This is a genomic window from Erwinia sp. INIA01 (assembly GCF_025947915.1).
GTDB lineage: Bacteria > Pseudomonadota > Gammaproteobacteria > Enterobacterales > Enterobacteriaceae > Erwinia > Erwinia coffeiphila.
In genome coordinates, this window is record NZ_JAPDNC010000017.1 from 1 (window position 1) to 87,349 (window position 87,349).

Genomic DNA, 87,349 nt, shown 5'->3' on the forward strand with positions numbered 1-87,349 from the left:
CGGACGAGTACCGGTTGATGGCGGAAAATACGGAAATCTCAAAAAGTGCCTGGAACTAAATCCGGTCTACTTACAGTAGTACCTCTGAAAAGATTGTCCTCAGCATAAGTGTGGTAGGACTCACACTGAGGAACGCTCGTCCATTACATCACTTCGCCAACAACATCATTATCACTCAATAAATTATCTGTTTGTGCAAAAATAAACCGCTTCAAAAACTGATCAATACGAATATTAAGCTTAAATAGAGGTATGGTTACGCCATCTTGTTTTTCAAAATAGACCTTGGCTTTTTCCTTGTCTACCGATTCTTTTAATGCGTCGAAGCGACCAAAATCGTTTAAGTTTTTATCATTAACACTATCAGCCATTATTGCTTTGAGCCGTTCTTTATCTAAACCAAGAGCATAAACAACTGCATTTAATTGAGCATTTTCAGCGTTATCCTTGTAGGTGTTGATGTAGTCTCTGAAAGTATGGCCTTCAACTAACTGCGCATCACCGCGCTGCAAGTCGTGCAGGAACAACTTGGCATATTTTTGCTCAATTTGGGTGAGCGATGCAAACGACTTGTGCAGTTCATCTAATGTGGTTTCAATGCTTGCAGGGTCTTGGTGATTGTTTAGCTCTTTTAAATATTTATCAAAGCGGCTGTTCATATAGTCGGCATCGATTTTACCGGTATCTATTTCAGTTAAATAACCACTGATATCAAAAGGCACATCGTCGCCACCTGCAATACCGCCATCACTTTTTCCTGCCAGCTCTTTGTAACGAAGAACAAGGCTTAGGTAAGTTTGTTCGTCTATGGTCAGCGTTATTTCATGTTCTACATCATTTTCATTAAAGGAATAGACCGACTGTTCCCAATTCAAACCTTGTACTTTAGCTGCTTCCAGGTGTTGGCTGAAGGTGTTAAATAGTTTTGCGAATTGGGCACAGACTTCAATATCATCTGGCAACTTTTCAAAATTATCAATGCCGGCATTGATAAACAGCTGGGTAATATTATCTACTAATTCATTCATGGCTTTAAGATTGCCTTCTAACCTGTCAACAAATAAGCCTATAGGTCTGTCACCGGAATAGAGTTTTACTGCATCGTTAATATGCTTTTCCATGGTGTGTGGGTAACGATAATAACGAATAATACCGTGGGGCTTATCAGGGCCAAACAAGCGGTTAGTACGCGAGAACGCTTGAATAATATTTTGGTATTTGATTACCTTATCTAAATACAAGGTGTTAAGCCATTTAGAGTCAAAGCCAGTGAGCATTTGATCTACGACAATCAGTAAATCTAATTGCTTTGAAGGCTCAGTATGAATGCGCTCGTAGGGCTTTTTATGGGCAAGGCGTGCCGCTAAATCTTTTTTAAAGGCCGCGTGGCGGGCAAAATCAAAATCCTGACCGTAACGCTTATTGTAGTCGCCCATAATTTCGTCCAGGCCATCGCCTTTGAAGGTGGGGCCACGTTCGCCACTACCATCGTTATCAATGTTCGGGTCAAACAGGGTCGATACTTTAAGTTCAGGTTTGATATCTTTCAAAAGACGATGGTAATCAATGGCTTCAGCAATGCTGTTAGTGGCCAAAATGGCGTGGAATTTACTGTCCTGGCTGAGCACATCCCATTTATGCAGAATATCTTCCACCACCTTAGCCTGATGCGTTTCACTTAAATATTGGCTTTTAGGCACATAATCTTCAATGCCTTTGTGGTATTTCCCTGTGGCGTCTTTATAGCCAGCCATAGACACATCTTTCATAAAGTGGTTAAACTTTTTCTTTTTGGCAGGGTTATTCATGGCCTCCTTCACTGAATCAGCCCTGGCTTGCTCTAACGCTACCGCTTGTTTTAGGTCATCGTCTCTAAAAGTGGGCACTTTATAAGGGTCAAAGCCCAGTACATTGCCATCACGTATACCATCGGCAATGCTATAGCGGTGTAGCTCGTTGCCAAAAACGGTACTGGTGGTATTGCCGTTTTTTTCGTTTTCTTCTTGAATCGGTGTACCGGTAAAGCCAAAAAATAAGGCGCGCGGGAAGGTACGTTTAATAATAATTAGCATGTCGCCAAAGGTAGAGCGATGCGCCTCATCGACAATAAACACTAAACGCTTAGCACGAATTTTTTCAATATCCGCAGAGTTTGTGGCCGTGCCTTCATCGTCCACCGCTTCAAAAATATTACTCATTTTTTGAATGGAGCTAACAATTAAGGTATCGGCGGGAGCGGTGCTTTTTAGTTTGGTAATGAGTACGTGAGTATTTTCGGTGGATTGTACGTCTTCACCATCGCCAGCAAAGTTGCGGTATTCCGCGAGTGACTGGGTTCCCAGCTCAATCCTGTCCATTAAAAAAATGACTTTATCAGCATCTTTGGATTGTGCGATCAACTGCGCCGATTTAAAGCTGGTCATGGTTTTACCCGAACCAGTGGTATGCCACACATACCCCCCAAGACGATCGGGGTTATTGGTAGCGCTGCCCAGCTGTTGCCAGTTGGTTTTGGCCACTTTGTCAGATATCGCATTGGCGGCATAATACTGATAACTACGCATTACCTTAAGCACACCGTCTGTATCGTCGGCGACGGTATAAAAGCCAATCAACTGATGTGCCATAGGGATGGAAAGTAGGGTAGAGGCAATGTCTTTCCAGTAGTTCATGGGTTCGTTATTAAAATCGGCCCAGTTAAACTGATAATCAGGGTTAAACTTGCCGTCTAGTCCGGGGTTGGCAAAGTATTTGGTCTCGTTTGGCTCCATGGCCACAAATACCTGGATGAGCGAAAACAGGCCGCTAAATACACCCTCTTTGCTGTACTTTTCAATTTGATTTACTGCCTGGCTAACTGGAATGCCACTGCGCTTCAGCTCTACATGGATCACCGGCATACCGTTGATCAGTAATAGCACATCACCTCGACGGTCGTTACGCAAAGGGCTGCCGCGTTCAAATTTGGGTTGCTGCACAATCTGGTAACGGCTTTGGCCTGCGGCGATTTCCTGGCGATCGTATATTTTCAAGCTGACTTCCTTTCCCATATGCAAGGCATCGGCTGGGTTATCGCGCTTAATCGCCACAGTTTTACCGTTAATTAAACCGTTGAGCTTGAGCGGGGTTTTAAGCTCTTTTATTTGTTCAATAATTTGCTGCATTTCATTCGCGCTAAGCGGAACATCATTTAAGCGATCCCGCTGGCGATTGTTTTCAAATAAAATGTTTGCCCAGTTTTGCAGCAAATCGGCTTCGGTTTTGTTTTTGAGTATCTCTGTTTCCCAGCCTTTATGGGTCAGTACTTCAATAAAGGCCTGCTCAAACTGCGCTTCGGTTTTAAAAGTAATCATGATGGCGCTCCCTGTTAGACAAACATTTTGCTTAAGCAGGCCTGCTTAATATTAATGAGTTTGGTAATTTGTTGTTGGTGTTGGTTGATCAATGCATCGAGCTTTTGGAAGTAGTTGCCTATTTGGGTTTGTTCTGACTCAGAAGGCGCCATATAACTATAAATATTCAGTTCATCCCTATTTATCTTTGGCATGCCCGTGCGCGATGAAACTGAAACCGTGTACTTGTAAAAGTCTTCGGTATGAAGAATTGCAAATAAATAATTTTGAACTACTCCATTTTTGGTATTCAATACATATGCATCTGCACTAGCAAGCCCTTCAAAGGGTGCGATAACATACTTTGCTAGTTGAGGGTTAATTTTTCCATAAATTATATCACCCTTGTTAAAATGGAATTTTCCGCTTATTAAATTGCTGGATTTTACTTTTAATATATTATTGTAGAATCTTCCTGTGAAAGATTCGATATTTCCTGGGCCGACATGAAATAACTCACCATACTGGCAGTTTCTCGGATCTACCATGTTTGTTGAAATATCAACCGTGTCGCTCCAACTGCGTTCCACCCACTCCCCACTAAACCCTTTAAAGCGAATTTCAGGGATGGTTTCGCCTTGTTTGGGGAACATTTTTTCCAGCATGGCTTTTTTAATGTTGTTGAGCTTGCCATACTTTTGTTGGTGTTGATTGATCAGCGTGTCTAGTTTTTGGAAGTGAAAGCAGGCTGGTTGTGCCCCCGGGCGGGCAATCCACAGCGCTGAACGCAGAGAGGGAACCGCGAAGCGGCGCGAGGACGCCCGATCGGGGGCACAACCCGCCAGCGCCAACTCAGACTTTGCAAACAACCGACTGTGCCGATCCGTCCGGCTGACGAGCGAAGTGAAGGAACCGCGCAGCGGCGCGAGGACGCCCGACCGGGGGCACAACCCGCCAGCGCCATCCCAGACCTTGCAGACGACACAGCGAAAATGCGCATCCCCACCGGTCCGGCAGATTATCACCTTAGTCTTGCCACTACAGAGTTCAATCCGGCGTGAAAACGACCATAAACCTGTACATATGATCTATTTTTTGTAAAAGTTTGTCGCATCCCCCGATCCTCTGAGAAATTTCTGGATATTGCACTAGGCTTTGCAAATAAAGCCATGTAAATGTCAGGGGTAGCCTGCAACGATGAACAATCATGAAGACGAACTGAAAAGGCTACGGGAAGCCCTGCAGAACCGCCTGGACCAGCTATTGCCCGCCGGAGAACAGCAGGATTTGGTGTTTACCGCCATGCGCGAAGGCACGCTGGCGTCCGGTAAACGTGTTCGCCCTCTGCTGCTGATCCTTGCCGCCCGCGATCTGGGCTGCGCGGTGGAGCAGCCCGGCCTGCTCGACCTTGCCTGCGCGGTAGAAATGGTGCATGCCGCTTCACTGATGCTGGATGATATCCCCTGTATGGACAATGCGTTACTGCGCCGCGGTCGTCCAACTATCCACGCTCAGTATGGCGAGAGTGTCGCTATCCTTGCCGCCGTTGCGCTGCTTAGCCGCGCCTTTGGCGTAGTGGTGGAGGCACAATCGTTGCCTCCCGCCTGTAAAACCCAGGCCGTTGCAGAACTCTCGCTGGCGGTGGGATCGCAGGGGCTGGTACAGGGTCAGTATCTCGATCTCAGCGAAGGCAGCCGGGCGAGAAGCAGCGAGGCGATCCTGCTGGCTAATGAACTCAAAACCAGTCGTTTATTTGATGCCTCATTACAGATGGCTGCCATCGTAGCCGGATCTTCACTCCAAACCCGTCAGCGTCTGCGCTGTTTCGCTCAGGATCTGGGGCAGGCATTCCAGCTGATGGACGATCTCTCCGACGGGCTGAGCAATACCGGCAAAGACGCTAACCAGGACAGTGGCAAATCGACGCTGGTGGCCTTACTGGGGGCTGAAGCCGTCCATCAGAAGCTGCGTGAGCATCTGCGCAGCGCGGATGAACATATCGCCAGCGCCTGTCATCGTGGCCTCTCTACCCGGCATTTTATGCATGCCTGGTTTGACAAGCAGATGGCGCAGTTTGGCAAAAGCAGCACGCAGCCGGGGTGCTAATGAGCGATCTTATCCAGCGAAAAAGCGATCACCTCGATATCATTCTTGACCCTTCGCGCAGGGTGAAAACCCGTACAACCGGTTTTGAACGCTGGCGCTTTGAGCACTGTGCGCTGCCGGAGCTGAGCCTCGATCGCATCGATCTTCACACGACGCTTTTCGGCAAAACGCTGTGGGCTCCACTGCTGATTAGTTCGATGACCGGCGGGACCCGGCGCGCCAAAAGTATTAATCGTCACCTGGGGGAGGCCGCTCAGGCGCTCGGGCTGGCAATGGGCGTGGGTTCCCAACGCGTGGCACTGGAAAGCGAACAGGACTGGGGGCTGACGCGCGAACTGCGCCAGCTTGCTCCGGATATTCCGCTGCTGGCAAATCTTGGCGCTGCACAAATCGCCGGAAAAAGCGGTACGGAATATGCCCGGCGGGCGGTCGGAATGATTGAGGCCGATGCGTTGATTATCCATCTTAATCCGCTGCAGGAAGCCCTGCAGCACGGAGGTGACCGCGACTGGCGCGGGGTGCTGGCCGCCATCGCCCATACGGTTGAAGCATTGCCGGTGCCGGTGATTGTCAAAGAAGTTGGCGCGGGGCTGTCCTTACCGGTGGCTCGTCAACTGGTTGACGTGGGTGTAGCGATGCTGGATATCGCCGGCGCGGGCGGCACCAGCTGGGCAGCGGTGGAGGGGGAGCGGGCCGTATCGCCGCAGGCCCGGGCGGTGGCGATGGCTTTCTCCGACTGGGGTATCCCTACCGCGCAGGCGCTGACAGAGCTGCATCAGGCGCTGCCGCACGTGCCGCTGATTGCTTCCGGCGGTATTGCCGATGGCATAGATGCGGCGAAAGCGCTGCGCCTGGGAGCCGATTTAGTCGGCCAGGCCGCAGGCGTACTGAGCTGCGCAACGGTCTCAGGCGAGGCGGTGGTTGACCATTTTCAGGTGATGATTGAACAACTGCGCATAGCCTGCTTCTGCTCCGGCAGCGGCAGCCTTCGCGATCTCCGTCAGGCTAAACTGGTCCCCGCTGAATGAGTGCACCTCGCTGGGATCTGATACTGGTGGGTGCCGGGCTGGCGAATGGTCTGATTGCCTGGCGGCTGCGTCAATTGCAGCCAGGGCTGCGCATGCTGATGATTGAGGCGGATGCAGCGCCGGGCGGTAATCACACCTGGTCCTTCCATCAGCGCGATCTGCTGCCCGGGCAGCACCGCTGGCTGGCTCCGCTGGTGGCACACCGCTGGGCGGGATACGACGTGCGCTTCCCGGCGCTGAACCGCACGCTGGCGGGCGAGTATATCAGCGTTACCTCAGAACACTTTGCCATCGCGATTCGTCAGGCGCTGGGGGACAACCTGTGGACCGGCGCTCGAGCCGTGAGTCTGACGCCGGAAACGGTGACGCTGGATAATGGACAAACGCTGAGCGCGGCGGCAGTGATTGACGGGCGCGGCTATAGGCCCAGCCCCCATCTTATCGTCGGCTGCCAGGCCTTTTTAGGCCAGCAGTGGAGCCTGAGCCAGCCGCACGGTCTGACCCGGCCGATACTGATGGATGCCACCGTTGACCAGTCGGCGGGCTACCGTTTTGTTTACACCCTGCCGCTTTCCGAACATCGGCTGCTGATTGAAGATACGCACTACATCGATCGCGCTACGCTGAGCGGCGATCTCGCGCGGCAACAGATCCGCCAGTACGCGGCGCGTCAGGGCTGGATGCTTGAACGGCTGGAACGAGAAGAGCAGGGCAATCTGCCAATCGCGCTGGCAGGTGATGTTCGCGCGTTCTGGCAGGCACAGACGGGGCAGCCGGGCAGCGGGCTGCGCGTCGGGCTGTTTCACGCCACCACCGGCTATTCACTGCCGCAGGCGGTGGCGCTGGCGGATTTAATCGCCGCAGCCCCCGATCTGAACGCCGCTGCGCTGTTCAGGCTGATTCAGAATTACGCGCTGGCGCAGTGGCGGCGTCAGCGCTTCTTTCGCCTGCTTAACCGCATGCTGTTTCTCGCCGGGCCGCCGCAGGCGCGCTGGCAGGTGATGCAGCGATTTTATCAACTGAACCACGGACTGATTGCCCGCTTCTACGCGGGTCAGCTAACGCTGCAAGACAGGGTGCGGATTCTGGCAGGTAAGCCACCGGTTCCGGTTGGCGAGGCCCTGCGCGCCGCACTGAACTACTCCCCCCGGCTGCGAGTTTTTCACGATGAATAAAACAGTCGTTATCGGTTCTGGCTTCGGCGGCCTTGCCCTGGCGATCCGCCTGCAGGCCGCAGGTATCCCCACGCTGCTGCTGGAGCAGCGAGATAAACCGGGCGGCCGCGCCTATGTTTATCAGGACGAAGGATTCACTTTTGACGCCGGACCGACGGTGATTACCGATCCAACGGCGATCGAAGAGCTGTTCAGCCTGGCCGGTAAGCGTATTGAGGATTACGTCGAACTGCTGCCGGTCACGCCGTTTTACCGGCTTTGCTGGGAAGATGGTAAAGTCTTCGATTACGACAACGATCAGGCAAGGCTGGAAGCACAGATCCACCGCCTCAACCCGCGCGATGTGGAAGGCTACCGCCAGTTTCTGGCCTACTCGAAAGCGGTGTTTAAAGAAGGGTATCTGAAGCTGGGCAGCGTACCGTTTTTATCCTTCCGCGATATGCTGCGCGCCGGGCCACAGCTGGCACGGCTTCAGGCGTGGCGCAGCGTCTACGGCAGGGTATCGGCGTTTATTGAAAACGAACAGCTGCGCCAGGCATTCTCCTTCCACTCGCTGCTGGTCGGCGGCAATCCCTTCGCCACCTCGTCCATTTACACGCTGATCCACGCGCTGGAGCGGGAATGGGGCGTGTGGTTTGCGCGTGGCGGCACCGGGGCGCTGGTGCAGGGGCTGGTGAAGCTGTTTGAGGATCTCGGCGGCACGCTGGAGCTGAACGCCGAAGTGACCAGGCTGGAGGCGGAAGGCGAGCGCATCTGTGCGGTGCAGCTGAAGGACGGGCGGCGGATCGCAACGGCTTCGGTGGCTTCAAATGCCGATGTGGTACAGACTTATGCAAAACTTCTGGGGCACCACCCCATCGGCGCGGCACGCGGCGCATCGCTAAAGCGTAAGCGCTTGAGCAACTCGCTGTTTGTACTCTATTTCGGGCTGAATAAGCATCACAGCCAGCTGGCGCACCACACCGTCTGTTTTGGCCCGCGCTATAAAGCGCTGATTGATGAGATCTTTCACTCCCCCACGCTGTCGGAAGACTTTTCCCTTTATCTGCACGCGCCCTGCGTGACCGATCCGTCCCTGGCTCCGCCGGGCTGCGGCAGTTACTACGTGTTAGCGCCCGTACCTCATCTTGGCACGGCGGATCTCGACTGGACGGTGGAAGGCCCGCGCCTGCGCGACCGCATTTTCGCCTATCTGGAGCAGCACTACATGCCCGGCCTGCGCGAGCAGCTGGTGACGCACCGCATGTTTACCCCTTTCGATTTCCGCGATCGGCTGGGTGCCTGGCAGGGATCGGCATTTTCCATCGAACCGATCCTGCGGCAGAGCGCCTGGTTCCGGCCGCATAACCGCGACAGCCGGATAAGCAACCTCTATCTGGTTGGCGCGGGCACACATCCGGGGGCGGGCATACCCGGCGTCATCGGTTCGGCAAAAGCCACCGCGCGCCTGATGCTGGAGGATTTCCAATGACGAACAGCACGCTGATGGATCACGCTACCGAAACGATGGCGGCAGGATCAAAGAGTTTTGCCACCGCATCAAAGCTATTTGATGCTCCGACCCGGCGCAGTGCGCTGATGCTTTACGCCTGGTGCCGCCACTGCGATGACGTGATTGACGGCCAGGTGCTGGGCTTTTACCAGGTCGCAGCAGACGTCGACAGTGCGGCACAGCGGCTGGACTGCCTGAAAATGCAGACGCAGCGTGCTTTTGACGGCATAAAAATGGACGACCCGGCCTTCGCCGCGTTGCAGGAGGTGGCGCTAAGCCACGGCATTCCCCCTCGCCTGGCCTTTGAACATCTTGAAGGCTTCGCGATGGACGTGCGGGAAACGTACTACGTCACGTTTGAGGATACGCTGCGCTACTGCTATCACGTGGCGGGCGTGGTGGGTCTGATGATGGCGCGAGTGATGGGCGTGCGCGACGAATCGGTGCTGGATCGCGCCTGCGATCTTGGGCTGGCGTTTCAGTTGACCAACATCGCCCGCGATATCGTGGAAGATGCGCAGGTGGGGCGCTGTTATCTGCCCGCGCAGTGGCTGGCTGAGGAAGGGATAATCGCTGCTCAGATCGCCGATCCGGTTTATCGAGACAAACTGGCGCGCCTGGCACAGCGGCTGGTGGCGGCAGCGGAACCTTACTACGCCTCTGCCCGCGCGGGGCTGCCCGGCCTGCCTTTACGCAGCGCGTGGGCGATTGCCTCGGCGCACGGTGTTTATCGCGAAATTGGCGTGAAGGTTAGCGCTGCTGGTCCCCGCGCCTGGGATGTTCGTCAGGGGACCACTCGGCCGGAGAAGCTCGGGCTGCTGGCGAAGGGTGCTGCGCAGGCGCTCAGTTCTCGCCTCGCGAAGCCGATGCCTCGCCCGCCCGATCTGTGGCAGCGTCCCCGCTAGCCGCTGTTGTTTTGTCGGTTCTGTCGCTGCTGGTGTGTGCCTGTTTATTACGGCTGCGCAGCGTCGCCTGTAGCTTTGCCACCGGCGGCGCATAGAGAAAACCGAACGACACGCAGTGCTCTTTACCCCGCACCGCATGATGAAGCCGATGGGCCAGGTACAGGCGTTTTAAGTACCCCTTACGCGGAATATAGCGAAACGGCCAGCGCTGGTGGACCAGGCCATCGTGAACGATAAAGTAGAGCAGGCCGTACAGCGTCATTCCCGCACCAATCCACTGTAATGGCCATACACCCGCCGCGCCGGTGGCGATCAGCGCGATCGCCAGCGCGGCAAAAACCACGGCATACAGGTCATTCACTTCGAATTTGCCGCTGTGCGGTTCATGGTGCGAGAGGTGCCAGCCCCATCCCCAGCCGTGCATGATGTATTTGTGCGTCAGCGCGGCGATAATTTCCATTGCGGCGACGGTCGCCAGGACAATCAGGGTGTTCCACAGCACGAGCATTTGTATTCCTTGTTGTCCAGGGGCTGAGAGGGTATGTGCTCCGGGTGATTGATAAGTATAGCAATGGGGTGGGGGGCTGCTGGATTAGCTGCTGAGTACGCGGTGTTATTTGCTGTGGGATTAGCGATTTGTGTTGGCGGCTGGTTTGCGTTGAGATTAGGGATCGGGGCGCGTCCTCTGCGGCGGCCGGGCGGTCCTCACGTCGCTGCGCGATACCTTCGGTTACAGCTGCGGGTCTTACGGCTGGTTTGCGTTGCGTTGGGATTGGCGATCGGGGCATGTCCTCTGCGGCGTCCGGGCGGTCCTCACGTCGCTACGCGATACCTTCGGTTACAGCTGCGGGTCTTACGGATCGGCGCAGAGCGGGCGTCCTGCCCGCGCCGCGCCTGAGCCCAGCATCCCTGCTGGTCTCTCCGGCCCCACAGCCTGCACCTCAGCGCTGCGGATTGCCCGGCCGCCGCAGAGGACGTGCCCCTTTTGGCTAATTGTTCGCTGCCCTAAAAACTCTAAAGCCTGTTTCAGACTTTGTGATGGATCTTATATCCGTAGTGCCAGTTTATTGAATCGTGGTGGTGGGGAGTTTATCTCTGCTGGTCTCTTCGGCCTCGCAGCCTGCACCTCAGCGCTGCGGATTGCCCTGCCGCCGCAGAGGACGTGCCCCGTTTGGTTAAGTGCCGCTGTTTGAAGAACGCTAATTAGCACCGAATGTGGGAATCTCGCCAGTATTGTGAAAGAAGGAAGAGCTGATGAGTTTTTCAGGCAACACTGAAGTCAGAAAGCAGGCTGGTTGTGCCCCCGAGCGGGCAATCCGCAGCGCTGAACGCAGAGAGGAAGCCAGGATTCGCCCACAGGGAAGTGGGCGAAAGGCACAGCCGCGCAGGACGCGCGTCTGTGCCGGTCCGACAGGCTGACAAACGAAGTGAAGGCACCGCGCAGCGGCGCGAGGACGCCCGACCGGGGGCACAACCAGCCAGCGCCAACTCAGACTTTGCAAACAAGCGACTGTGCCGGTCCGACAGGCTGACAAACAAAGTGAAGGAACCGCGCAGCGGCGCGAGGACGCCCGACCGGGGGCACAACCAGCCAGCGCCAACCTCAGACATTGCTAATAACGCAACACAAATCTCGGGTAGTGCCTGTCTGCGACGTTCATTCAGGTACTTCAAACCGCCGGAGCATCCACCTCATTTAATCCCCCGTTAATACGAAAAGCCACCCGCTGCGGATGATTCACCGAAACCAGATACTCAATTGGCCGACGCTGCCGGTCGTAAATCACCCCGCGATACACCAGCGCCGGGCTCTCCGGCTTCGCCTGCAACAGCTGATGTTCCTCCTCGTTCATCGCCGCAGCGCGAAGCGTTCCTTCATCGTACACATCCTGAATCTGATAGCGTTCGGCCAGCAGGCGATACAGCGATCCGGCTTCTTCCAGCATTTCGGCACTGAGATCCACGACCCGCGCCCGGGGTAAATAGCTGGTTTCCAAACAGAAAGGCTGCCCGTCGGCCAGACGAAGGCGTTTGATCATTACCACTTCGTCACCCTCTGCAATATGTAGCAGGCGCGCAATACGGGCGCTGGCGGTGGATATATGGAAATAGATCAGATGGCTGCTGGGAACGGCACCGTTAAGCTCAAGGATCTTACCGATCCCCAATGCGGGCTGTAGCGGTCGTTCAATGGGGGTATCCAGCAGCCAGGTGCCCTGATTGCCCCGGCGCTCCAGCACACCTTCCTCAACCAGCTCCGCCAGCAGTTTGCGCACGGTCATCCGGCTGAGGGACAGTAGCTCACACAGCTCGCGTTCGGCGGGGATCTGATCGCCGCTGTTGAAATCGGGGGAATGGAGGATCTCCAGCAGTCGCTTACGTGCCTCAAGATAGCTTTTTCTGGGCTTCCTGGTCTGCTTTTCAGATGTACTCATGGTCTGTTTAGCTCTGATGTTGAAAATGAAACAGGTTGAATATCAAGGTATTGTTTTAGTGAACTAAATGCGTTTATTTGAAGCGATAAGTTGCACAAATAATAACATACCATCCGGATTTTTTTGGGATTTAATCAACAATAATTGTTGCTATATAAAGCACTAAAAGCGTATATCAATACTAATGGTATGTTTTTTGGTATAAATGCAACACCAGGGGAACAGCTATGAGAATAAAAACAACTATCGCATTACTGGCAGCCGCTCTCGCTCTGTCAGCAAGTGTCCACTCGGCAACGGCTGCGGATCAGCTCCGTTTCGGCATCGATCCCACCTTCCCGCCGTTTGAATCGAAAAACGCCAGCGGTCAGCTGGTTGGCTTCGATATCGATCTCGGCAATGCCATCTGTGCGGAGATGAAAGTGGAATGCACCTGGGTTCAGAACAGCTTTGACGGGCTGATCCCGGCGCTACAGGCCAAGAAATTTGATGCGATTCTCTCGTCCTTATCGATCACCGAAGAGCGTAAGAAAGCGATCGCTTTCAGCAACAAGCTGTTCAATACGCCGGCATTCCTGATCGCTGCGAAGAACAGCTCGCTGCATCCCACGGCGGAATCGCTGAAGGGCAAGCGTATTGGCGTGCAACAGGGATCGGTGTTTGAAACCTACGCCAATCAATACTGGCGTAGTGCGGGCGTGGAAGTCATTACCTATCCGGATGCGGAATCGGTGTATGCCGATCTGATCAACGGTCGCCTTGACGGCACGCTGGACGACGCGGTGGTGATTACCGAAGCGTTGCTCAACAAGCCACAGGGGCAAAGCTTCACGCTTATCCAGCCGCAGGTCAAAGACGATACGATCTTCGGGCCCGGCACCGGTATCGGTCTGCGCCTGAAGGATCAGGTGCTGCTGGCCCGTTTTAACCAGGCTATCGATACCATCCGCGCTAACGGAACTTACGATCGTTTAGCGAAAAAATACTTTAATTTCAACATCTACGGTGAGTAACGCCATGCAGACCCAAACCATTATCGCCTCCCTGATGAGCAGCCATTTCCAGACAACTCCGCTGCGTCAGATTTTCCTGGTGGCCTGCGGTGGCTCACTGGTGGATATGTATCCCTCTCACTATTTCCTCAGCGAGCAGAGCGACATCCTGCGTTCGTGGATGATGACCGCCAATGAGTTCGTTTACGCCACGCCGAAAGCGCTGGGGGCATCATCGCTGGTTATCGTCTGCTCGCACGGCGGTAACACGCCGGAATCCGTCGCGGCGGCGAAGCTGGCGAAAGCGCGCGGTGCGGCAACCGTAACGCTGACTCACAATGCGGAAGCGCAGCTGTTGCAGTGGGCCGACCATAACCTGCTGTACCAGTGGGGAGATGACACGCCGGTGACCGATAATCCAATGGCGCTGATCCTCAGTTTGTGTGTCGATGTGCTGCGCCAGGTGGAGGATTATGCCGGATGGCAGGATTTCCAGCAGGGCTTCGCGCAGATCGATGCGGTGATCCGCCAGGGCCGGACGCAGGTGGCCGATCGCTGTACGGATTTTGCGGACCGCTATCAGCATGATTCCCTGTTTTACGTGCTTTCCAGCGGCGCGTCTTACGGCCATGCCTATGGCTTTGCCATCTGCTCGCTGATGGAGATGCAGCGTGTTGATGCCGCCTCCATCCACAGCGGCGAGTTTTTCCACGGCCCGTTTGAAGTCACCGACAATCACGTACCGTTTATTCTACTGATGAACGAAGGCCGTACGCGTGAACTCGACCAGCGTGCGCTGTCATTCCTGAACCGTTACAACGATAAAACCGTAGTAGTGGATGCCCGGGAGCTGGGCCTGAACACGCTGCCCGCGTCGGTAGTGGACTACTTTAACCCGGTACTGTTTTACAGCATCATGTGCGACTACCGCGCGGCGCTGGCCGATATCCGTCAGCATCCGCTTTCAACCCGTCGCTACATGGGCGTCGTGGACTACTAAGGGCAGCGTAAGATGAAAGTGATTGGCGTGGGCGACAACGTTGTCGATAAATATGAGCACTGCCGGGTGCGTTACCCCGGCGGCAATGCGCTGAACTTCAGCGTCTATGCCGCAATGCTGGGGGCGGAATCTGCCTATCTGGGGATTTTTGGTGATGATAATGCGGCGGAGCACGTGCAGCGTGCGCTGGCCACGCGCAATATTGATACACGCTACTGCCGCCAGGTGTCGGGGGAAAATGGCTATGCGCGTCTGACCATCCAACAGGGTGAGCGGGTGTTTCTTGATTCCAATCTTGGCGGCGTGCGGCAGACAGAATCGATGGCGTTTATTTTGCCGCATCGCGACTGGCTGCAGGATTTTTCGTTGATCCACACCAGCAGCTACAGCTATATCGATGAACAGCTGCCCGAGCTGGCGCAGCTCCCCGGCTGGCTGAGCTATGATTTCTCGGATGATTTCGTAACCGAACAGGCGCTGCCGCTCTGCCGATGGCTGGACGCGGCATTTTTCTCCTGCGCGGATCGTTCACTGGAGGAAACGCGCGAACTGCTGGTTAAGGTGGTTGAAGCCGGGAGCCGCTACGCGATTGCCACGCGCGGTGCTGAAGGCGCACTGCTGTTCGACGGCAAAAACTGGTATCAGCAGGCACCGGAAGCGGTTATGCCGGTTGATACGCTCGGCGCGGGAGATGCATTTATCACCGCCTTTTTGCTGAGTTTCCGCCAGCAGGGGGATATTGCGGCAGCACTGCACGCCGGAGCGCAGTTCGCGGCGAAAATCTGCCTGCTGGAAGGCGCTTTTGGTGACGGTGAAGCTTACTGATGAAAATGTCATCTAGCACTTTATTATCTTTAAAAATGAGAGGGAATAATAAGACATTGCTCATTTTTTCTATTACAAGTTAGACTAAATACTACTGGCGATAGCCAGTATTAATGATTCAACTATTAGGCAAAGAGGCGATTTTTCAGTTTAATATTGAAATTTCGCTTTTTGTTACATATTTAATAAACCAAGTCATGAATTGAATTTGATTTGGACGTACTATTTAATCCATTACATGGAATGTAAGAGGTTAACTTATGGATACAGTTGAAGAATTAAATGGAACATACTTCTATGATGGATCTTCTAATCTTAGTGCCGGTGAGTTGTTTTTCTGGGTTATGATTGATGAAACATTAGACCATTTTGGTATATCAGACATCACTGCAGTGGCTGCAATATATATGGGTTCCAATACCGTTACGGTAGCAGGGAAGTTTTCAGGAGCGACACCGGGAACCTCTATTGCTTCTGTCTATTCAAGACGGTTATTCAGGGAGCGTATGATGCCAGTCAGGCTTCCAACGTGGGTGGGTTTTCCTCCTAATACCAAAAGAATAATGACTCAGAAATTAGGAACATTCGTTGGCAGAACCATTCCCGTTTTTGGATGGATAATCATGGCCGCTGATGTAGCGATTATTTCATTCAAAGCAGTGAATAAATATAATACTATCGCACGCACTTCCGATCGCTTATGGTAGAACTGAATGAGTGCCTCCCGCTCTATACAACAGCAAGTTATGGCCTGGTATGACGAAAACTGGAACAGCCGTGTGTTTCCTTTTTTCAAACGGCCGATGTTGACATTAGAAACCAGCCTGTCGACGGGGAAATATCCCTGGTCAGCTGATGATGCGATGGACATACTTGAAGATTACTTCAGTCGTTTTTCTGTCGACAGACAGACCTTCGCCTTTCACAGTTACTGGCCTAACGAAGAAACATTTATCCCGATAAATTTTTTACGTTCAAAAGAAAATAAATGGCAGTGGCTTGAACCCAAACCACTTACGTTAAATATGCTGGTGGAATCAGCTAAGGCTGGACGCTGGCTTTATGATTAAAAAGGAATTTGATTATGGCTATACCTGCACATCTGTGGCTCAGAGATGACGGCGATGCGTTGATTAAGGGTTCATCCGATGTCAACGAACGGGAAGGTAGTATAGAAATTATTGGTTTTGGCCACGGGCTACATATCCCTACGGATAATAACACAGGGAAAATCACTGGAACCCGCATTCATGCACCAATGATTATTGAAAAAGAATTCGATAGTTCAACACCTTATCTTTACAAAGCGGTTGCTACAGGTCAGTCACTACGAAGCGCTGAAATAAAATGGTATAGAATTAATGACGCTGGCCAGGAGGTTGAATATTTTAATATGCTTCTTGAAGGCGTCAAAGTGGTGGCGGTGATGCCGACGATGTACAACACAAAAACTGTAGAAAAATGTAATCATATGGAACGCATAGAGCTACGCTACGAAAGGATTACATGGAAATATAACGACGGAAATATTCAATATAGCGACGCATGGAATGAGCGCTCAACGGCATAAATGCACAGACCCGGAGCATGAGCTTTGGGTTTTTTAAACTATCTCAACGTTTCATGCAAAACATCTCGCCAAACTTCGGATCCAGCCGGGTTTTTTTTGTTCATTCAGGCAACACGGAAGTTAGAAAGCAGGCTGGTTGTGCCCCCGAGCGGGCAATCCACAGCGCTGAACGCAGAGAGAAAGCCAGGATTCGCCTGCAAGGACGCAGGCGAAAGGCACAGCCGCGCAGGACGCGCGTCTGTGCCGGTCCGACAGGCTAACGATCGAAGTGAAGGAACCGCGCAGCGGCGCGAGGACGCCCGACCGGGGGCACAACCAGCCAGCGCCAGCTCCAGACTTTGCAAACGACCCGGCGCATGTGCCAATCAGGGCCGGTCCGACAGGCTGACGATCGAAGTGAAGGCACCGCGCAAGCGGCGCGAGGACGCCCGATCGGGGGCACAACCAGCCAGCGTAATCACCTGGCTGGCCCGAAGCTGCAACCATCACCCCACATTAATATCCTCAGCGTGCGCCAGCAAATACTGCTCCGCCTCGCCGGACCAGATCCCATGATGCCGCTCCAGAATCGCCGCCAGCTCAGGATCGGCAATCTTACCCAGCGGCGTCAGCGGCAGTGATTTACCGGTGTACACCAGCTTTTTCCCGCCGCCTACCGCAGGCAGATCCAGCGTCGTTTCCCCGGCCGCATTCAGCCCCAGAATATGCGTGACGATCTTCGCCGCGTTCACTTTCTTCGCCTGCATCAGCTCAACGGCGGCACGCATATCGTCGGTATTACCGCCGGAAGTACCGACGTAGTGGGTAAAGGCATAGTGCACATCGTAGAAATTAACCGGCGCGCTGAAGGCCTTATCCTGCGGGCCGGCGAAGAAATTAACGCAGCCGTCCGGGGCCAGCAGCGAAGAGGAGAGGGTCAGCAGATGCTCCTTCGGAACGAAAACGAAAATATCGTCGAAGCCCTTGCCGTCGGTCAGCGCCATCAGCGTATCGTAATCGGCCTCGTTGCCGTCGATATAATGCAGTTCGGTCTGCGGCTCTGAATGATAGTGCTGGCGCGCATAGCTCATCTTCGGCTTGTTGGTATCGGTGACGACCAGCAGCGACGGGTTGATCGGGCCGTGCAGGGCATAGTCGATAGCCAGCAGCCCCATCGGGCCGGTGCCGCCGAGGATCAGCGTGCGGCCCTGCGGGCGAATGCCCATCACGTGGTTATAAGTGCCTTCCTGCAGGTGATAGTTGGCGTTAAACGCGCCGATCACGCAGGAAAGCGGCTCGACCATCGATCCTTCAAACCAGGTATCGCCCTCCCAGGAGAGCAGACAATCCTGCTCCATCACCTCGTTGGGGATCACCACGTGAGTCGCGCCACCGCCGATCCACGGGAATGAATAGCCAGGGCAGTCGGGGCGATCCGGTAGTTGCAGGTTGGCCTGGATCACGTAGCGCTGACCGGCGTGGAATTTATGCTGCCACTTCTTGCCGACCGCAAGGATCTCGCCGCAGAACTCGTGGCCGATAATGATCGGATTAGTTGCCACATCGTCCGGCACCTTTTTGTGGTCCGCGCCCAGATTGGCCTCTTTCCAGGAAGAGAGGCACAGGCTGTCGGTCACCACGCGTGCCAGAATTTCATCGTCCTGCATCTCCGGCAGCTCAAAGGTTTCCAGGCGCAGATCGTGTTTGCCGTACAGGCGTAAAGCTGTTGTTTTCATAAACCACCTCATTGTTTAGTGTGCCCCGCCAGCGATGCGGGGCGGAAAATCAGGACAGGAAGCCCAGCGCGTTGCCGACAATCCCTAAGCCAAACAGGGCGAAGATCAGCCACACCGGGTTAATTTTTTTGTTGAGAAGGCGCACCATCAGCAGCGTCAGGCCCAGCGCCAGCAGGCCGGGGCAGAGCTGATCGAGGATGTTCTGTACGGTAGTCGTCACCGTGCCACCGTCCGGGCCGGGCGTTTGGGAAACGATCACCGGCACGCTGATGCTGGTCCATTTGGTTACCAGCACCCCCATCACAAACAGGCCGAGGATCGATGCTCCTTCGGTCAGTTTTTGCAGCAGGTTACCGCCCATATCGCTGACGATGTTGACCCCTTTGCGGAAGCCCCAGGTCAGGCCGTACCACTTCAGAGCCAGGCGCACCGCATTGAAAATAAAGAAGAACAGCAGCGGGCCGAGAATATTGCCGGACAGCGCCAGCGAGGCACCCAGCGCGGCGGTGATCGGGCGCAGCGTGCCCCACACCAGCGGGTCGCCGACCCCGGCCAGCGGTCCCATCAATCCCACTTTGATACCGTTAATTGCACCGTCATCAATATCGGCACCGTTGGCGCGTGCTTCTTCCATCGCCACCGTCACGCCAATCACCGGGCCACAAACCGCAGGCGTGGTATTAAAGAACACCAGGTGCCGCTTCAGCGCCGCTACCTGATCTTCCTTCAACGGGTACAGGCGCTTGATGGCGGGAACCATGTCGTAGCAGAAGCCCAGCCCGTGAATACGTTCGAAGTTAAACGACGCCTGCTGCAGGTTCGAGCGCAGAAACATTTTAATCAGGTCGCCCTGGGTGATTTTTCTCTGTTCCATTGTGGTCACCATCAGTCATCAAGCTGGTCGAGGGAGGAGGAAGATGTGGTGGAAGCCTGAGGTTCGGCCTTGCGCCACTGCGGATTAAGCTGGATATAGATCAGCGCGATAATCACACCGACGCCGCCGAAGGCCAGCAGGCTGAAATTGAGGTAGCCGCCCGCGAGGAAGCCGAGGAAGAAGAAGGGCATCAGGTATTTCACGCCCATCATGCGCAACACCATGGCGTAACCGACCACCACGATAAAGCCTCCGGCGATTTGCAGGCCGCGGGTGACGAATTCCGGGATGGCGTTCAGCATATTGCTGACCATATCGGCACTGACAAACATCGAAACAATCAGTGCCGGAACGGCCACGCGCAGCGCCTGAACGCCCAGCGCGGAAACGTGCAGCAGATCGATGGTGCCGAACTTCGCTTCTTCTGCGGCTTTATCCGCTGCGTGCTGGAACACTACGGTAATGGTTCGGGCGAGCACCGTCAGCACCTGGCCCGCCGCGGCGACCGGCAGCGCAATAGCAATACCGGTGGCGATGCTTTGGTGGCCGACAATCACCAGAATGGCGGAGATGATGCTGGCCAGCGCGGAGTCAGGCGACTGCGCCGCGCCAACGTTCATCCAGCCCAGGGCGATAAGCTCCAGTGTGCCGCCGAGCATAATCCCGGTTTTTAAATCCCCAAGAATTAAGCCAATAACGGTACAGGCAATTAACGGACGGTGGGTCTGGAATTCATCCAGCACGCTGCCCATTCCGGCAATACAGGAAAAAATAAAAATAGCGATTATTTGTAGGGTACTTATTTCCATCGTTTTCACCATTGAAATATGACGGTACCTGCCTGTCACGGCATAAATACAGGCGCTGTTGTTTTTTATTCTGTGGCAGCGTGTTCTTTAATCTTGTCGAGGATATTCACCGATGGATCGGAAGCCACCACGCGTAAATCCAGTTTTACACCCAGCTTATCCAGTTCGGTGAAAGCCTGAATATCCTGCTCATCCAGAGAAACCGCTTTGGTTAACTGTTTTTTCCCCGGTCGCCATGCCATGCCGCCAATATTCAACGTGGCAATTTTTACGCCCTGTTTAACCATCGCCAGCGCATCCTGCGGATTGGTAAATAAATAGAAGACGGTTTCATTCTGATATTGTGGGTTGTGATAAACCGCGACGGCTTTTTCAATATTCACCACGTTCACTTTCATACCCGGCGGCGCGGCCTGGCGCAGCAGCGTGCGGCGGACTTCATCGTTAAATACGTCATCATTGCAGATAATAATGCGCTGGGCGTTGGCCACTTTCGACCAGACGGTGGTGACCTGGCCGTGGATCAGGCGGTCATCGATGCGGGCAAGCGTAATGTTCATTATAAATCCTCCTCAACGGTTTCCGGCAGCTGCCAGACGACGCAGCACTGACTGGCTATGGCCGTCAGGTGTTCACACAGGGCATCAACGTTCATTGCGTCCTGGTTATCCACCACTTCCAGCGCCAGCGGTAACGACAGGCCGCTGATGACCCTCAGTCGGGGATTGTGCATGGCCAGTGCTGCCGCCGCATTCCACGGGCTTCCGCACTGTAAATCCACGGCTATCAGCCACTCCTGTTCATTGTGAGCACTAACTAACTTTTCCAGTTTGGCCGTGATATCCCCGGCGTTCTCACCCGGCACAAATTCCACCGCCGTGGCGTTGACCTCGCCGTACACCATCCTCACGGAATCCAGTACGGCGCAGGCAAACTGGCCGTGGGCACAGAAAATAACGTTGACCATTTTTCTCTCCTTAACCGCGAGTTTTACCGCCAGCGATGTTAGTGGTCACTCCGGTTATATAGCTTGCACGCTCTGAAAGCAGGTAACAGGTGAAGTCCGCGACTTCGCTCAGGCGGCCAGAGCGGCCGATCGGGATGGCATTTTTGCTGTAGCCGTCGCGCAGCTGCTGCACACTGATATTGCGCGTCCAGGCCAGCGCCTCTTCATATTCCGGGGTACGCAAACCGGTTTTCTCCAGAATGCCCGGCGCAACGCCCACTACGCGAATGCCGTGTTTGCCCAGCTCTTTTGCCCATGAGCGGGTAAAGCTGTTCAGCGCCGCCTTGGTTGCCGCATAGCAGCTCTGGCCTTCGGAACCTTCCAGCCCGCTTTCCGATGAGACATTAACGATCACCCCTTCGCGCTGTTTGACCATCTGCCGCGCGACCGCCTGCGACATTAAGAACACGCCTTTTTGATTGATATTGACCATTTTCTCAAAGGCCGCTTCATTCAGTTCATAACGGCCCGCCGGTGCCTTTTCATCGACTAATAAACGCGGGAAGTTGACCCCGGCGTTATTGACCAGGCCATCAATGCGGCCAAATTTTTGAATGATATTTTCTACGCTTTGATTAACGTCAGTCGCGCTGGAAATATCGGTTGGCCAGAAATGATAATTCTCGCCATTATGATATTTATCACCGCCGTGGATATCGGTCATCTGCACGTTAGCACCCTGTGCCAGTAATTCATCGACGATTGATAAACCAATTCCCGATGCGCCACCGGTGACGATAATTATTTTCCCTTCCAGGTTTAACCATGTGTTCATTTCATGCCCCTCGTTTTTTAGATAAAGGGATTCCCCGCAGAAAAATCTGCGTGAAATCACGTTGTTATTTTTACTTCAGTAACGACTCGGCAGTTTCTCTATTCGTTATCAGACCATTAATATATTTACCGTGCAGTGCGCCAAGGATGCCCGCGTATTTGGCTTCCCCCATCGCAATGCCGATGCGATAGCGCGCCTGTTTTAGTTTTTCCATTTTTATCGACAGCGTTTTTTCATTCATATTGGTTTCAACCATTTCGCCGTCGATATCGTAAAAGCGCGAACAGATATCGCCGACCACGCTGCGGGCGTTGAGATCGTCACTCTCTTCGCTGCCGTAAAACGCGTGCCAGTTTGCTCCGTCGCGGATCGCCGGGGAGCCAATCCCGACCAGAGCGACATCCAGATTGTCCCAGTAGGAAGAGATGGTTTTAAAATGCTCGGACTGCATAATACCGTTGCGAATCAGTGTGTTGTCCAGCAGCGCCGGGAAATCTGCCAGGTGAGACTCTGCTTTTAACTTTGCGGCGGCGTCGTAGGTTAGCGTATTCACGTGATAGCGGCTTTCCAGTTTCCCGGACGGGCCGCCGATAATCGGTACGCAAATCGTATGCCGCGACTGGCCGGCCTGCGGCAGATTGTCGACCAGTGCACGTAAGGCCCGGCCCCATGAAAAACCGACGATATCGCCCGGTTCCAGCAGTCTGTCTACCAGCTGCGCGCCGTGCTGGCCGATGATGTTCAGCTGGTCGTCCTCCAACGGCGATTCACAGGAAGCGACCACTACCTCTTTCAGGCCGAATTTCTGTTTTAGCTGCTGTTCCAGCCACAGGTTTTCGTTGCAGTCGTAGTTGATGGCAATCGTCACGATGCCCTGATCCCGGCCGCGTTTCAGCAGGCGGCTAATCGTGGTGCGGTAGATCCCCAGTTCGCGAGCAATTTGTGCCTGCGTCATATCCTGCTCGTAATAGAGCTGGGCGATTTTTACAATCAGGCGGATATCGTCGCTGGTTTCCATCGTCATCCTCGGGTTTCTGCACATTTGTGCAAATCACGTTTTCGCTGTCCTGATCTGATATAACCCGATCGATGAACGACTTAAAAGTAATATTCACGTGTTTCAGGCCAGTTTTACGGAGCTTTGTCTTGCACATTTGTTTAATGATTGGGTGTTTTCCGGCACGTTTGTGCAGATGGTGCTAATCAATTGATTATGCTGTTTTTTGCCGGGCAAGTTTGCACGAGGTGGTGGTGGGCACTTTTGTGTAGAAAGGTGTAATGGATCACATTTAGTTCGACAGGTAATGGTTTAGGCAATTTCTTCGCCATTTCAGGCGCGAGGCGGATAGTGACTTTTTACAGCTTATGAGCTGTTTATATTTATTACAACTTACAGGCTGTATCAGATTTTATACAGTCTTTAAGCTGTATTTTGCATTAACAGCCTATCGGGTGTAAAGTGGCAGGGCCGCTTATAGTTTGTACAGATTTAGAATGAGGGTCGAAACTCTATGAATACTGTTTATCCGTTGAAGACCCTGAATCAGCTGAGGCCGCTGCTGGTTGGTTTCCGTAAGGAAAAAGGGATGACGCAGAAGGATGTGTCAGAAAGGTTGGGTGTAACACAGCAAACCTATGCTCGCCTGGAAGCCAATCCTGCCAGCGCCAGCATCGAACGTCTGTATAAGGTGTTTACTGTGCTGGGCATTGAAATGGTGCTCTCTGCCGGACCTTATTCGCCGATGGTCACTGCTGCGAAGGAGCCAATGAAAGAAGTCTATTCGCCTGCCAGACAGGAGAAATGGTGAAACTATGCGGCGTACTCAGCAGCGTTTAGCTATCTGGATGAACGGCATTCATGTGGGCATGCGACAGCAGTGCGGAAGACTGGCCCAGAACACATAAAATCCGACGCGCTCACAGTAAATCCATCTGCCCGCCATCTTCCTGATATTTTTTAACGACTTTCCCTGTTTTCCTGATTTTTTCCGGCGGAGCAGGCCGCTGCATCTCATGGTTAATCCAGTGCAGAATAACTTCGCAGACCCACTGCTGCTGCCGTTCAGTCATCGGTTGATGCTGAGGGATATCATGCCATTTACTCAGGCAGCCACGGCAGCAGGTGGCGGTGGCGTGCTGGGCGACAAACACCGGATGGCCGCGCATCGGCGTCTGTTTTCCGTCATTGGCCGGTTCTGCCGGTGCCAGTCGGGCACGGACAAACTCTGCGGTATGCTGCTCGACCAGCGCCCGGCCTTTCTCCTGGCAATAGCGATATTCCGCGCTGCCCAAATGAAAGCGCTGACGGAACGGGGAGCGGGCAAGCCGCTGGAAGAGGTGATCGAGAGTATTCATAGCCGGGTCGTTTCAGGATTAATTCGTCGGATTGCCATGCTTATAAAGTCGTTCGGTTGCCACTGTTATCGTGCTCGAAAATTTTGTGCTGAATGATGCGATTTCGCAGCCAGTTAAGCGAATTGCCCACGTTCTTTTTCTTCGACCAGAGCAAATCGACGCCAACCACCCAGTCCGTATGAGGATATTCCTGCTGGCGCAGTTCGACAAGCGTACCTTCGCTAAGCTCTTTCTGAACAAACAGACGCGGCAGAGATGCCCACCCCAATCCCGCGATGGCAGCGGCAATCATGGCGTTATAACTTTCTACGCGCCAAAGCATCGGACTGCCAAGATATTCTGTCGTCGCAATATGCTGTTCCTGGAGGCCAAAAGTGATATGCCGCCAGCGATGCAGATCTGTAAATGAGACGGGGCTTTGATTCACCAGTGGGTGTGAGGCACTGACGACATGAACCATAATTAATTTTCCCAGTTGAATAAACTGGAGCCGATCGCTATCAATACGCCGGGAGAGGACAATTCCCGCATCAACTTCTCCACGGCTCACCAGGCCCGCAACATCGCCGTGATGGGGTTCTCGGATATGGATATCAACCTGGGGAAAGGTCATAGCAAATTCATATAAAACAGGCGCAATTGTTGGGTAAGGTACTTCAATCGCCAGGGTGATGCAGGCCTCAGTCTGAATGTTGTAATCCGCCACCCTTTGTTCAAGGACGTTGCATTGTTCGAGTACGGTTTTTATATACTCCCGCAATACCGTTCCTTCCCCGGTTAATGTGACCTGGCGGGGAGAACGCTCAAATAAGCGGACATTAAATTCATCCTCAAGATTACTCATTGCCATGTTCACCGCTGACTGCGACCGCTTCATATTTCGCGCGGCGGCAGAAAATGAACCCGATCGGGCAACCTGCTCGAACACCATAAGCTGTTCCAATGAATACTTCATATTAGCCCCGAGATTTCAATAAAACTGAAAGCAGCTAACTAACTTATATCATGTTTACCCACATATAGTTGGCCATCTCTTTCCTTTGCGAGTTCATTAGGGGATTAACATGGCTAATATTGTAGACAACCAGAACACCGCTGACCCGCTGACAATAAAACGTATTGCGTCTCTGGGGATTCAGCATGTTTTAGTGATGTATGCCGGTACGGTTACCGTACCGCTGATTCTGGCGGCCGTGCTGAAATTGAGCAGCAGTCAGACGATTACGTTGATCAACGCCTGCCTGCTGACTTCGGGTCTGGCAACGCTTTTGCAGGCAGTGGGTATTGGGCGTTTCGGCAGTCGTTTACCCTTAATCCAGGGATGCTCTTTTATCGTACTGGCTCCGATGATTATGATTGGGCAACAATACGGTATTGCTGCTATCTTCGGATCGGTGATTGCCTGCGGCCTGTTTACTATGGTGGCTGCGCCCTTTTTTAGCCGCCTGGTGCGTTTTTTCCCGCCGCTGGTTATTGGCTGCGTGATCTCTCTGATTGGCATTTCCCTTATGCCTGCCGCAGCGATATGGCTGGGAGGAGGGAACCCTGATGCCCCTGATTTTGCACAGCCGCAAAATTTGCTACTCGGTTTTTCCACCCTCGCTATCACTCTGTTGTTTTATTGCAATACCCGTGGAGTGATGCGCAACTTCAGTATCCTGTTCGGCCTGCTCATCGGCACTTTTATTGCCTGGCTGTGCAACATGACTCACTTCAGTACCGTGGCAGAGGCTCCCTGGGTCGGTTTTAGCCTGCCGTTTGCCTTTGGTAGCCCACAATTTTCTATCGCACCGATGGTGGTGCTGTGTCTGTCGATGCTGATTGTGATGACTGAGACGACGGGCAATATTTTGATGATAGATAAACTCATCGGGCAGCCAACGACGTCACGGCGTCTGGCCGATGCGATTCGTGCCGACGGACTGTCCACCATGCTTGGCGGTTGCCTGAATAGTTTTCCCTATAACGCCTTCTCACAAAATGCGGGCCTGCTGATGTTGACCAAAGTCACCAGCCGAAGCGTTCTAATGGCGGCTGGTCTTATCCTGGTGCTTATGGGGCTGTTTCCAAAACTCGGCGCTATTGTGGCGTTAATCCCGAATCCGGTGCTCGGTGGGGTGGCTGTTTTAATGTTTGGCATGACCCTGGCGGCGGGTGTTCAGGAGTTGAAAAATGTTGATTTTGGCGATGAGAAAAACGTCCTGATTGTCTCCGTCTCTATTGCGATCGGCGTGCTGCCGGTGGCATTTCCTGCCCTTTTCCAGCACTTACCGGCGTCAATAAGACTGTTTATGAGCAGTGGGATTTTTATCGGTGGATTCACCGCCGTGCTTCTCAATTCGTTACTTCATCGGCGCGCGCTTAAAACGGAGGTTTCACTGTGATTACCCCTGATGATATTCAGTTTCTCCGATTATCTAATGAGGTGGGTCGCCGGGCTATCGCATTGGGTCGACATCCCTTCGGTGCCGTGCTGGTTGCCCCTGATGGCAGCACCGTATTATTAACGCAGTGCAACATTGATACGGTTAATCACGCTGAATCGACGCTGGCCAGAATTGCTGCCAGCAACTACCCAGCGGAATATCTCTGGCGATGTACGCTTTATACGGCAGTCGAGCCCTGTTGTATGTGTGCTGGCACGATCTACTGGGCGAACATCGGTAAAGTGGTTTATGGCATGAGCGAGGATAAGCTGCTGGCCTGCACGGGTGGGCACCAGGAAAATCCAACGATGAGCATCCCGGCTTCCTATATCTTTAGACATGGGCAGAAAGACATCGTGCTACTTGGCCCGGTTGCGGAAGTCGAGGATGAAACGCTGGCCTTGCAGCGTGAATTCTGGCTGGCGCGGTAATCACAGCGAGCGGCTCACGTTCTTACGCCTCCGCCAGCCCGATAAAGCCCATAAATGCCAGCGACATCAGACCGGCGGTAATCAGCGAAATAGGTGCGCCTTTGAAGGGGGCGGGCGTTTCAGCGTGTTCCAGTCGTTCACGAATGGCGGCAAACAGCACCATCACCAACGAGAAACCCACCGCCGCGCTGAAGCCGTAAAATGCGGCATGCAGGAAGCCGTGCTGATGGTTGGTGCTCAGCAGAGGAACGGCGAGTACGGCACAGTTAGTGGTGATCAGCGGCAGGAAAATACCCAGCAGGCGATAGAGCGCCGGGCTGGTTTTGCGGATCACCAGCTCGGTAAACTGCACAACCACCGCGCTGGCGGTAATGTAAACCAGTACCCGCAGATAGGTCAGCTCCAGCGGTACCAGGATCAGATGATTGGCGATCCATGACAGCACCGCCACCAGGGTCAGCACGAAGGTGGTCGCCAGCCCCATGCCGATGGCCATTTCCATCTTCTTTGATGAACCCATAAACGGGCAAAGCCCGAGAAATTTTACCAGCACAAAATTGTTAACCAGCACGGTGCCAATAAAAAGTAAAAAGTATTCCGCCACGGGCTCTTCCCCTGAGAAAAGGGGAAGTATCACCCAAACAGGAATCGTTCTCAATTGTCATCTTTGTAAAGTTAAGTACAGCGAAGCCGCCGATCGTTCAGGCTTCATTCTCTTCAGACATCCTCTTTTCTGACAGGATTGCAGAGCCAAACGGACTAACGCTGCGGGGGCGCATCGGGATAAAAAAGCCACGCTCCGTGACCATTTCTGGCGGCGATGACCGCTCCCGCGTATCTTATGGGCAAATGGCAGTTGCCCTATTTGAACAGAACGATTCCGAAGGAAAAAAGATGAATTCAATCGGCCTTTTTTGCGGTTCAGCTGAAGGATGTTCCCCAGAGTATATGAATGCAGCGCACGCCACGGGCCAGCTGCTGGCGCAAAAGGATATCGCCGTGGTTTATGGCGGTGGCCGGGTGGGGCTGATGGGCGCGGTCGCGGATTCTGCCCTGCAGCACGGCGGACGCGTGACCGGGGTGATCCCTCATGCGCTGTTTGAGCGAGAAATTGGCCATACCGGGCTGACCGAGCTGGTGGTGGTGGAAAATATGCACCAGCGCAAGCAGCGGATGGCCGAGCTGTCCTCCGGGTTTATCGCGCTGCCAGGCGGGGCCGGTACGATGGAAGAGATCTTCGAACAGTGGACGTGGGCGCAGCTCGGTATGCATCAGAAACCCTGCGCATTTCTGGATGTGAACGGTTTCTACCAGCCGCTGAAAGCGATGATTGAGCGCATGGCCGCTGAAGGATTTATCAGGCAGAGCTATATCGATATGCTGCTGTTTTCCGACAGCCTGGCGGAAATTATCGACTACTTTAACGACTACACGCCGCCGGCAACCAAGTGGGCTCCGCCTGCGGGGAGCCAGCATGGTTGATAAGAAGAAGATCCATATTGCCGCTGCGGTGATCGTCGACGATGCCGGGCGTCTGCTGCTGGTGCGCAAGCGTAACACGTCCTACTTTATGCAGCCGGGCGGTAAGCTGGATGCCGGAGAGTCGCCGGAATCCGCGCTGATCCGCGAACTTCGGGAAGAGCTTGATTTGGTGATTACGCCGGACGATCTGACCCCGCTTGGGCAGTTTACTGACGTTGCCGCCAATGAGCCGGATCATCTGCTGGTCGCCGATATTTTCCGTATTCAAAACGTGAGCGGAGAGCTGCAGCCTGCGGCGGAGATCGAAGAGGTGAAATGGGTGTCTGCGGCAGAGTTCGACAGCGTGATGCTGGCACCGCTGACCGCGAAGCAGATTATCCCGCTGGTTTATGCCCCGGTCTGATAATTGTCTGGCTGAATGCTGAATGCTGAATGCTGAATGCTGAATGCTGAATGCTGAATGCTGAATGCTGAATGCTGAATGCTGAATGCTGAAGGCGTGTGAAAAAGGCGTGCAGAGCGCGCCGAGTTTCCGATCTGTTGAGGGTAACGGCATCGCCGCAGCCATGTCGTTACCCCTATCAATTAGGCTTTGAAGCCTTAGCCTGAGCCGATTTAGCGGCTCAGCGTGGCGTTCAGCGCATCAATCGACGTCTGTAATCCCGCTTCCACGCTCATCGTCAGATCTTCCATCTCCAGAGATACGTAGCCGTCGTAGCCGGTCATCCGCAGCACCGAGAAGAACTCCTTCCACCACAGCAGATCCTTGCCGCAGCCCACCGCCACGTAGTTCCAGGTGCGGGTTTTGGTGTTGGTCACCGGCTGATACTCCATCAGGCCGTCAACGTCCGCCAGGCCGCGCTCGATGCGGGCATCTTTACCGTGAACGTGGAAGATCGCGCCTTCCAGCTTGCGCGCCGCTGCGATCGGGTCTGCGCCCATAGCAATCAGATGCGAAGGATCGAGGTTCATACCGATCATCTCATCCACTTCGTTACGCAGGCGCAGCAGCGTGGACGGGTTGTACACCAGCTGGCACGGGAACTCTTCAATGGCGATCTTCTCGATCCCGTGCTGCTTCGCGTGCTGTACGAATTTTTTCCACCATGGGATCGCCACTTCATTCCACTGGTAGTCGATCACGCCAGGCATGTAATCAGGCCAGGAGATGGTCGAGGTGATCCAGTTCGGCACGCGATCTTCCGGTCCGCCGCCCGGCAGGCCGCTCATCATCACGATTTTTTTCACGCCCAGCTTGCCCGCCAGCTCAATGGCGCGATAGCTGCTTTGAGTGTGCTTCTCGCCCAGCTCGCCCGGAGCCAGCGGGTTGCCGGAACAGTTCAGCGCCACGATTTCGATATCGCGCTTAGCCAGCTCCGCCTGGAACTGGCGCAGTTTTTCCGGCGAGCCCAGCAGCTCTTCGGTTTTCACATGCGGGCACGGCGACCAGCCGCCAGCGGTCATTTCCACGCCGGAAATACCGTAGCCTTTCACTTTATCCAGCATATCCGGGAAGGAAAGATCGGCCAGAACATCGGTACATAATGCGAGTTTCATGCTACATCCTTAATAAAAAGATTAATGCTGTTCAAACTGGTCAATAAATTCACGTTTAGTTTTGGCGCTGGCGAGGATTAACGTATTGGCATCATCCCCCAGCATATCGGCAATATCCGCCAGTACCTGAACGTGTTCATTTTTCGTCGCCGCCACGGCCACCATAATAAACACCACCTGACCCGCTCCCCAGCTGACGCCGTTTGGAAACTGGAAAATCAGGAGGCCGGTTTTTTTGACCAGATCGATATGTTCTTTGGCACAGTGTGGAAAGGAGATGCCCGCGCCGATCCAGGTCGAGACGTCTTTTTCCCGCTTCAGCATCGCCTCAAAAAAGCCGGGCTTAACGTAGCCCGCTTTTTCCAGCTCATCCGCAGCGATTTTAATTGCCTCGGTTTTATTCGCGGCCTGGCAATCCAGATAAATAACCTCTTCAGACAATTTCAACATGGCGTTCTCCTGACACTGACTGTGTTATGCCAAATAAAGAGCAGGGCACTCTGGAATAGTGACATCGTGTTTCTGGCCATCTTTCAGCGATGCCAGACCGGCATCACACACCAGCGCAACAACATAGCCATCCCACGATGACGGGCCGGTCATGGCGCTGCCGCGGGAAATATTGTCGACAAAGTTCTGCACTTCACGGTCGTAAGCGGTGGCGAAGCGCTCCATGCAGGACTGGGAAATATGGCGGCTAACGCCGTTGGGTGAGCGGGTGTAGGTCAGCGCCTGCTCGGTCAGGCCACTAATAGCGTTCTCACCGATCACTTCACAGCGAATGTCGTAGCCGTAGTTGCAGTTAACGAACAGCTCGTCATCAATGCGCACGCCGGACTCGGTTTCGAAAATCACAATCAGCGGGTCCTGCAGATGCGGATACGCCCGGCTGGTTTTCTTACGTGGTTTATCCACGCGCACCGAGACGATATTTTCATTCAGCAGATAGCGAATAATGTCGATTTCGTGGGTGGCCGAGTCGTTGACCGCCATTTCCAGCGTATAGCTTTCCGGGACCGACGGATTACGGTGCGCGCAGTGGATCAGCATGATCTCACCCAGTTCACCGCTGGCGATGGTCTGCTTCAGGGCCTGATAGCCCGGGTCAAAGCGGCGCATAAAGCCCAGCTGCAGCAGGCGCTTACCGGCCGCGACTTCGGCGGCGATAATTTCCTGCGATTCATCTGCGGTTGGCGTTAGCGGCTTCTCGCAAAATACCGGCTTGCCGGCTTTAAACGCGGAGAGGATCTGCGCTTTATGCACCGGGCCAATCGAGCAAATAAATATGGCATCAACCTGGTCTGAGTTAATCAGCTCGTCGGCATCATAAAACGCCGTGGCGTGATATTCGGCGGCAACGGCATCGGCGGCTGCACGGTTAATATCACAGACTGCGGTAACCTGCGCGCCGGTAATGACATTGTTAAAACGCTGAAGATGGTCGCGGCCGATCATACCCAGGCCAATTAAACCGATTTTTACCGTCATTTTATTTCCCTTACATCTTTAAGTTAAAAACGAAACTTTTTCTCGATTTGTTCTAACGTCAGCCCGCGCGTTTCCGGCAGATATTTCACCAGCAGAACCAGCATGACGATATTCGTGGCAGCGAAGAAGCCGAAGGTCATTCCGCCGCCGTACTGGCTGAGCAGGACCGGGAAAATAAGCTGGATAATAAAGTCGAAGATCCACAGGCCGAATACCGCAAAGCCCATTCCCACCCCGCGCATCCGCAGCGGATAGATTTCTGCCAGCATCAGCCAGAACACCGGGGCAATCCAACCCTGCATAAAGACCAGGAACACCAACATTAAGCCGAGAATGATGTAGCTGGCGCCGTCGAAGTTCGCGTGAAGCGTGTCAACGCCGTTGAGGGTTTCGGTGTGGAAGAAGACCTTAAAGGACAGGCCGATTAAGATCAGGCTGATGGTGACGCCCGCCTGACCGGTAAAGAACATTTTGCGCCGCGAGTGTTTGCCGATGAGTACCATTCCCAGCAGCGTTGCCAGTACCGATACCACGCCGTTGGCGACTGCGCCGGTAACCGCTGCCGCATCGCCAAGCCCGGTCGACTTCAGCACCGTCGGTGCGTAATACATAATGGTATTAATGCCGGTCACACGGGTGGCAAGGACGATCATTAAACCGATTAACAGCAGCTGTACCACCCAGCGCTTTTTCAGCTCTTCGAACAGATTAAACTTCACCGCATCGGCTTTAATGACCTGCTGGATCTCTCTGATTTCACGCTCAACTTCTTCCGGTGCGCGAAGGGTCTTTAATACGTTAATGGCTTTTTCGGTTTCGCCGCGGCGCATAAAGAAGCGCGGCGATTCCGGCATCATTAACATGCCGATCCACAGCAGCGCGCCCGGTAGTGCGGGAATGGCCAGCATGATGCGCCAGTTGTGGCCCATATCCGGATAAAGATTAACGATGGTGGCGTTGACGCTGTAGGCGAGGAACTGCCCGGTCACAATCATCAGTTCGTTAACCGTCACCAGCCGCTCACGCTGATCGGCGCGCGCCAGCTCGGAGATGTAAATCGGCACCGTCACCGAGGCACAGCCGACCGCCAGGCCCAGAATAAAGCGCGCCACAATCATTGAGGGCACATCCCAGGCAAATGCCGTACCCAATGCACCAAACATAAAGATAGCGGCAACCCACAGCAGGTTTTTGCGTCGCCCCTGTTTATCGGAAAGATAGCCGCCAAATAAAGAGCCTAACGCCGCACCGAACAGCAGGAATGAGGTAATAAAGCCTTCTTCTGCAGGCGTCAGATTTAAATCATATTTCATAAAGATTAATGCGCCGGAAATAACCCCGGTGTCATAGCCGAAACACAGACCGCCTATCGTTGAGACGATAGTAATCATCCGCATCCGTTTATTATTTTGCAGGTTTGTAATATTAGACATAACTGTTCCATCTGGTTATAAGGTAAAACAGGGACGAGCCGATATTATCGATTAGGTTATGATTAATTAATTTTTATAGCGCAAAGCTGGCGCTAAATATTCAGTCACCCTTTTCTGAATGTGAAAGACAGAGTGGGAATCTAATTTTCACCGGTTGTTACGTAGTGAAAGTGCTGTCGTTGAGGTTACGTTACATCAAAGTGAAAATAAAAAACCATGAGGGCGAAAAGATAAGATTTAAGAACGTGCCGGAGATCATAAAATGCGCATGATATTGCGTATTTTGAGTGACACCAATCACATTAACCATCGTCATGATTGACAAAGCAAGAATGAAGATGTGCCGAAATTGATGTTTCGAAATTCACTTTAATACATATACCGTTTTGATGATTTTTAATTATTTCCGCGTTCCACCGGATAAAGTGGGGGATTTTTGAGCGACAGATCGTCAGCGATTTTTCTCTATTTACACATTTGTATTAAAAATGACTTTGTCCGGTGTGATTTATGAACAGATTTAAAATGTGACGGCGATCATGTTTCCTTTTCTGCAAAATTAGCGATAGCAAATTTATACATTTCTGCCACTGGCGATTATTTTCAAAACTTTTAAACTCAACAGGTTAAATAATCATAAAAAGCAAAAATGATGACTACTGCCGTCATTGATGATGCAAGAATAGCGGCACACCCACTGGAGACATCATGCAGATCTACTGCCTCAACCCACAGTCCTCTTCCCGCTTCTTTGAGCAGGGCACACGGCCAAAACTGGCTTTTGTCTGCAAGGCTGAAGGCATGGAGGCCGCCATTCCGCGCGTGATGCACCAGCATGATGACCGCTTCGAGCTGATGTTTATCGCTGAGGGCAGTGGCATTTACAACATTGACGGTCGCGGCTATCACGTGACGCGCGGCGACATTCTGCTGTTTAACCACGGCATCCTGCATGATGAAAATCCCCATGCCTCAGACGATCTGCTGATTTTTAGCTGCGGAGTTGAACAGCTGAAGTTTGACGGGCTGCCGCTTAATTTCCTTACCGCCCGTTCGCAGGTTGCGGTCATGCCCAGCGGTGAGGCTTACGCCGAGATTTGCGGAATGTTCGGACAGATGTGGCAGCACGTTAGCAGCAGAAGCTTATACGGGGAAGAAATCAGCCAGGCATTGCTCAGCGCACTGTTACTGCTGTGCCGCAGTATCTGGGTTGCCAATAAGCAGGAAAAGGAAACCTCGGAATCGCTGCTGGGGCAGAGAATTAAAGATTACATCGACAGCCGCTATAAAAGTGATATTGCCCTTAAATCGATTACCGCTGCGCTAAATATGAACCAGTTTTATCTGGCACACGTATTCAAAGCCTATTCAGGCTATTCCCCTAAGCAGTATCAAACCCGACGGAGAATAGGCGAAGCGCAGACGCTACTGCTCAGTACCGATTTAGGCGTAACGGAAGTCGCTAATGCGGTGGGCTATGACAACGTGAATAACTTCCACCGAATCTTTCATAATCTTGTTGGCATACCGCCGGCCCGCTATAAAAAATTCTGGCTTACCGGTCAGATAAAATCCTGATTTTTAATATTCAACTGGAAAGTGGATTAAATCATTCCGGTACAGTCTGAATATTTTATCAATTTAATTTGCATTTTCTCCTTTGGCTCCAATAGTATTGTCGCCTGACATATTGTTTTACGATTTGCAGTATTTTGAACAGGCACCTTAATACGATCGCAGCCTGCTTTCTGGTTTGGAAAGCGAAAGGCGAGGTGCCGTCATGGATGACAACGCAAGGAGCAGGGAATGCGCCAGGACTGCGCTCAGGGTTTATTACGTCTTATCCGGTGGGGATGGCTTGGCCTGTCCGTCGCCGTCACGCCGGTATTGGCTTCACCCAACAGCCCCGCGCGGGAAGCCGCCTCGATAGATGCGCAGGAACAGCTACGCCAGCAGGAGCGCGAGCGCGTGCTGCGCGAGGAAAATACCCCGCAGCCCGATGCCCGGCTGCGCCGCCCGGATGTGGCTCTGCCCGATTATCCGCAAAATGAGTCTCCCTGCTTTATTATCAACAGCCTGCGCCTGACCGGGGATTCCGCCGATCGTTTTGGCTGGGCGCTGAATGCCGCAAAGGGCGCAAAAGGGCGCTGCCTCGGTAGCCAGGGTATCGTGCTGACGATAAACAAGGTACAGAACGCCATTCTGGCCGCAGGCTATGTCACGACGCGGGTGATGGCGCAGGAGCAGGATCTGACGACCGGCGTGCTGACTCTGACGCTGCAGCCGGGCCGTATCGGCCAGGTTCGCTTTGACGATACCGTTTCGTGGCGCGGTCGGCTGTGGAATGCCATTCCGGCCTCCCCCGGTGAGATCCTTAACCTGCGTGATATCGAACAGGGTCTGGAGAACTTTAAACGCGTTCCCAGCGCCGCCGCCGATATTCAGATCGTTCCCGGTCAGCAGGATGCGACCAGCGATCTGCTGGTGAACTGGCAGGAAGGCCGCCCGGTACGTTTGAGCCTGGGGCTGGATGACAGCGGGTCGAAAAGCACCGGCCGCTACCTGGGATCGGCTACACTGGCTGTGGATGCTCCCTTTGCCCAGAACGACTTGTTCTACGTGAATGCGGGCAAAGACCTGTTTGAACACGGGCCGTTTGGCAACCATTCTCATGCCCTGAACTACTTTTTCCCGTTCGGCTACTGGGCGCTGTCGGCCAACTACAACAACTATACCTACCACCAGAATATCCCTAACGCCAACGAGGTGCTGACCTACAGCGGCAAAAGTAACAATGCCCAGCTGACCCTGTCGCGGCTGATTTTTCGTAATCAGTCGTACAAAACCACGCTGAATCTGCGCGGCTGGCGCAAGCGTTCCACCAATGCGGTCGACGGCATCAATATGGATCAACAGAGCCGCCGCACCGCCGGATGGGAAATTGGCGTTAATCAGCACAGCTACCTCGGCGACAGCACGCTGGATGCCAATATCAACTGGCATCGTGGTACGGGTGCATTGGGCGCGAAGCGCGCCCCGGAAGAACTCACCCACAGCGGCAGTGCCCGTACCGGCATCCTGCTGGCGGCTCTCAGTCTTAATCAGCCTTTCGCACTGGCGGAACAGCCGTGGCGCTACTACACCGCGGTGCGCGGCCAGTGGAGCAGCAACGCACTGACGCCGCAGGAGCGCATGGCCATAGCCGGGCGCTATACGGTACGCGGCTTTGACGGCGAGCAGATGCTCTCCGGCGAGAAGGGATTTCTGTGGCGCAACGAGCTGGCGTGGAACGTGCTGGCACAGGGGCAGGAGCTGTACCTGGCTGCGGACTACGGGCGCGTAAACGGACCCGGCACCCGCTATCTGGTTGGACACCAGCTGGCGGGCAGCGCCCTTGGCGTGCGGGGATCGCTATGGCAGCGGTTCAGCTACGACCTGTTTGCCGGCGTGCCGCTGTATAAAGCGGACAGCTTCCACACCTCAGGCGCTACGGCGGGTTTTAGCCTGAACCTGGAAATCTGACACCGCTGATTATCCTTTACCGCTGGCAGGAAACGCCACGGCGGCACCAAACGGACTGGCTTTTTTCACGGACGAAAATCATGAATAAACATTGCTATCGCCTTATCTTCAGCCGCACTCACGGAGAGCTGCGGGTGGTTTCCGAGCTGGCCCGCAGCTGCAGTACCGAACCGGGGCAGAGCCGGGGCAGCGCTGCGCCACGGCTGTGGGTGACCGTTCGCCGTGCAGTGTGGATGCTGGGGCTGGCTATCGCCGCCGGACCTGCCATCGCCGGTGGGATCGTGGCCGACGGCAGCGCGGCTCCCGGCCTGCGTCCGCAGGTGATTGCCACGCAGAACGGGCTGTCGCAGGTCAACATTACTGCGCCGAATCAGGCGGGCGTCTCGCACAACCAATTCACGCAGTTTGATGTCGATCGGAATGGCGCGATCCTCAACAACTCATCGCTGATGACCTCCACGCAGCTGGCCGGGATGATCCAGGGTAACCCGAATCTGAAGCCGGGCAGTGCGCCTGCACGCGTGATCCTCAACGAGGTGAACAGCAATAATCCCAGCCAGCTGCGTGGTTTTCTGGAAGTCGCGGGCGGGCGTGCTCAGGTCATTGTTGCCAACCCGTCGGGGATCGTATGCAGCGGCTGCGGCACCATCAACGCCGGGCGAATGACGCTGACTACCGGTAAACCACAGCGGGATGCCAGCGGAGCGATCTCCGGCTATCAGGTCGAGCGCGGCACGATCCGCATTGAAGGCGGCGGCCTGAATGGCGATGCCCGTCACGACACAGGCTATGTCGATCTCCTTGCCCGTGCGGTTGAGGTCAATGCCGGCATCTGGGCTAACGATGAACTGGCGGTGATTGCCGGCCGCAACCGCATCAGCGCCGACGGCAAGTCGGTACAGCCGATCTCCGGCGGCGATGCAAAGCCCGAGCTGGCAATCGATATGGGCCAGATGGGCGGCATGTACAGCGGGCAAATCCGCATGATCGGTACTGAAACTGGCGTTGGCGTGCGGAATCAGGGCGGGCATCTGCAGGCGGGAAACTCACTGACCGTTAGCAGCGCCGGGCGTCTGGTGTGGCAGCCGGGCAAGCAGGAGGCGTTCACGCAGGCCGCTGGCAACATCACGCTAACCGCGCAGGACAGCATTGAGCATCACGGCAAACTGCACAGCGGCGGTACGCTGACCGTCGAAAGCCGTGGAGGCGATATCCGCCAGTCCGGCACGCTGGCCGCCGCCGGGGATGTGCACCTTAAAGCGGGTGGTAATATCACCAGCAGCGGGTATCTGCTGGCGGGCAGTAATGCCAACAGCCAGCTGGTACAGGCGGCGGATCTGACCTTAAAAAGCCAGGGGGATATCCGCGCCAGCGGCAGCCTGCTGAGTAAAAAAGAGGTCAGTCTGAGCGCGCGGCAGGTCGATATCAGCCAGAGCCAGCTCGCTGCCAGCCACGCCACGATAGCGGCGAAAAGCGGCAGTGTGGCGATCCGCCAGGCGAAGATTGACAGCGGCAGCCTGGACATCAGGACAACGGGAAATATAGAGGCGCAGCAGTCGCAGGTGAAAGCCGAGCGCTGGGATATCAGCGCCAGCAACCTGCTGAACCACGAGGGTGCCTGGTCGCAGTCGGCAAGCGCGGAAAGCCGCTTTACGATCAGCGACACGCTGGACAACAGCCACGGCACGATCGAAGCGCAGCGGCTGGCGTTGAACAGTGGCAGCCTGATTAACCAGCACGGGCGGCTGGTTTCCCTGGATGGCACCGCGCAACACTGGCAGATCGCGGGGGATCTCAATAACACCCGTGGTGAACTGGGCAGCAATGGCGATCTGGCACTTGATGCTTCGCGCCTGATAAACCAGAGCGGCACCCTCGTCAGCCAGGCGGCGCTTACCGTCAGCACTGAAGGTGATATTGATAATGCCGCCGGTCAGCTACTGGCGGGAAAACGCCTGACGCTGAATACCGCAGGCGCGATCGATAACCGTGGTGGTACTCTGAACGGCGGCGAGCTGAAGATGACGATGCAGCAGCTGCACAACGCGCAGGGCAGCGTGATCAGCCAGGGCGATCTGAACCTGGCTTCTCAGCAGGGCCTCGATAACCGGCAGGGGATGATTGGCGCGGGCGGCAGACTGACCATCACCACGGAAGGCGACTGGCACAATCAGGCCGGTACGGCGCAGGGCGAAACCGAGCTGAGCGTATCTGCGCAAAATATTGATAACGCGGGCGGCAGGCTGCTCTCCGGCCAGCGGCTGGCGCTGAATGCCCGTAGTGCGCTGGACAACCGCGACGGCGAAATCGGCGGTGAAACGCTCAGGCTGATTGCCGGGAGGATCGACAACAGTAACGGGCGGATTATCGGCCAGCACTCGCTGACGCTGGAGGCCCGCCAGGCGCTGCAAAATACCCTCGGGCTGCTGGCCGCCGGAAAACAGCTGGATCTGGCGGCTCAGCGATTTAATAACGCCGAAGGCCGGATCGTCGCGCAGCAGGATCTTAAACTGAACGCACAACAGGCTCTGGATAACACCGGTGGACTGCTTGAGGCGGGTGAACGGCTGTCGGTCAGCAGCGGCGGAGAGTGGGATAACCGCAAGGGTACTGCGCAGGGTGGAACCGCTGTTATCGCAGCCGCTGCCCGCCTTGATAATCGCGGCGGCAGATTGCAGTCCGGCGGCGATCTTCAGCTCAGCACGTCGGGCGATGTGCTGAATCAGGCCGGGCGGCTGACGGCGCAGCGGGCGCTGGGCTGGCAGGGCGGTGCAGGCAGCGGCCTGAATAATGACGGCGGTTCACTGCAAAGCGGCGGCTCGCTTTCCCTGACCGGTGGCCAGCTCAGCAACCGCCAGCAGGGCGTGGTGTTAAGCCAGCAGGCACTGTCGCTGGCACTGACGGGTGAGTGGAATAACCAGGACGGCACGCTGACCGGCAGCGGCGATACCGCGATCCACGCCGCTGCGCTGAACAACGAGCAGGGGGTGATTAATGCGCTCGGCAGCCTGGATATGCAGCTTAGCGGGCGGCTGGATAACGGCAGCGGTCGCATTTTCAGCCAACGCTCGCAGGTGCTTCAGGCGCAGGATATTTTTAATATTCAGGGCTGGATGGGTAGCCAGGGCGGCTGGCGTGCCGTCAGCGGCACTTTCGATAATCATCAGGGCAGCGTGCAAAGCCAGCAGGATGTCACGCTTGTCGCAACCAGCCTGAACAACGGGCTGGGCATGATGCAGTCCGCCGCCGGGCTGGCACTGCAAATCACCCGGGATATCGTTAACCATGCGGGGAAAATCAGCGCGGGCGGGCAGCTGAGCGTGCAGGGAGAAAATGCCACCGCGGCCGGTCGGCTGAATAACGCCGGTGGGCAGCTGCTGGCGGGTGAGCGGCTGACCGTATCCGCACGGGAAGTGGATAACCGCCAGAGCGGCCTGCTCTACAGCCAGCAGCAGATGATGCTGATGCTGGGCGGGGGGCTTGATAACCGTACGGGCCAGCTGCAAAGCGGAGAAAGCCTGACGCTGGTGGCACAATCCCTGCTGAACGGCGACGGAGCGATAGACAGCCAGCAGCAGCTGGCTCTGCGCATTCTCGGCGAGATCGGCAATGCCGCCGGGGCAATCCGCAGCAACGGCGATCAGCACATTACCGCGGGCCAGATCGATAACCGCAAGGGCGTATTCAGCAGTCGTGGCGGCATGGAAATGACCGCCGTGCGGCTGGAGAATACCGATGGCACGGTGATTAGCCAGGGCCGTGGTATTTACCGCGTTGAAACGCTGAATAACCGCCAGGGTAAGATCCACAGCGGCGATACGCTGACGCTGACCGCCACGCAGGTAAGCAATCAGAGCGGGCAGCTGGTTTCCACCGGAGCCCTGGCCCTTCATACCGCACAGCTGGATAACAGTGCAGCAGGAACGATCAGCAGCCAGGACGCACTGAGCGTGCAGGCGGAGCGACTGAACAACCGCGACGGCGGCCTGCTGCTGGGCAGCGGGCTGACGACACTCACCGTGCAGACACTGGATAACACCGCTGGTCGGCTGCAAAGCGCCGGTGCGATGACATTCAGTGGACTCAATACGCTGGATAATCGGCAGGGGCGTATTCTGGCTAACGGCGCGCTCAGTTTTAATGCCGGTGCCGTGGCTTCTGCCCTCGCACTACTCAACCAGGGTGGCACCATCCAGAGCGGCAATACGCTGCACCTCAATACCCGCACGCTGAACAATCAGGGCGGCATGCTGCAAAGTCAGCAGGCCCTGACGCTGGCAGTACAAACGGACTATACCCATCGCGCAGGCGATACCCTGAACAGCAACACCGCAGTCACGCTGACCGTGGCCGGTGTGATGACCAACCTCACCGACTGGCTGCTGCCCGGCAGCCTGACCATTAACAGTACGCATCTGACCAACCGCGGATCGCTGGTGGGGAAAGTGCTGCGGCTGACAACCGGCATGCTGGTCAACGGCGGGCGACTGGAGGCCGACCGGATGACGCTGAACGTCGACAGTCTGGATAACGCGGCTGCGGTGATGGGTGATGAGATAACGATCCATGGCCGGATCGTCGATAACCACGGCGAGGCGGCAGCGATCGCCGCCGTGCAGGATCTGGATCTGCAGGCGACGCAGCGCATTACTAACCGCGACGGATCGCTGATCTACAGCGGAGATCGTCTGCATCTTGGCAACGGCGATCTGATCGAAAACCGCGCCAGCTTTATCGAGGCCGATGGTGATATCACGATCGAGGCCCGCCGTCTGGAGAATCTGCGCGAAGGGCTGGAAATTGAGCGTGACGCGGAGAAAAGCGAATACAAGTGGCATCGGTATAACTACTACTGGCGATCGTATGGATCTGAAATAGGCACCGATAAAAACACCATGGCACCGACTACACAGCAGCTGACGTTCCGGAATGATGATGCGGTGCAAAACAACCGTTACGGTACGCTGTTAGAGATCGATGCGGCAGGAAAACGGGCCAAAGTAAGGGTGAAGTTTGACCAGGGGGCTGTGACCGAAATTTGGGTGAATTATCTCTCTCTGGTCCCCCATACCGACGGTAGCTATGCCATGACGTTTTATGAAACGCGAGGCTTCCGGCAAAACAGCGTGCCAACGCCTTATCACAACACATTCTGGCGTGAGCACAATCGCGGGCGTCTTGAACAATGGGACCCTGAAAGGCATCTGGACATCTTTGATGCGCCGTTTGTAGACGATTACAACAACCTCCGCGAGCGTTCCGTTACCGGCACCGCATCGCGCGACAGGCTGATCTCGGAAGGCACCGGCGCACGTATCCTGGCGGGCGGCAGTATGGCACTGCATATCACCGACAGGCTGCTGAACGATGCCAGCACCATTTCCGCCAACGGCAATCTGTCTATCGGCGGCGGTGGGACGGTGGAAAATAAAGGCTATTCGGTTAATGAACGCCGCCAGGAATACATCGTTGACCACTACGATCGTAATACCAAACACTGGTATCCCACTTTCAATCGTGATGAAACGACGGCGCTGACCACTATTGACGGCATCATTACCGGCAACGGTAACGTCACCATCAGCGGTGCCAGCATCAGCAACACCACGGTCAATCAGGCGCAGATTAGCAGCGTGGAAGCGGCGCTGAAGGCGGCGGAAGCCGAACGCGCCGAGTGGCGGCGCAATCCGCTGGCCTTTGAGGTTGAAGGAGCAGGCCGTCAGGAGGGGGAAACGCAGCTTGCGCCGGGCAGCAAGCCATCGGAGACGATAACCTTCCCCGGGCGGCCGCTGCTGCCAGCTGAACTGGCGCTCACCGAAAAACAGCATCTGGGTGACGTTGCGACCTCAATACCGAATAACGGGTTGTTCCGCCAGGATACTGCCGCTGGCTCTCCGTTCCTGATCGTCACCGACGAGCGTTTTACCAGCCGCAGCAAATTTATCAGCAGCGACTACATGCTGGAGCGGGTGGGCTACGACCCGTCCCGGGTACAAAAACGGCTGGGCGACGGCTTCTATGAGCAGCGCCTGGTGCGGGAGCAGGTGTTGAAGCTGACCGGCCGCGCATCGGTCCGGGGCGAAGACGCCATGGAGCAGTACCAGCAGCTGATGAATAACGGCGTGAAGGTGGCGGAGGCGTTTAGTCTGGTACCGGGTGTGGCGCTGACGCCGGAGCAGATCTCGGCACTTCAGCAGGATATCGTCTGGCTGGTCAGTGAAACCGTACAGACCGCCAGCGGCCCGCAAACGGTATGGGTTCCGAAAGTGTACCTGGCGCAGAACACCCTGCGGCTGACCGGCGACGGCGCGCTGATCGCCGGGGGGAATCTGCAACTTTCCGCCGACAGCGTGCAGAACGCGGGCAACCTGTTCGCCGATCGGGCGCTCAGCATTGATGCGACAGACTTCCGCCATCAGGGCGGAGAGATAAAAGCCGACAGCATCAACGTGCAGGCCGACAGTCTGTCGATAAGCACCAATCTGCAGGATGCCCTGCGGCAGGCAACGATGAGCGCCGGGGATATCTCTTTGAGCGGTAGCGACATCAGCCTGCAGGGCGCGAAGCTGGATGCCACGCAGAACCTCAGCCTTAGTGCGCGTAACAGTCTGGATATCTCGGCGGCGAAAAGCAGCCACGCCGCCAGCCTGGAGGTGATCTCCGGGGCGATGGGCAATCGTAATACCGGCGTGACGGAAGAAGCCGGTAAGCGGATGGCGCAGGTCAGCGGCGAATGGCAGCAGGCGCAGGGCAGCCAGCTCAGTGCCGGGGGCAACCTCAGCCTTCAGGCCGGGCAGGATATCACCCTGCAGGGCAGCCAGGTTAAAGCCGGAGAGCAGCTTGGCGTGCAGGCGGGCGGCGATATCAAACTGCTGGCGGACAGCACCAGTAATAAAACACAGCTGGAGGCCGGAGCGCGTACCACATCGGTCAGCAACAGTCGTGAAGAGGAACGCCTGCTGCTCAGCACGCTTAGCGGCGACAAAGGCGTGAGCCTGCATGCGGGTAACACGCTGCTGGCTGCAGGCGCACAGGTTGACAGCACGGCGGGCAGCATTGGATTAAGCGCCAACGATGTGACCATTAAAGAAGCGCATCAGCAGACGCAGGATCTGGACAGCGAACGACGGGGCGGAGGGAAATCCAAAAGCAGCCGCGTGGTGGACTCTTCGCGCGATGAGGTCACAGGCAGCACCTTCAGCGGGCGTGATGGCGTCACCGTTATTGCGCGTGAGGGCGATATCACCGCCACCGGCAGTACGCTGCATAGTGAAAAAGGGGGCATTGCGCTACAGGCGAAGAACGATGTGCTGCTGAACAGCGCCACGGAGCAGCAGTCGGAATACGTTGAATCGCACTCTCAGAAAAAAGGATTCCTGAAAAAATCCACCACCCATACGGTGCAGAACGATCGCGTGACGCGTAAGCAGGGCACCTTGCTGAGCGGCGACACGGTCAGTGTGGTCGCCGGGAAGGATCTAACGGTCAGCGGTTCGGCGATTGCCGCCGACCGGGACGTGGCTCTGCAGGCCGGTAACAACGTGGATATCCGCGCCGCCACGGAAAGTGAATCCCACTACCTGCTGGAGGAGAAGAAAAAAAGCGGGCTGATGGGCAGCGGCGGCATTGGCTTCAGCGTCGGTAAACAGTCCACGCGCCATGAGATCGATGAACAGGGCACCCGCCAGAGCCAGAGCGTCAGCACGGTGGGCAGCAGCCAGGGCAGCGTCAGCATTACGGCGGGCGATAAGCTGCATATCGGTGGTGCCGATCTGGTGGCGGGGAAAGATCTGACCCTGAGCGGCGACAGCGTGCAGATCGATCCGGGCTACGATCTGCGCAACCGCAGTGAGGCATTTGAAACGAAGCAGAGCGGGCTGAGCGTGGCGCTGTCGGGAACGGCAGGTAGTGCGCTGAACACGGCGGTCAGCACCGCGAAACAGGCGAGGAAGGAGAGCGACGGAAGGCTCAGCGCGCTACAAAATACTCAGGCTGCACTCTCCGGCGTGCAGGCGGCACAGGCGCTGGAGCGGGACGGACTGCTGACTGAAGCCGCGAATGCCAGCAACGCCGCAGCCGGTCTGCAATCGGGCGACAACGGCGCGGCGCAGGGTGCCACTAATACCGTGGGGATCAGCGCATCTTACGGCAGCCAGTCGTCGAAAAGTGAAACGCGCAGCGAAAGCCGCCAGTCGCAGGGCAGCACGCTGACTGCCGGGCAGAACCTGTCGATCAACGCCACCGGGAAAAACAAAACCGGCGGAAGCGGCGACATCACCCTCAGCGGCAGCGCGCTGAAGGCGGGCGGCGGGATGACGCTGGACGCCGCGCGGGATATTAACCTGCTGTCGGCGCAGAACACCGAACGCACCGAAGGCAGGAACAGCAGCCACGGCAGCAGCATGGGGGCGGGCGTGGGCGTGGGGGCTGGCGGTACCGGCCTGAACGTTTCCGCCAGCGTGAATGCCGGTAAAGGTCATGAAAAAGGCCACGGCCTGACGCATACTGAAACCACGCTGGATGCGGGCGGTGGCATCAGCCTGACCAGCGGGCGCGACACCACGCTGAAGGGCGCACAGGTCAGCGGCGAGAAAATTACCGCCGACGTGGGCCGTGACCTGACGCTGCAAAGCGAGCAGGACAGCGATCGTTACGACGCGAAGCAACAGAACCTCAGTGGCGGTATCAGCGTGCCGGTGGGGGCAGGTAGCGGTTCGGGTTACCTCACCGCCAGCCGGGACAAGCTGCACAGCAACTTCGACAGCGTGAACGAGCAGACCGGGCTGTTTGCCGGTGACGGCGGCTATCAGATTACGGTGGGTAAGCACACGCAGCTTGACGGTGCGGTGATTGCCAGCACGGCGGATAAAGCAAAAAACAGCCTGGACACCGGTACGCTGGGCTGGAGCGATATCGACAACCGGGCGGACTTCAGCGCGGAGCACAGCGGCGGCTCGCTGAGTTCCGGTGGCCCGGTGGGCAAAGACCTGCTGACCGGTATGGCCGGTGGAATGTTGTCCGGCTGGAACAACAGCGGCCATGCGGCAGGCACCACGCAGGCCGCGGTCAGCGACGGTCAGCTGACCCTCCGCGACGGAGAGCATCAGCAGCAGGATATCGCGGAGCTGAACCGGGACGTGGAGCACGCCAACGACGGCAGCATCAGTGCGATCTTTAACAAAGAGAAAGAGCAGAAACGCCTGAAGGAAGCGCAGCTGATCGGCGAGCTGGGGATGCAGGCGATGGATATCGCGCGGACGCAGGGAGAGATAGCGGCGCTGGAGGCGCAGAAAGATCCGGCGAAGCTGGCGGCAGCGCGTGAGCAGCTGTTGAGCCAGAGCCGGAATAACGGCCGGGACGTGACGGACGCAGCGGTGGCGCAGCAGGCGTATAACAATGCGCAGGCGGAGTGGGGCACCGGCAGTAACGTGCAGAAGGCGATGCAGGCGGTGACGGGAGCGCTGACGGCGCTGGCCGGGAATAACCTGGCGGGGGCGCTGGCGAGCGGCGCATCGCCGTATCTGGCGACGGAAATCAAGAAACGCATCGGCGAGGACAACGTTGCCGCCAATGCGATGGCACACGCGGTACTGGGTGCCGTTACCGCCGAACTGAATAACCAGTCAGCGCTGGCCGGTGGCGTGGGTGCAGGCGGCGGTGAGCTGACGGCCCGGTTCATTATGGAGCAGCTGTTCCCGGGTAAACAGCCGTCGGAGCTGACTGAAAGCGAGAAGCAGCAGGTCAGCGGCCTGAGCCAGCTTGCGGCTGGGATTGCCGGAGGGGTGGCGTCAGGGGATATCTCCGGAGCGGTAACCGGTGGGCAGGCTGGTAAGAATGCGGTTGAGAATAATTCTCTGGCCGGGGATAAAGCACGGGAGTCGGTTAAAGAAAGTACCGAATACTGGAAAGAGAAAGTCAGAAAAGCCATGGGAGAAAACACGGCTTCCCAGTTAACAAACGGTCTGCTCAACCTGGTGAGCGGTACTGGCGACGGTGCGATACTTGCTGCGGATACGGTGTTTGATGTGACGGCAGCGCTGGCTGCCTGTGCAACGGAAAACCCTTACTGTACGCAGGCAAAAGAGGATTTAGCCAAAAAAGATAAGGCAGCATTCCAGACACTAAACTCGCTGATAAACGGCAATGTGTGGAACAATGTCAAAAACGGGGCGATAAAAGCCGCTCAGGGCGATCAACAGGCGCTTGAAAATCTGGCGGGGATTATTACCGGGGCACTGATACCGGGGAAAATAGTATCTTCGGGTGGAAAGGCCGGGGGTGAGGCAGGTACTATTTCGAAAGGAAGCAAGCCTTCCGCTGAGTCTGTAGCGGCTGATACTGCGAAGAACACTCAGCTATCAACGGGAACTGTCTTTGATTCGATTAAGGCAACTCAGCCAGTACATCCAGGATCTGTAATTCCCCAATCCTTTGAAATGTTATTACCCAATGGCCAAAAAATATGGGTACATGGAAATGCAACTGAGCATATGGCAGAGTATGCGGCATCTAAAGCTGTTACACATACCCCCGAGGCTGTGAGGCTTGCCAGTCAGGAAGAGTTGAGAAGCTTCCAGGCTGCTGTTAATACGGCAACTAAAAATCGTATGCCGTATGGTGAGAGAATTACTGTCGATGGTTGGCAATTGGAGATTAAACCACCCCGTGCGGCCGGTGAGTTACCAACGATCATTCATGCCAGATATACAGGATCAAAGTAAGTGGATATAGAAATTAATAACCCTATACGCATGACATTGGATGTTATAGAGCTTGATGACCATCTTCCTTCAATGAAGTTTAGCGTTCATATGCAGGTGGAAAAATTTGGTGGCTATAATTTAAATATCAATACATTAGTGTGGATAGAATGTCAGTCTTTTGACAATTTTATAATCAATATGCGAAAAGGAGAAGTAGCTCTTCTCAGGGATATGAATAGTAATTTTGAGCTACAAATAGATCCCTTCCGGGGATGTATTGAATGGTCTCTTCTTAAAGAAGCTCTGGATGGATACAGTACTTCGGCAAGAGGATGTGAGAAGTTAACTGACGAGTCAAAACGTGCATTTTATGATGCGTTTAATAATTATCCGAAATGGTGGTAATTAACAAAAGATCCCAGCTTTTAGCCGGGATCTTTTTACTGTTTATTTATCCGCATGTCGTATCACCAGTTTGCACTGTTCGACGGCAACGGTAACCGGCGTATCTGTTGTAAATCCGGCTTCTTCCAGCCAGTTGCCTTTAAGGTGCAGGCTGGGGAAACGGCTGTACCATGTTGCGGTGATATCAGTACGGCTTATGGCTGAAAAAGATACAAGGCATGCTGATTTAAAGTTATATTCGTAGTAATCCCGGCTACCATGCCGGGATTTTTTTATCTGTCTTTCAGTTAGTTACTGCTCCTGGTCTGTTGTCGGCAGATCACCTCAATCAGCTCCGTCACCTGCCGCTGTTTGCGTGACGAAAGCTTACAGACCCTCCTCAGCGTCTGCATAATCACCGATCCTGGCGGCGCTGCCGGTTTTTGTGCGGTCAGTACCAGACAGCCCGTTACTCTTTTTCAACGCCACCGGGAAAAATAAAACCGGCGGAAGCGGCGACATCACCCTCAGCGGCAGCGCGCTGAAGGCGGGCGGCGGGATGACGCTGGACGCCGCGCGGGATATTAACCTGCTGTCGGCGCAGAACACCGAACGCACCGAAGGCAAGAATCTCAGCCACGACGCCCGACTCCGGCCCGAAAATCAATCAGAACGTCACCGGCGTATTCACCCACAGCACCTTCGCCACCGACTTCCCGCTGTTGCGGTAGCCGTGCGGTACGTTGCTGGGGAAATAGAATGAATCTCCGGCGGTAAGGGTGTATGTCTGCTCGCCTAAAGCCAGCTCGATTTCGCCTTCCAGCACGTAACCCATCTCTTCGCCGTGGTGCTCAATCTGCCCGTCGCTGGCCACGCCCGGTTCGATAATATGAATATTGCCCTGCAGCAGGCTGCCTTTGTGGTGATGGGTCAGGTTCTCCAGCTCAATGCCGCCCTTTTTGTTGCGGGCAACAAAGCGTTTGCGCTGGCGCTGATCGGGCTTCAGTACCGGGGAATCCGCCACCCAGCTCTCGGCCATCAGATCAGAAATATTGGTTTCCAGCGCGCTGGCCAGCCGGTGCAGCATCGCCAGCGAAGGCGAGGCCACGTCATTTTCCAGCTTGGAGAGCAAACTCTCCGAACAGCCGACCTTCAGCGCCAGCTGCTTCAGTGTAATCTCCTGCGCTAAACGCGCATGGCGCAGGCGCATGCCCAAATCAGGTAAAACAAAGCCACCGCTATCGCCGTTTTTTTTCATAAGTGTTTATCTGCAACCCTTCAATCCGTAAACGCCCGGCATTCTGCGGCCGGGCACTGTTGCACTGGCCAAACAGGCCGGTTACTCGGTCACGCTAAAGTGCACTTCCTGCGGATTCAGGCCGTTGATCGGCACGATATCCTGCGGGCAGGCGGACATAACCACGATGCAGTCCAGTTCGGCACGGATCTCTACGTAATCACCGGATTTGCTGACCGTTGGCAGCCAGGAGATGGTGTAATCCGGGTTAACCGGCGTGTTCATCCACAGGTTCAGCGGCTGCGGCACTTCGCGCGCGCGCAGTCCGATGGCATTCAGCGCCAGGCGCATGTTATCCGCGCAGCTGTCATGATACTCGGTGATGCCCATATTGCTGTAACGATACAGATCGCAGGCGGCAATCATCGTGTCGTGCACGCCCGGCGAGGTATCGGTCAGCAGGGTGCCGATGGCGCGGCGCTGATTCGTCACCAGCACATCGCCCGGCTGCGGGATGATTTTATTGATAAAGGCGCGGGTATGCTCCATCGAAGAGAACTCGCTTAAATCCGCGCTGTTAAACAGCCAGGTATCGCACACCTGGCTGCCCGGGGTGTTGATGATGCGAATAACCTGCCCCTTACTCAAGCGTACCGCGCGGCCACAGCGGGCAGGGACGGTGTACAGTTCGCCGATAACCGGCGTGCCGTCTGCGGAGATCGGTTCGCCGATGGTGGCGTTGGTGCCCAGCGCGCTGCCGTTATCTTTGTCGCAGCAGGAAGGATAGGTATGGGTGCTCATGGGGTAACTCCTGTCGTTTGATTGGCCAGTTCTGTCAGGCAGCAGGCAAGTGCTTTTGCGCCAAGGTACAGATACTGAGGGTCGGTGTACTCAGCCGGGTTGTGGCTGATGCCTTTATGGCTGGGAACGAAAAACATGCTGGTCGGGCAGTGGCTGGCCAGGTGCATCGCATCGTGAAATGCTCCAGAGGTCAGCGTTGCCGTCGCGATATTCAGCGCGTCGCTGCAGGCGAACTGCTGTGCCAGTAGTTGCGAATGAAACGCCACCGGCGGGTTATTGAATACGCAGGCCACCTGCACGTTATCGGCGGCAATCTGCTGCATCCAGCGGTCAAACTCGGCCAGCACCTCAGGGTCGGCATGGCGGAAATCGAGGGTAAAAGTCACCCGTCCGGCGATGGTGTTGATCGCGTTGGGTTCCACTTCCCAGCGGGCGAACGTCAGGCGCAGCTCGTCTTTCGGCAGCGCTTCTGCACGCTGCTCCAGCTGGCTGACGATACGGCGGGCGAGGGTCATCGCATCCTGGCGGTCGGCCATCGGCGTGGTGCCGGCGTGGGCCGCCTGCCCGATGCAGGTCACCTGATACCAGCGCACGCCCTGAATGCCCTGTACCACGGCCAGCGGCAGTCCGGCCTGCTCCAGCACCGGTCCCTGCTCGATATGCAGTTCGATAAACGCGGCCATTGGCACGGCGCTGCGGTGCGGCAGTGCGGGAAAACGCTGATGACAGCGGGTCAGCGCCTCGGCCAGAGTTACGCCCTGCGCATCCTGATGGCTGAGGTAATCAGCCAGCCGTTCCGGCTGTACAAAAGCGCTGGAGCCCATTGCGCCGGGTGCAAAACGGCTGCCTTCTTCATTCATCCACACCGCGACTTCAATCGGGCGCAGCGTCTCAATCCCGGCTGCCGCCAGCGCGCTCAGGCACTCCATTCCGGCCATCACGCCGTAACAGCCATCGAGGTTGCCGCCCCCGGGTTGAGTATCAATATGACTGCCGGTGACCACCGGCGGCAGATCTTCGCGGCCCGCGCGGCGGATAAACAGGTTGGCGCAGGCATCGGTAAACACCTCGCAGCCGAGGGTACAGGCCCAGTCAATCAGCCAGGCTCTGGCATCCAGTTCAGCTTCCGACAGCGCCTGGCGGTCAACGCCGCCGTTCTCCAGCGCGCCGAAGCGGGCCAGCTGCGCGAGTCGGTCCATCAGCCGCTGCTGGCTGATGGCATTAGCGGCACGCAGCGCGATAGCATCAGGCATGGAGGGCCTCCGCATCATCCAGCTGTAGCGGGCGTTTAAACCACGGCGCAAGGAACGATTTCAGGCGTTCGGTCTGCGGCTGGCGGAACAGCGTGGCGGGCGCGCCGCTCTCAATGACCGAGCCGTCGGCCATAAACACCACGCGGGAGGAAATTTTGGCGGCGAACGACATCTCGTGCGTCACCATCACCATCGTCATGCCGTTGTTCGCCAGCGCTTTAATCACATCCAGCACCTCTTCCACGCGTTCCGGGTCCAGCGCTGAGGTGGGTTCATCCAGCAGCAGCAGCTCCGGCTCCAGCGCCAGCGCGCGGGCAATACCCACTCGCTGCTGCTGGCCGCCGGAAAGGCGTGTCGGGCGTGCCTGCGCTTTCTCCAGCATGCCGACCTGCGCCAGCGCCGCCGTCGCTTTTTTGCGGGCGTCATCGCGCGACATCTTCTTGCCCAGCACCAGCGGCGCGCAGACGTTCTCCAGCACCGTCAGATGCGGCCACAGATTGAACTGCTGAAACACCATCGCCAGCGGGCGGCGCACGTCGGCAATCAGCCCGGCACCGTCGCGATGTTTCAGTTCCCGGCCGGTGCCGCTGTAGCCCAGCAGCTGGCCTTTAATCAGGATTTCGCCTTCGTCGTAGGCTTCCAGAAAATTCATGCAGCGCAGCGCGGTAGTCTTGCCCGAGCCGGAAGGGCCAATCAGGGTGACGATCTCCCCGGCATTGACGGCCAGATTGATGCCCGCCAGTACCCGGTTGCTGCCAAACGATTTGCCGACGTTGCGTAATTCTAAAATCGGTCCGTTATTCATCATCTTATCCCTCTGTTGCCTGACGGCCGAGCAGCCGCACGCCCACGCTGACACCCTGCGCCAGCAGCCAGTAGCTGAGGATCAGCAGGGTGTAAGGCACGATGTAGGTATAGGTACTGGCGACGATCTGCCCGGTGGTCATGGTCAGCTCCGGTACGGTAATAATCGAAGCCACTGCGCTCTCTTTAATGGTCAGAATGAACTGGTTACCCAGCAGCGGCAGGCTGAACCGCAGCGCCTGCGGAGCCTGGATATGCCAAAAGCTCTGCCAGGCGGAAATATCGTGAACCTGCGCCGCCTCGAGCTGGCCACGGCCAATGCTCTGCCAGGCGGTACGGAAGATCTCGCCGAAGTAGGCCGAGCTGTAGATCGCCAGTGAAATCACCGTGGCCTCGACGGCGCTTAGCGTGATGCCCACGGCGGGCAGGCCGAAGTAGAACACCGCCAGCTGCGCCAGATACGGCGTACCGCGGATCAGCCAGACGTACGCGCGCCACGGCCAGAACAGCCAGCGGCTGAGGCTGCCGACCGCCTGCAGGATAAATCCGCCACAGGCACCGATCAGTGCGGCGCTCAGGCTGATCGCCAGCGTCACGCCCAGCGCGCGGGCGAAGTCCGGCAGATAAAGGATGAAATCGTTCATCGGTTCTCCCTGTTCCAGCGCCGTTCAACATAGCTCCCCAGCAGTGCCAGCAGGCTGGTCAGCACCAGGTAGGAGAGGGCGATAGCGATATACACTTCTAACGGGCGGTAGGTGGCAGAGGCCAGCTGCTGCCCCACCCGCATCAGGTCGGTAATCGCAATCACCGACACCACCGCCGATGCCTTAATAACGTCGATCAGCTCGGATATCAGTGACGGCAGCGTCAGCCGCAGCACCTGCGGGATCTGGATATGCCACAGCGTCTGGCGCGGGCTGAGCCCGCAGATCGCCGCGGCTTCCAGCTGCCCCGGCGGGATAGCCTCAAAGCCGCTGCGCAAAATCTGCGACTGGTAGGCGGCGGTATTGAACGTCAGGGCCAGCACCGCTGCCATATAGCCCGGCAGCGACAGCCCAAGTTCGCCGGGCAGGTAGAAGCAGAGTAAAACCTGCGCCAGCACCGGCGTGCCGCGAAACAGACTGATATAGAGACGGGCGAAAGCTCTGCCGACCGGTGAATGGCCGTTTTCCATCAGATAAATCACCACGCCGACGGCAAAACCGGCCACGATCGCCACGATGCACAGCGAGGCCGTGGTCACCGTGCCGTTAAACAACATCGGCAGCCACGAGGTCAGCAGCGGAAGAAATTCGCCCATCATCACTCCTCTTACAGCGCCGGTGCCGGCATTTTGTCCGCCGGAATATCCATCACGAAGCCAAACCACTTCTGCTGTAGCGCTTTCATGGTGCCGTCACGGTTCGCTTCACTGATGCCGTCGCTGAACAGTTTCACCATGCTGGCGCTGTCGGAATCTTTGCGGCCAACCCAGCCAAAGTAGGTGGTCGGGCCTAACATGGGTTTCAGCGTGGTAAAGATCCCCGGACGGGCTTTGATCAGCGGGCCAAGGTTCGCCAGCGACTGGGCAACGCCGTCCAGGCGCTTGTTCGCCAGATCGGAATAGGCCTCATCGAACGATACGTACTGTTTGATCTCTTTGATCCCCGGCTTGCCGCTGGCCTTCAGCTTTTCATTGAACTCCTGCAATACCTGCAGCTGGCCCGATCCGGCCTGCGAACCGACGATTTTGCCGCTGAGATCGTCCAGAGTGGCAATCGATCCGTCGTTGTCACGCTTAAGCAGCGCAACGGTGGATTCGGCAATCGGCACGGTGAAAGCGAAGTGATCCATACGCTGTTTGTTGACGGTAACGGCGGTGATCACGAAGTCGAATTTTTTGGCATCAAGGCCGGGAAGGATGCCCTGGAAAGGCAGATCCAGCTGTTTAACCGCCACGCCCGGCAGGCTTTTCTGCAGAATGTGGTTCATCAGATCCACGTCGTAGCCGACGATCTTGCCATTCTCGATCGACTCAAACGGCGCATAGCGCGCCTCGGTGGCGATGGTGATCGCCTTGTCGGATTTAATGCGATCCAGCAGATCGGCGCTGTGTGCTGCCGCAGAAAAGAGCCCAGAACACAGCATGGCCCAGCAGAGAGAACGTGTTGTTTTAAGTTTCATGATGACCGCCCCGGTGAAAGTGGTGTGAAGTGTATTCAAGTAACTTGAATGTAATGACATAAGCATGAAGCGTGCCATCTGGGGCGATGCGATAAAAATGGCGAGAAATAAGGCAATAAGGCGCTATATTTAAACGAAAATTTCTCAAAGCGATATTGGTGGCAATAACGGGAACCCTGCCGCAGCACCAGGAACGTTGCCGATAAAGCTGCACATAAAAAGTGCAGGTGTGGCAGTTTTGTGTGCTAATGATGTGCAAAGGCGGGGAGGCAGCGCGGGTCCGGCTGTCGGACGTCATCGTCGTTCATCGCGGACGGTTAATGGTATTTGCTGAACGTTTATCAGGTTACAGGAGAGAGGGATGAATAAGTTATCGGGGAGCGTGCTGGCTTTATCATTGAGCCTGGCGGCGACCGCACAGGGCCAGTCGCCAGCGCCTAACGGCGTGCTGGTGGATAAAGCGCCGCTGCCGGAAGCGCATGGGTTGCAGGAGGCGTCATCGCAGTACCTTATCCGCTACACCTCAATCAGCGGCGTCGATGGCAAAACCCACCGCGAGGATACCGGGGCGGTATTCCTGCCAAAAGGCCCGGCACCGCAGGGTGGCTGGCCGGTAGTGGTCTGGACGCACGGCACCATTGGCGTGGCGACGCAGTGCGCGCCGTCGTTGAATCCCCGCTCCGATCGTGACAAGCAGTACCTGAATACCTGGCTGTCGCTGGGCTTTGCCGTCGTGGCACCGGACTATGCCGGGCTGGGATCGTCGGGATTGCACCATTACCTGAATGCCAGAGGCGAAGCCTGGAGCGTGCTGGACAGCATCAGTGCCTCGCTGAAAAACTTCCCGCTGAGCAATAAAATATTCATCGTGGGGCAGTCGCAGGGCGCACATGCCGCCTTTGCCGCCTCCGGCTATCAGCAAAGCTATGCGCCGAAGCTGCACGTTATCGGCACCGTACTGACCGGCACGCCTTACATTAATGCCGATACCTCGGTCAGCGACATTTTCAGCGGCGGTACATCAACGACAGACGCGGGCGATCCGAAAATCCCTTACGCCTACTACATCTTCCTTTCCGCCGCCGATACCAATAAATCATTAAAAGTTGCGAACTACTTCCAGAAGGATGCGGTGGCCGACGTTGAGCTGGCGAAAAACCTGTGCATTACCCCTCTGACCCAGCACGTTATGGACAATAAGCTCAACGCTAAAAACACCTTCCTGCCTAATTTCCAGGAGCTGCTCAACACCCAGCTTGCGTCCCTGCGCTACAACACGCTGAAAATCGATCATCCGGTGTTTATCGGTATCGGCCAGCAGGACGTTAACGTGCCGACGGCGATGCAGCAGCGGTTCGCTCAGGATGTGAAGGCGGCGGGCACCCCGGTTGCCGTGCATGAATATGCCGGTATGAACCACGGCGAAACGGTGAACGTCTCCCTGCGCGATTCGGTGCCGTTTGTGTTTAAGATCCTGGCTGAAAAGCCGTGATTTCTGGCGGGCTGTTTCAGGCAGCCCGTATTTTCCCGCCTCAATCATCCGCCTGTAAATCTACAAAACGTTACTCATTCTCAGATAATCAATATATGGAAATATTATTAGTGTGACGGGGTGAATTCTTTTATATTAACTTTAATATTGAAATATTCTTGCCCGTCTGGAGTTATAACCATGCTAGCAACGCATGACATTGTCGATGTCTTTGTTGACCTCCATCCGACATTACAGCGGATTGTCACCTATCGCACCGGTTCACGGCAGGTTGCTCAGGATCTGACGCAGGATATTTATTTTCGTATCCTTAATCTGGCTAATCAGTTTCCGACCCACGACGATGCGCGAAATTATCTGATCCGCATCGCGATGAATGCCTCTACGGACTATGTACGCACCGAACAGCGCCGCAGTCAGCTACTTAAAGGCACCTTCGAGCTGTTTGAAAACCACATGCCTACCCCGGAAGAAAATCTGCATTACAAGCAGAAAATCAAGGAGATAGATGAGGCGCTTTCTTCGCTTCCTGAGAAATCTCGTGAAATCCTTTACATGAGCCGCGTTGAAGGCATGACCCATGCGCAGATCGCGGAAAAGCTCGGTGTGTCCCGCAGCCTGGTAGAAAAATATGCGGTAAAAGCGGTGCTGCACTGCCGGGAAGTTTTGCTGAAGAACCAGTCATAATTTAAAATAGGTTATCATTCCCTTCTTTATTTATTCTCTGCCGACTTTATTCCCCCCGGTAAAAATGAAATATTTTCGCTTTTTTAATTCATTTAATTTTATACGGACGTAAATAATCGCCACCGCCGCATAACGACGATGACGATAGTTTTATATTATGCCTCAGCTAAACATTGCGAATAGCAAATGACACCGGCACCACTAATTCCATTCTGTCCGATTGCGTAAATGCGCTGGCCGGCGGTTTTGGCAGCGGAGATGCGCGCTCCAGAAGCTGTAGTGACTCTCGATCCAGCGTCGCATAGCCTTTACTTTTCTCAATGGCGGTTTCCAGCACGTTGCCGTCGCGGTCAATAGTAAAGCGCACCATCACCGTATCCTGCTGTTTCATCCGCAGCGCATAGCCGGGATAGCGTTTTTCACGCTGAAGCTGGGCGAGGATCAGTGATTGCCAGCTCTGTTTCGCCGAGGCGGCCTGATTACTGGCGGCGCCGACCTGCGGTGCCTGATTCTGCCGCGAAAGCTGCTCGCTGCTGTTGCTGCGCATTGAGTCCGGGGTGGTGACCGGGGCCGGTTTTTTCACCTCCACCTTTTTCGGCAGCGGTTTCACCTCACGCGGCTTAACGGTTCGCTGCGGCTTGGGTGGCTTTGGCTCTGCCTTCGGCTGCGGCTTACTGTCGTGTACCACCGCTTTGACTTCGGCGTTTTTCACCTCTTTCTCCGCCGCGTCCAGCTTAGCGGGGGAAGGCGGCGGTGCCGATTCGTCGGGCTGGCTGGCCTGCTGCGCCACGCTTTCCTGGCTGGAGATCTGCGACGTGGTTGGCATCACCGCCATGGTGATCACCATCGGGGCCGCCGCCGGGCTGGGCATCACCATCGGCGGTGGTGCCGGTTTCCACAGCAGGTACATCAGCACCAGCAGATGGGCGGTGACCGCCAGCAGAGGACCGGTTGACCACAGCAGCTTCTCGCCGCGCGGTTTCGCGGGCGGCGGCAGGGCGTTATCAAGAATAAAGCTGGTCATGGCTTGGTCCCCGCAGCCTCTCCGGGCAGGCCAATCAGCGCCACTTTGGTATAGCCGCCGTCGCGCAGCAGATCCATAAAGGTCATCAGCCGGGCGTAGTCGATATCTTTATCCGCCCGCAGGAAAATCCGTGCGTCCTTGTCGCCGTGGGTGCCGCTATCCAGCTCGGCGATAAAACGCGCCCGGCTGACCGACTTATCGCCGATATATAGCTGGTTATCGCTCTTCAGGCTGACGGTAATCGGTTCCGGCGCGGGCGTCGGCTGGCTGGATGTGGTCGACGGCAGATCCAGCGGAATATTGGCGGTGGAGAGCGGTGCCGCCACCATAAAGATGATCAACAGCACCAGCATCACGTCGATAAACGGCGTCACGTTGATTTCGGCCAGCGCGTTCAAATCGTCGCCGTCAGCGGGTTGAGAGGAAAAGGCCATCGCTATGCTGCGCTCGTCAGAAGAGGGTGGGCGTTCTGTTCCAGCGCATCCAGATCGTGGCTGAGCAGGCACAGGGTCAGGGTCATCGATTCGGCCAGCAGCAGGCGATAGCCAGTAATTAGCCGTCCGATCACGTTGTAGAGGATCACCGCCGGGATGGCGACGACCAGCCCCAGCGCGGTGGCGAACAGCGCCTCGGCAATACCCGGTGCCACCACGCTGAGGTTGGTGGTCTGCGACTGCGCGATAGAGATAAAGCTGTGCATGATGCCCCACACCGTGCCGAACAGACCGATAAACGGCGCAACGGCACTGGTGGTGGCGAGGATGCTGGCTCCCCGGGTAGCCCGTCGCGCTTCTGCCGCCTCAACGCGCTGGATGCGGGCGACAACGCGGTCGCGCAGCGCCTGTAGCGCCTGAGCTGAGAGGCGGCTATCTGCACGATCCAGTTCAGTCAGTGCCACCTGACGCATCTGTTCACAGCTTTGCGCGGAGAGTTCGCCGCACTGGTGCAGTGAGCGTTTACCGGCCAGCAGCGCGAGATTTTTTCTCAGGCGGCGACCGCGTACCAGCAACTCAAGAGTTTTGCCGGACCAGATGCTCCAGCTGAGTACGGAAGCGAAAATCAGGATCAGGATCACCGCTTTCACTATCTGGTCGGCGTGGTGATAGAGGGCGAGCGGTGAAAAGTCGGTCAGCACCGGCGGCTTCGCGGCTGCGGTAACGGCAGTTTGTGGCGTGCCGGAAGTGGGTGCAGCCCCGGTGGACTGTGCCACATCGCTGGATGTAGGAGGATTCTGCGACTGAGCTGAAATCTGAGACGGTACGCGCTCCGTATTCACCGACCGGTTCTGACTCTGTGCCTGCACCTCAGTTCGATCGGCCGTCTGCACAACAGCCTGTTGTTGAGCCTGGTCGGTAGCAGGAACCGCCGTTTGTACCGTAACCCGATCGCTGGCGGAAACCGTATCGACCGGCGTGGCCGATGTTTCGGCCTGCACGGTCGTCGAGGCTGCGAAAGCTAACAGCAGCGCCAGGCCGACACCGACGCGGATTTTTGCCGCACCCGACGCGTCGTCAGATTTTTCAGAATTGGTATGCACGCTCACTCACTCCTCACCACACTGGCAGAAATCATTCGGGAAGCCGCAGGTCAGCAGAGAGCACAGCGGCGATATGAGGAAAACGACCCTGCCCGCCGTTTTCATCACTCGCCGCGGAAAAATAACGCGATATTTTTAATGTCGTATAATTTGTGGTGTTTTTTTCTCCATGAATCGCAATGGTTAGATAATTGTGCTGATTAGATCCGCCTTCAGCGTAAGCACCTTTATATCCTGTTGATTAACCGGCGGCAGAAAATATTTTTCACCGCCGCTGCGAATAATCACTCGTTCAGTCGTTTCTCTCTCGCCCGGCCCCTGAGCCGGTCTTCCCTGAATGCCGCCTGGCGGCGTTCTGATATGTCATGGCACAGCCGAGAGAGGATTGATTTTGACTACGCAGTTCACGCCACAACCCGCATCGGATAAGCGCGAGCCTCTGGCCGATATCGCTTTTCCCACCGGCACCTTCACGCTGGATAACGGACTGACGGTTATCGTGGCTGAAAACCGCGACGTGCCGCTGGTGTCGTATCAGCTGATCTACCAGGTCGGTTCTAAAGACGAACCCGCAGGGATGACCGGTTTCGCCCATCTGTTCGAGCATCTGATGTTCGAAGGCAGCGAGCATGCGCCCGGCTCGTTTCTGGAACATATGACCCGCGCCGGGGCCACCAATCTCAACGCCTATACCAGCACCGATCGCACCACCTATCACGCCACGCTGCCGACCGGGTCGCTCGACTATGCGCTGTTTATGGAGTCGGACCGCATGGGGCATTTCTGCGACAGCATCAGCCAGGCGTCGCTGGATCAGCAGCGGCGGGTGGTGCTCAATGAGAAACTGGAAACCGAAAGCGGCCCGTACGGCAAGCTCTACGAATTTAAATCGCGGGGCTGCTTCCCCGCTGAACATCCCTACGCGCATACCGTTATCGGTGAAAAGGCGGATCTGGTTGCCGCCACCCTCGACGATGTGCAGCGCTGGTTTCGCAAATACTACACGCCGTCCAATGCGGTGCTGGCGCTGTGCGGCGATCTCGATCTCGCTACCGCGCGGGAAAAGGTTAGCCACTGGTTCGGCGATATCTCCCCCGGCCAGCCGCTGACCCGGCCCGACAGCTGGATCGCCGATATCACCCCGCAGCGCCGCGATCGCTACCAGGCGAACGTCGCCAGCGGCACGCTGCTGCTAGTGTGGAATATTCCCCAGGCGGGCAGCCCGGATGCCACGCTGCTGTCGCTGGCGGCGGACTATCTGGCTTCCGGCCTGTCGTCGGTGCTGGTAAAAAACCTGGTGTACGTCAGGAAAATCGCCAGCAGCGTGCAGGCCGAAGTCGCCGACGGTGCGCTGTGCAGCCAGTTTATTCTCAGCGCCACCGTCGCGGAGGGGCAGTCGCTGGCCGCGCTGGAACAGAGCCTGCTGGATGAGCTGCACGCTTTCCTTGCGCAGCCGTGCGATGGCCCGCGCCTGCGCGAAGTGAAAAACGATGCGCTTAACCTGTTCCGCGACAGCTATAAAACGTCGGCGCAGATTGCCGCACTGCTCTCCGTCAGCCGGGTCACGCTGGGCCATGCCGATGCTTTTCGCCAGCAGCTCAGCCAACTGGACGAGGCATTGCCAGACGAGCTGCATCAGGCCGCGCAGCGCTGGCTGAGCCGCCCGCACTACACGCTGGAAATTGCCCCCTTCAGTGCCAGAACCGATGAGTCGGCCACCGCCGCGCTGCGCACGACACCGCCAGTAATTCAGCCTCCGGTGCCGCTGGTGCTGCCGCAGGCGCAGCATGCCCGGCTGGATAACGGCGTCCGGCTGGTGCTGCTGGAGCGCCACGGTCAGAACGATATCTATCTCGACCTGCTGCTGCCTGCGGTTGCACTGCCGCATCCCGGCCAGCATCAGCTGCTGAGCGAACTGCTTAACCAGGCCGGAGCCGGTGAACGCGATGCCTTTGCCTTCAGCCAGGCCTGCCGCGATCTGGGCAGCCGCATGGGGCTGCGCAGGCGGCTGCGTCATCTTTCCCTGCTGCTTGCCTGCCGCAGCCCGCAGCTGCCCGCTTCGCTGGCGCTGCTCAGCGATCGCCTGGCAAGCAGCGTGCTGCTGGAGGCCGATTTTGAGCGCCAGCGCGCTATCCAGCTTGATGCGCTGACCGAACAGCAGCAGGTGGCCAGCGCGCTGGTCGAGCGCGTTCTGCCGGGCCTGATCTATCCTGCGGGCCATCCCTGCCGGGTGCCGGGCGGGCCGGAAGGGACGATTGCCGGGCTGGCGCAGATCTCCTGCGACGCGCTGACGGCGGCGGTGCCGCAGCTGCTGAATATTCAGGATGCCACACTGATTGTCACCGGCGACACCACGCTGGAACAGCTGCTGCCGCTGCTGAATGAGTCCGTGGGGCGGCTGACCGGGCTGCCACGGGATAACGCTGCGGTGCCGCAGGCCAAACAGCCGCTACAGCCGCGCATCTGGCTGCTGGATATTCCCGGCGCGGAGCAAACCGCCATTGCGGCGGCCTCGCTGCTGCCGGGCGTCAGCGGCACCGATGAAGCCGGATTTGAGCTGCTGAATGCGGTCTTCGCCAGCGGCTTTACCTCCCGCATTAACCTCAACCTGCGGGAAGACAAAAACTGGACCTACGGCGCGAAAGGGCGGCTGATTAACGATTTTCAGCAGCGGGCGCACTACGTACTGACTGAAGTGCAGGCGGATCGCACCGGTGATGCGATTCGCGAGATCCTGGCGGAATACCGGGCGCTGATCGCCGAGCGTCCGGTCACGGCAGACGAGCTGGAGGAGGTGCGCCGCACCAGCCTGCTGGGCTTCAGCAGCAGCGCCGAAAGCCTACCCGGACTCAATAACATGATCTCCTGGCTGGCGCGCAGCCAGCTGGCCGACGACTTCTGGCAAAGCCACCAGCAGCGCATCGCTGAAATCACCCTGGAACAGATTAACGACCTGGCGCAGCAGCTGTTTTCCCCCGAGCGGCTGACGTGGGTCGTCGCCGGGGATATCAGCCTGTTCCGGGACGAACTGGCCGCGCTGTTCCCCGCTGGATTGCAGTTTATCAACGACGGCGGCGATGCCCTGTATGACTGAACAACGCCGCTTCATTACACCTAATCTTGTTCCAACATCATGGAGTAACTATGTCTGACCTTATTACTAACCTGACGGACAGCACGCTGGACGACGCCCTGAACCATGCTTCCCAGCCGGTACTGCTGGATCTGTGGGCACCCTGGTGCGGCCCCTGCCTGGCTATCGCTCCGCTGCTGGAGAAAGTGGCGGCGGCAACCGAAGGGCAGCTGACGGTGGCCAAGCTGGACGTGGAACAGTATGAACATCTGCTTCCGCGCTTCCGCGTGCGCGGCATCCCGACGCTGCTGCTGTTCCGCAACGGCAGTGAAGTAGCACGCAAAGTGGGCGTTGATTCCCTGTCCGATCTCAACGGCTGGCTGCGATCGCAGGGGATCGCCATTGAATCCGAGGGGGAAGTGGTGGTGCCGGAGGTGCAGCCGTGGTCGTCGTTCTACGGCGATGATGCGCTACGGCAATTCCTGACTAACCGCCTGAAAGCGACCGCGCTGGCGGCTGAGATCTCGCACTATGCCTTCCCGCGCCCGCAGGATCTGTTGACCGCGCCTTACGTGCTGGCCGGGCAGGAATCGCTGGACGTTTTCGAGCGCGTTACCGGTCTGCCGCCCGCGCTGGCGCTGTGGCTGGAGGTGCTCGACTTCGTGACTCCGCAGCAGATCGATGAGCTGATCGCCGTGCTGGCGAGCGGCAAAGCCTACGGCGATGCCCCACTGCACCTGCTGGTACAGTGGCTGGAGGATGCCGATGTCCGCTGGGCAAGCGTGCTGTCCGCGCCGCTCAACGCGCTGCGTCTGCGCTGGCTGGCGCTGACCCACAGCTATCTGAACGGCCAGCAGACGCCTCGCCAGGCGTGGCTGGCGATTCAGCAGGAGGCCAGTGCGCATCACGATGGCTGCCAGAGCGGGCAGGATCTGGAGCAGCATCTTTGTTCGCTGCTGTTTATCCTCTCTCCGCCGTCGGCACTCAACGATACGCAGGCATCGAGTACCATTCAGCATCACTGGTATCAGATCCAGTTCCACCTGGGGCAGATTAACGCGGGATGGAGCAGCGAGGAGCTGGCGCTGGCCGATCGGCGCTGGGCGTGGATCGAACCACAGCTGGCGGCAATCCCGGAAGAGGAATCAGAAGGGGCATTAGAATCACTGCATCTGCAGTGGCGGCAGCAGTCACCCGAGTTTGCCGACTATGTACAGAAGGAAGCGTTGTATCACGAGGACTTTGCCGCAGGAGAACCGCAGCGCACCCAGCTGTTCAGAGAAAGGTTCCTACAGCTGCTGAAGCAGGCACCGGACGCCGAATAATCCCCTGAAATAAAAAGCCTGCCCGCGGGCCTGATGCCATGGTTTTAAGTGACCGGTATCAGTCCCGGGGCAGGTTTTTTTTCGTGCCGAATTCGACACATAAAAAACCCCGAATCACGATCCGGGGTGCAGCAACAGGCGATAACTGCCAACGGAGTAGCCGGTTAGTCAAAGGTGCCGCTAATTGACAGCACAAAGTTACGCGGATCGCCATACCAGTAGCCGCCGTTTAAGCTACCGACGGTGGAGTAGTACGTTTTATCGAACAGGTTATTGCCCAGCAGGGCCACGTTCCAGTTACGGTTGATGGCGTAGCCGATCCTGGCGGAATACACCGCGTAGAATGCGGTATTGGCGTTATATTTATGCAGGTTAAAGTCATCATCGTACCAGGCACCCACCTGTTTGGTTTTGCTCTGCGCCTGCACGCCAACGCCAAAGCTGAACTTGCTTAAGGTTTCCCCGGCATCGTTAAACTGGAAGTCGTTCCACCATTTGATGGTGTGCTTCGGCGTAAACACACTGATGCTGTCATTCAGGCCGTCTGAGGTTAATTCAGAGGATTTGTTAAAGTTATAGGTATAGCCCAGCGAGGTCTGCCACCACGGCTGCACGCTGCCGGTGATCTCCAGATCCACGCCCTTGCTGATATTCGCATCCGGCGCGTTACGGTAGTAGCCCTGGCGGCCGCCGCCCAGATCCACGGAGTTTCCGCCAATCAGCTGTCCCTGATTCACCAGGCGGATTTGATACAGCGACAGCGAGGCGTTCAGCAGGCCGCCCGGCTGGGCGTACTTGAGTCCGGTTTCCAGATTGCTGCCGGTTTCCGGATCGATCTGCTGACCGGAGGGCGAGATCATATTGCTCTGCGGGATAAAGATTTTGGTATAGCTGCCGTACCAGCTCAGATCGTCGTTGATATCGTAACTGACCGAGTAGTAAGGGCTTTCCCACTTGCGGGTGAATTCGCTGGTGTCGCTCTGGTCATTGGCGGTGCTGGTGTGGGTATTGCTTTTATAAGCGTTCAGCCGCAGGCCAAGGCCAAAGTGCAGCGGCTTCCACGGGGTGAGCACCAGCTGCGAATACATCCCCCAGTTAATGGAGGATCCGCTGCTCAGGTAGGCGTAATAGCCTGACGGAATGGACGGTGCCGGTACCGAGGTATCCCAGTTCCACGGATCCATCTCCGGCCCGGTGTTGCCGAACCAGCCGCCGGTATTGCTTTCAGCATCCGGCGAGGTCATCCAGTAGCTCTGTTTGGAATAGTTGGCACCCAGGGTCAGCTTCTGTGGCAGGCCGAAGACGTCAAATTCACCGCTCAACGTCGAGTCAAAAGAGAACTGCTTGTTGTTACTGTTGCTGGCGTCGGCGGCGATCGGTTCTGATGAAAAAAGACCGGTATCCGGCATAATTTGTCCGGCTACATTGGAGAAGATCGTGCTGTTGCGCTGATAAAGCCCGCTGTAGTTCAAATTGAAGTTCCAGCGGTCGCCAATTTTCTGATCCAGTTTGGCGAAGACTTCACGCGTATCGGAGTCCGACTTTTCCCATGGAAACACCCATGCAGTTTTGCGGCTGAAGTGGGGGTCGCTGCCATCCGGATACAGGGTCAGACCGTTGGACAGCGGCACGCCGCGAATACGCTGGTAGCTGCCGCCGAAGGTCAGCAGAGTGGAGTCGGTGAGATCGGCTTCCAGCATGCCGTAGGCCACGGTTTTTTCATCTTTTGCGGTGCGGTAAAAATGGTGGCTGTCCTTGCGGGTTAAAACGGCGCGGGCGCGCAGCGTACCGGCATCGTTCAGCGGTGAGCTGAGGTCCAGCGAGTTCTGGTAGTTATCCCAGCTGCCCGCAGAGCCGTCGTACTTTAGCTGAAAGTGATCGAGCGGGCGCTTGCGCACCAGGTTGACCGTGCCGCCCGGTCCGGTGGTGCTGAAGCCGTTAAACAGATCGTCGGCACCGCGCAGGATCTCCACGTGATCGTACATCGACATATCAAAAGAGGGCGAAAAGCGTTTATTGAAGTTGGTGCCGCCGGTGATATCGATCGGCGATCCGCCGTCGATGCTGGCGCGGGTGATCTGGAAGCCGCGCGAGTAAAATGTCTGCTCGCGCGAGTTATTCCCCTGCTGCACGGTGATGCCGGTGGCCTTTTGCATCGCATCGTTCAGCGTGCGTATGCCCTGCTGCTGCATGGTTTCACTGGTGATCACGCTGACCGACTGCGGCGTGTCCTTGACGCTGGTGGCCCCCTTCGATCCGACAGTGAGCATGCTGCCGTTCAGGCTGCCGGAGCCTTCGGTGGCGGTCATATCGGTACTGCCATTCACCCCGACGGCGTTGGTAGCCTGGTCCAGCGCGCCGTCCACCTGGACTGCGCCTAATACCTCGGTTCCGTCGCTGGATGCCGTAGCGGTACTGTAGATCTGGATAGTGTTGGTACTGACGTATTTAAAGCCCAGTGAGGTCCCCGACAGCAGCGTACGCAGTGCGTCATCCGCCGGGTAGCTGCCGCTGACCCCCGCGCTGGAAAGTCCGTTGGTCAGTTCGCTGGGGGCAATCAGCTGCAGGCCGCTTTGCTGACCAAAGGCCAGCAGCGCCCCGGCCAGCGAACCGCCTCCGGGGATGCTGAAGTTATGTCGTAGTGCCTGGGTAGCGCTGTCTCCGGCGGGGGCTGCCTGCTGCGCCAGCGCGGAGCTGCCGCCCGCCAGGTTCCCGCCCAGCACCGCCAGCATCAGCCAGGAGTGGTAGTGTTTCGATGCCATAAAGTGTGATTCCAGTCATGAGTTAGTGTTATCTCTGAGTGAACGAATCAGCGGCGAAAACATCGCAACGAAAAACCGGCGGTGAAAAAATTTATTTATACAGCTCCTCCGGCTGAGGCGGGAAATGCCCGGCGGGCAGCGACAGAATGGCCGACAGTTCGTCGGCAATCGCGCTCACGGAGCCTTCAATCAGCCATTTTCCATACCCTGGTGCGATCGCCTGGTGCAGCAGGGGATCGATGCGATCCACGCTTAAGCCGGTGATGTCGTCCAGCAGCCGCTGGCGGTAATCCTCCGGCAGCCCCTCGCGCAGCAGCGACTCCTGCTGGCACAGCGCCTCGAAGTCATTGCCCACCGGGCGGCTCAGCCGCAGCTGCTCGATCTGGATCAGCCCGGCCAGTTCCTGTGCGGTCAGAGGGCAGTCGCCCAGCAGGGCATCGCATTCGCGGCGAATGGCGCGCACCGCCGCCAGCGTGTTCTCGGCGGCCACGTTCAGTTCAAAGCCCAGCAGGCGGCTGCCTGGCAGCGACTGCATTAGCGGCGTGACGTTGTAGGTCAGGCGGTCCACCTCGCGCAGGGCGAAGTTAATGCGCGAGGCAAAGCTGGCGGCCAGCAGCGGATGGATCAGCTGCACGGCGGCATCATGGGGCGATCCGCTGCCCGGCAGCACAAACCACGCCTTCAGCGTGCTCACCGCCGCTGCAGGGTTATCGATCAGTAGCAGTGCACCTGTGGTATCGGCTGGGGGAATCGCCGGTTTTTCAGGGGCAGGTACTGCACCGGACTGCCACTGCGCCAGGCTGTTTTCCAGCAGCGCGATGAGCTGTTCAACGGGCAGCGAACTGCGCAGCAGCAGGGTGGCATTGTGCGGCTGATAGTGCCGCTGATAAAACGCACTCGCCGCCTCGGGCGTCAGCTGTGCCAGGCTGTCAGGGGTTCCCTGGATAAACGCCGGGCGCTTCAGCGGGTGCTGCGGCGGGAAGCTAATCGCCGGTAAGGCCCATGACGTGTTGTCGAGATCGTTGAGTACCTGGCGGTAATGCTCGCGGTGCGCCTCCACGCTGTCCGCCAAGGTCGGGTCACTGCGCAGCACCGCGCTCAGGTGATGGAAAACCTGTGCGGCGTTCGGTTCCGGCATCTGCATTCTCAGCGCGATGCTGGCTACGCCAACGTCCAGCGCGATGCCCGCGTCCTGTGACCACAGCCACTGTTCCAGGGTAATACCGTCGTTTTCTCCACCGGCGACCAGCCCGGCAACCAGCTGCGCCAGGCCGTCGTGCTGCGGGGGATCGAACTGCGATCCGGCGTCGACGATCAGGCTGGCGCTGAGCAATCCCGGCTGGATCGCCGGCACTACGACGATCTTCAGGCCGTTTGACAGCACCCGCCGTTCGGCAACCGGCGCAGGGGCCAGCGGTGCGATGGTAATCGGCGGCGGAGTCAGGGCGGGGGCGGGAGCGCGGCGGGCGGCCACGGCGGTAATTGGATCGACGGTGACCACCAGCCTCCCCTGATGCAGCCAGCGCCGCGCCGCCGCAACCACGGTTTCGGCAGGCATTGTCAGTGCCTGAACCACGCGCTGGCGCAGGCCTTCGGCGCGCTGCGGCGAGTGTTCGTGGCGGCCCAGCGCGGCGGCCAGCCTCAGGGGATCGGCCCACTCCGATCGCGAATTTTCCAGCAGCAGCTGCTGGCTGTGCTGGAGCAGGTCAGGGTTCAGCGGGGTGGTGCGCATCTCATCCAGCGCCGCGAGGGCGTGGCGCTCCACCTCGTCCGCGCTGACGCCCGGCTGCAGTTCGATGCGCAGATTGAAATAGCTTGCCAGCATGCCGGATTCCACAAAGGCCGAAATCTCGGTGGCAAGCTGATTATCCACCATCAGCCGCACCACCAGCGGCGACCAGGCGGTATCGGCCAGCACCCCGGCAAACAGCTCCAGCGCGGTGGCATCCTCTTCCCCGAACGGTGGCATCGTCCAGCAGATGCGCAGCAGCCGGTTGTCGATGTGGTCCTCCAGCCGCAGGCGCTTTTCCTGCGCCAGCGCAGGCAGCCAGCGCTGCACGGTTTCCCGCGCTGCGCCCGGTGCGATATCGCCAAACCAGCGCTGCACTTTTTCCCGCGCTGCGCCCGGTGCGATATCGCCAAACCAGCGCTGCACTTTTTCCCGCGCGGCGTCAGTGGTGACCGCCCCCGCGAGGGTAATCACCGCATTGTCAGGCCGGTAAAAACGCTGGCTCCACGCCTGCACATCGGCAAAGCTGACCTGCTGTAAATCGGCACGCTCACCGGCCACTTTATGGGCATACGGATGCTCTGCCGGGAACAGATGGCGCAGGATCGCTCCCTGCACCGCGCCCAGCGGTTGAAGTTCGTTCTCTTCCATTTCGCGGGTCACCACATCGCGCTGCACCTCCAGCGCCTGCGGCGACAGCCCGCCCGCCAGCCAGCCCATCCGGTCCGCTTCGGCAAACAGCGTGTAGTCCAGCGATCCCGGCGGTACCGACTGGAAAAACTGGGTGATATCGGCGCTGGTCACGCCGTTCAGCCCTTCGGCTCCGGCACGCTCCAGGTGGCTGATATAGCTGCCCGGCAGGGTGGCACTGCCGGAAAACATCAGGTGCTCCATCAGATGCGCCAGGCCAAAGCGACCGGCGGGCTCATCCTTCGCGCCAACGCCGTAGGCCACGTGGACCGCCACCGTCGGTGAATCTGCGCTTTCATGCACCAGCAGGGTCAGGCCGTTATCAAGGATAACGCGCTGGAAAGGGATCTCGGGCAGCGCGGCCGCGAGATTTGGGGCGGTGGTGACGTCGTTCATGCAGGCTCCAGAAACAGGGGATATATCGGGAAAGTTCGGTGCAGACAGAACGAGTCAGGCCGCGTTTTTCCACAATTTTCCCTTACGTTTGTGGATTAATCGCGGCTTGATCGTTCTCTGGATATCTGGAAACCCTGTGGATATTTGCCATGTCAGTTGATGAACAACCTGCTGCCACCCGCAGCTATAAACTGAACGCGCTGTTTTTTCGTCGGCTCTGGACGCTGAGCGCCCCCTACTGGTGCCGCCGCGAAGCCTGGAAGGCGTGGGCGATTATGGCGATGCTGCTTTCCTCCGCCGCCGCCTTCAGCCTGGTCGGCGGCTATATCTCCAATCTGGTGGCGGACTCCACCAATGCGCTGGTGGCCAAACAGAGCATCTACTGGCGCATTATGATCTGGATGACCTTCGTGGGCCTGATGCAGACCCTGGCGCTGCAGGTCACCAGCTGGTTCAGTGCCTGGCTGCTGCTGGACTGGCGCAAATGGATGACCCACCACCTGCTCAATGCCTATATGCACAACCGCACCTACTACGAAATTGAGAAAGACGGCTTTATCGATAACCCGGACCAGCGGTTACAGGAGGAAGTGCCGTCGGTGTGCCAGACGGTAATCGGTGTCCCGCAGTTTATTCTCAGCTCGCTGATGACCATTGCGGTGCAGGCAAGCATTATTGTGCAGGTTTCGCCGGGCATGTTCTGGGCGGTGGTGATCTATGCCGGAGTGAACACGCTGGTCTCTATGTGGCTCTATAACCCGACGATCCGGCAGAGCTGGGATTTGACCGTGGCCCAAGCGCGTATGCGTACCGGGCTGATGCACCTGCGTGATAACGCGGAAACCATCGCCTTCTATCGCGGTGAAAACAGCGAAAGGAAGGGGCTGCACCAGCGGCTGCGAGATGTGGCAAAGGTCAAAATGACGATGATTTTTTACGGCATCCGCATGAGCGTGGTGAATCAGGTGATGGGGCTGATTTTCAGTCTGCTGCCGATCTTTTTTGTCGTACCGCTCTACTTCAGCGGCAAGGTGGCCTACGGCTCGATCGATCAGGTTGGGGCGGCGGCGGCGATGGTGCTCTCCGGCCTGTCGGTGATCTCTAACTTTATTCCCACCATGACCAGCACCATGCCGAGCGTGGTGCGGCTATCCGAGATCCAGGAAAAATTTAACCAGCTGAACGATCCCCGGCGGGCGCAGGAGGCAGCACGCATCCGCCATCGCGAAGGGGAGATCGTGGTACTGGAAAACGTGGATGTCGCTACGCCCGGCGGCGAGCAGCAGCTGGTGCGCAACCTTTCCCTGCGGGTGGCAGAAGGCCAGCATACGCTGATCGCCGGCCAGACCGGGGTGGGGAAAAGTTCTCTGCTGCGGGCGATTGCCGGGCTGTGGCGGCGCGGCGAAGGCGAGATACAGCTGCCGCCGTATCAGCAACTAATGTTTATTCCGCAGAAGCCCTACATGATCCTCACCGATTTACGTTCCCAACTGCTGTACCCGGAACCGGCGGAAAGCGCGGAGGATGTGCGGATACAGCAGGCGTTTGTTCGCCTCGGCAGGCCGGATTTCCTGGCAAAGCAGGGTGGGCTGGACTGCATTAAAGACTGGCGCAAGGTGCTTTCGTTGGGCGAGCAGCAGCTGGTGGCGTTTGCCCGCATTTTGCTGCGCCAGCCGCGCTATGTGTTTCTGGATGAGGCCACCAGCGCGATGGATGTGGAAACCGAACGCCAGGCCTATCGCGCGCTCGGCGAAGCGAATATCACCTGCATCAGCGTCGGGCATCGTGAAACGCTGATGCAGTTCCATCCGCAGAAGCTGCACCTGCTGGCTCACGGCGAGTGGCGGCTGACGCAGCATCGCGAAGAGGCTCCGCAGGGCGCAGATGTCGATTCTTATCACTTTCAGGCCCGGGCGGTCTGATCTTCTTACTTTTCGCAGGGTAAAAACTGATGGCTGTAATGTTATCGGAACTGAAAAACGATCAAAACCGGCACCGGTTAAATCGCCTGTTCTTTCGCCGCGTGTGGCAGCTGGCCGCACCTTACTGGACTCGCAAAGGAGCGTGGAAATCCTGGCTGACGGTGGGCATTCTCTGCCTGATGATGGGCGGCTTCAGCCTGGCAGGGGCGAAATTCACCCAGCTGACCGCCGATGTCACCAACGCGCTGGTGGATAAGCGCACCGATCTCTACTGGGAGCTGTTTACCTGGCTGACGGTGCTCGGCGTGCTGCGCTTCGGCGCGGATCTGGTGCAGCAACTGATTGATTCGATGCTGGCGATGCACTGGTGGCGCTGGCTGACCGAATACATTATGGATAACTACCTCTATCGTCACGCCTATTACCATATTTTGCAGGATGAGAAGATCGACAACCCCGATCAGCGCATTCAGCAGGAGGTGGAGCCGTTCTGCGGCACGGTGGGCGCGTTCCCTCGCCAGTTCCTCGGCTCGCTGATGGACATGGGCGTGCAGACCACCATTATGATGAGCATCTCCACCCCGATGTTTTTCGCGGTGATCGGCTTTGCGCTGTTCCAGGCGGTGGCGATGTATTACATCAACCGGCCCACCATCAAACAGAACTTCGATATCACCGTGGCCGAAGCGGATTTGCGCTACGGGCTGACCCACGTGCGCAACAACGCTGAGAACATTGCGTTCTATCGCGGCGAAGCGGTTGAAGTGGGGCATATTGGCACCCGGCTGCTGAACGCCACCCGCAAACAGATGCGGGCAAACGTCTACGGTATTTATATGCAGCTGATGAACGAAGGCGTTGGTCAGGTGTGGAACTATCTGCCGCTGATTATCCTTGTGCCGGTCTATTTCCGTGGCGATATCAGCTACGGCAGCATCGCACAGGCCACCGCCTCCGCCACCCTGCTGCTCAACAGCCTGTCGGTGTTAACCACCTACATCCCGATGCTCAGCCAGACCGTGCCGAACGTGGTGCGGCTGGCGGAGATCCACGAAACCTTCCTTAAGCTGCAGGAAAATCAGGTCGACGAAAAAAATCATCTGGTGATGAAGCCCGGTAAAACCATCCAGCTGAACAACGTCAGCCTGAAAACGCCCGGCGGCGAGCAGTCGCTGGTGCAAAACCTCAATCTTGAGCTGCCGGAAGACAGCCGGCTGATTATCGTTGGCCGCACCGGGGTGGGGAAAAGCTCGCTGCTGCGTGCCATCGGCGGACTGTGGCAGACCGGGCTGGGCAGCGTCACGCTACCGCTGGAGGAAGGAGCCTGCCTGTTCCTGCCACAGCGGCCCTATACTTTTGAGGGCGATCTGCGCAGCCAGATCTGCTATCCCGCAGCGCAGTCGCCGGTCAGTGACGACGAGCTGGCGGCGTTGCTGGATAAGGTGTGCCTTGGCGATCTGCTGGCGCGCCACGGGCCGCTGGATCGGGTGGCCGACTGGTCGCGCGTGCTGTCGCTGGGCGAGCAGCAGCGCATTGCCTTCGCCCGCATGTTGCTGATTAAGCCGCGCTATCTGTTCCTGGACGAGGCGACCAGCGCCGTCGATTTACAGACCGAGGCGGCGCTGTATCAGCTGCTGGAGGACGTGGGAACGGCGTGGATCAGCGTCGGGCACCGGCCAAGCGTGATGCGCTTTCACCGCCAGGCGCTACGGCTGCATGAGGGAGGAAGCTGGGAGCTGTTGACCATGGAGCAGCTGAACGAACTGGCGGATAGCGACTGAGGTCAGCGCGCCAGGGCAACGCTCCTGGCGCTTATTTACGCTCGCGCAGCCAGACCACCGGACCGACCCGGCTGATGTTCACTGGCAGCGACTGCTGCAGGCCGTCGTACCAGTCGTCGAGATGGTTGATGTCGATAATGGCGTTGAGCTTAACGGCCGCCAGACGCTCGCTGTTAAACACGATCACCCGCTTATCGTAGCGCTTCAGCGTGGCGAGAATGGTCCCCAGCGGCTGCTCCTCAAATACCAGCTGCCCCTGATGCCAGGAGAGCACCTGGCCGGCATTGACCGTGGTGATTTTCGCGCTGTTCTGCCCGCCATGCAGCTCCGCTTGCTGGTTCGCGTTCAGCTGCATATCGGGATGATCCCTGCGGCTCAGTTCGACCCTGCCGCGCTCCACGGTGACCACCATGCCGTCGCCGTCGCGCTGTACACCAAAGGCGGTGCCCAGCACTTTCACTTCGCCAACGCCTGCATCAACGATAAACGGCTGTACCGGGTTATGCACCACGTCGAAGAAGGCTTCACCGCGCGCCAGCCGCACGAAGCGCTGCCCGGAATTCACCCGTACATCCGCCGCGCTGTCGGCATCCAGCCACATGCGGCTGCCGTCATCCAGCGCCAGCATGCGCTGCTCCCCGCTGGAGGTATAGTGGTCGTACTGCCAGCGCGACAGCCAGTTTTGCGTCATTACCACCGAGAACAGCAGCAGGCCTGCGGTGGGCAGCATAATCTGCCAGCGCCACAAGCGGCGGCGCGCCTGCTCGTGCGGGGAGATACCGCTCAGGGCATCCGGCTGATAGTAGTTTTCCAGCGACATCCCCATGCTGACCCACAGACCACGCGCATCGGCCAACGCGGCTTCATGGCGGCTGTCGGCGCTGCGCCAGCGCTCAAAAGCCGCCAGCTCATCGCTGGTGATATCACCCGAGGTCAATCGCACCAGCCAGGTTACGGCCTGCGTATTGATTTCCGTCGTGTGCTCTGTGTTGTCCCCGGTCGCTGGCATCGATCAGCGCCGGTCCGCGTTAGATTGGGTGGACATCCGGTAACTCCCTTTGGCAGAGTTTAATGGCTGCAATAACAGCAGGTTAAGCATAACAGAGCCTTCCTGGTGGCAAACCCTTACTTTACCCCTGTTTCATAACGGTAAACAGGGCTTGTCCCCGGCGATAGCTGCCAAGGATTGCCGCGAACGGCCTCAGTTATTGAAGAAACGTGCGAAACGGACATTTTCATCAAACCGAATGAAAAAATATTGAGGTAATCCGTTCACGGCTTCTTTCCCGGCGTGACTATTTCAGACAGCTGTTGCTGAACAAACTCGCTGACTTCATCTGCAAAGGCATTGATAACCTCAACGGAGTCGGGTTTTGGATAACGGTGGGTCAGCTGATAGCAAACGAACAGCGGCGGAGGCGTCTTTAATCTGAACCACTTCAGATTTTGAGTTTCCTGCAGCAGCTTAATACAGGTCATGGGCGCAATGCTCCAGTAGCCGGGTTTGTTCAGATAATGCTTCAGCATGGAGCCGGTATTTACCCGCATCAGCGGCCGTTGGTTGGCCCAATAGCGATCATGCCAGATTTCAAAATCACTTCCCCAGCGAATGAAAATCTCTTTTTCCGGTGATAATTGGTCGAGCGAGATATCATCCGTGTAGGGGCTGTCCACGTGGCAGACTAAAAACATCTCTTCACTGTATATCGGCCTGGCCGTGACGTCCGGGAAGCGTTTGATACCGTAGGCGAAGCCGATATCGATGGTCTTGTTTTCCAGCAGGCCGTACAGCTCACTGGAGTGATGGGTGCGGATATCCAGACGGATGCCGGGTTTCAGATCCCGGTGCTGCTGGTAGAGTGGCACAAAGGTATAGCTGTTAATAATATCCACGCTGCCAATCGTCAGTATCGTGTAATTCCGACTGTTTTTAAGCAGTTGCGTTTCGCGCCATAGCGAAAGCCAGCGGTGAGCAACGGGAAGAAATGATTCACCAAACGGTGTCAGATAGAGATTTTTGATGCCTCTTTGCCTGTTGAACAGTCTGCCATCAAGCTCATCCTCCAGCAGCTTGAGCCGATGGCTGATTGTGCTCTGACCGAGGTAAAGCTTTTGTGCCGCCAGCGATACGCTGCGACATTCCGCGACCGTAAGAAATGTCTCGACCAGTTCAAGCTTCATTGGGGTTATCCAAATATCAATAACGTAGATATACCATATCAATAAATATCATTTTTTTCAATATATGGTGTTTGTTATATTCGGTCATGTTGAATGGTTCAGGCTAATTCAATCCTCATTATTATAAATTTATAAATATATCTCCTGTGGAACCCTACAATAATGAATAAATTCTATGTCATCATACCGTTTATCCTTTTATCACATGAAAGTCATTCCGCCGTTGTCTACAGTAAAGAGAGTAATAAATTAGATATTTACGGGAAGATATCTCCCCGCCACTATTTTAGCGATCTGTCCTCACTGGACGGTGATAAAACCTATTTCCGTATTGGTCTTCGTGGGGAAACATCACTGTCTGAACGCCTTATCGGTTTTGCCCGCTGGGAAATGGAACTGAAAGGAAATAACCCTGAATCGACCAACCAGGGGGATAAAACACGCTATGGCTATGCGGGTTTGAAAGACACCACGTTTGGCTCAATTGATTACGGGCGTAACCTGGGGGTTCTGTATGATATCGGTTCATGGACAGATATGCTGCCGGAGTTTGGTTCTGACACCTGGTCGCAGAATGATGTTTATATGGCCAAGCGCACGACCGGTGTTTTAACGTGGCGAACAACTGACTTTTTTAATCTTGTCAGTGGCTTGAACCTGGCGATTCAGTATCAGGGAAAGAATGAACAGGGCAGGAACGATCTGAGAAAGCAGAACGGTAACGGTGTTGGGGCGGCCGTCACCTACAAAGTTTCCGATCTCTCTGCCGGTTTGACCTATGCTGCCTCAGACCGCACTCTCGGGCAGAAAAATACGACTGAAGCGCTGAATGCGACCGGGGAGCATGCAGAAGCATGGGCCAGCGGCATTAAATATGACAACGGCCATCTCTATGCGGCGGCGGTCTATGCCAACAGCAAAAATATGACCACTTTTGGCCCCTACATCGCCAACGAAGCGGAGAATTTTGAAAGCGTTGTGCAATACCAGTTTGAAAACGGTATTCGTCCGTCGATTGCTTATCTGAGATCTCGCGGTCACGACATTAAAGGTTATGGAAATCCAGACCTGGTTGAGTACATCAGTATTGGTGCTTTTTATTATCTGACCAAAAACGTTTCTGCTATTGTTGATTACAAAATCAATCTTATTAATGCGAATGACTTCACCCAAAAAGCAGGAATAAATACCGATGATGTTCTTGCTCTGGGCCTGACGTATGCATTTTAAATGTGATCTCTGTTCCACATATTCCACTTTTTAACCGAGTCATAAACTGGACGTAAATATTTTATGAGTATTGACAACATTAAGTCAGGGTATACGGGGTCGTTTCCTCCGGAGTTTCTTTGGGGAGGCGCAGTTGCGGCAAACCAGTGTGAAGGTGCCTGGTCAGCTGATGGAAAGGGGCTGGATTTAGCCAGCTGTTTTCCAAATGGTATTCATCATCATTATGTCGGCCATCCTGAAGCGGGGCGCTATTATGCCCTTGAAGACGGTATAGATTTTTACCATCGCTATAAAGAAGATATTCAGTTATTCCGTGAGCTGGGGCTCAAGATTTTCAGAACCTCAATTAACTGGACGCGCATCTTCCCGCAGGGCGATGAAAGCCTGCCCAATGAGGCCGGGCTGAAATTTTATGATGACCTGTTCGATGAACTGCTCAGGAATGGCATTCAGCCTCTGATTACTCTTTCGCATTATGAAACCCCAATGGGGCTGGTTGAAAAATACGGCAGCTGGAGAAACAGACAGCTGATCGATTTTTACGAAAACTACTGCGCGGTGGTGTTTAACCGCTATAAAGACAAAGTAAAATACTGGATTACGTTTAACGAAATTAACAACATGAGAAGGAACCCCGACTATGTTGCCGGGATCCTTTTAACGGAAGAAGAGCAAAAGAATAAAATGGAGATTGTCTATCAGGCCAATCACCATATGTTTGTGGCGAACGCCAAAGCGGTCAGACTTTGCCGTGAAATTATTCCTGATGCGAAAATCGGCTGCATGCTTGCATCCAGTAACGTTTACCCGAACAACTGTGATCCTGTCGCCGTATTTGAAACGCAGGATTTGCGTCGCCGCTCGTTGTACTTCTCTGACGTTATGCTGCGCGGGTATTATCCAACCTATGTTTACCGTCTGTGGCACGAGAATAGCTGCTCTATTGCCATGCATGACGAAGATTTAGCGCTGATAAAAAATAACACCAATGATTTCCTGGCGTTCAGTTACTACAAGACCACGACACACGAAGCCGGCCAGGCCTTTTTCGGCGACACCGGCGGTGATATTGGCACCCCGAACCCCTATCTGGCGTCCACTGACTGGGGCTGGCAAATCGATCCGATGGGCTTCCGTTACACCCTGAATGAGCTCTGGGATCGCTATCAGGTTCCGCTATTCCCGGTGGAAAACGGCCTGGGTGCCGTAGATGTGCTTGAAGACGGGAAAATTCACGATCCCTATCGTGTGGATTACCTGCGCTCACATCTGACCGCACTGAAGCAGGCGATTCAGGATGGCGTTAACGTGATGGGATATACGTGGTGGGGGCCGATCGATATTGTCAGCGCGGGCACCGGCGAGATGAAAAAAAGGTATGGCTTTATCTATGTTGATAAAGATAACTCAGGGAATGGCACGCTGAAGAGAATTAAAAAAGACTCTTTCGAATGGTATCAACGCATAATTAAAACTAACGGTACAGAGCTTTAAGGATAGTCACCGATGAACCCTACAAAAACAGCTTCAGACATTATTCATTCATCTGGCGGATCGGGGAATATTATCTCCGTAACGCACTGTATGACACGGCTAAGATTTGTTATTGATAATAATGAACTGGTTAATCAGGATGAAATAAAAAAGATCCCCGGCGTTTTAGGCGTTGTGAATGCGACCGGGCAGTTGCAAATTATTTTAGGTAAGGATCTTATTCCGGTCTACGTGGAGGTTGAAAAGATGTTCAACGGCCACGCTGATACTCAACCGGCGGAAACCGTTCCGTTGGCACCCAGGCAGAAAAAGAAAGTCACGGCGTTGGGTATACTGAATACGGTTATCGGCTTCGTTGCCAGTTCCGTAACACCTGCCGTTCCGGGATTTATTGCCGGCGGGATGACGCTGGTTGTGCTGTTAATCATTACGCTCATTTCTCCTGAATTTAAAAATTCGTCAACCTATTCGCTGTTGTATTTTGTATCACACAGTGCGTTTTATTTTATGCCGGTGTTCATTGCGTACGGTGCCGCCATGAAGCTGGGGAGCACACCTATCTATTCGATGATCGCCTCGTCGGCGTTGATCCACCCCGGCTTTATCAAAATAGCCGCTGCGGGTGGGGACGTATCCTTTATGGGCCTGCCAGTGCTGTTGGATACCTATGCCAGCTCATTTTTACCTGCATTGCTTATCGCACTGGTTGCCGCAAGACTTGAATATTATCTGAATAAAGTGATACCGGGCATATTCAAGGCGGTGTTTGTTGGTACCTTTACGATTATCATCGCAGGTGGGTTAGGATTCTTAATTCTTGGCCCGCTCGGTGCCTACATTGGGAAATATATTATTAATTTTCTGATGTTCCTGCAAAATACCTTTGGCGCATTATCTGTCGCGCTGTTAGCCGGTATGATGCCATTTATTATCATGGCAGGCATCCACCATTTATTTAGTCCGATTATTATCCAGAGCCTGGCCTCCACCGGAAGTGATAGTTTGTTTAAACCAGCGTTAATTGTTCATAATATGGCGGAAGGTGGTGCCTGTTTCGGTGTGGCACTGAGAACGAAGAATAAAAAATTACGTGCAGAGGCCTTAAGCTCTGGCATCGGATGTATTCTTGCTGGCGTCACTGAGCCTGCGATATATGGTATTAACCTGAGATTAAAACGCCCTATGTATGGTGTGATGGCGGGGGGGGCTGCCGGAGGATTAGTGGCGGGACTTTTAGGTGCGAAAGCCTTTGTGATGGGGTTTTCTAATCTGCTTTCAATTCCTATTTTCCAACAGACACTCTTTGCTATTGTCGCCGGTATTTGTACTGCAATCGTTGTTTCATCACTGGTGACCTACATTCTCGGTTTTGACGATATTCAATAACTCTTCCTGCTGATGACGCTTGCCTTTCCTTTCCCCGTAATGGCAACGGGGAAAGGAATAAAAATTATGGAGAAACCCATGCTCAATATTATTCATACGCGACCTGTTGTTGCCCAGGACGTGCTGGCGAAATTTAAAGATGAAGACGTGGCAACGATTCATGAAGCCCTGGGACGTCGGGGAGCAATGAACGGTAAAATTCGGCCACTCAAAGAGGGGATGAAGTTTTATGGTCGGGCTCTGACGGTGAAAAGCCATCCGGCAGATAACCTCATGTTGATTAAAGCCATTAATATGGCCAGCGAAAATGATGTGATTGTGCTGGATATGGGGGATCTGGTTCATTCAGGTCCATTCGGCGAAGTGCTGGCCGTAGAGTGCGCGGTAAAGAAAATCGCAGGTCTGGTCTTCTCCTGCACGGTTCGTGACAGTGCCGCGATTAAAAAACTCAACTTACCGGTGTTTTCCTCCGGAGTTTGCGTTGAGGGAACGGCAAAAGCCACTCTGGGCTATATCAATCAACCCGTCACGGTGGGCGGTGTCATTGTTCATCCGGGCGATATTATTATCGGTGATGATGACGGTGTGGTTTGCGTCCCGTTCAGTGAGGCGGAAGCGGTGCTGTCTGCATCAGTTGAACGGCGTGAAAAGGAGAGCGTCATTATGCAGCGGCTGCGCAACGGAGAGTCGCTGTTTGATATCTATCATTACCAGCAGACTCTGGATTTATTACAGTGCCGCGAGGAGTCGGTGACGACGATTGATAAATCGTGAGCAGGCGTGGCGATGATGAAAAAAAGGAATGGATCGCGTGCCTGAAGCAGTTGATGCCTGAGCATATTTTGGTAGTGAACCCTCGCTAAGGCATAATATGGCGTTCTGACTACATTGATTGTTGAACGCCATGACTCTAAACCCTGAACAGCATACCCGCCGTCGCCTGCTGATGCTGTTGGCGTGTTCGCCGCTTTTTGCCACGCCAGGACTCCTGGCTGCGCCTGCCGATCCCCACCGGGTTATTGCCCTGGAATGGCGGCCGGTGGAGCTGCTTCTGGCGCTGGGGATTATGCCGCTGGCGGTTGCCGATCTGCCTAACTATCGCCGCTGGGTGGTGGAGCCTGAACTCGCCCCGGATGTTATTGACGTCGGGCTGCGCAACGAGCCCAATCTTGAGCTGCTGCAGCGCCTGAAGCCGTCGCTGATGCTGCTATCGCGCGGCTTTGGTCCAAACGCCAAACGCATCAGCACGCTCTCGCCGCAGTGGACCAGCCAGTTCAGTACCGCAGAACGCGGGCCGCTGGCCAGCACCGTGGCCGATATTCGTACGCTGGGCAGCCTGCTGGGCAGAGACGCCGAGGCCGAACGCTATCTGGCCGCCATGGATCGGCGGCTGAATACCAGCGCAGAGCGGCTACAGGGTTATCGGCAGGAAAAGTTGCTGATGTTCAGCTTCCTCGACAGCCGCCGGGTGATGGTATTCGGCAAGGGCAGCCTGTTCGGCGATATTCTGAGCCGTCTGGGGCTGAACAGCGCCTGGCAGGGGGAAACCAACCAGTGGGGCAGTACCATCGTCGGGATTGAACGCCTGGCGAAGATGGAGGGTGTGCGGGCGCTCTGCTTCCTGCACGGCGATGACGATCCTATGCGCGAGATCGCCCATGCCCGGCTGTGGCGCAGCATTCCGTTTGTGCGCGAAGAGAAACTGCATCTGCTGCCGGCGGTGTGGTTCTTCGGCGCTAACTATTCCGCGCTGCGTTTCTGTCAGCTGCTGGAACAGACGCTGGAGGCCAGGGTATGAGCCGCGGGTTATGGCTGGTTTTACCGGTATTAGCGCTGGCGCTGATGGCAGGAAATTTTATGCATCAGCTGGATTTTCAGCTGTGGTGGCAGGCGATTACTGCACCCGATGAGAGCGACGTCAGCCAGATGCTGTTTCACTTCAGCCTGCTGCCCCGCACGGCACTGGCACTGTTGGTCGGCGGCGGACTGGGCGTGGCGGGTATCCTGTTCCAGCAGATCCTGCGTAACCCGCTGGCCGAACCGTCAACGCTTGGCGTGGCCGCCGGTGCTCAGCTCGGCCTGACGCTGGCGATCCTGTTTGCGCCAGCATGGGGAGAGACGGGCCAGCAGCTGGCGGCGCTCGCCGGGGGCTTAACCGCCGGGGCGGTGGTACTGGCCATCGCTTGGGGGCGGCAGCTCTCGCCGGTCACGCTGATCCTTGCCGGGCTGGTATTCGGTCTTTACAGCGGGGCGGTAAAAAGCCTGCTGGCGCTGTTTAACCACGAACGGCTGCAAAACCTGTTTATCTGGAGCAGCGGCATGCTGAACCAGTATGACTGGAGTGCGGTGCAGTTTCTCTGGCCGCGTATGCTGGCGGCCATGGTATTGATTGTACTGATGATCCGCCCGCTGACGCTACTGGGGCTGGACGACAGCGTGGTGCGCAACCTGGGCATGCGGCTGGCGCTGGTGCGCATCAGCGGACTGCTGCTGGCCGTGGCGCTGAGCGCGCTGACCGTTGCCAGCGTGGGGGTGATTGGCTTTATCGGCCTGTTCGCGCCGGTGCTGACCCGGCTGCTGGGCGTGCGGCGGCTCGGCCCCCGGCTGTTCTGCTCCGCAGCGCTGGGGGCGGGCCTGCTGTTGATTAGCGATCAGGCGGTGATGCTGCTGGCTCGCTACTGGCGCGAGCTGCCAACGGGCGCGGTGACCGCGCTGATCGGTGCGCCGCTGATGCTGTGGATGCTGCCGCGCCTGCGCCATACCAAGGTGGCTAATGCCGTTGCCCCGGCCACCGCACGTGAGCGCGGAACCTCGCGTTATCTCCCGCTGCTGGTGGCGGGCGGACTGCTGCTGCTGATCGCCGCCGCGCTGTTCAGCGGCGACGGCGGGCAGTGGTTGATCTCCGACCTCTCATTACTGCAGTGGCGCTGGCCGCGCGTGCTGGCTGCTGCGGCGGCGGGGGCGATGCTGGCGGCGTCCGGCATGCTGATACAGCGGATGACAGGCAATCCGATGGCCAGTCCGGAAGTGCTGGGTGTCAGCTCCGGCGCGGCCTGCGCCATTGTGCTGCTGATGTTCCTCGTCTCCGGTGATGTGGATAGCTGGTTACTGCCTGCCGGAACGGCGGGGGCGATGCTGACGCTGGGAGTCATGGTGATGCTGTCCCGCCGGGAAGGGTTTTCCGCCACCCGGCTGCTGCTGGTGGGGATCGCGCTGAGTACCGTTTACGGCACGCTGCTGACCCTGTTCCTCGCCAGCGGCGATCCGCGTAGCGGCGTGGTATTGAGCTGGCTGGCGGGGTCGACCTATCGGGTGACCGGCGAGCAGGCGCTGGGCGTATCCCTGCTGGCCGTGCTGCTGCTGGCGCTGATCCCGCTGCTGCGCCGCTGGCTGACGGTGCTGCCGCTGGGCGGCGTCACGGCATCCAGCGTGGGCGTGCCGATGCTCAAGTCACGATTGTTGATCCTGCTGCTGTCGGCCGGACTGATCGCCGCCGCCACGCTGATGATTGGCCCGCTGAGTTTTGTTGGTTTAATGGCACCGCATCTGGCGCGCCTACTGGGCTGGCACCGGCCGTTACCGCAGCTGGCCGCGGCGGCTACCATCGGCAGCGGTATGATGCTGCTGGCGGATCTGCTGGGCAGGGTGGTGATTTTTCCCTATCAAATCCCCGCCGGTTTGCTAGCAACCTTTATCGGTGCCCCCTGCTTTATCTGGTTGTTGCGCCAGCGATAATTCCTTCCTGCTGCAATCCCTCTCCTTAACCGGGGAGGGCAATCCTGTTTCGCAGCGCGAATTTTTAGCTTGATCTGGAAAGAATGAGTCGGATAATCGCAAGCTCAATAATAAGTATTATCATTCCATATACAGACAGGATAAGAGATGTCCGCTTCATATTCCCCCTCTGGCCGATTCCGCCTGAAACTGCTGGCGCTGGCCGTCGGCGCTGCAACGTTGCCAGCCATGGCAGCAACCGAAACCAGTCAAACCGCAACCTCCCCAGCCAGCAACGAGCAGACACTGACGGTCACCGCGACTGCTGATTCTCAGTTCACTCCGGGCGGCGATAAGCTGGTTCCGGCCTACCTGGACGGGCAGGTGGCTAACGGTGGGCGTATGGGCATGCTGGGCGAGCAGGACGCGCGTAACGTGCCGTTTAATATCGTCAGCTACACCTCCAAACTGATTCAGGATCAGCAGGCCAAAACCATCAAGGACGTGGTGGCTAACGATGCCTCGATCCAGAACGTGCAGGGCTACGGTAACTTCGCGGAAACTTACCGCATTCGCGGCTTTGACCTCAACGGCGATGACATGACCTTCGGCGGCCTGTCCGGCGTGATGCCGCGCCAGGTGGTGTCGACCCAGATGGTGGAGCGCGTGGAGGTGTTCAAAGGGGCCAATGCGCTGATGAACGGCAGCGCGTCGAGCGGTGTCGGTGGGATGATCAACCTTGAACCGAAACACGCGGACGATGTGCCGTTGACCCGCGTGGGCGTGGACTACACCGGTAAAAACCAGCTGGGTGCCAGCATTGATGCCGGTCGCCGTTTTGGCGACAACAATCAGTGGGGCGCGCGGGTTAACCTGCTGGATCGCGAAGGTGACACCGCGGTGGATAATGAGAAACGCCGCACCACCCTGGCTTCCATCGGCCTGGACTATCGCGGCGATCGGCTGCGCACCTCCCTCGATATGGGCTATCAAAAACAGGCCTTCCACGGCGGTCGACTGGGCGTGAACGTCAGCGGCGTGGATTTTATTCCTGAAGTGCCGAAAGCCACCAGTAACTACAGCCAGGACTGGGTATACAGCAACCTGGAAAGCGAATTCGGCATGGCGCGCGCGGAGTATGACGTTGCCCAGAACTGGACGCTGTACGGCGCACTCGGCGGGCAGCATTCCCACGAATACGGTGCCTACGGCACGCCGAAACTAACGGATGCTAACGGCAATGCGGTGATTGGCCGTATGGATACCAACAAGTTTGTCGATGCCTTCAGTGGCCAGTTCGGCATTCGCGGCCAGTTCGCCACCGGGGTGGTGAACCACAGCGTTAACCTCGGCTATTCGGCGATGAACCGTCGTGAGAAAACCTCCTACGGCATGGCGAAAGCGGCCGAAGCCGTTGCGACCAATATTTATGAGCCTTCCGCCATTAACCCGCCGGATATGACCTCCTTCGGTGGCGATCTCAACTCTCCGCGCCCGACCAGCCGCGTACGCAGCCAGGGATTCCTGCTGTCGGATACGCTGGGGATGTTTGACGACAAGCTGCTGCTGACTCTGGGTGCCCGCCATCAGAAGGTGGTGGTACGCAACTACAGCTACGGCACGGCGGCGGAGAAGGACAAAGAGCGCTTCACCAAAAATCGCTGGACGCCTGCCTACGGCATCGTGTTCAAACCGTGGGAGCAGGTTTCCCTCTATGCTAACCACATCGAGTCGCTGTCTCCGGGCGAAACGGCACCTTCAACGGCAATCAACACGGGTACCGTTTCCGGCATCTCGCTGGCGAAGCAGAACGAAGTGGGCGTGAAGTTTGATTCAGGCCGGGTCGGCGGCTCGCTGGCACTGTTTGAAATCAAAAAGCCAAAAGGGCTGACCAACCCTGAAACCAAATACTTTTCGCTGGAGGGCGAACAACGCAACCGTGGCGTGGAGCTGAACGTCTTCGGCGAGCCGGTATTCGGTTTGCGTCTGAACGGCAGCGCGACCTGGCTGGACCCAACGATGACGAAAACTCAGAACGGTACCAACGACGGTAAAAAAGCGGTGGGCGTGGCTGAGTTTTACACCGTGCTGGGCGCGGAGTATGACATCAAGCCGATCGACGGCCTGACCGCCACCGCGCGCCTGACCCACTCCGGTTCACAGTACGCCAATGCGGCGAACACCAAGAAGCTGGATGCGTACACCACGCTGGATCTCGGTGCGCGTTACCGTATGAAGGTGCAGGACAACGATCTGGTCTGGCGCGTGGGCGTGGATAACGTCACCAATAAACGCTACTGGTCCGGCGTGGAAAGCGGTGGCACCTATATTTACCAGGGCACGCCGCGACAGCTGAAAGTGTCGATGTCATACGACTTCTGATGACGTAAGTATTTAAAATACTGCACGACTGCGGAAATGCCCGGCCTTAACAGGCTGGGCATTTTTTTTAACTGAATGAAGAAGAGGGAGAGATCAGCGTTAAAAACGCCACGTAACCCCAATAGCCGGGCCGCGCAGCAGGGTGTCATAGACGTGGCCATTATGGTCGTAATCCACTTTCAGCGCCTTATAGCCTACCGAGGCCGAGATATTATCCGTAAAGGTGTAATTGATGCTGGCCAGCACCGACCAGGTGAGGTCGGCCCCCACACCAAACCCGCCCACATCGGCCTCTGTCTGGAACGAAAATTCGTTCGTCAGCGGCAGGAACACGCGCGCGCCGACCAGCGGATCGACCCAGCTGAAACTCTCGCCGTACGAGGCGGTTCGACTGCCAATCAGCGAATGGCTGGCCGACACGGTGATATCATTAGACACGTGCCATACGCGCATGCCGCCGAGCAGATCGAGAGTAAAATCAGGCGTTTCCATTACGCGATAACCGCCCAGCAGAGTGGCCATAAACTGTCGGCTATCCACTTTTGCGTCAACGTTAGATCCGGGCGGGATAGTCACGCCGAATCCCGGGATCTGGAATGCGGAGAGCGGCCCGCTGGCGTGGCTGTCGGTGGTATCGACATACATCAGATTTCCGGAGAAGACGAAGCGATCGTAGCGTGCCCAGATATCAAGGAATCCCCCAAAGTTCAGATCGTCCATCACCTCTGAAAAAGGTTTATCCACGTCCACCGTCGAACCGCGCTGAAACGGCGAGATACTGCCGCTCATGCTTGCCGCCCACAAAAACGGCGTGACCTGAAAGGCCCAGTCCGGTTTTTCTGATGTGTTGATGAGCGGTCGGTCGGGAGTAGTGAGGGCTGAGGGGGCCGCACCGGCGGCCTGAAATCCGTAGAGAGGCAGTATGGCTAAGACGGCAAGTCGTTTCAAAGCATCTTCCCTTTTATAAAATTTATTAACGGTATTGGGTAAAATAATGCCAGTTACTGTTACATTAACATACCGTTTTTGGGAACTTCACACAGAAAAAACACAGGCAAACAGAACGATGATTTTGAAAAAGAACTCATTTTTTGCGAAGTGTAGTGCCGCGCTTCTGACGATGGGCATGCTGATGCCGACGGTGGAAGCATGCACGCGGCTTGTCTATCTGGGCGCAAACGACCAGGTGATAACCGCGCGTTCGATGGACTGGAAGGTCGATGTCGGCACCAATCTGTGGATTTTCCCGCGCGGCATGCAGCGCACCGGTGAAGCCGGGCCAAATTCCGTTAAGTGGACCTCGAAATACGGCAGCGTGATCGCCTCTGGCTACGATATCTCTACCACCGACGGTATGAACGAAGCCGGGCTGGTGGCGAATGTGCTGTGGCTGGTGGAGTCTTCTTACCCGAAATACGACAGCAAAAAACCGGGCCTGACGATCGCCGCCTGGGCGCAGTACGCGCTGGATAATTTCGCCACCGTTCAGGAAGCGGTTGATGTACTTAGCAAAGAGCCGTTCAGCATTGTCACCGACAAAGTGCCGGGGGAAGATCGTCTGGCCACGCTGCATCTTTCGCTGTCTGACGCCACCGGTGACAGTGCGATTATCGAATATATTGATGGTAAACAGGTTATTCATCACAGCCGCAGCTATCAGGTGATGACCAACTCACCGATTTTTGAGAAACAGCTGGCAATGGAAGAGTACTGGAAGCAGATCGGCGGCACGGTGATGCTGCCAGGCACCAACAGCGCGCCGGACCGCTTTGCCCGCGCCAGTTTCTACGTTAACGCGATCCCTAAATCTGAAAACGCGGTTGAAGCTATCGCCAGTACCTTTAGCGTGATCCGCAATGTGTCCGTGCCTTACGGTATCTCAACGCCCGGCCAGCCGAATATCTCCTCCACGCGCTGGCGGACCGTTTCCGATCAGAAGCGCGGGCTTTACTTCTTCGAGTCTGCGCTTACGCCAAATGTGTTCTGGACCGACCTGAAAAAGATCGATTTCTCGGAAAAAACCGGCAGGGTGATGAAGCTCGATCTGGGGCCAAATCAGACCAACATCTATTCAGGAATGGCTAACGACCATTATAAAGAGGCGAAGCCGTTTACCTTCCTCGGTTTGAAAATGTAGTTTTGCCCTCTGGAATAACGGTGTCTGCGCTGGCTGGCTGATGCCCCGGTTGGGCCGGTCCTCGCGCCGCTTCGCGGTGCCTTCACTCCGTTCGTCAGCCTGTCGGACCCGTTCAGACGGGCCATCCGTGGCCCGGCTGAACTTTTCATCCGCGTCCATGCGGATGAATCCTGGCTTCCTCTCTGCGTTCAGCGCTGCGGATGGCCCGCTCGGGGCATCAGTCAGCCTGCTTTGTGACTTTGGTATTGCCTGTGTAAGTAGACCGGATTTAGTTCCAGGCACTTTTTGAGATTTCCGTATTTTCCGCCATCAACCGGTACTCGTCCGGC

Annotated in this window: 69 protein-coding genes and 2 pseudogenes; 35 read left to right on the top strand and 36 right to left on the bottom strand. The window is 56.4% G+C overall.

Annotation, left to right across the window (positions count from 1 at the left end; all coding sequences use genetic code 11):
- Positions 1–143: 143 nt before the first annotated feature.
- The gene (locus tag OMR58_RS22985; protein WP_264547058.1) at positions 144–3,353 is read right to left on the bottom strand and encodes a type I restriction endonuclease subunit R; all 3,210 of its coding nucleotides are present in this window, start codon (positions 3,351–3,353) and stop codon (positions 144–146) included.
- 14 nt (positions 3,354–3,367) lie between these two features.
- Positions 3,368–4,201, bottom strand: a complete 834-nt coding sequence (locus OMR58_RS22990) for a restriction endonuclease subunit S (RefSeq protein ID WP_264547059.1) — start codon at positions 4,199–4,201, stop codon at positions 3,368–3,370.
- Between the two features lie 328 nt (positions 4,202–4,529).
- Between OMR58_RS22990 and OMR58_RS22995 the strand changes: the two genes are divergently transcribed.
- The 5 genes from OMR58_RS22995 to crtB are packed head-to-tail and all read left to right on the top strand — an operon-like array spanning position 4,530 to position 10,038.
- Positions 4,530–5,438, top strand: a complete 909-nt coding sequence (locus OMR58_RS22995; protein WP_264547060.1) for a polyprenyl synthetase family protein — start codon at positions 4,530–4,532, stop codon at positions 5,436–5,438.
- The gene (gene fni, locus OMR58_RS23000) at positions 5,438–6,466 is read left to right on the top strand and encodes a type 2 isopentenyl-diphosphate Delta-isomerase (protein ID WP_264547061.1); all 1,029 of its coding nucleotides are present in this window, start codon (positions 5,438–5,440) and stop codon (positions 6,464–6,466) included. The genes OMR58_RS22995 and fni overlap by 1 nt, the downstream gene beginning before the upstream one ends.
- Complete coding sequence (gene crtY / locus OMR58_RS23005) at positions 6,463–7,641, top strand: lycopene beta-cyclase CrtY (RefSeq protein WP_264547062.1); 1,179 nt, start codon at positions 6,463–6,465, stop codon at positions 7,639–7,641. The genes fni and crtY overlap by 4 nt, the downstream gene beginning before the upstream one ends.
- Positions 7,634–9,112: a phytoene desaturase gene (locus OMR58_RS23010; RefSeq protein WP_200563675.1), complete on the top strand. Its 1,479-nt coding sequence runs from the start codon at positions 7,634–7,636 to the stop codon at positions 9,110–9,112. The genes crtY and OMR58_RS23010 overlap by 8 nt, the downstream gene beginning before the upstream one ends.
- Positions 9,109–10,038, top strand: coding sequence for a 15-cis-phytoene synthase CrtB (gene crtB / locus OMR58_RS23015; RefSeq protein ID WP_200563677.1), 930 nt, complete (start codon positions 9,109–9,111; stop codon positions 10,036–10,038). The genes OMR58_RS23010 and crtB overlap by 4 nt, the downstream gene beginning before the upstream one ends.
- Here the strand turns inward: crtB and OMR58_RS23020 are convergent.
- Positions 9,977–10,546, bottom strand: a complete 570-nt coding sequence (locus OMR58_RS23020; RefSeq protein ID WP_200563679.1) for a sterol desaturase family protein — start codon at positions 10,544–10,546, stop codon at positions 9,977–9,979. The genes crtB and OMR58_RS23020 overlap by 62 nt on opposite strands.
- A 1,162-nt stretch (positions 10,547–11,708) precedes the next feature.
- Positions 11,709–12,473 (bottom strand): GntR family transcriptional regulator, encoded by a 765-nt coding sequence (locus tag OMR58_RS23025; RefSeq protein WP_264547063.1) that lies wholly within the window; start codon positions 12,471–12,473, stop codon positions 11,709–11,711.
- A 227-nt stretch (positions 12,474–12,700) separates the two neighbouring features.
- On the opposite strand from OMR58_RS23025, the gene OMR58_RS23030 reads away from it, so the two are divergent.
- The 6 genes from OMR58_RS23030 (at position 12,701) to OMR58_RS23055 (ending at position 16,860) form a co-directional block, all read left to right on the top strand.
- Positions 12,701–13,486, top strand: a complete 786-nt coding sequence (locus OMR58_RS23030; protein ID WP_264547064.1) for an ABC transporter substrate-binding protein — start codon at positions 12,701–12,703, stop codon at positions 13,484–13,486.
- 4 nt (positions 13,487–13,490) lie between these two features.
- Complete coding sequence (locus OMR58_RS23035; RefSeq protein WP_264547065.1) at positions 13,491–14,465, top strand: SIS domain-containing protein; 975 nt, start codon at positions 13,491–13,493, stop codon at positions 14,463–14,465.
- Positions 14,466–14,477: 12 nt separating this feature from the next.
- Positions 14,478–15,290 (top strand): PfkB family carbohydrate kinase, encoded by an 813-nt coding sequence (locus OMR58_RS23040; RefSeq protein ID WP_264547066.1) that lies wholly within the window; start codon positions 14,478–14,480, stop codon positions 15,288–15,290.
- A 260-nt stretch (positions 15,291–15,550) separates the two neighbouring features.
- Positions 15,551–15,997, top strand: a complete 447-nt coding sequence (locus OMR58_RS23045; RefSeq protein WP_264547067.1) for an STM2901 family protein — start codon at positions 15,551–15,553, stop codon at positions 15,995–15,997.
- A 6-nt stretch (positions 15,998–16,003) separates the two neighbouring features.
- Positions 16,004–16,360: a DUF1493 family protein gene (locus tag OMR58_RS23050; RefSeq protein WP_264547068.1), complete on the top strand. Its 357-nt coding sequence runs from the start codon at positions 16,004–16,006 to the stop codon at positions 16,358–16,360.
- A 14-nt stretch (positions 16,361–16,374) separates the two neighbouring features.
- Positions 16,375–16,860: an Hcp family type VI secretion system effector gene (locus OMR58_RS23055; RefSeq protein WP_264547069.1), complete on the top strand. Its 486-nt coding sequence runs from the start codon at positions 16,375–16,377 to the stop codon at positions 16,858–16,860.
- Between the two features lie 485 nt (positions 16,861–17,345).
- Here OMR58_RS23055 and sorE read toward each other — a convergent pair whose 3' ends face one another.
- The 7 genes from sorE to OMR58_RS23090 all read right to left on the bottom strand — a co-directional run bounded on the left by sorE (position 17,346) and on the right by OMR58_RS23090 (position 23,057).
- A complete protein-coding gene (sorE, locus tag OMR58_RS23060; RefSeq protein ID WP_264547070.1) occupies positions 17,346–18,575 on the bottom strand; it encodes an L-sorbose 1-phosphate reductase in 1,230 nt (409 codons plus the stop codon).
- Between the two features lie 49 nt (positions 18,576–18,624).
- A complete protein-coding gene (locus tag OMR58_RS23065; RefSeq protein ID WP_105593030.1) occupies positions 18,625–19,449 on the bottom strand; it encodes a PTS system mannose/fructose/sorbose family transporter subunit IID in 825 nt (274 codons plus the stop codon).
- Positions 19,450–19,460: 11 nt separating this feature from the next.
- The gene (locus OMR58_RS23070; RefSeq protein WP_200547122.1) at positions 19,461–20,258 is read right to left on the bottom strand and encodes a PTS mannose/fructose/sorbose transporter subunit IIC; all 798 of its coding nucleotides are present in this window, start codon (positions 20,256–20,258) and stop codon (positions 19,461–19,463) included.
- A 65-nt stretch (positions 20,259–20,323) separates the two neighbouring features.
- On the bottom strand, positions 20,324–20,818 hold the full coding sequence (locus OMR58_RS23075) for a mannose/fructose/sorbose PTS transporter subunit IIB (protein WP_105593031.1): 495 nt from the start codon (positions 20,816–20,818) through the stop codon (positions 20,324–20,326).
- Positions 20,818–21,225, bottom strand: coding sequence for a mannose/fructose/sorbose PTS transporter subunit IIA (locus tag OMR58_RS23080; RefSeq protein ID WP_200562395.1), 408 nt, complete (start codon positions 21,223–21,225; stop codon positions 20,818–20,820). The genes OMR58_RS23075 and OMR58_RS23080 overlap by 1 nt, the downstream gene beginning before the upstream one ends.
- A 10-nt stretch (positions 21,226–21,235) precedes the next feature.
- A complete protein-coding gene (locus OMR58_RS23085; RefSeq protein ID WP_264547071.1) occupies positions 21,236–22,039 on the bottom strand; it encodes an SDR family oxidoreductase in 804 nt (267 codons plus the stop codon).
- Positions 22,040–22,109: 70 nt separating this feature from the next.
- The gene (locus OMR58_RS23090) at positions 22,110–23,057 is read right to left on the bottom strand and encodes a sugar-binding transcriptional regulator (protein WP_264547098.1); all 948 of its coding nucleotides are present in this window, start codon (positions 23,055–23,057) and stop codon (positions 22,110–22,112) included.
- Between the two features lie 493 nt (positions 23,058–23,550).
- Here OMR58_RS23090 and OMR58_RS23095 point away from each other — a divergent pair, with 493 nt between their 5' ends.
- Complete coding sequence (locus tag OMR58_RS23095; protein ID WP_200562390.1) at positions 23,551–23,847, top strand: helix-turn-helix domain-containing protein; 297 nt, start codon at positions 23,551–23,553, stop codon at positions 23,845–23,847.
- Positions 23,848–23,956: 109 nt separating this feature from the next.
- Here OMR58_RS23095 and OMR58_RS23100 read toward each other — a convergent pair whose 3' ends face one another.
- Together OMR58_RS23100 and OMR58_RS23105 are read right to left on the bottom strand one after the other, a co-directional pair.
- Positions 23,957–24,394, bottom strand: a complete 438-nt coding sequence (locus tag OMR58_RS23100) for a DUF4186 domain-containing protein (protein WP_264547072.1) — start codon at positions 24,392–24,394, stop codon at positions 23,957–23,959.
- 40 nt (positions 24,395–24,434) lie between these two features.
- Positions 24,435–25,349, bottom strand: a complete 915-nt coding sequence (locus OMR58_RS23105; RefSeq protein WP_200562381.1) for a LysR family transcriptional regulator — start codon at positions 25,347–25,349, stop codon at positions 24,435–24,437.
- A gap of 109 nt (positions 25,350–25,458) precedes the next feature.
- Here OMR58_RS23105 and OMR58_RS23110 point away from each other — a divergent pair, with 109 nt between their 5' ends.
- Entirely contained in the window at positions 25,459–26,778 is a 1,320-nt protein-coding gene (locus tag OMR58_RS23110; RefSeq protein ID WP_264547073.1) for a nucleobase:cation symporter-2 family protein, read from the top strand.
- Positions 26,775–27,251, top strand: a complete 477-nt coding sequence (locus OMR58_RS23115) for a nucleoside deaminase (protein ID WP_264547074.1) — start codon at positions 26,775–26,777, stop codon at positions 27,249–27,251. The genes OMR58_RS23110 and OMR58_RS23115 overlap by 4 nt, the downstream gene beginning before the upstream one ends.
- Before the next feature lie 22 nt (positions 27,252–27,273).
- Here the strand turns inward: OMR58_RS23115 and rsxA are convergent, their stop codons facing one another.
- Positions 27,274–27,855 carry an electron transport complex subunit RsxA gene (rsxA, locus tag OMR58_RS23120; RefSeq protein ID WP_105593045.1) on the bottom strand — a complete coding sequence of 194 codons (582 nt, stop codon included), beginning with the start codon at positions 27,853–27,855 and terminating at the stop codon, positions 27,274–27,276.
- Between the two features lie 290 nt (positions 27,856–28,145).
- Here rsxA and OMR58_RS23125 point away from each other — a divergent pair, with 290 nt between their 5' ends.
- Together OMR58_RS23125 and OMR58_RS23130 are read left to right on the top strand one after the other, a co-directional pair.
- Positions 28,146–28,733: an LOG family protein gene (locus OMR58_RS23125; RefSeq protein ID WP_264547075.1), complete on the top strand. Its 588-nt coding sequence runs from the start codon at positions 28,146–28,148 to the stop codon at positions 28,731–28,733.
- The gene (locus OMR58_RS23130; RefSeq protein ID WP_264547076.1) at positions 28,726–29,136 is read left to right on the top strand and encodes an NUDIX hydrolase; all 411 of its coding nucleotides are present in this window, start codon (positions 28,726–28,728) and stop codon (positions 29,134–29,136) included. The genes OMR58_RS23125 and OMR58_RS23130 overlap by 8 nt, the downstream gene beginning before the upstream one ends.
- A gap of 212 nt (positions 29,137–29,348) precedes the next feature.
- Here the strand turns inward: OMR58_RS23130 and OMR58_RS23135 are convergent, their stop codons facing one another.
- From OMR58_RS23135 to OMR58_RS23150, 4 genes are read right to left on the bottom strand one after another with little or no spacing between them, the layout of a single operon-like run.
- On the bottom strand, positions 29,349–30,290 hold the full coding sequence (locus tag OMR58_RS23135; RefSeq protein ID WP_105593048.1) for a sugar phosphate isomerase/epimerase family protein: 942 nt from the start codon (positions 30,288–30,290) through the stop codon (positions 29,349–29,351).
- Positions 30,291–30,311: 21 nt separating this feature from the next.
- Complete coding sequence (locus OMR58_RS23140; RefSeq protein WP_264547077.1) at positions 30,312–30,740, bottom strand: PTS sugar transporter subunit IIA; 429 nt, start codon at positions 30,738–30,740, stop codon at positions 30,312–30,314.
- 24 nt (positions 30,741–30,764) lie between these two features.
- The gene (locus tag OMR58_RS23145; RefSeq protein WP_105593050.1) at positions 30,765–31,778 is read right to left on the bottom strand and encodes a Gfo/Idh/MocA family protein; all 1,014 of its coding nucleotides are present in this window, start codon (positions 31,776–31,778) and stop codon (positions 30,765–30,767) included.
- Positions 31,779–31,801: 23 nt separating this feature from the next.
- Positions 31,802–33,211, bottom strand: a complete 1,410-nt coding sequence (locus tag OMR58_RS23150; RefSeq protein WP_105593051.1) for a sugar porter family MFS transporter — start codon at positions 33,209–33,211, stop codon at positions 31,802–31,804.
- 708 nt (positions 33,212–33,919) lie between these two features.
- On the opposite strand from OMR58_RS23150, the gene OMR58_RS23155 reads away from it, so the two are divergent.
- The 4 genes from OMR58_RS23155 (at position 33,920) to OMR58_RS23170 (ending at position 47,841) form a co-directional block, all read left to right on the top strand.
- The gene (locus OMR58_RS23155; RefSeq protein WP_264547078.1) at positions 33,920–34,789 is read left to right on the top strand and encodes a helix-turn-helix transcriptional regulator; all 870 of its coding nucleotides are present in this window, start codon (positions 33,920–33,922) and stop codon (positions 34,787–34,789) included.
- Between the two features lie 228 nt (positions 34,790–35,017).
- Positions 35,018–36,733: a ShlB/FhaC/HecB family hemolysin secretion/activation protein gene (locus tag OMR58_RS23160; protein WP_264547079.1), complete on the top strand. Its 1,716-nt coding sequence runs from the start codon at positions 35,018–35,020 to the stop codon at positions 36,731–36,733.
- Positions 36,734–36,813: 80 nt separating this feature from the next.
- Positions 36,814–47,454, top strand: a complete 10,641-nt coding sequence (locus tag OMR58_RS23165) for a hemagglutinin repeat-containing protein (RefSeq protein ID WP_264547080.1) — start codon at positions 36,814–36,816, stop codon at positions 47,452–47,454.
- Positions 47,455–47,841, top strand: coding sequence for a hypothetical protein (locus OMR58_RS23170; RefSeq protein ID WP_200562341.1), 387 nt, complete (start codon positions 47,455–47,457; stop codon positions 47,839–47,841).
- Between the two features lie 42 nt (positions 47,842–47,883).
- Here the strand turns inward: OMR58_RS23170 and OMR58_RS26095 are convergent, their stop codons facing one another.
- The 3 genes and pseudogenes from OMR58_RS26095 to OMR58_RS23185 all read right to left on the bottom strand — a co-directional run bounded on the left by OMR58_RS26095 (position 47,884) and on the right by OMR58_RS23185 (position 48,460).
- Positions 47,884–48,117, bottom strand: coding sequence for a SymE family type I addiction module toxin (locus OMR58_RS26095; protein WP_200562422.1), 234 nt, complete (start codon positions 48,115–48,117; stop codon positions 47,884–47,886).
- Positions 48,118–48,128: 11 nt separating this feature from the next.
- Positions 48,129–48,299 (bottom strand): annotated as a pseudogene (locus OMR58_RS23180) (endoribonuclease SymE); the annotation flags it as partial.
- Entirely contained in the window at positions 48,290–48,460 is a 171-nt protein-coding gene (locus OMR58_RS23185) for a hypothetical protein (protein WP_264547081.1), read from the bottom strand. The gene OMR58_RS23185 and the pseudogene OMR58_RS23180, both read right to left, overlap by 10 nt.
- Here OMR58_RS23185 and OMR58_RS26100 point away from each other — a divergent pair.
- Positions 48,380–48,583: a hypothetical protein gene (locus OMR58_RS26100; protein ID WP_444861343.1), complete on the top strand. Its 204-nt coding sequence runs from the start codon at positions 48,380–48,382 to the stop codon at positions 48,581–48,583. The two genes, OMR58_RS23185 and OMR58_RS26100, sit on opposite strands and share 81 nt — an antisense overlap.
- Here the strand turns inward: OMR58_RS26100 and OMR58_RS23190 are convergent.
- From OMR58_RS23190 to OMR58_RS23220, 7 genes and pseudogenes are all read right to left on the bottom strand, one after another.
- Positions 48,488–49,078, bottom strand: coding sequence for a cupin domain-containing protein (locus OMR58_RS23190; RefSeq protein WP_105593055.1), 591 nt, complete (start codon positions 49,076–49,078; stop codon positions 48,488–48,490). The two genes, OMR58_RS26100 and OMR58_RS23190, sit on opposite strands and share 96 nt — an antisense overlap.
- A gap of 81 nt (positions 49,079–49,159) precedes the next feature.
- Positions 49,160–49,858 (bottom strand): DUF1989 domain-containing protein, encoded by a 699-nt coding sequence (locus tag OMR58_RS23195; RefSeq protein ID WP_172606598.1) that lies wholly within the window; start codon positions 49,856–49,858, stop codon positions 49,160–49,162.
- Positions 49,818–51,057, bottom strand: a pseudogene (locus OMR58_RS23200) (M20 family metallo-hydrolase). Before OMR58_RS23200 ends, OMR58_RS23195 begins: the two are co-directional and overlap by 41 nt.
- A 46-nt stretch (positions 51,058–51,103) precedes the next feature.
- Complete coding sequence (locus OMR58_RS23205; RefSeq protein ID WP_200562337.1) at positions 51,104–51,919, bottom strand: amino acid ABC transporter ATP-binding protein; 816 nt, start codon at positions 51,917–51,919, stop codon at positions 51,104–51,106.
- A gap of 1 nt (position 51,920) precedes the next feature.
- Positions 51,921–52,559, bottom strand: coding sequence for an amino acid ABC transporter permease (locus OMR58_RS23210; RefSeq protein WP_105593057.1), 639 nt, complete (start codon positions 52,557–52,559; stop codon positions 51,921–51,923).
- Entirely contained in the window at positions 52,556–53,218 is a 663-nt protein-coding gene (locus OMR58_RS23215) for an ABC transporter permease subunit (protein WP_200562335.1), read from the bottom strand. Before OMR58_RS23215 ends, OMR58_RS23210 begins: the two co-directional genes overlap by 4 nt.
- Before the next feature lie 8 nt (positions 53,219–53,226).
- Positions 53,227–54,078, bottom strand: a complete 852-nt coding sequence (locus OMR58_RS23220) for a transporter substrate-binding domain-containing protein (RefSeq protein WP_264547083.1) — start codon at positions 54,076–54,078, stop codon at positions 53,227–53,229.
- Positions 54,079–54,439: 361 nt separating this feature from the next.
- Between OMR58_RS23220 and OMR58_RS23225 the strand changes: the two genes are divergently transcribed.
- Together OMR58_RS23225 and OMR58_RS23230 are read left to right on the top strand one after the other, a co-directional pair.
- A complete protein-coding gene (locus OMR58_RS23225; RefSeq protein ID WP_264547084.1) occupies positions 54,440–55,570 on the top strand; it encodes an alpha/beta hydrolase in 1,131 nt (376 codons plus the stop codon).
- Between the two features lie 180 nt (positions 55,571–55,750).
- Complete coding sequence (locus OMR58_RS23230) at positions 55,751–56,257, top strand: RNA polymerase sigma factor (protein ID WP_264547085.1); 507 nt, start codon at positions 55,751–55,753, stop codon at positions 56,255–56,257.
- Positions 56,258–56,423: 166 nt separating this feature from the next.
- On the opposite strand, the gene OMR58_RS23235 is transcribed toward OMR58_RS23230, so the two are convergent.
- The 3 genes from OMR58_RS23235 to exbB are packed head-to-tail and all read right to left on the bottom strand — an operon-like array spanning position 56,424 to position 58,818.
- Entirely contained in the window at positions 56,424–57,281 is an 858-nt protein-coding gene (locus OMR58_RS23235; RefSeq protein ID WP_105593061.1) for a TonB family protein, read from the bottom strand.
- Positions 57,278–57,715, bottom strand: coding sequence for a TonB system transport protein ExbD (gene exbD / locus OMR58_RS23240; protein ID WP_105593062.1), 438 nt, complete (start codon positions 57,713–57,715; stop codon positions 57,278–57,280). The genes OMR58_RS23235 and exbD overlap by 4 nt, the downstream gene beginning before the upstream one ends.
- 2 nt (positions 57,716–57,717) lie before the next feature.
- Positions 57,718–58,818: a tonB-system energizer ExbB gene (gene exbB / locus OMR58_RS23245; RefSeq protein WP_264547086.1), complete on the bottom strand. Its 1,101-nt coding sequence runs from the start codon at positions 58,816–58,818 to the stop codon at positions 57,718–57,720.
- Positions 58,819–59,209: 391 nt separating this feature from the next.
- Between exbB and OMR58_RS23250 the strand changes: the two genes are divergently transcribed.
- Together OMR58_RS23250 and OMR58_RS23255 are read left to right on the top strand one after the other, a co-directional pair.
- Complete coding sequence (locus OMR58_RS23250; protein ID WP_264547087.1) at positions 59,210–61,912, top strand: M16 family metallopeptidase; 2,703 nt, start codon at positions 59,210–59,212, stop codon at positions 61,910–61,912.
- A gap of 50 nt (positions 61,913–61,962) precedes the next feature.
- Entirely contained in the window at positions 61,963–63,216 is a 1,254-nt protein-coding gene (locus OMR58_RS23255; protein WP_264547088.1) for a thioredoxin family protein, read from the top strand.
- Between the two features lie 164 nt (positions 63,217–63,380).
- On the opposite strand, the gene OMR58_RS23260 is transcribed toward OMR58_RS23255, so the two are convergent.
- On the bottom strand, positions 63,381–65,978 hold the full coding sequence (locus tag OMR58_RS23260; protein ID WP_264547089.1) for a TonB-dependent siderophore receptor: 2,598 nt from the start codon (positions 65,976–65,978) through the stop codon (positions 63,381–63,383).
- Between the two features lie 91 nt (positions 65,979–66,069).
- Positions 66,070–68,793 carry a M16 family metallopeptidase gene (locus tag OMR58_RS23265; protein WP_264547090.1) on the bottom strand — a complete coding sequence of 908 codons (2,724 nt, stop codon included), beginning with the start codon at positions 68,791–68,793 and terminating at the stop codon, positions 66,070–66,072.
- A 149-nt stretch (positions 68,794–68,942) separates the two neighbouring features.
- Here OMR58_RS23265 and OMR58_RS23270 point away from each other — a divergent pair, with 149 nt between their 5' ends.
- Together OMR58_RS23270 and OMR58_RS23275 are read left to right on the top strand one after the other, a co-directional pair.
- The gene (locus OMR58_RS23270) at positions 68,943–70,715 is read left to right on the top strand and encodes an ABC transporter ATP-binding protein/permease (protein WP_200545075.1); all 1,773 of its coding nucleotides are present in this window, start codon (positions 68,943–68,945) and stop codon (positions 70,713–70,715) included.
- A 29-nt stretch (positions 70,716–70,744) separates the two neighbouring features.
- Positions 70,745–72,496, top strand: coding sequence for an ABC transporter ATP-binding protein/permease (locus tag OMR58_RS23275; RefSeq protein ID WP_264547091.1), 1,752 nt, complete (start codon positions 70,745–70,747; stop codon positions 72,494–72,496).
- Between the two features lie 31 nt (positions 72,497–72,527).
- Here the strand turns inward: OMR58_RS23275 and OMR58_RS23280 are convergent, their stop codons facing one another.
- Together OMR58_RS23280 and OMR58_RS23285 are read right to left on the bottom strand one after the other, a co-directional pair.
- Positions 72,528–73,505: a FecR family protein gene (locus OMR58_RS23280; protein WP_264547092.1), complete on the bottom strand. Its 978-nt coding sequence runs from the start codon at positions 73,503–73,505 to the stop codon at positions 72,528–72,530.
- 263 nt (positions 73,506–73,768) lie between these two features.
- Positions 73,769–74,677 carry a LysR family transcriptional regulator gene (locus tag OMR58_RS23285; RefSeq protein WP_200562320.1) on the bottom strand — a complete coding sequence of 303 codons (909 nt, stop codon included), beginning with the start codon at positions 74,675–74,677 and terminating at the stop codon, positions 73,769–73,771.
- Positions 74,678–74,839: 162 nt separating this feature from the next.
- Here OMR58_RS23285 and OMR58_RS23290 point away from each other — a divergent pair, with 162 nt between their 5' ends.
- The 7 genes from OMR58_RS23290 (at position 74,840) to OMR58_RS23320 (ending at position 84,883) form a co-directional block, all read left to right on the top strand.
- The gene (locus OMR58_RS23290) at positions 74,840–75,907 is read left to right on the top strand and encodes a porin (protein ID WP_200562318.1); all 1,068 of its coding nucleotides are present in this window, start codon (positions 74,840–74,842) and stop codon (positions 75,905–75,907) included.
- Positions 75,908–75,970: 63 nt separating this feature from the next.
- On the top strand, positions 75,971–77,401 hold the full coding sequence (locus OMR58_RS23295; protein WP_200562316.1) for a glycoside hydrolase family 1 protein: 1,431 nt from the start codon (positions 75,971–75,973) through the stop codon (positions 77,399–77,401).
- 12 nt (positions 77,402–77,413) lie between these two features.
- Entirely contained in the window at positions 77,414–78,787 is a 1,374-nt protein-coding gene (locus OMR58_RS23300) for a PTS transporter subunit EIIC (protein ID WP_264547093.1), read from the top strand.
- Positions 78,788–78,865: 78 nt separating this feature from the next.
- Positions 78,866–79,561 carry a 4-carboxy-4-hydroxy-2-oxoadipate aldolase/oxaloacetate decarboxylase gene (locus OMR58_RS23305; protein WP_200562312.1) on the top strand — a complete coding sequence of 232 codons (696 nt, stop codon included), beginning with the start codon at positions 78,866–78,868 and terminating at the stop codon, positions 79,559–79,561.
- Between the two features lie 130 nt (positions 79,562–79,691).
- Complete coding sequence (fhuD, locus tag OMR58_RS23310) at positions 79,692–80,585, top strand: Fe(3+)-hydroxamate ABC transporter substrate-binding protein FhuD (protein ID WP_264547094.1); 894 nt, start codon at positions 79,692–79,694, stop codon at positions 80,583–80,585.
- Positions 80,582–82,522: a Fe(3+)-hydroxamate ABC transporter permease FhuB gene (gene fhuB, locus OMR58_RS23315; RefSeq protein WP_264547095.1), complete on the top strand. Its 1,941-nt coding sequence runs from the start codon at positions 80,582–80,584 to the stop codon at positions 82,520–82,522. Before fhuD ends, fhuB begins: the two co-directional genes overlap by 4 nt.
- A 147-nt stretch (positions 82,523–82,669) precedes the next feature.
- Positions 82,670–84,883, top strand: coding sequence for a TonB-dependent receptor (locus OMR58_RS23320; protein ID WP_264547096.1), 2,214 nt, complete (start codon positions 82,670–82,672; stop codon positions 84,881–84,883).
- Positions 84,884–84,982: 99 nt separating this feature from the next.
- Here OMR58_RS23320 and OMR58_RS23325 read toward each other — a convergent pair whose 3' ends face one another.
- Positions 84,983–85,672 carry a hypothetical protein gene (locus OMR58_RS23325; protein ID WP_264547097.1) on the bottom strand — a complete coding sequence of 230 codons (690 nt, stop codon included), beginning with the start codon at positions 85,670–85,672 and terminating at the stop codon, positions 84,983–84,985.
- A gap of 331 nt (positions 85,673–86,003) precedes the next feature.
- Here OMR58_RS23325 and OMR58_RS23330 point away from each other — a divergent pair, with 331 nt between their 5' ends.
- Positions 86,004–87,020, top strand: a complete 1,017-nt coding sequence (locus OMR58_RS23330; RefSeq protein WP_234480028.1) for a linear amide C-N hydrolase — start codon at positions 86,004–86,006, stop codon at positions 87,018–87,020.
- The last annotated feature ends 329 nt before the right edge of the window (positions 87,021–87,349 follow it).

Excerpts from the sequence above, each read along its gene's own strand:
- OMR58_RS23150 (WP_105593051.1), bottom strand. The coding sequence starts at position 33,211 with ATGTCTAATATTACAAACCTGCAAAATAATAAACGGATGCGGATGATT.
- OMR58_RS23085 (WP_264547071.1), bottom strand. The coding sequence starts at position 22,039 with ATGAACACATGGTTAAACCTGGAAGGGAAAATAATTATCGTCACCGGT.
- OMR58_RS23035 (WP_264547065.1), top strand. The coding sequence starts at position 13,491 with ATGCAGACCCAAACCATTATCGCCTCCCTGATGAGCAGCCATTTCCAG.
- OMR58_RS23165 (WP_264547080.1), top strand. The coding sequence starts at position 36,814 with ATGAATAAACATTGCTATCGCCTTATCTTCAGCCGCACTCACGGAGAG.
- OMR58_RS23070 (WP_200547122.1), bottom strand. The coding sequence starts at position 20,258 with ATGGAAATAAGTACCCTACAAATAATCGCTATTTTTATTTTTTCCTGT.
- OMR58_RS23080 (WP_200562395.1), bottom strand. The coding sequence starts at position 21,225 with ATGGTCAACGTTATTTTCTGTGCCCACGGCCAGTTTGCCTGCGCCGTA.
- OMR58_RS23055 (WP_264547069.1), top strand. The coding sequence starts at position 16,375 with ATGGCTATACCTGCACATCTGTGGCTCAGAGATGACGGCGATGCGTTG.
- OMR58_RS23220 (WP_264547083.1), bottom strand. The coding sequence starts at position 54,078 with ATGAAACTTAAAACAACACGTTCTCTCTGCTGGGCCATGCTGTGTTCT.
- OMR58_RS23290 (WP_200562318.1), top strand. The coding sequence starts at position 74,840 with ATGAATAAATTCTATGTCATCATACCGTTTATCCTTTTATCACATGAA.
- OMR58_RS23090 (WP_264547098.1), bottom strand. The coding sequence starts at position 23,057 with ATGGAAACCAGCGACGATATCCGCCTGATTGTAAAAATCGCCCAGCTC.
- OMR58_RS23110 (WP_264547073.1), top strand. The coding sequence starts at position 25,459 with ATGGCTAATATTGTAGACAACCAGAACACCGCTGACCCGCTGACAATA.
- OMR58_RS23130 (WP_264547076.1), top strand. The coding sequence starts at position 28,726 with ATGGTTGATAAGAAGAAGATCCATATTGCCGCTGCGGTGATCGTCGAC.
- OMR58_RS23320 (WP_264547096.1), top strand. The coding sequence starts at position 82,670 with ATGTCCGCTTCATATTCCCCCTCTGGCCGATTCCGCCTGAAACTGCTG.
- OMR58_RS23020 (WP_200563679.1), bottom strand. The coding sequence starts at position 10,546 with ATGCTCGTGCTGTGGAACACCCTGATTGTCCTGGCGACCGTCGCCGCA.
- OMR58_RS23225 (WP_264547084.1), top strand. The coding sequence starts at position 54,440 with ATGAATAAGTTATCGGGGAGCGTGCTGGCTTTATCATTGAGCCTGGCG.
- OMR58_RS23230 (WP_264547085.1), top strand. The coding sequence starts at position 55,751 with ATGCTAGCAACGCATGACATTGTCGATGTCTTTGTTGACCTCCATCCG.
- exbD (WP_105593062.1), bottom strand. The coding sequence starts at position 57,715 with ATGGCCTTTTCCTCTCAACCCGCTGACGGCGACGATTTGAACGCGCTG.
- OMR58_RS23265 (WP_264547090.1), bottom strand. The coding sequence starts at position 68,793 with ATGAACGACGTCACCACCGCCCCAAATCTCGCGGCCGCGCTGCCCGAG.
- OMR58_RS23050 (WP_264547068.1), top strand. The coding sequence starts at position 16,004 with ATGAGTGCCTCCCGCTCTATACAACAGCAAGTTATGGCCTGGTATGAC.
- sorE (WP_264547070.1), bottom strand. The coding sequence starts at position 18,575 with ATGAAAACAACAGCTTTACGCCTGTACGGCAAACACGATCTGCGCCTG.
- OMR58_RS22985 (WP_264547058.1), bottom strand. The coding sequence starts at position 3,353 with ATGATTACTTTTAAAACCGAAGCGCAGTTTGAGCAGGCCTTTATTGAA.
- fhuB (WP_264547095.1), top strand. The coding sequence starts at position 80,582 with ATGAGCCGCGGGTTATGGCTGGTTTTACCGGTATTAGCGCTGGCGCTG.
- OMR58_RS23205 (WP_200562337.1), bottom strand. The coding sequence starts at position 51,919 with ATGATGAATAACGGACCGATTTTAGAATTACGCAACGTCGGCAAATCG.
- OMR58_RS23295 (WP_200562316.1), top strand. The coding sequence starts at position 75,971 with ATGAGTATTGACAACATTAAGTCAGGGTATACGGGGTCGTTTCCTCCG.
- OMR58_RS26100 (WP_444861343.1), top strand. The coding sequence starts at position 48,380 with ATGACGCTGGACGCCGCGCGGGATATTAACCTGCTGTCGGCGCAGAAC.
- OMR58_RS23300 (WP_264547093.1), top strand. The coding sequence starts at position 77,414 with ATGAACCCTACAAAAACAGCTTCAGACATTATTCATTCATCTGGCGGA.
- OMR58_RS23235 (WP_105593061.1), bottom strand. The coding sequence starts at position 57,281 with ATGACCAGCTTTATTCTTGATAACGCCCTGCCGCCGCCCGCGAAACCG.
- OMR58_RS23125 (WP_264547075.1), top strand. The coding sequence starts at position 28,146 with ATGAATTCAATCGGCCTTTTTTGCGGTTCAGCTGAAGGATGTTCCCCA.
- OMR58_RS23155 (WP_264547078.1), top strand. The coding sequence starts at position 33,920 with ATGCAGATCTACTGCCTCAACCCACAGTCCTCTTCCCGCTTCTTTGAG.
- fhuD (WP_264547094.1), top strand. The coding sequence starts at position 79,692 with ATGACTCTAAACCCTGAACAGCATACCCGCCGTCGCCTGCTGATGCTG.
- OMR58_RS23325 (WP_264547097.1), bottom strand. The coding sequence starts at position 85,672 with ATGAGCGGCAGTATCTCGCCGTTTCAGCGCGGTTCGACGGTGGACGTG.
- OMR58_RS23160 (WP_264547079.1), top strand. The coding sequence starts at position 35,018 with ATGCGCCAGGACTGCGCTCAGGGTTTATTACGTCTTATCCGGTGGGGA.
- OMR58_RS23260 (WP_264547089.1), bottom strand. The coding sequence starts at position 65,978 with ATGGCATCGAAACACTACCACTCCTGGCTGATGCTGGCGGTGCTGGGC.
- OMR58_RS23140 (WP_264547077.1), bottom strand. The coding sequence starts at position 30,740 with ATGTTGAAATTGTCTGAAGAGGTTATTTATCTGGATTGCCAGGCCGCG.
- OMR58_RS23210 (WP_105593057.1), bottom strand. The coding sequence starts at position 52,559 with ATGAACGATTTCATCCTTTATCTGCCGGACTTCGCCCGCGCGCTGGGC.
- OMR58_RS23305 (WP_200562312.1), top strand. The coding sequence starts at position 78,866 with ATGCTCAATATTATTCATACGCGACCTGTTGTTGCCCAGGACGTGCTG.
- OMR58_RS23275 (WP_264547091.1), top strand. The coding sequence starts at position 70,745 with ATGGCTGTAATGTTATCGGAACTGAAAAACGATCAAAACCGGCACCGG.
- OMR58_RS23270 (WP_200545075.1), top strand. The coding sequence starts at position 68,943 with ATGTCAGTTGATGAACAACCTGCTGCCACCCGCAGCTATAAACTGAAC.
- OMR58_RS23280 (WP_264547092.1), bottom strand. The coding sequence starts at position 73,505 with ATGCCAGCGACCGGGGACAACACAGAGCACACGACGGAAATCAATACG.
- OMR58_RS22995 (WP_264547060.1), top strand. The coding sequence starts at position 4,530 with ATGAACAATCATGAAGACGAACTGAAAAGGCTACGGGAAGCCCTGCAG.
- OMR58_RS23145 (WP_105593050.1), bottom strand. The coding sequence starts at position 31,778 with ATGACGGTAAAAATCGGTTTAATTGGCCTGGGTATGATCGGCCGCGAC.
- fni (WP_264547061.1), top strand. The coding sequence starts at position 5,438 with ATGAGCGATCTTATCCAGCGAAAAAGCGATCACCTCGATATCATTCTT.
- crtY (WP_264547062.1), top strand. The coding sequence starts at position 6,463 with ATGAGTGCACCTCGCTGGGATCTGATACTGGTGGGTGCCGGGCTGGCG.
- OMR58_RS23040 (WP_264547066.1), top strand. The coding sequence starts at position 14,478 with ATGAAAGTGATTGGCGTGGGCGACAACGTTGTCGATAAATATGAGCAC.
- OMR58_RS23010 (WP_200563675.1), top strand. The coding sequence starts at position 7,634 with ATGAATAAAACAGTCGTTATCGGTTCTGGCTTCGGCGGCCTTGCCCTG.
- OMR58_RS23100 (WP_264547072.1), bottom strand. The coding sequence starts at position 24,394 with ATGAATACTCTCGATCACCTCTTCCAGCGGCTTGCCCGCTCCCCGTTC.
- crtB (WP_200563677.1), top strand. The coding sequence starts at position 9,109 with ATGACGAACAGCACGCTGATGGATCACGCTACCGAAACGATGGCGGCA.
- OMR58_RS23095 (WP_200562390.1), top strand. The coding sequence starts at position 23,551 with ATGAATACTGTTTATCCGTTGAAGACCCTGAATCAGCTGAGGCCGCTG.
- OMR58_RS23030 (WP_264547064.1), top strand. The coding sequence starts at position 12,701 with ATGAGAATAAAAACAACTATCGCATTACTGGCAGCCGCTCTCGCTCTG.
- OMR58_RS23215 (WP_200562335.1), bottom strand. The coding sequence starts at position 53,218 with ATGATGGGCGAATTTCTTCCGCTGCTGACCTCGTGGCTGCCGATGTTG.
- OMR58_RS23065 (WP_105593030.1), bottom strand. The coding sequence starts at position 19,449 with ATGGAACAGAGAAAAATCACCCAGGGCGACCTGATTAAAATGTTTCTG.
- OMR58_RS23330 (WP_234480028.1), top strand. The coding sequence starts at position 86,004 with ATGGGCATGCTGATGCCGACGGTGGAAGCATGCACGCGGCTTGTCTAT.
- OMR58_RS23135 (WP_105593048.1), bottom strand. The coding sequence starts at position 30,290 with ATGAAACTCGCATTATGTACCGATGTTCTGGCCGATCTTTCCTTCCCG.
- OMR58_RS23190 (WP_105593055.1), bottom strand. The coding sequence starts at position 49,078 with ATGAAAAAAAACGGCGATAGCGGTGGCTTTGTTTTACCTGATTTGGGC.
- OMR58_RS23105 (WP_200562381.1), bottom strand. The coding sequence starts at position 25,349 with ATGAAGTATTCATTGGAACAGCTTATGGTGTTCGAGCAGGTTGCCCGA.
- OMR58_RS23195 (WP_172606598.1), bottom strand. The coding sequence starts at position 49,858 with ATGAGCACCCATACCTATCCTTCCTGCTGCGACAAAGATAACGGCAGC.
- OMR58_RS23045 (WP_264547067.1), top strand. The coding sequence starts at position 15,551 with ATGGATACAGTTGAAGAATTAAATGGAACATACTTCTATGATGGATCT.
- OMR58_RS23285 (WP_200562320.1), bottom strand. The coding sequence starts at position 74,677 with ATGAAGCTTGAACTGGTCGAGACATTTCTTACGGTCGCGGAATGTCGC.
- OMR58_RS23255 (WP_264547088.1), top strand. The coding sequence starts at position 61,963 with ATGTCTGACCTTATTACTAACCTGACGGACAGCACGCTGGACGACGCC.
- OMR58_RS23075 (WP_105593031.1), bottom strand. The coding sequence starts at position 20,818 with ATGAACATTACGCTTGCCCGCATCGATGACCGCCTGATCCACGGCCAG.
- OMR58_RS23025 (WP_264547063.1), bottom strand. The coding sequence starts at position 12,473 with ATGAGTACATCTGAAAAGCAGACCAGGAAGCCCAGAAAAAGCTATCTT.